Annotated in this window: 115 protein-coding genes and 1 pseudogene (2 of these 116 running past the window's edge); 66 read left to right on the top strand and 50 right to left on the bottom strand. The window is 70.6% G+C overall.

All coding sequences use genetic code 11. The features are described 5' to 3' along the window. The 6 genes from QQ657_RS15890 to QQ657_RS15915 form a co-directional block, all read left to right on the top strand. Positions 1 to 883 carry the 3' portion of an ROK family transcriptional regulator gene (locus tag QQ657_RS15890; RefSeq protein WP_284742907.1) on the top strand. Its footprint begins 353 nt before the window's first position, so only the last 883 of its 1,236 coding nucleotides appear in the window; the start codon falls outside the window, past its left edge; its stop codon occupies positions 881 to 883. 463 nt (positions 884 to 1,346) lie between these two features. Continuing rightward, a complete protein-coding gene (locus QQ657_RS15895) occupies positions 1,347 to 2,573 on the top strand; it encodes a family 16 glycosylhydrolase (RefSeq protein WP_284742908.1) in 1,227 nt (408 codons plus the stop codon). Between the two features lie 77 nt (positions 2,574 to 2,650). Then, positions 2,651 to 3,718: a ricin-type beta-trefoil lectin domain protein gene (locus QQ657_RS15900; protein WP_284742909.1), complete on the top strand. Its 1,068-nt coding sequence runs from the start codon at positions 2,651 to 2,653 to the stop codon at positions 3,716 to 3,718. Further along, entirely contained in the window at positions 3,715 to 5,574 is a 1,860-nt protein-coding gene (locus tag QQ657_RS15905) for a ricin-type beta-trefoil lectin domain protein (protein ID WP_284742910.1), read from the top strand. The genes QQ657_RS15900 and QQ657_RS15905 overlap by 4 nt, the downstream gene beginning before the upstream one ends. Beyond that, entirely contained in the window at positions 5,571 to 6,935 is a 1,365-nt protein-coding gene (locus QQ657_RS15910) for a ricin-type beta-trefoil lectin domain protein (RefSeq protein ID WP_284742911.1), read from the top strand. Before QQ657_RS15905 ends, QQ657_RS15910 begins: the two co-directional genes overlap by 4 nt. Positions 6,936 to 7,182: 247 nt before the next feature. Further along, on the top strand, positions 7,183 to 7,842 hold the full coding sequence (locus QQ657_RS15915) for a DNA alkylation repair protein (RefSeq protein ID WP_284742912.1): 660 nt from the start codon (positions 7,183 to 7,185) through the stop codon (positions 7,840 to 7,842). On the opposite strand, the gene QQ657_RS15920 is transcribed toward QQ657_RS15915, so the two are convergent. Further along, positions 7,843 to 8,565 (bottom strand): GntR family transcriptional regulator, encoded by a 723-nt coding sequence (locus tag QQ657_RS15920; protein WP_284742913.1) that lies wholly within the window; start codon positions 8,563 to 8,565, stop codon positions 7,843 to 7,845. A 114-nt stretch (positions 8,566 to 8,679) separates the two neighbouring features. Between QQ657_RS15920 and QQ657_RS15925 the strand changes: the two genes are divergently transcribed. The 5 genes from QQ657_RS15925 to QQ657_RS15945 are packed head-to-tail and all read left to right on the top strand — an operon-like array spanning position 8,680 to position 12,915. Beyond that, positions 8,680 to 9,924 (top strand): MFS transporter, encoded by a 1,245-nt coding sequence (locus tag QQ657_RS15925; protein WP_284742914.1) that lies wholly within the window; start codon positions 8,680 to 8,682, stop codon positions 9,922 to 9,924. 10 nt (positions 9,925 to 9,934) lie between these two features. Next, on the top strand, positions 9,935 to 10,729 hold the full coding sequence (locus tag QQ657_RS15930) for a putative hydro-lyase (protein WP_284742915.1): 795 nt from the start codon (positions 9,935 to 9,937) through the stop codon (positions 10,727 to 10,729). Between the two features lies 1 nt (position 10,730). Then, positions 10,731 to 11,480 carry a LamB/YcsF family protein gene (locus QQ657_RS15935; protein ID WP_284742916.1) on the top strand — a complete coding sequence of 250 codons (750 nt, stop codon included), beginning with the start codon at positions 10,731 to 10,733 and terminating at the stop codon, positions 11,478 to 11,480. Beyond that, on the top strand, positions 11,477 to 12,088 hold the full coding sequence (locus QQ657_RS15940; protein WP_284742917.1) for a 5-oxoprolinase subunit B family protein: 612 nt from the start codon (positions 11,477 to 11,479) through the stop codon (positions 12,086 to 12,088). Before QQ657_RS15935 ends, QQ657_RS15940 begins: the two co-directional genes overlap by 4 nt. Further along, positions 12,085 to 12,915, top strand: coding sequence for a 5-oxoprolinase subunit C family protein (locus tag QQ657_RS15945; protein ID WP_284742918.1), 831 nt, complete (start codon positions 12,085 to 12,087; stop codon positions 12,913 to 12,915). The genes QQ657_RS15940 and QQ657_RS15945 overlap by 4 nt, the downstream gene beginning before the upstream one ends. Here the strand turns inward: QQ657_RS15945 and QQ657_RS15950 are convergent. The 3 genes from QQ657_RS15950 to QQ657_RS15960 form a co-directional block, all read right to left on the bottom strand. Continuing rightward, entirely contained in the window at positions 12,888 to 14,096 is a 1,209-nt protein-coding gene (locus QQ657_RS15950) for an FAD-dependent monooxygenase (protein WP_284742919.1), read from the bottom strand. The two genes, QQ657_RS15945 and QQ657_RS15950, sit on opposite strands and share 28 nt — an antisense overlap. Before the next feature lie 82 nt (positions 14,097 to 14,178). Then, positions 14,179 to 14,409, bottom strand: coding sequence for a hypothetical protein (locus QQ657_RS15955; RefSeq protein WP_284742920.1), 231 nt, complete (start codon positions 14,407 to 14,409; stop codon positions 14,179 to 14,181). Then, complete coding sequence (locus tag QQ657_RS15960; RefSeq protein WP_284742921.1) at positions 14,402 to 14,755, bottom strand: hypothetical protein; 354 nt, start codon at positions 14,753 to 14,755, stop codon at positions 14,402 to 14,404. Before QQ657_RS15960 ends, QQ657_RS15955 begins: the two co-directional genes overlap by 8 nt. 76 nt (positions 14,756 to 14,831) lie before the next feature. Here QQ657_RS15960 and QQ657_RS15965 point away from each other — a divergent pair, with 76 nt between their 5' ends. Next, positions 14,832 to 15,410 carry a winged helix-turn-helix domain-containing protein gene (locus tag QQ657_RS15965; RefSeq protein WP_284742922.1) on the top strand — a complete coding sequence of 193 codons (579 nt, stop codon included), beginning with the start codon at positions 14,832 to 14,834 and terminating at the stop codon, positions 15,408 to 15,410. Here the strand turns inward: QQ657_RS15965 and QQ657_RS15970 are convergent. From QQ657_RS15970 to QQ657_RS15995, 6 genes are all read right to left on the bottom strand, one after another. After that, entirely contained in the window at positions 15,407 to 16,033 is a 627-nt protein-coding gene (locus QQ657_RS15970) for an alpha-ketoglutarate-dependent dioxygenase AlkB family protein (RefSeq protein WP_284742923.1), read from the bottom strand. The genes QQ657_RS15965 and QQ657_RS15970 overlap by 4 nt on opposite strands. Positions 16,034 to 16,281: 248 nt before the next feature. Then, positions 16,282 to 17,340, bottom strand: a complete 1,059-nt coding sequence (locus QQ657_RS15975) for an alcohol dehydrogenase catalytic domain-containing protein (protein ID WP_284742924.1) — start codon at positions 17,338 to 17,340, stop codon at positions 16,282 to 16,284. Positions 17,341 to 17,386: 46 nt separating this feature from the next. After that, positions 17,387 to 17,731, bottom strand: a complete 345-nt coding sequence (locus QQ657_RS15980) for a transcriptional regulator (protein ID WP_284742925.1) — start codon at positions 17,729 to 17,731, stop codon at positions 17,387 to 17,389. A gap of 71 nt (positions 17,732 to 17,802) precedes the next feature. After that, on the bottom strand, positions 17,803 to 18,621 hold the full coding sequence (locus QQ657_RS15985; RefSeq protein ID WP_284742926.1) for an LLM class flavin-dependent oxidoreductase: 819 nt from the start codon (positions 18,619 to 18,621) through the stop codon (positions 17,803 to 17,805). Between the two features lie 68 nt (positions 18,622 to 18,689). Then, positions 18,690 to 19,373, bottom strand: a complete 684-nt coding sequence (locus tag QQ657_RS15990; protein ID WP_284742927.1) for a metal-dependent transcriptional regulator — start codon at positions 19,371 to 19,373, stop codon at positions 18,690 to 18,692. 40 nt (positions 19,374 to 19,413) lie between these two features. Further along, the gene (locus QQ657_RS15995; protein ID WP_284742928.1) at positions 19,414 to 19,854 is read right to left on the bottom strand and encodes a GNAT family N-acetyltransferase; all 441 of its coding nucleotides are present in this window, start codon (positions 19,852 to 19,854) and stop codon (positions 19,414 to 19,416) included. A 64-nt stretch (positions 19,855 to 19,918) separates the two neighbouring features. Between QQ657_RS15995 and QQ657_RS16000 the strand changes: the two genes are divergently transcribed. Further along, positions 19,919 to 20,239 (top strand): hypothetical protein, encoded by a 321-nt coding sequence (locus QQ657_RS16000; RefSeq protein ID WP_284742929.1) that lies wholly within the window; start codon positions 19,919 to 19,921, stop codon positions 20,237 to 20,239. 4 nt (positions 20,240 to 20,243) lie between these two features. Here the strand turns inward: QQ657_RS16000 and QQ657_RS16005 are convergent, their stop codons facing one another. Further along, complete coding sequence (locus QQ657_RS16005; protein WP_284742930.1) at positions 20,244 to 21,830, bottom strand: amidohydrolase; 1,587 nt, start codon at positions 21,828 to 21,830, stop codon at positions 20,244 to 20,246. 48 nt (positions 21,831 to 21,878) lie between these two features. Here QQ657_RS16005 and QQ657_RS16010 point away from each other — a divergent pair, with 48 nt between their 5' ends. From QQ657_RS16010 to QQ657_RS16025, 4 genes are read left to right on the top strand one after another with little or no spacing between them, the layout of a single operon-like run. Further along, the gene (locus tag QQ657_RS16010) at positions 21,879 to 22,616 is read left to right on the top strand and encodes an enoyl-CoA hydratase/isomerase family protein (protein WP_284742931.1); all 738 of its coding nucleotides are present in this window, start codon (positions 21,879 to 21,881) and stop codon (positions 22,614 to 22,616) included. Continuing rightward, a complete protein-coding gene (locus QQ657_RS16015) occupies positions 22,613 to 24,136 on the top strand; it encodes an ATP-dependent acyl-CoA ligase (RefSeq protein ID WP_284742932.1) in 1,524 nt (507 codons plus the stop codon). Before QQ657_RS16010 ends, QQ657_RS16015 begins: the two co-directional genes overlap by 4 nt. Beyond that, entirely contained in the window at positions 24,127 to 24,768 is a 642-nt protein-coding gene (locus QQ657_RS16020) for a TetR/AcrR family transcriptional regulator (RefSeq protein WP_284742933.1), read from the top strand. The genes QQ657_RS16015 and QQ657_RS16020 overlap by 10 nt, the downstream gene beginning before the upstream one ends. Before the next feature lie 58 nt (positions 24,769 to 24,826). Then, a complete protein-coding gene (locus QQ657_RS16025) occupies positions 24,827 to 25,147 on the top strand; it encodes a hypothetical protein (protein WP_284742934.1) in 321 nt (106 codons plus the stop codon). A gap of 66 nt (positions 25,148 to 25,213) precedes the next feature. Here the strand turns inward: QQ657_RS16025 and QQ657_RS16030 are convergent, their stop codons facing one another. After that, a complete protein-coding gene (locus tag QQ657_RS16030) occupies positions 25,214 to 26,383 on the bottom strand; it encodes an acyl-CoA dehydrogenase family protein (RefSeq protein WP_086680388.1) in 1,170 nt (389 codons plus the stop codon). 129 nt (positions 26,384 to 26,512) lie between these two features. Between QQ657_RS16030 and QQ657_RS16035 the strand changes: the two genes are divergently transcribed. Next, on the top strand, positions 26,513 to 27,205 hold the full coding sequence (locus QQ657_RS16035) for a 4'-phosphopantetheinyl transferase family protein (protein ID WP_284742935.1): 693 nt from the start codon (positions 26,513 to 26,515) through the stop codon (positions 27,203 to 27,205). A gap of 8 nt (positions 27,206 to 27,213) precedes the next feature. Then, positions 27,214 to 27,534 (top strand): DUF6247 family protein, encoded by a 321-nt coding sequence (locus tag QQ657_RS16040; RefSeq protein ID WP_284742936.1) that lies wholly within the window; start codon positions 27,214 to 27,216, stop codon positions 27,532 to 27,534. A 91-nt stretch (positions 27,535 to 27,625) separates the two neighbouring features. On the opposite strand, the gene QQ657_RS16045 is transcribed toward QQ657_RS16040, so the two are convergent. Together QQ657_RS16045 and mihF are read right to left on the bottom strand one after the other, a co-directional pair. After that, entirely contained in the window at positions 27,626 to 28,780 is a 1,155-nt protein-coding gene (locus QQ657_RS16045) for an isochorismate synthase (RefSeq protein WP_284742937.1), read from the bottom strand. Between the two features lie 82 nt (positions 28,781 to 28,862). Then, positions 28,863 to 29,174, bottom strand: coding sequence for an integration host factor, actinobacterial type (gene mihF, locus QQ657_RS16050; RefSeq protein WP_026468624.1), 312 nt, complete (start codon positions 29,172 to 29,174; stop codon positions 28,863 to 28,865). A 444-nt stretch (positions 29,175 to 29,618) separates the two neighbouring features. Between mihF and QQ657_RS16055 the strand changes: the two genes are divergently transcribed. The 9 genes from QQ657_RS16055 (at position 29,619) to QQ657_RS16095 (ending at position 39,021) form a co-directional block, all read left to right on the top strand. Then, positions 29,619 to 31,247 (top strand): long-chain fatty acid--CoA ligase, encoded by a 1,629-nt coding sequence (locus QQ657_RS16055; RefSeq protein WP_284742938.1) that lies wholly within the window; start codon positions 29,619 to 29,621, stop codon positions 31,245 to 31,247. A gap of 102 nt (positions 31,248 to 31,349) precedes the next feature. Next, positions 31,350 to 32,648: an ABC transporter substrate-binding protein gene (locus QQ657_RS16060; RefSeq protein ID WP_284742939.1), complete on the top strand. Its 1,299-nt coding sequence runs from the start codon at positions 31,350 to 31,352 to the stop codon at positions 32,646 to 32,648. Beyond that, complete coding sequence (locus QQ657_RS16065) at positions 32,645 to 33,541, top strand: carbohydrate ABC transporter permease (protein WP_284742940.1); 897 nt, start codon at positions 32,645 to 32,647, stop codon at positions 33,539 to 33,541. The genes QQ657_RS16060 and QQ657_RS16065 overlap by 4 nt, the downstream gene beginning before the upstream one ends. A 29-nt stretch (positions 33,542 to 33,570) precedes the next feature. After that, positions 33,571 to 34,356 (top strand): carbohydrate ABC transporter permease, encoded by a 786-nt coding sequence (locus QQ657_RS16070; protein ID WP_284743019.1) that lies wholly within the window; start codon positions 33,571 to 33,573, stop codon positions 34,354 to 34,356. Between the two features lie 55 nt (positions 34,357 to 34,411). Then, a complete protein-coding gene (locus QQ657_RS16075; RefSeq protein ID WP_284742941.1) occupies positions 34,412 to 34,843 on the top strand; it encodes a DUF4190 domain-containing protein in 432 nt (143 codons plus the stop codon). Between the two features lie 58 nt (positions 34,844 to 34,901). Then, positions 34,902 to 35,345: a DUF4190 domain-containing protein gene (locus tag QQ657_RS16080; RefSeq protein WP_284742942.1), complete on the top strand. Its 444-nt coding sequence runs from the start codon at positions 34,902 to 34,904 to the stop codon at positions 35,343 to 35,345. 156 nt (positions 35,346 to 35,501) lie between these two features. Continuing rightward, positions 35,502 to 37,229 (top strand): TIGR03767 family metallophosphoesterase, encoded by a 1,728-nt coding sequence (locus QQ657_RS16085; protein WP_284742943.1) that lies wholly within the window; start codon positions 35,502 to 35,504, stop codon positions 37,227 to 37,229. Positions 37,230 to 37,285: 56 nt separating this feature from the next. Continuing rightward, a complete protein-coding gene (locus QQ657_RS16090) occupies positions 37,286 to 37,687 on the top strand; it encodes a PaaI family thioesterase (RefSeq protein WP_284742944.1) in 402 nt (133 codons plus the stop codon). A gap of 71 nt (positions 37,688 to 37,758) precedes the next feature. Continuing rightward, on the top strand, positions 37,759 to 39,021 hold the full coding sequence (locus QQ657_RS16095) for a C39 family peptidase (protein WP_284742945.1): 1,263 nt from the start codon (positions 37,759 to 37,761) through the stop codon (positions 39,019 to 39,021). A gap of 39 nt (positions 39,022 to 39,060) precedes the next feature. Here the strand turns inward: QQ657_RS16095 and QQ657_RS16100 are convergent, their stop codons facing one another. Then, positions 39,061 to 39,510: a carboxymuconolactone decarboxylase family protein gene (locus tag QQ657_RS16100; RefSeq protein ID WP_284742946.1), complete on the bottom strand. Its 450-nt coding sequence runs from the start codon at positions 39,508 to 39,510 to the stop codon at positions 39,061 to 39,063. Positions 39,511 to 39,586: 76 nt separating this feature from the next. Here QQ657_RS16100 and QQ657_RS16105 point away from each other — a divergent pair, with 76 nt between their 5' ends. After that, the gene (locus QQ657_RS16105) at positions 39,587 to 40,447 is read left to right on the top strand and encodes a sigma-70 family RNA polymerase sigma factor (RefSeq protein ID WP_284742947.1); all 861 of its coding nucleotides are present in this window, start codon (positions 39,587 to 39,589) and stop codon (positions 40,445 to 40,447) included. 129 nt (positions 40,448 to 40,576) lie between these two features. Here the strand turns inward: QQ657_RS16105 and fdxA are convergent. Further along, positions 40,577 to 40,897 (bottom strand): annotated as a pseudogene (gene fdxA / locus QQ657_RS16110) (ferredoxin); the annotation flags it as partial. Between the two features lie 162 nt (positions 40,898 to 41,059). Between fdxA and QQ657_RS16115 the strand changes: the two are divergent. Beyond that, positions 41,060 to 42,157 (top strand): S-(hydroxymethyl)mycothiol dehydrogenase, encoded by a 1,098-nt coding sequence (locus tag QQ657_RS16115; RefSeq protein WP_284742948.1) that lies wholly within the window; start codon positions 41,060 to 41,062, stop codon positions 42,155 to 42,157. A 65-nt stretch (positions 42,158 to 42,222) separates the two neighbouring features. After that, on the top strand, positions 42,223 to 42,804 hold the full coding sequence (locus tag QQ657_RS16120; protein WP_284742949.1) for a gamma-glutamylcyclotransferase family protein: 582 nt from the start codon (positions 42,223 to 42,225) through the stop codon (positions 42,802 to 42,804). On the opposite strand, the gene QQ657_RS16125 is transcribed toward QQ657_RS16120, so the two are convergent. Next, a complete protein-coding gene (locus QQ657_RS16125; protein WP_284742950.1) occupies positions 42,773 to 44,401 on the bottom strand; it encodes an FAD-binding oxidoreductase in 1,629 nt (542 codons plus the stop codon). The genes QQ657_RS16120 and QQ657_RS16125 overlap by 32 nt on opposite strands. A 97-nt stretch (positions 44,402 to 44,498) precedes the next feature. Between QQ657_RS16125 and QQ657_RS16130 the strand changes: the two genes are divergently transcribed. The 7 genes from QQ657_RS16130 (at position 44,499) to QQ657_RS16160 (ending at position 50,947) form a co-directional block, all read left to right on the top strand. Further along, a complete protein-coding gene (locus tag QQ657_RS16130) occupies positions 44,499 to 45,062 on the top strand; it encodes a TetR/AcrR family transcriptional regulator (RefSeq protein WP_284743020.1) in 564 nt (187 codons plus the stop codon). Beyond that, positions 45,059 to 46,600, top strand: a complete 1,542-nt coding sequence (locus QQ657_RS16135; protein WP_284742951.1) for a glycerol-3-phosphate dehydrogenase/oxidase — start codon at positions 45,059 to 45,061, stop codon at positions 46,598 to 46,600. Before QQ657_RS16130 ends, QQ657_RS16135 begins: the two co-directional genes overlap by 4 nt. Positions 46,601 to 46,884: 284 nt before the next feature. Further along, positions 46,885 to 47,154, top strand: a complete 270-nt coding sequence (locus tag QQ657_RS16140; protein WP_284742952.1) for a helix-turn-helix transcriptional regulator — start codon at positions 46,885 to 46,887, stop codon at positions 47,152 to 47,154. After that, positions 47,151 to 47,621, top strand: a complete 471-nt coding sequence (locus QQ657_RS16145) for a hypothetical protein (protein ID WP_284742953.1) — start codon at positions 47,151 to 47,153, stop codon at positions 47,619 to 47,621. Before QQ657_RS16140 ends, QQ657_RS16145 begins: the two co-directional genes overlap by 4 nt. Then, entirely contained in the window at positions 47,614 to 48,543 is a 930-nt protein-coding gene (locus tag QQ657_RS16150) for an ABC transporter ATP-binding protein (protein WP_284742954.1), read from the top strand. The genes QQ657_RS16145 and QQ657_RS16150 overlap by 8 nt, the downstream gene beginning before the upstream one ends. Further along, entirely contained in the window at positions 48,540 to 49,730 is a 1,191-nt protein-coding gene (locus QQ657_RS16155) for an ABC transporter permease (RefSeq protein WP_284742955.1), read from the top strand. Before QQ657_RS16150 ends, QQ657_RS16155 begins: the two co-directional genes overlap by 4 nt. A gap of 17 nt (positions 49,731 to 49,747) precedes the next feature. After that, positions 49,748 to 50,947, top strand: a complete 1,200-nt coding sequence (locus QQ657_RS16160) for a glycosyltransferase (protein WP_284742956.1) — start codon at positions 49,748 to 49,750, stop codon at positions 50,945 to 50,947. Here QQ657_RS16160 and QQ657_RS16165 read toward each other — a convergent pair. From QQ657_RS16165 to QQ657_RS16180, 4 genes are all read right to left on the bottom strand, one after another. Continuing rightward, positions 50,937 to 52,283, bottom strand: coding sequence for a cryptochrome/photolyase family protein (locus QQ657_RS16165; RefSeq protein ID WP_284742957.1), 1,347 nt, complete (start codon positions 52,281 to 52,283; stop codon positions 50,937 to 50,939). The genes QQ657_RS16160 and QQ657_RS16165 overlap by 11 nt on opposite strands. A 63-nt stretch (positions 52,284 to 52,346) precedes the next feature. Then, positions 52,347 to 53,663 carry a citrate synthase gene (locus QQ657_RS16170; protein ID WP_284742958.1) on the bottom strand — a complete coding sequence of 439 codons (1,317 nt, stop codon included), beginning with the start codon at positions 53,661 to 53,663 and terminating at the stop codon, positions 52,347 to 52,349. A gap of 197 nt (positions 53,664 to 53,860) precedes the next feature. Continuing rightward, entirely contained in the window at positions 53,861 to 54,802 is a 942-nt protein-coding gene (locus QQ657_RS16175; RefSeq protein WP_284742959.1) for a carbohydrate kinase family protein, read from the bottom strand. A gap of 41 nt (positions 54,803 to 54,843) precedes the next feature. Beyond that, entirely contained in the window at positions 54,844 to 55,425 is a 582-nt protein-coding gene (locus tag QQ657_RS16180; protein WP_284742960.1) for a TetR/AcrR family transcriptional regulator, read from the bottom strand. Positions 55,426 to 55,527: 102 nt separating this feature from the next. Here QQ657_RS16180 and QQ657_RS16185 point away from each other — a divergent pair, with 102 nt between their 5' ends. Both QQ657_RS16185 and QQ657_RS16190 read left to right on the top strand, forming a co-directional pair. Next, positions 55,528 to 56,664: an acyl-CoA dehydrogenase family protein gene (locus QQ657_RS16185; RefSeq protein WP_284742961.1), complete on the top strand. Its 1,137-nt coding sequence runs from the start codon at positions 55,528 to 55,530 to the stop codon at positions 56,662 to 56,664. 208 nt (positions 56,665 to 56,872) lie between these two features. Further along, positions 56,873 to 57,028, top strand: a complete 156-nt coding sequence (locus QQ657_RS16190) for a hypothetical protein (RefSeq protein WP_284742962.1) — start codon at positions 56,873 to 56,875, stop codon at positions 57,026 to 57,028. A gap of 61 nt (positions 57,029 to 57,089) precedes the next feature. On the opposite strand, the gene QQ657_RS16195 is transcribed toward QQ657_RS16190, so the two are convergent. The 3 genes from QQ657_RS16195 to QQ657_RS16205 form a co-directional block, all read right to left on the bottom strand. Beyond that, entirely contained in the window at positions 57,090 to 58,307 is a 1,218-nt protein-coding gene (locus QQ657_RS16195; protein ID WP_284742963.1) for an amidohydrolase, read from the bottom strand. 284 nt (positions 58,308 to 58,591) lie between these two features. Then, positions 58,592 to 59,074 carry a GNAT family N-acetyltransferase gene (locus QQ657_RS16200; protein WP_284742964.1) on the bottom strand — a complete coding sequence of 161 codons (483 nt, stop codon included), beginning with the start codon at positions 59,072 to 59,074 and terminating at the stop codon, positions 58,592 to 58,594. Beyond that, positions 59,041 to 59,946 carry an aldose 1-epimerase family protein gene (locus QQ657_RS16205; RefSeq protein WP_284742965.1) on the bottom strand — a complete coding sequence of 302 codons (906 nt, stop codon included), beginning with the start codon at positions 59,944 to 59,946 and terminating at the stop codon, positions 59,041 to 59,043. Before QQ657_RS16205 ends, QQ657_RS16200 begins: the two co-directional genes overlap by 34 nt. A gap of 66 nt (positions 59,947 to 60,012) precedes the next feature. On the opposite strand from QQ657_RS16205, the gene QQ657_RS16210 reads away from it, so the two are divergent. The 4 genes from QQ657_RS16210 to QQ657_RS16225 are packed head-to-tail and all read left to right on the top strand — an operon-like array spanning position 60,013 to position 63,373. Next, positions 60,013 to 60,591 carry a TetR/AcrR family transcriptional regulator gene (locus tag QQ657_RS16210; protein ID WP_284742966.1) on the top strand — a complete coding sequence of 193 codons (579 nt, stop codon included), beginning with the start codon at positions 60,013 to 60,015 and terminating at the stop codon, positions 60,589 to 60,591. Then, on the top strand, positions 60,591 to 61,487 hold the full coding sequence (locus QQ657_RS16215) for an MBL fold metallo-hydrolase (protein ID WP_284742967.1): 897 nt from the start codon (positions 60,591 to 60,593) through the stop codon (positions 61,485 to 61,487). Before QQ657_RS16210 ends, QQ657_RS16215 begins: the two co-directional genes overlap by 1 nt. Next, positions 61,484 to 62,308, top strand: coding sequence for an MBL fold metallo-hydrolase (locus QQ657_RS16220; RefSeq protein WP_284742968.1), 825 nt, complete (start codon positions 61,484 to 61,486; stop codon positions 62,306 to 62,308). The genes QQ657_RS16215 and QQ657_RS16220 overlap by 4 nt, the downstream gene beginning before the upstream one ends. Positions 62,309 to 62,365: 57 nt before the next feature. Next, positions 62,366 to 63,373 (top strand): hypothetical protein, encoded by a 1,008-nt coding sequence (locus tag QQ657_RS16225; protein WP_284742969.1) that lies wholly within the window; start codon positions 62,366 to 62,368, stop codon positions 63,371 to 63,373. Here the strand turns inward: QQ657_RS16225 and QQ657_RS16230 are convergent, their stop codons facing one another. The 3 genes from QQ657_RS16230 to pdxH form a co-directional block, all read right to left on the bottom strand. After that, the gene (locus QQ657_RS16230; protein WP_284742970.1) at positions 63,374 to 63,925 is read right to left on the bottom strand and encodes a DUF3558 family protein; all 552 of its coding nucleotides are present in this window, start codon (positions 63,923 to 63,925) and stop codon (positions 63,374 to 63,376) included. It lies immediately after the preceding gene. A gap of 23 nt (positions 63,926 to 63,948) precedes the next feature. Continuing rightward, on the bottom strand, positions 63,949 to 65,217 hold the full coding sequence (locus QQ657_RS16235) for an MFS transporter (RefSeq protein WP_284743021.1): 1,269 nt from the start codon (positions 65,215 to 65,217) through the stop codon (positions 63,949 to 63,951). Positions 65,218 to 65,433: 216 nt separating this feature from the next. Further along, a complete protein-coding gene (gene pdxH, locus QQ657_RS16240; protein WP_284742971.1) occupies positions 65,434 to 66,111 on the bottom strand; it encodes a pyridoxamine 5'-phosphate oxidase in 678 nt (225 codons plus the stop codon). A gap of 229 nt (positions 66,112 to 66,340) precedes the next feature. Between pdxH and QQ657_RS16245 the strand changes: the two genes are divergently transcribed. Further along, positions 66,341 to 68,014, top strand: coding sequence for a purine-cytosine permease family protein (locus QQ657_RS16245; protein WP_284742972.1), 1,674 nt, complete (start codon positions 66,341 to 66,343; stop codon positions 68,012 to 68,014). 47 nt (positions 68,015 to 68,061) lie between these two features. On the opposite strand, the gene QQ657_RS16250 is transcribed toward QQ657_RS16245, so the two are convergent. The 7 genes from QQ657_RS16250 to QQ657_RS16280 form a co-directional block, all read right to left on the bottom strand. Continuing rightward, a complete protein-coding gene (locus QQ657_RS16250) occupies positions 68,062 to 68,772 on the bottom strand; it encodes a TetR/AcrR family transcriptional regulator (protein ID WP_284742973.1) in 711 nt (236 codons plus the stop codon). A gap of 122 nt (positions 68,773 to 68,894) precedes the next feature. Continuing rightward, on the bottom strand, positions 68,895 to 69,599 hold the full coding sequence (locus QQ657_RS16255) for an urease accessory protein UreD (RefSeq protein WP_284743022.1): 705 nt from the start codon (positions 69,597 to 69,599) through the stop codon (positions 68,895 to 68,897). Continuing rightward, a complete protein-coding gene (ureG, locus tag QQ657_RS16260) occupies positions 69,596 to 70,285 on the bottom strand; it encodes an urease accessory protein UreG (protein ID WP_284742974.1) in 690 nt (229 codons plus the stop codon). The genes QQ657_RS16255 and ureG overlap by 4 nt, the downstream gene beginning before the upstream one ends. Further along, positions 70,275 to 70,955, bottom strand: coding sequence for an urease accessory protein UreF (locus QQ657_RS16265; protein WP_284742975.1), 681 nt, complete (start codon positions 70,953 to 70,955; stop codon positions 70,275 to 70,277). The genes ureG and QQ657_RS16265 overlap by 11 nt, the downstream gene beginning before the upstream one ends. Further along, positions 70,955 to 72,670: an urease subunit alpha gene (locus QQ657_RS16270; RefSeq protein WP_284742976.1), complete on the bottom strand. Its 1,716-nt coding sequence runs from the start codon at positions 72,668 to 72,670 to the stop codon at positions 70,955 to 70,957. The genes QQ657_RS16265 and QQ657_RS16270 overlap by 1 nt, the downstream gene beginning before the upstream one ends. Before the next feature lie 11 nt (positions 72,671 to 72,681). Then, complete coding sequence (locus QQ657_RS16275; RefSeq protein ID WP_284742977.1) at positions 72,682 to 73,014, bottom strand: urease subunit beta; 333 nt, start codon at positions 73,012 to 73,014, stop codon at positions 72,682 to 72,684. A gap of 10 nt (positions 73,015 to 73,024) precedes the next feature. Further along, complete coding sequence (locus tag QQ657_RS16280) at positions 73,025 to 73,327, bottom strand: urease subunit gamma (protein WP_086680249.1); 303 nt, start codon at positions 73,325 to 73,327, stop codon at positions 73,025 to 73,027. Positions 73,328 to 73,616: 289 nt separating this feature from the next. Here QQ657_RS16280 and QQ657_RS16285 point away from each other — a divergent pair, with 289 nt between their 5' ends. After that, a complete protein-coding gene (locus tag QQ657_RS16285) occupies positions 73,617 to 74,765 on the top strand; it encodes a citrate synthase 2 (RefSeq protein WP_284742978.1) in 1,149 nt (382 codons plus the stop codon). Between the two features lie 55 nt (positions 74,766 to 74,820). On the opposite strand, the gene QQ657_RS16290 is transcribed toward QQ657_RS16285, so the two are convergent. Together QQ657_RS16290 and QQ657_RS16295 are read right to left on the bottom strand one after the other, a co-directional pair. Continuing rightward, the gene (locus tag QQ657_RS16290; protein ID WP_284743023.1) at positions 74,821 to 75,405 is read right to left on the bottom strand and encodes a TetR/AcrR family transcriptional regulator; all 585 of its coding nucleotides are present in this window, start codon (positions 75,403 to 75,405) and stop codon (positions 74,821 to 74,823) included. Between the two features lie 14 nt (positions 75,406 to 75,419). Next, complete coding sequence (locus QQ657_RS16295; protein ID WP_284743024.1) at positions 75,420 to 77,114, bottom strand: SDR family oxidoreductase; 1,695 nt, start codon at positions 77,112 to 77,114, stop codon at positions 75,420 to 75,422. Between the two features lie 239 nt (positions 77,115 to 77,353). Between QQ657_RS16295 and QQ657_RS16300 the strand changes: the two genes are divergently transcribed. The 6 genes from QQ657_RS16300 (at position 77,354) to serC (ending at position 83,728) form a co-directional block, all read left to right on the top strand. Further along, positions 77,354 to 78,193, top strand: a complete 840-nt coding sequence (locus QQ657_RS16300) for an ABC transporter ATP-binding protein (protein WP_284742979.1) — start codon at positions 77,354 to 77,356, stop codon at positions 78,191 to 78,193. Next, the gene (locus QQ657_RS16305; RefSeq protein WP_284742980.1) at positions 78,190 to 78,999 is read left to right on the top strand and encodes an ABC transporter permease; all 810 of its coding nucleotides are present in this window, start codon (positions 78,190 to 78,192) and stop codon (positions 78,997 to 78,999) included. The genes QQ657_RS16300 and QQ657_RS16305 overlap by 4 nt, the downstream gene beginning before the upstream one ends. Next, positions 78,996 to 80,153, top strand: a complete 1,158-nt coding sequence (locus QQ657_RS16310; protein ID WP_284743025.1) for a sensor histidine kinase — start codon at positions 78,996 to 78,998, stop codon at positions 80,151 to 80,153. The genes QQ657_RS16305 and QQ657_RS16310 overlap by 4 nt, the downstream gene beginning before the upstream one ends. Continuing rightward, entirely contained in the window at positions 80,150 to 80,770 is a 621-nt protein-coding gene (locus QQ657_RS16315) for a response regulator transcription factor (RefSeq protein WP_284742981.1), read from the top strand. Before QQ657_RS16310 ends, QQ657_RS16315 begins: the two co-directional genes overlap by 4 nt. Positions 80,771 to 80,991: 221 nt before the next feature. Further along, entirely contained in the window at positions 80,992 to 82,332 is a 1,341-nt protein-coding gene (locus tag QQ657_RS16320) for a serine hydrolase domain-containing protein (protein WP_284742982.1), read from the top strand. 271 nt (positions 82,333 to 82,603) lie between these two features. Next, the gene (serC, locus tag QQ657_RS16325; RefSeq protein WP_284742983.1) at positions 82,604 to 83,728 is read left to right on the top strand and encodes a phosphoserine transaminase; all 1,125 of its coding nucleotides are present in this window, start codon (positions 82,604 to 82,606) and stop codon (positions 83,726 to 83,728) included. Between the two features lie 12 nt (positions 83,729 to 83,740). Here serC and QQ657_RS16330 read toward each other — a convergent pair whose 3' ends face one another. The 6 genes from QQ657_RS16330 to QQ657_RS16355 all read right to left on the bottom strand — a co-directional run bounded on the left by QQ657_RS16330 (position 83,741) and on the right by QQ657_RS16355 (position 90,285). Then, on the bottom strand, positions 83,741 to 84,979 hold the full coding sequence (locus QQ657_RS16330) for a glycosyltransferase 87 family protein (RefSeq protein ID WP_284742984.1): 1,239 nt from the start codon (positions 84,977 to 84,979) through the stop codon (positions 83,741 to 83,743). A gap of 99 nt (positions 84,980 to 85,078) precedes the next feature. Beyond that, positions 85,079 to 86,599 (bottom strand): amidohydrolase family protein, encoded by a 1,521-nt coding sequence (locus tag QQ657_RS16335; RefSeq protein ID WP_284742985.1) that lies wholly within the window; start codon positions 86,597 to 86,599, stop codon positions 85,079 to 85,081. A 155-nt stretch (positions 86,600 to 86,754) separates the two neighbouring features. Beyond that, complete coding sequence (locus QQ657_RS16340) at positions 86,755 to 87,960, bottom strand: ABC transporter permease (protein ID WP_284742986.1); 1,206 nt, start codon at positions 87,958 to 87,960, stop codon at positions 86,755 to 86,757. Beyond that, positions 87,957 to 88,643, bottom strand: a complete 687-nt coding sequence (locus QQ657_RS16345; protein ID WP_284742987.1) for an ABC transporter ATP-binding protein — start codon at positions 88,641 to 88,643, stop codon at positions 87,957 to 87,959. Before QQ657_RS16345 ends, QQ657_RS16340 begins: the two co-directional genes overlap by 4 nt. Beyond that, entirely contained in the window at positions 88,640 to 89,749 is a 1,110-nt protein-coding gene (locus tag QQ657_RS16350) for a peptidoglycan-binding protein (protein WP_284742988.1), read from the bottom strand. Before QQ657_RS16350 ends, QQ657_RS16345 begins: the two co-directional genes overlap by 4 nt. Beyond that, positions 89,746 to 90,285, bottom strand: coding sequence for a hypothetical protein (locus QQ657_RS16355; RefSeq protein ID WP_284742989.1), 540 nt, complete (start codon positions 90,283 to 90,285; stop codon positions 89,746 to 89,748). Before QQ657_RS16355 ends, QQ657_RS16350 begins: the two co-directional genes overlap by 4 nt. A 113-nt stretch (positions 90,286 to 90,398) precedes the next feature. On the opposite strand from QQ657_RS16355, the gene QQ657_RS16360 reads away from it, so the two are divergent. The 3 genes from QQ657_RS16360 (at position 90,399) to sepH (ending at position 93,466) form a co-directional block, all read left to right on the top strand. Beyond that, positions 90,399 to 91,061 (top strand): response regulator transcription factor, encoded by a 663-nt coding sequence (locus tag QQ657_RS16360; protein ID WP_284742990.1) that lies wholly within the window; start codon positions 90,399 to 90,401, stop codon positions 91,059 to 91,061. A 5-nt stretch (positions 91,062 to 91,066) separates the two neighbouring features. Further along, positions 91,067 to 92,215, top strand: coding sequence for a sensor histidine kinase (locus QQ657_RS16365; RefSeq protein WP_284742991.1), 1,149 nt, complete (start codon positions 91,067 to 91,069; stop codon positions 92,213 to 92,215). A gap of 402 nt (positions 92,216 to 92,617) precedes the next feature. Then, positions 92,618 to 93,466: a septation protein SepH gene (gene sepH, locus QQ657_RS16370; protein ID WP_284742992.1), complete on the top strand. Its 849-nt coding sequence runs from the start codon at positions 92,618 to 92,620 to the stop codon at positions 93,464 to 93,466. A 3-nt stretch (positions 93,467 to 93,469) separates the two neighbouring features. Here sepH and QQ657_RS16375 read toward each other — a convergent pair whose 3' ends face one another. After that, positions 93,470 to 93,823, bottom strand: coding sequence for an MmcQ/YjbR family DNA-binding protein (locus QQ657_RS16375; protein ID WP_284742993.1), 354 nt, complete (start codon positions 93,821 to 93,823; stop codon positions 93,470 to 93,472). 57 nt (positions 93,824 to 93,880) lie between these two features. On the opposite strand from QQ657_RS16375, the gene QQ657_RS16380 reads away from it, so the two are divergent. Then, positions 93,881 to 94,486, top strand: a complete 606-nt coding sequence (locus tag QQ657_RS16380; protein ID WP_284742994.1) for a hypothetical protein — start codon at positions 93,881 to 93,883, stop codon at positions 94,484 to 94,486. Here the strand turns inward: QQ657_RS16380 and QQ657_RS16385 are convergent. Both QQ657_RS16385 and QQ657_RS16390 read right to left on the bottom strand, forming a co-directional pair. Beyond that, on the bottom strand, positions 94,483 to 95,094 hold the full coding sequence (locus QQ657_RS16385; protein WP_284742995.1) for a DUF2537 domain-containing protein: 612 nt from the start codon (positions 95,092 to 95,094) through the stop codon (positions 94,483 to 94,485). The genes QQ657_RS16380 and QQ657_RS16385 overlap by 4 nt on opposite strands. A 39-nt stretch (positions 95,095 to 95,133) precedes the next feature. Further along, the gene (locus QQ657_RS16390) at positions 95,134 to 95,940 is read right to left on the bottom strand and encodes a TrmH family RNA methyltransferase (protein WP_284742996.1); all 807 of its coding nucleotides are present in this window, start codon (positions 95,938 to 95,940) and stop codon (positions 95,134 to 95,136) included. A gap of 211 nt (positions 95,941 to 96,151) precedes the next feature. Between QQ657_RS16390 and QQ657_RS16395 the strand changes: the two genes are divergently transcribed. From QQ657_RS16395 to QQ657_RS16420, 6 genes are all read left to right on the top strand, one after another. Then, positions 96,152 to 97,651, top strand: coding sequence for a glutamate-cysteine ligase family protein (locus QQ657_RS16395; protein WP_284742997.1), 1,500 nt, complete (start codon positions 96,152 to 96,154; stop codon positions 97,649 to 97,651). Between the two features lie 16 nt (positions 97,652 to 97,667). Then, on the top strand, positions 97,668 to 98,264 hold the full coding sequence (locus tag QQ657_RS16400) for a TetR/AcrR family transcriptional regulator (protein ID WP_284742998.1): 597 nt from the start codon (positions 97,668 to 97,670) through the stop codon (positions 98,262 to 98,264). A gap of 73 nt (positions 98,265 to 98,337) precedes the next feature. Then, positions 98,338 to 98,997: a biliverdin-producing heme oxygenase gene (locus tag QQ657_RS16405; RefSeq protein WP_284742999.1), complete on the top strand. Its 660-nt coding sequence runs from the start codon at positions 98,338 to 98,340 to the stop codon at positions 98,995 to 98,997. Positions 98,998 to 99,194: 197 nt separating this feature from the next. Further along, positions 99,195 to 99,818: a superoxide dismutase gene (locus QQ657_RS16410; RefSeq protein ID WP_247017949.1), complete on the top strand. Its 624-nt coding sequence runs from the start codon at positions 99,195 to 99,197 to the stop codon at positions 99,816 to 99,818. A gap of 105 nt (positions 99,819 to 99,923) precedes the next feature. Next, entirely contained in the window at positions 99,924 to 100,727 is an 804-nt protein-coding gene (locus QQ657_RS16415) for an arylamine N-acetyltransferase family protein (protein ID WP_284743000.1), read from the top strand. A gap of 440 nt (positions 100,728 to 101,167) precedes the next feature. Continuing rightward, positions 101,168 to 101,389 (top strand): hypothetical protein, encoded by a 222-nt coding sequence (locus QQ657_RS16420; protein ID WP_284743001.1) that lies wholly within the window; start codon positions 101,168 to 101,170, stop codon positions 101,387 to 101,389. Between the two features lie 121 nt (positions 101,390 to 101,510). On the opposite strand, the gene QQ657_RS16425 is transcribed toward QQ657_RS16420, so the two are convergent. Together QQ657_RS16425 and QQ657_RS16430 are read right to left on the bottom strand one after the other, a co-directional pair. After that, positions 101,511 to 102,767 carry an MFS transporter gene (locus QQ657_RS16425; protein ID WP_284743002.1) on the bottom strand — a complete coding sequence of 419 codons (1,257 nt, stop codon included), beginning with the start codon at positions 102,765 to 102,767 and terminating at the stop codon, positions 101,511 to 101,513. 107 nt (positions 102,768 to 102,874) lie between these two features. Continuing rightward, complete coding sequence (locus tag QQ657_RS16430) at positions 102,875 to 103,306, bottom strand: MarR family winged helix-turn-helix transcriptional regulator (RefSeq protein WP_284743003.1); 432 nt, start codon at positions 103,304 to 103,306, stop codon at positions 102,875 to 102,877. Between the two features lie 105 nt (positions 103,307 to 103,411). Between QQ657_RS16430 and QQ657_RS16435 the strand changes: the two genes are divergently transcribed. Beyond that, entirely contained in the window at positions 103,412 to 103,993 is a 582-nt protein-coding gene (locus QQ657_RS16435; RefSeq protein WP_284743004.1) for a hypothetical protein, read from the top strand. Here the strand turns inward: QQ657_RS16435 and QQ657_RS16440 are convergent, their stop codons facing one another. Continuing rightward, entirely contained in the window at positions 103,994 to 105,463 is a 1,470-nt protein-coding gene (locus tag QQ657_RS16440; RefSeq protein ID WP_284743026.1) for an NCS2 family permease, read from the bottom strand. Positions 105,464 to 105,545: 82 nt separating this feature from the next. Here QQ657_RS16440 and QQ657_RS16445 point away from each other — a divergent pair, with 82 nt between their 5' ends. Then, positions 105,546 to 105,773: a DUF2530 domain-containing protein gene (locus tag QQ657_RS16445; RefSeq protein ID WP_284743027.1), complete on the top strand. Its 228-nt coding sequence runs from the start codon at positions 105,546 to 105,548 to the stop codon at positions 105,771 to 105,773. An 11-nt stretch (positions 105,774 to 105,784) separates the two neighbouring features. On the opposite strand, the gene QQ657_RS16450 is transcribed toward QQ657_RS16445, so the two are convergent. Together QQ657_RS16450 and QQ657_RS56960 are read right to left on the bottom strand one after the other, a co-directional pair. Continuing rightward, positions 105,785 to 108,610 carry a sacsin N-terminal ATP-binding-like domain-containing protein gene (locus tag QQ657_RS16450; protein ID WP_434056743.1) on the bottom strand — a complete coding sequence of 942 codons (2,826 nt, stop codon included), beginning with the start codon at positions 108,608 to 108,610 and terminating at the stop codon, positions 105,785 to 105,787. Further along, entirely contained in the window at positions 108,585 to 110,858 is a 2,274-nt protein-coding gene (locus QQ657_RS56960; RefSeq protein ID WP_434056742.1) for a DUF3027 domain-containing protein, read from the bottom strand. The genes QQ657_RS16450 and QQ657_RS56960 overlap by 26 nt, the downstream gene beginning before the upstream one ends. A gap of 50 nt (positions 110,859 to 110,908) precedes the next feature. Here QQ657_RS56960 and QQ657_RS16465 point away from each other — a divergent pair, with 50 nt between their 5' ends. Both QQ657_RS16465 and QQ657_RS16470 read left to right on the top strand, forming a co-directional pair. Continuing rightward, positions 110,909 to 111,676, top strand: coding sequence for a glutaminyl-peptide cyclotransferase (locus QQ657_RS16465; RefSeq protein WP_284743007.1), 768 nt, complete (start codon positions 110,909 to 110,911; stop codon positions 111,674 to 111,676). Positions 111,677 to 111,725: 49 nt separating this feature from the next. Beyond that, positions 111,726 to 112,065 carry the 5' portion of an MFS transporter gene (locus tag QQ657_RS16470; RefSeq protein ID WP_284743008.1) on the top strand. 1,556 nt of this gene lie beyond the right edge of the window, so the window shows 340 of its 1,896 coding nt (coding positions 1–340); it begins with the start codon at positions 111,726 to 111,728; its stop codon lies beyond the right edge, outside the window.

Genomic DNA, 112,065 nt, shown 5'->3' on the forward strand with positions numbered 1-112,065 from the left:
CCCGGCGACGGCGGTCGAGCAGGTGACGTCCGGGCTGCGGGAGGTGTTCGCGAGCGCGGGCATCGACGACTCGGCGGTGCTGGGCGTCGGCATCGGCGTGCCGGGCATGGTCGAGCAGGGGTCGCGGGTGCTGGTGCACGCGCCGACGGTCGGCTGGGAGGCGGTGCCCCTGGTTTCGCTACTGCGCGACGCCGGCGTGGGGCTGCCGCTGTTCGTCGACAACGGCGCGAAGACGCAGGGCCAGGCGGAGATGTGGTTCGGCGCCGGCCGCGGGGCGCGCCACGCGGTGATCGCGCTGATCGGTTCGGGCGTGGGCGCGGCGGTGGTGACGGACGGGACGACGTACCGCGGGTCGACGAGCAGCGCGGGCGAGTGGGGCCACACGACGATCGCGTACGGCGGCAACGACTGCCGCTGCGGCGCGCGCGGGTGCTTGGAGGCGTACATCGGCGCGGGCGGGGTGTTGGCCCGGTACCGGCGGGTGCGCGGTAAGGAGGTCCCGGGCGAGGACGAGCAGGCCCAGTTCGCGGCCTTGCTGGAGGCGGCACCCAAGTCCAAGACGGCGGCGCGCGTCCTCGACGAAACGGCCGGCTACCTCGGCGCGGGCATCGCGAACCTGATCAACTTGTTCAACCCGGAGCGCATCGTGATCGGCGGCTGGGCAGGGCTGGCCCTGGGCGAGCTACTGCTACCGAGAATCCGCGAGGCGGCGGGCGAGCACGCTCTGAGGCACCCGTTCAGCCAGACATCGATCCAGCTGGGCTCACTGGGCCTGGACGCGGTGGCGACAGGGGCGGCAACGCTACCGGTAGCGGACCTGCTCGACCAGGGAGCGACATCGAGGGCCGTGAAGCCGGGGGCCTCGGACTCCGACGCGGCCTGAGGCGGTTCGCAGCTCCGCGGCCCCCAAGCAGGGCCCGCCCTCCCAGGGGGTCCATCCCCGCTCCAGCGTATCGGCGGCGCCCGACAGAGCCCCGGCAAAGCCCGCGCCGACTGCTCACCTGTCCACAACTCGCCAACCCTGTGGACAGACCCCGTGCCCCACTGAGCGGGAACCGGCTCACCAGCCAAGCCGCCCGCGAAAGCAGCGAGAGCCCGTCACCCACCCACCCTTAATTCGGGTTGAAAAAAAATGACCGCCCGACGGTTGCCCGGCTTGTCTGGACCATGCATACTTTGTTGCCAGGCACAACAAAGGTCTGAACCAACTGGCGACCCATCCCCCCGCCCCGGGTCGCGAAGCCCGGTCGCGCCTGCCGCCGCCCCGGCATGCGAGGCCACCTCCCCCTCCCGCGTTTCGTGCTGCGCGCGGAACGCCGGTCCCCCTGGTGAGAGAGGCGACAAAGATGTCCACCTCGTTCCGCAAATTCCGAAGAGCAGCAGCCCTCTTCGCCGCTGCCTCCCTGCTGTTCGTCGGGCAGCAAGCACTGAGCGCACCCACCGCCGAGGCCGCGGCCACCTTCACCGACGACTTCAACGGGCCCGCCGGGTCCGCCGTCGACGGGTCGAAGTGGCAGCTCGAAACCGGCGACAACGTCAACAACCACGAGCGGCAGTACTACACGTCGGGCACCAACAACGCCCAGCTCGACGGCCAGGGCCACCTCGTCATCACCGCCAAGAAGGAAAACCCCGGCAACTACAACTGCTGGTACGGCCGCTGCGAGTACACCTCCGCGCGGATGAACACCGCCGGCAAGTTCAGCCAGGCCTACGGCCACTTCGAGACGCGCATGAAGCTCCCGCGCGGGCAGGGCATGTGGCCGGCGTTCTGGATGCTCGGCGGCGGCAACTGGCCCACCGACGGCGAGATCGACATCATGGAGAACGTCGGGTTCGAGCCGAACACCGTGCACGGCACCATCCACGGCCCCGGCTACTCCGGCTCCGGCGGCATCGGCGCGGCCTACAACGGCCCGAACTTCTCCGACGACTTCCACACCTACGCCGTCGACTGGTCGCCCAACCAGATCAAGTGGTACGTCGACGGCAACCTCTACCAGACGCGCACGCCGTCCGACCTGAACGGCAACCGCTGGGTCTACGACCACAACTTCTTCATCATCCTCAACCTCGCCGTCGGCGGGTACTGGCCCGGCGACCCCAACAGCAGCACGCAGTTCCCGCAGCAGCTGGTCGTCGACTACGTCCACGTCACCAACGACACCGGCGGCGGCACCCCGCCGTCCGGGCGCACCGGGCGGATCACCGGCATCGGCGGCAAGTGCGTCGACGTCGCGGGGGCCAGCACCGCCAACCTCACGCCGATCCAGATCACCGACTGCAACAACAACGCGGCGCAGAACTGGACCATCGGCACCGACGGCACGATCCGCGCGCTCGGCAAGTGCATGGACGTCAACGCCGCCGCAACCGCCGACGGGACACCGGTGCAGCTCTACGACTGCAACGGAACCGCCGCCCAGCAATGGGTCGTGACCGGGGCGAAGGACATCGTGAACCCCAACGCGAACAAGTGCCTCGACGCCACCGGCAACTCCAGTGCGAACGGCACCCGCCTGCAGATCTGGACCTGCGGCGGCGGCGCCAACCAGAAGTGGACCACTCCCTGATCCACCACCTCGGGTAGGCGGGCCCCGCCCGGTCCGCCTGCCCGGCACTATTTCCTTCCCCCACAAGGAGAATTCAAGTGCGGCGATTCCTCGTCGCGCTAATGGGGTGTGCCCTGTTAGCGCTTTCCTTCCTGACCACCGGCTCCGCCCAAGCCGCCGTCGAGGCGGGACCGTCCGCGAGCCAGCTGCTCGCGAAGACGACATCCTGCCAGCAGATCTCGAACGGCAAGTACTCCTTCGACGAAGGCGGCGCGGCGACCGTGCCCGTCTGCCAGGCCAACGGCGCGGTGTTCTTCAAAGCCGACATGGACATCGACTGCGACGGCGTCCGTACTTCCCAGTGCAACGAGCAGACCGACTGCTGCTTCTACCCGGACACCGCGTTCCACACCTCGACCGACCAGCCGCTCAACGCGGCCCAGCTGCCCTACATCGTGCTGCCGCAGCCGACGTCCACATGGGACTACCGCAACTACGGCATCGACGGCGGTTCGGTCGTGGCGGTGATCTACAACAACCAGGTCACCTACGCCGTGGTCGGCGACACCGGGCCGACGAGCATCATCGGTGAGGCCTCCTACGCCACCGCGGTCAACCTCGGCATCAACCCCGACCCGAGCAACGGCGGCACCGAAGGCCCGGTGACGTACATCGTGTTCCCGAACACGCACGTCAACCCGATCGAGAACCACAACAACGCCACCAGTCTCGGCGAGCAGGTCGCGACGCAGTTCGCCGGCGGCACCACCACCCCGCCGCCCGCCGGTGGCGGGCAGATCACCGGCGTCGGCGGCAAGTGCGTCGACGTCAACGCGGCGAGCAGCGCCAACGGCGCCGCCGTCCAGCTCTACGACTGCAACGGCACCACCGCTCAACAGTGGACAGTCGGCAGCGACGGCACGATCCGCGCGCTCGGCAAGTGCCTCGACGTCACCAGCGCGGGCACGGCCAACGGCACCACCGTCCAGCTGTGGGACTGCAACGGCAGCAACGCCCAGAAGTGGTCGGCGAACGGCTCGCAGAACCTCGTCAACGCGGGCTCCGGCAAGTGTCTCGACGCCACCGGCAACAGCTCCGCCAACGGCACCCGGCTCCAGATCTGGACCTGCGGGTCCGGCGCGAACCAGAAGTGGACGCTCCCATGAGAAAACGCTCTCTCTTTTCCCTGCTGGGCGTGACCGCGCTCGCCGCGGCCGCCTTCGCGGTTCCCGCGCAGGCCGCGGGCGAAGCCGTGAACGTCTGGCTCACCACGACCGACGACGCCAAGGGCGTCAACGTCACCCGTGGCCTGCAGCAGCAGACGCCGATCAGCTTCACCGCGGGCACCGGCACCGGCGGCCAGACCATCAACGTCAACGAAAACACCACCTACCAGCAGTTCGAGGGCGCCGGCGCGTCGTTCACCGACTCCGCCGCGTGGCTGCTCAACTCGAGCAACCTGCTCAGCGCCAGCACCCGCAACTCGGTGATGCAGAAGCTGTTCGACCCCAACGCGGGCATCGGCATCAGCTTCCTGCGCAACCCGATCGGCGCGTCGGACATCGCGCGCAACAGCTACACGTTCGACGACGTGCCCGCCGGGCAGACCGACCCGAACCTGGCGAAGTTCTCCATCGCGCACGACCAGGCGGACGTGCTGCCGCTGACCAAGCAGGCGCTGCAGCTCAACCCGCAGATCAAGGTCATGGCCTCGCCGTGGAGCGCGCCGCCGTGGATGAAGGACAACGACAGCTACCTGCTCGGCTGGGTCGAGTCGCAGTTCTACCCGGCCTACGCGCAGTACTTCGTCAAGTACGTCCAGGCCTACCAGGCCGCCGGCGTGCCGATCAACTACCTGACCGTCCAAAATGAACCGACGTGCTGCGCGAGCTACCCGTCGACCAACTGGAACGGCGCGGGCCTGGCGTACTTCACCAAGACCAACCTGCTGCCCGCGCTGCACAGCGCCGGACTGTCCACAAAGGTCCTCGCGCTGGACTGGAACTGGGACCAGTACCAGTCCTTCGCGGCGCCCACAATGGACGACGCCGCCATCCGCAACGACCCGAACTTCGGCGGCATGGCGTGGCACGGTTACGGCGGCAACGTCTCGCAGCAGACGACCGTGCACAACCAGTACCCGAGCGTCAACGCGTACTCGACCGAGCACTCGGGCGGCACCTGGGTGTCGAACCAGCAGGCCGAGGACATGACGAACATCGTCGACTACACGCGCAACTGGAGCCGCACGGTCACCAAGTGGAGCCTGGCGATGGACCAGGCGCACAACCCGCACAACGGCGGTTGTGACACCTGCACCGGCCTGGTGACCGTCCACAACGGAGACGGGCGCAACGGCCAGGTCGACTACACCGTCGAGTACTACACGATGGGTCACCTCACGAAGTTCGTGAAGCCGGGCGCGTACCGGATCGACTCGAACGACAACTCGACCGTACGCAACGTCGCCTGGAAGAACCCGGACGGTTCGAAGGCACTCATCGCGTACAACACCAGCACCGGCAACCAGAGCGTGCGGGTGAACTGGGGCAACTCCTCGTTCACCTACACCCTGCCCGGCCACACGTCGGCGACGTTCACCTGGGCCGGCAACCAGGGCAGCGGCGGCGGCACCGGCAAGACCGGCCCGATCACCGGCCTCGGCGGCAAGTGCGTCGACGTCGCCGGCGCGAGCAGCGCCAACGGCACCGCGGTCCAGCTCTACGACTGCAACGGTTCGACCGCGCAGCAGTGGACGGTCGGCACCGACGGCACGATCCGCGCGCTGGGCAAGTGCCTCGACGTCACCGGGCAGTCCACAGCGGACGGTGCGCAGCTGCAGCTGTGGGACTGCGGCGGGACGGCCAACCAGAGATGGGCGGCGACCGCGGCCAAGGACCTCGTCGGCTCGGCGTCGAACAAGTGCGTCGACGCGAGCGGCAATTCGAGTGCGAACGGCACCCGGCTGCAGATCTGGACCTGCACCGGCGCGGCCAACCAGAAGTGGAGTGTGCCCGCATGAGGAACCGAGTATTGGCGGCGGTGGGCGGCCTGATCGCCGCGTCCGCCGTGGTCCTCCTCCCCGGCGCGGCGCAGGCGGCGACCGGGCCCATCACCGGCCTCGGCGGCAAGTGCGTCGACGTCAACGCGGCCAGCAGCACCAACGGCACGGCGATCCAGCTCTACGACTGCAACGGCTCGAACGCTCAACAGTGGACGGTCGGGTCCGACGGATCCCTGCAGGCGCTGGGCAAGTGCCTCGACGTCACCAGCGCCGGCACGGCCAACGGCACGCCGATCCAGCTCTGGGACTGCAACGGCTCCAACGCCCAGAAGTGGACGGCGAACGCGGCGAAGAACCTGGTCAACACCGGGTCGGGCAAGTGCCTCGACGCCACCGGCAACTCCAGTGCGAACGGCACGCGGCTGCAGATCTGGACGTGCGCCACCAGCGCCAACCAGCAGTGGACGCTCCCGAGCGGCGGCACCACCCCGCCGACCGGCCCGGGCGTGATGGCCGTCGCGCCGTACCTCTACAACGGCTGGGGCAACCCGCCGAGCCCGCAGACGATCCAGAACGCCACCGGCGTCAAGTGGTTCACGCTGGCGTTCATCCTGTCCAACGGCTACTGCAACCCGATGTGGGACGGCGGGCGCGCGCTCACCGGCGGCGTCGACCAGAACACGATCAACGCGGTGCGCGCGGGCGGCGGCGACGTCATCCCGTCGTTCGGCGGCTACTCCGGCAACAAGCTGGAGTCGTCGTGCGGCAGCGCGGGTGAGCTGGCGGCGGGCTACCAGAAGGTGATCAACGCCTACGGCCTCAAGGCGATCGACATCGACATCGAGGCCGACGCCTACAGCAACCCGACGGTGCAGCAGCGCACGGTCGACGCGCTGAAGACGATCCGGGCGAACAACGCGGGCATCAAGCTGTACGTCACGTTCGGCACCGGTCAGTCCGGTCCGGACAACAGCCTGGTGAACCGCGCGGCGCAGTCCGGGCTCACGGTCGACGGCTGGGTCATCATGCCGTTCGACTTCGGCGGCGCCGGCCAGAACATGGGCACGCTCACGCAGCGCGCGGCGGAAGGCCTCAAGAACGTCGTCAAGTCGGCCTACGGCTACGACGACGACACGGCCTACCGGCACATGGGCATCTCGTCGATGAACGGCATCACGGACAACAGCGAGACGGTCACGCTAGCCGACTTCAACACGATCCTGGCCTACGCGAACACGCACCACCTGGCCCGGCTGACGTTCTGGTCCGCGAACCGTGACCGGCCCTGCCCGGGCGCCTACCCGAACGACGACACGTGTTCGGGCGTTTCCCAGCAGGCGTGGGACTTCACGAGGATCTTCGCCCGCTACGCCGGCTGACCCCGGTACCGAAAATGCCGTTAAGGCCACCTTACGGGCGTCAGACGCCCGTAAGGTGGCCTTAACGGCATCGGGGCTCGGGCTGCCGGACCGTGACACTGGGGAGGCCCCGGCCCGGCAGCGGTGTGGTTCCGCCGGCCGCTGGGGGTCTCCGGCGGCGAAACCGCTCAGAGGTTATCCACCCGGAGCCGGTTTTGGTGCATCCGGATGGCAGAGATGCCCGAACGGGCACCCTAGACTGGCCGCCGTGGCCGAACCGACAGTGGACGACGTGCTGGCCGAGCTGGCGCGGCTCGAGGACCCCAAGGTCCGTGCCGTGAACGAAAAGCACGGCGACGACCACGGCGTGAACCTGAGCAAGCTGCGCGCGGTCGCGAAACAGCTGAAAACGCAGCAGGACCTCGCCCGCGAGCTGTGGGCCACCGACGTCACGGCGGCGAAGCTCCTCGCGACGCTGATCTGCCGCCCGAAGGCGTTCGAGCGCGACGAGCTGGACGCCATGCTGCGGACCGCGCGCACCCCCAAGGTGCACGACTGGCTCGTCGGCTACGTCGTGAAGAAGAGCCCGCACGCCGACGAACTCCGCCAGAAGTGGTTCGCCGACCCGGACCCCGTGGTCGCGAGCGCCGGCTGGGCGCTGACCACCGAGCGCGTCGCGAAACACCCCGAGGACCTCGATGGCCTGCTCGACGTCATCGAGAAGGAGATGAAGGACGCCCCCGGCCGCCTGCAGTGGGCGATGAACCACTGCCTGGCCCAGATCGGGATCGAACACGTCGAACACCGCGCCCGCGCGATCGGAATCGGCGAACGCCTGGAAGTCCTCAAGGACTACCCGACGCCGCCGAACTGCACGTCGCCGTTCGCGCCGATCTGGATCAGCGAGATCGTGCGCCGCCGGGCGTAGTCACTCCGCCGCGACGGCCGCCCGGGCCGCGTCGGCGCGGTCGGCGTACGCCTCGACCAGCTGCTCCTCGGCGTCTTCGAGGTACTTCATCAGCAGCTGCTCCGCGCCGGGCCCGTCGCCGGCCTCGATGCGGTCGAGGATCTCGTGGTTGCGCGGCAGGTAGCGCTCGTGGAAGCGCCGCGGCTCGGCCATGATGTGGAAGACCAGCCGCAGCTCGGCGGTCAGCCTGCCGACCAGCTCGTTGACGCGCTCGCTGCCGGACAGCCCGGCCAGCTCCTGGTGGAACCACACGTTCGCGGTGCCGAGGTCCTTCCAGTTGCCGGTGCGCGCGGCCTCGTCGCCGATGTCGACCTTCTCCTTGATCCGCGGGAACGTGGCCGGTTTGGCCGTCACCCCGCGGACCGCGGCGCACTCGATGATCTTGCGGACGCGGTAGATGTCGACGACGTCCTCGACGCTCGGGATCCGGACGAAGACCCCGCGGTTGAGCTCGTGGGCGAGCAGCCGCTCGTGCGTGAGCAGCCGGAACGCCTCGCGCAGCGTGTTGCGCGAGACGCCGAGGGCGTTGCCGATGTCCTGCTCCGAGAGCCGGCCGCCGGGCAGGAAGAAGCCCTCCGCGATGCGCTTGCGCAGGACGCCGGCCACCCGCTCGGCCGTGCTCTTGCGGCTGACCAGGCCGCGGTCGGCCTCCAGGCCCGGGACGTCACTGTCTTCGATGACCACGCCACGGATGGTACCCGTCACACTGAGGACGATCCAATTGATGTCTTGTGGAATTGTTCAACAATCCCTACTGTGTGAGGCACGCCACGATGAGACACTGGCCAGGAGGTGCCCATGACTGCGACAACTGCTACCGAGGCCCGGCCGTTCGACTGGTTCCGCACGCTCGGCAAACGCGGGCGGCGCGCCTTCGTGGGCGCGTTCGGCGGCTACGGCCTGGACTCGTTCGACTACCAGACCCTGCCGCTCGGCCTGGCCGCGATCACCGCGTACTTCGGCATTTCGAGCGGTGAAGCCGGCCTGCTCGGCACGACGACGCTGGTCGTGTCGGCCGTCGGCGGGGTCGGGGCCGGGATGCTGGCCGACCGGATCGGCCGCGTCCGCACGCTCCAGATCACCATCGCGATGTACACGATCTTCACCGTGCTCTGCGGGTTCGCCCCGAACTTCGAGACGCTGCTGATCTTCCGCGCCCTGCAGGGCCTGGGCTTCGGCGGCGAGTGGGCGGCCGGCGCCGCGCTGGTCGCGGAGTACTCCTCGGCCCGCTACCGCGGCCGGACCGTGGCGTTCGTGCAGAGCGCGTGGGCGGTCGGCTGGGGCCTGTCGGTGATCGTCTACACCGTCGTGTTCAGCGTGGCGAGCCCCGATCTGGCCTGGCGCATCATGTTCTGGACCGGCGTCATCCCGGCGCTGTTCGTGCTGTGGGTCCGCAAGAGCGTCAAGGACGCCCCGCGCGCCGAGGAACGCCTGAAGGCCGAACGCCCGAAGGGCACGCTCGTCAAGATCTTCAAGACCGACCTGCTGCGCACGACGTTCTTCGCCGCGCTGCTCGCCACCGGTGTCCAGGGCGGGTACTACACGATCTCGACGTGGCTGCCGTCCTACCTGAAGAAGACGCGCGAGCTGACCGTGATCGGCACCGGCGGGTACCTCGCGTTCCTCATCACCGGCGCCTTCGTCGGGTACATCTGCGGCGGCTACCTCACGGACCTGATGGGGCGCAAGAAAACCTTTCTGACGTTCGCGGTGCTGTCGGCCGCGCTGATCGTCGCGTACACGCAGATCCCCAAGGGCGCCAACGGGCTCGTGCTGGTGCTGGGCTTCCCGCTCGGCTTCTCGATGTCCGCGATCTTCAGCGGTTTCGGCGCCTACCTGGCCGAGCTGTACCCGACGTCGCTGCGCGGGACGGGACAGGGCTTCACGTACAACTTCGGCCGCGCGGTCGGCGCGATCTTCCCGACCGTGGTCGGTTTCCTGGGCGCGGGCGGCGCGATCGCGTTCGGCGCGCTGGGGTACGGCATCGCCGCACTGGCCCTGCTGGGGCTTCCGGAAACCCGGGGTATCGAACTCGTCGACTGAGGGGGAACTCATGACGACCTTTGACGAACCCGCGACGTTCACCCCCGCGCAAGCGCGCGAGGCGTTCCGCCGCGGCACCGCCCGCCCCACCACGGGCTGGGCGAACGGCTTCACCCAGACCAACCTGATCGCCGTACCCGAAGACTGGGCCTACGACGTCCTGCTGTTCTGCACCCGCAACCCGCAGCCGTGCCCGCTGCTCGACGTCACCGACCCCGGCGACCCGGCCACCCGGCTCGCCGCGGGCGCGGACCTGCGCACCGACCTGCCGCGCTACCGGATCTGGCAGAACGGCGTGCTGGCCGGCGAGGTGTCCGACGCGACGGGCCTGTGGCGCAGCGACATGGTCGCCTTCTCCATCGGCTGCAGCTTCACGTTCGAGACGGCGCTGGCCGCCGAGGGCGTCCCGCTGCGGCACGTCGACCAGGGCCGCAACGTCGCGATGTACGTGACGGACCGGAAGTGCGAGCCCGCCGGACGGCTCTTCGGGCCGATGGTCGTCTCGATGCGGCAGGTCCCGGAGGACCGCGTCGACGACGCCATCCGGATCACCCGCTCGATGCCGGCTGTGCACGGCGCGCCGGTGCACGTCGGCGATCCGCGGGCGCTGGGGATCGAGGACCTTTCCCGGCCGGACTTCGGGGATCCCGTCGACGCGCAGCCGGGTGACGTCCCGGTGTTCTGGGCCTGCGGGGTCACGCCGCAGGCGGCGCTGATGGCGTCGCGGCCTCCCTTTGCGATCACCCACGCGCCGGGGTACATGTTCATCACGGACCGGCACGACAGCGAATACCGGGTGGGCTGAAATGGATCTGAACAGCGATCTCGGCGAGGGCTTCGGCGCCTGGAAGATGGGCGACGACGAAGCCATGCTCGACATCGTGACCAGTGCGAACATCGCGTGCGGCTTCCACGCCGGCGACCCGTCGGTGATGCGGCGGGTGTGCGACTTGGCGGCCGGACGCGGGGTCGCGATCGGCGCGCACGTCGGGTACCACGACCTGGCCGGGTTCGGCAGGCGTGCGCTCGACATCGCGCCGGACGAACTGGCGGACGAGGTGCTCTACCAGATCGGCGCGCTGGACGCGTTCGCCCGCGCGGCGGGCAGCCGCGTGACGTACGTGAAGCCGCACGGCGCGCTGTACAACACCGCGGCGGTGGACGTCGAGCAGGCCGCGGCGATCGTCGACGGACTGCGCCGGTACGACCCCGCGCTCGCGCTGCTCTGCCTGCCGGACTCGGAAATGCAGCGGCAGGCGGAAAAAGCGGGCGTGGTGACGTACGCGGAGGCGTTCGCCGACCGGGCCTACACCGCCGACGGCAAGCTCGTGTCGCGCAAGAAACCGGGCGCGGTGCTGCACGACGCAGACTTGGTGGCCAAGCGCGCGGTCGGCATGGCGACCGGCGGCGTCGTCACCGCCGACGGCACCAAGCTCGAGCTGCGGCCGGACTCCCTGTGCGTGCACGGGGACACGCCGGGTGCGGTGGAGCTGGCCCGGCGGATCGAGGCGGCGCTGACCGAGGCGGGCGTGCAGCTGGGCGCGTTCACCGGATGACCGTCCGGTTGCTGCCGTGCGGCCGGCGCGCGGTGCTGGTGGAGCTGGACGACGTGCTCGGTTTCCAGGCCGCTCTGACGGCGCTGGAGCCGGACGGCGTCGAGGAGCTGGTCCCGGCGGCGCGGACGCTGCTGGTCCGCTTCGACCCGGCGGTGACGGACGCCGACCGCGTGGGCGCGCTGTTGCGCGAAGTGTCCCCTGTGGACAGTGCAGTGTCCGCTTCGGCCGAGGTGGTGATCCCGGTGCGGTACGACGGCGAGGACCTGGCCGACGTCGCGGCCGAGGCGGGCTTGAGCGTCTCCGAGGTGATCTCCCGGCACAGCGGGGGTTCGTACGTCTCGGCGTTCTGCGGGTTCGCGCCGGGGTTCGCGTACCTGTCCGGTTCGGACCCGGCACTGCACGTTTCGCGCCGGTCGACGCCCCGCACGCGCATTCCCGCGGGTTCGGTGGCGATCGCCGGGGAGTACAGCGCGGTGTACCCGAGCGCGTCGCCGGGCGGCTGGCGGCTGCTCGGCCGGACGGAGGTGCCGGTGTGGGACGTCGACCGCGACCCGCCGAACCTGCTGCCGCCGGGCACGCGAGTGCGGTTCGAGGCGGTGACGGCGTGAAGCTCGAAGTCGTCCGGCCGGGGTTCACGACGACGGTGCAGGACCTCGGCCGGCCCGGGCACGCGGCGCTCGGCGTCGGCCGGTCCGGCGCCGCGGACCGCGGGTCGTACCGGCTGGCCAACCGGCTCGTCGGGAATTCTCCCGGCGCCGCGGCCTTGGAAGTGACGCTCGGCGGCTTGGTGCTGCGCGCTTCGGCCGTGACGACGGTGGCGGTGACCGGCGCGCTGTGCCCGGTGTCGCCGGGCGGCATGAACGCGCCGATGACGTTGTGGCCGGGCGACGAGCTCGTGCTGGGCACGGCTTCCGCCGGCTTGCGCTGCTACGTCGCGGTGCGCGGCGGGATCGACGTGACGCCGGTGCTCGGCTCGCGGTCGACCGACACGCTCGGGAAGCTGGGACCGCCGCCGCTCGCCGCCGGGATGCTGCTGCCGGTGGGCACCCCCGGCGCTTTCCCGGCGGCCGACCTGGCCCCGCGCGCGGCTTTGCCCGCCGCGCCGGTCCTGCGCGTCACGCCGGGACCGCGTCGCGACTGGTTCGCTGCGCCGGAGCGGCTGTTGTCCACTGTGTACACGGTTTCGCCGGACTCGGACCGCGTCGGCATCCGGCTGACCGGCCCCGCGCTCGAGCGGATCCGCCACGACGAGCTGCCGTCCGAGGCGTGCGTGCCCGGGTCGGTGCAGGTGCCACCCTCGGGCCGGCCGATCCTGTTCCACGCGGACTCCCCGACGACCGGCGGCTACCCGGTGCTCGCGGTCGTCGAGGAGGACGACCTGGACCTGGCGGCCCAGCTGCGTCCGGGTCAGACCGTGAGCTTCCGTCCCGCGTAGGCCCGGGAGTCCGGCACTCCGGCGTAGCCGGGCAGCTCGGCGCCGTTGACCGCGCGCTCGATCAGGTCGGTGAGCGCCACCATGTCGGGCTCCTCGGCCGGCCCGGCGTCCGGTCCGGCGTCCCGGCTGAGTGCGTGCAACCGGCCGATCTCCTGGTTGGCCTCGACGAACGAGCGCATCCGCCGTTCGTAGCCGTCGAACCCGGCCGCCGGGTCCCAGCCGGCGGCGGCCAGCTCACCGGCCAGCAGGTACGCGCCGACGAGGGCCAGCCCGGTGCCGCCGCCGGACAGCGGCGACGAGCTGAACGCCGCGTCCCCGAGCAGCGCCACCCGGCCGTCCGACCAGCGGTCCATCACCACCTGGGCGATCTGGTCCAGGTAGAAGTCCGGGGTGTCGTCGAGGTGGGCGAGGATGCGCGGGGTCAGCCAGCCGAAGCCGGCCATCCGCTCGCGCAGCAGGCGCTTCTGGGCCTCGATGTCGCGGTGGTCGACGTCGAAGTCCGCCGCGGAGAAGGACATCATGGCCATCGCCCGGGTGGCGTCCGGGAGGGGCCGCAACCCGGCGGAGCGCCCGGCCTCCTGGTAGTCGAGCATCCAGCGTTCCAGCCCGAATTCGTTGGGGACGCTGTAGAAGGCCAGCACGGAACCCAGGTGGCGGATGAACCGCTCGCGCGGCCCGAAGACCATCGCCCGCAGCGACGAGTGCAGCCCGTCCGCCCCGACCACCAGGTCGAAGCGCCGCCGGTCACCGCTCGCGAAGACGACGTCGACCCCGTCGACGTCCTGGGTGAGCTCGGCGATCCGGTCGCCGAAGACGTACTCGACGCCGTCGCGGGTGTCGTCGTACAGCACCTGGGACAGGTCACCCCGCAGGATCTCGATCTCCGCGATGTACCCGTCGCCGCCGTCGTCGTCCGCGCGGTAGGTCTCCAGCACGTTGCCGTCCACGTCCACGGTGTGCGCGCCGGCGGTCTCGGTGCGGGCCGCGCGCACCGCCGCGTCCAGCCCCATCAGCCGGATGACCTCCCTGGCCACCCCGCGCGCGTCCACCGCCTGCCCGCCGGGACGTAGCCCGGGAGCCCGCTCGACCACGGTCACCTCGGCTCCCCGCCGGTGCAGCCAATGGGCCAGCGCGGGCCCCGCGATGCTCGCCCCCGCCACCAACACCCTGGTATCGCTCACCGTGCCACCCTGTTCGCCGTCCGGGTCAGGGTCCGCATCTTACGGCGGGAGCCGGGGACCGGTCCCCACGATCCGGCCCGGCTCACCCACGCGCGGCCACCGACCAGCCGACGTTGGTGGCCGCGATCGCGAGCCACGCCGCCCAGGCCGCTTGCGGGGCGAGCCAGGTGGTGACGACCCCCAGTACGACCGTCGCCACCACCGGCCACGCCCGCCGCACCCGGCGCGGTGCCCGCTCGGCCAGGTAGGCGTCGAGCGCCTCGGCGACCTGGTCGTCGATCTCGTCGCGCAGCCGCGGGCTCAGCTCAGACATGCGCCGGCATCCGCTGTGGAACCGCCACCGACAGGCACGCCAGCGCCAGCGGCACCTCCAGACCGGCCATGAGCAGCGAAAACACGACATCATCGCCGGCCGTCACGACGTCGAACCAGGCGTCGGCCAGCAGCAGCGTCGCCGTGCCGATCGCCGCGAACGGCGTCCGCGGGTCGTCGCGGCCGAGCAGCCACGCCGTGGCGAGCAGGCCGAACGCCTCCGCCGCGTCGAAGCCCGTCCAGGCCAGCCGCCAGTGCTGGGCCGGATAGCCGTCCGGCAGCGTCGTCCCCAGGACCACGATCCACGGCAGCAGGCACAACCCGGCCGCCCAGAAGAGTCTTTTCATGCGAACCCCCGTTCGCCGACCACGGTAGCCGATTGCAGAGATTCTTTGCAAACATTCTCTGTAGTAGGCTCCGGCCATGGTCGAACGTCCCGAACGGCGCGTCCTCACCGGCGCGGATCTCAAGGCCTTCTACAAGGCCCTGGCCAACCCGGTGCGCCGCGACATCCTGTCCTACCTGGGCAAACACGGCGAAGCGAACTCGACGAGCGTCGCGAAGGCCCTCGGCGAGAGCACCGGGACGACCAGCTACCACCTCCGCAGGCTCGCCGACCTCGAGCTGATCGCGGAGATCGAGGAGCGCTCCACCGGCCGCGAACGCTGGTGGAAGTCGCTGATGAAGGACATCTACACCCCGCCCGGCCTGGAGATGACGCCGGACGAGCGCGACGCCGCGCGCAAGCTCGGCGCGCTCAAGATGAGCCACGACCTCGGCCTGGTCACGCGGGCGTACGCGGGCTACGACAGCGGCGAGGGCTGGAACCAGATCTTCCGCGCCGGCCTGACCCTGACGAAAGAACAGATCACGTCGTTCGTCGAGGAGTACCAGAGCCTGCTCTGGAAGTACGTCACCGAGCCGGGCCACCACGCGCCGGGCTCGCGCGCGCTCGCCGTCCGGCTGATCGTGGTGCCGGAAGAGGAATCCACAGAGGACTAGCGACCTGAGACCCTCAGCGTGATGTTCAGCCGTCCGGTCAGGCCCAGCGCCGGATCCGCCGTGCCCGCCAATGTCCGGGGCACGCCGTGGTAGGCGAACCGGGACGGGCCGCCGAACACGAAGAGGTCGCCCGAGTGCAGTTCGACGTCCGTATACGGCTTGTTGCGCGACTCGGTGTTGCCGAAGCGGAACACGCACGTGTCGCCGAGGCTGAGCGACACCACGGGGGCCGTGCTCCGCTCGTCCTTGTCCTGGTGCTGCCCCATCTTCGTCTTCGCGGCGTAGAAGTTGACCAGTGCGGTGTCGGGCTCGTAGCCGTCGGCCGGTTCGCCGTACGCGTCCGCGAGCGCGCGGCGGCCCAGGTCGCCGAGCCAGTCCGGGAACGGCAGCACCGGCTTGCCCTCGTCGGTCGTCCGCGAGTAGCCGTTCGGGTACCAGTGCCAGCCGAGGCAGACGGTCTTGACCGACATGACGCCGCCGTTGGGATAAGTCGTGTGGCGGTAGCCGGGCCAGCCACGGCACACCTCGACGAGCTCGCGCTGTTCGTCGAAGCCGAGCCAGTCGGGCACGTGGACGGCACCGGGCGCGAGTTCGGCGCGCGGGCGCGGGAGGAGGGCGTCCATCACCTCGATTGTGCCGGAGACTCCTGCCGCACACGGTCGGTGCTCGTCGACGGGACGACGTGGTGGCCGCGGAACGTGACACCGGCGACGGTGAACAGCCGCAGGAGACGTCCCAATGGACCAACGGGACGCTCCTGCGGCCGGATCCCCTCGCTTTGGGCCACCATCGCTAGACAGTCGCACACGTGAATGTCACATAGCCAGCGTGGATCAGCTACGAACGGGTCACTTGACCTCGCCGGTGCGGATCAGTCACGAAACGTCACAACGGTGACGCCGGGCTGGGCCGGCACCGGGTCGTTCATCGCGGCCAGGGCGGCCGGGACGTCGTCGAGGCCGATCCGGCGCCCGATCAGCCCGGCGAGGTCGATCCCCGCCGTCTCGACGACGCGCAGCAGCTCCGGGTACTCGTGGGCCTGCAGCCCGTGGATGCCGACGAGCTCCAGCTCGCCGCCGATGACCCGGTGCATCGGGATCGGCGCGACGCCCTGCGCGGGCGGCATCAGGCCGGCCTGGACGTGCCGGCCGCGCTTGCGGAGGCTGCCCACCGACGCCGCGCAGGTCGACGGCGCGCCGAGGCAGTCGAGCGAGACGTGCGTGCCACCGCCGGTCAGCTCGCGCACGTGCGCGGCGACGGCTTCCGGGCCGTCGAAGGCCGACGAATCGACGGTGAGGGCGGCACCGGACTTCGCGGCCAATGTCAGAGCGAGCGACGAGACGTCGACCGCGACGACCTTCGCCCCCGCCGCGACGGCCAGCAGCACCGCGGAAATCCCGACGCCACCGCAGCCGTACACCGAAACCCACTGCCCCGCGGTGACGCGCCCCTGCCGCAGCACCGCGCGGAACGCCGTGCCGAACCGGCAGCCGAGCGCGGCGGCTTCGGCGGCGCCGAGCGAGTCCGGCAGCGCCACGAGGTTCGTCTCGGCGTGCTCGATGGCGACGCGCTCGGCGAAGGAACCCCAGTGGGTGGCGCCGGGCTGGAACTCGCGGTCGCAGATCTGCTGGTCGCCGCGGGCGCACTGGGGGCAGGTGCCGCAGGCGCAGACGAACGGCACGGTGACGCGCGCGCCGAGCTCCCACCCGCGCACGCCGTCGCCGAGCGCGACGACGCGGCCGGCGAGCTCGTGGCCGGCGACGTGCGGCAGCCGCACCGCGGCGTCGTGGCCCTGCCACGTGTGCCAGTCGCTGCGGCAGACGCCGGTGGCGTCGACCTCGATCACCGCGCCGCCGGGCGGCGCCACCGGTTCCGGCACGTCCCGCACGACGGGTGGGACGCGGAATTCTTCCATCACCACAGCACGCATGGCACGAGCCTACGTGCTCAGGTGAGCGGTTTTCCCTTGGTACCGCTCAATTGAGCGGCGGCGGCTGAGCGTGGAAGCGCGTTCTTGCCCGCGGCGGCCCGAGGAGCTTGCTGAGCGAGCCGTCCGGCACGTTCAGGATGTCCTCGAGATTCCGCAGGGCCTCCAACGATTCCGCGCGTTCGGGCCGGCACCGCCCCGACTGCCAGTGGCTGAGGGTGGCCAGGCTGACCGTGGTTCCCCTGCCGCGCAAGCGATAGCGGATCCGGTCGAGCCCGAGCCCGCGGGCCCGGATCGCCGCCCGCAGGGCCACGTCGAACGGCCCGGCGGAGAGCAGCTGGCTCAGCTCCGCCTGTTCCCCCCGGTCGATGGTGCGTGTTCGCTGACCGGTCATCACAACGCTCCGAAGCACTCCCGAGACGAAAATTGGAGCGTAGGCCCAGCTTCGCAAGATCGGAAGGGCCCTCACCCACCTGCGAGCCGCACCTCTTCGGCGATGGCAGCGAACGGTTCCGCGTAGCCGGAGTTGATCGTGACGTAGGAAATCCCCCACCGCTCCCGCCAGCGAAGAAGTCTTTCCGCCGCTTGACCTGGATCAGCGGGCAGCACGGTGACGGCACCGGCGGCGGCGAGCTCCGGGACGTCGACCCCGGCCCACCGCGCGATTCCCGGCGACGGCTCGTCCCCGACGGCCATCAGGTTCAGCCCGAGTTCGATGTCCGGCAGCCGTTCGTCAGCCAGCTTACGGAATCGATCCACAATGGACTCGGCTTCGGCTTCGGTCGTCTTAGGCATCCAGGTGAAGGTGAGGGTGTCGGCTTCTTGCGCGGCGAGCGCCAGCATTTTCGGCCCACCGCCGGCGAGCACCAGCCGCGGCCGGTCGATCGATCGCTTGAGGTGGGCGATCGTCTCCGCCATCCGTGTGATGCGCTCACCCGGTTCGCCGAATTCCCGTCCGAGGCTTTCGGTGTGCGCCTTGGCCCCGGGCCGCCCGACACCGAGCCCGAGCTCGAACCGGCCACCGGTCTGCTGGTGCAGGGTCTGGGCCTGCCAGCCGAGGGCCCGCGCGTCCCGGAAGGGGTCGGCGAGCACGAAGGTGCCGATGGTGAGATCCAGGGTGACCGCGGCGGCGGCCCCGAGCAGGACGAAGGGATCGGCGGTGCCGACGGGATCGGTCGCGAGGAGGGTGTCGAAGCCGAGCTTCTCGACGCGTTCGGCCTGGGCGGTCCACGAGGTGAGGTCCGGCGAGTAGCCGGCGACGATGCCGAAACGGAAGGGTTTCATGCGGTCATGGTCGAGGTCGCGGGCGTGTCACCACATCCGCTTCACGACGTCACTCGCGCGTACGCCTCTCAGCGCAGGGTGACCGACAAGGCCTGCGCGATCTCCTTGCCGATGGCATGGGTAGCCACCTCCGGCGGCGAGCCCACCTTCACCACCATCGGTCCCCCGAACGGCTGACGCTCGACGACCTCGATGCGTTCGCCCAGGTTGATCGCGTGCTCCGTCAGGTAGCGCAGCAGCTCGGGGTCGGTGTCCCAGACCCGGACGATCTCGCCCACCGCGCCCGGCTCGAGGTCGTCCAGGATGCGGACCGAGAGCTCCTCGACGCTGCCGTCCGCGGCCGGGATCGGGTCGCCGTGAGGGTCGCGGACCGGGTTGCCCAGCTTGGCCGCGATGCGCTCGATCAGCCGGTCCGACACCGCGTGCTCCAGCGCGTCCGCCTCCGCGTGGACCTCGTCCCACGTGTAGCCGAGCTCGGACACCAGGTACGTCTCGATCAGGCGGTGCCGCCGCAGGACCGAGCGCGCGAGCAGCCTGCCGTCGGCGGTGAGCTCGATCCCGCGGTAGGGCACGTGCGTGACCAGCCCGAGCTGGGACAGCTTCGTGACCATCCCCGACGCCGAGGACGGGCTGACCTCCAGCCGGCCGGCGAGCGAGGTGTTCGTGACCGCCTCCCCGCGCTCGACCAGGCCGTAGATCACCCGGACGTAGTCCTCGACCGACGAGGACCTCCGGACCGAACCATCTCCCATGCCGCATACGATACGGGGCCGGGATCTTTCACGTGAAAGTTCACGGCCGCCAGCGGTAGCGGATCCAGCCGGGGACGGGTTCGGCGCCGAGCTGGGCGTAGAACGCCTCACCTTTCTCGTTGCCCGCCTGCATGTCCCATTCGACGCGCCCGGTGGTGCGGGTGCGGAGCTCGTCGAGCAGCTCGCTGCCGAGCCCGTAGCGCCGGTGGGCGGGGCGGACGAACAGGTCGTCCAGCCAGATTCCGGGGCGGGCCTCCCAGGTGGAGAAGTTCCAGCTGCAGAAGGCGAAGCCGGCGACCGTGCCGGGCTCCCCGGGCGGGGTCGCGATCAGCACCCACGCCTTCGGGTCCGGCCCGAAGAGGTGCCCGCTCATCTCGGCGCGGTCGAGCTTGAGGTCGTGGTTGTCCTCGTAGACGGCGTGCTCTTCGATGAGCGTGCAGATTTCTTCGATGTCCTCGAAGACGGCGTCGCGGACGGGCATCTCGCCTCCCGTTTCTGTCGGTGGTGGTCGTTACTGTCGGGCTTGAAGGATGCGGAGGTGGTCGATGTCACCGGAGGAGAAGTTCGAAGCGCTGGTCGACGAGTTCACCGGACAGCCGGGCATCACGCCACCCGGCGCGACCGGTGGCTTCGGGCGCACGGCGCTGCGCGTGAACGGCCGGATCTTCTGCATGTTCGTGCGCGGGCAGCTCGTGCTCAAGCTCCCGAAAGCGCAGGTGGACGAGCTGGTCGAGCGCGGCGAAGGCGTCCGGTTCGACGCCAACAAGGGCACGCCGATGAAGGAGTGGCTGGCTTTGGACACGGGGTCGACGCAGCCCTGGTCCGCGCTGGTGGAAGAAGCACTCGAGTTCGTGGGAAGGAGGTGAATCATCACGCTTGATAACGCAGTTCGCCGCCGACGGCGGTGCCTTGCACGCTGAGGTCGTCCAAAGCGGACTCGTCCAGGGGTGAGCCGGACAGCACGGCGAAGTCGGCGAGCTTCCCGGGTTCGAGCGTGCCCAGGTCGCGCTCGGCGAAGGTCGCGTACGCCGAGCCGTACGTGTACGCGCGCAACGCCTGCTCCGGCGTCAACGCCTCTTCGGGAGCGAAGGGGGCTCCGGACGCCGTGCGCCGACGCACCATGTCGGCCAGGGCGAGCAGCGGCGCGCCGTTCACGACGGGACGATCCGAAGACGCGGGAAGCACGCAACCCGCGTCGAGGACGCTTCGCAGCCGGTAGCACCACGGGACGCGGGACTCACCGAGCGCGGCGCGCATGCCGTCGCCGAGCTCGTTGACGAACCGTCCCTGGGGCGACGCGAGCAAGCCGAGCGACGCGAGCCGGGACAGCTCCGCGGGCTGAAGCACCGCGCAGTGCTCGATGCGGTGACGGTGGTCCGTACGCGGCGAAGCGGCCAACGCGGCTTCGTACGCGTCGAGCACGACCGTGATCGCGCGGTCGCCGATCGCGTGCGTCGCGATCTGCCAGCCGGCCTCGTGCGCGCGGCGGATCGTGTCGGCCAAGGCGTCCTCGGGCACCTGGAAGTACCCGCGGTTGTCCGGCTCGCCGTCGAACGGCTCGTGCATCGCGCACGTCCGGCCGACCAGGGAGCCGTCGGCGAACAACTTCATCGGGCCGACGCGCAGCCACTCGTCGCCGAGACCGGTGCGCAGGCCGAGGTCGAGGCCGAAGCCGGCGTCGTCGGGCAGGTCGTGCAGCACGCTCGCGGCGACCATCACCGTGCTGCGCACGCGCAGGACGCCGCGGTCGCGCGCCTCTTGGTAAGCGGCCAGCTCGGCGGGTGTCTCGCCGACCAGGCCACCGCCGATCCCGGCTTCCTGGACGCTGGTGATGCCCTCCGAGAGGTACTGCTCGGACGCCCGGTCGAGCCCGCGGACGACGCGCGAAACCGGCGTCGGGTACGTCAGCGGCCGCAGCAGCAGCTGGGCCTGCTCGCGCAGCAGCCCGGTCGGTGAGCCGTCCGCGTCGAGCACGACGTCGCCGCCGACCGGCACGTTGGCCAGGTCGAGCTGGTCGAGTACGGCCGAGTTCACCACGGTCATGTGCCCGGACGTGTGCTTGAGCCGCACGAGCATCCCCGGCGCGGCGCGGTCGAGGCCGTGCCGGTCCGGGTGCCCGCCGGCGAGCTTGTTCTGGTCGTACCCGCTCCCGACGACCCAGCTCCCGGCCGGCAGCGTCGCGGCCCGCGCGGCGACGGCGTCGTAGACCTCTTCGACGCTGCGGCAGCCACCCAGCGCGACGTCGTCGAGGCCCATCCCGAACCACGCCATGTGGTTGTGCGCGTCGTGGAACCCGGGCACGACGAACCCGCCGCCGAGGTCGACCCGCGAGCGCGCGGACAGCTCGCGAGCGTCGTCTCCAAGCGCGACGACCCGGCCGTGCAGCACGGCGAGCGCGCTGGTCATGCCCGTGCCCGTCCACACTGTGGCGTTCTCGTAGACCGCATCCACCCGCATGTCGACAGAGACTATCGATCGATCGATCGACCGTCTAGCATCGGCCGCATGCCCACCGTGGAGTTCGCCGTCGAGGACGGCATCGCGCAGATCCGGCTGAACCGGCCCGAGCGGCTGAACGCGGTCGCCGCCGTCCTGGTCGACGACTTCCTGGCCGCCCTCGACGCCGCCGCGCGCAGCGACGCCCGCGTCGTCGTGCTGTCCGGCACCGGCCGCGCCTTCTGCGCCGGCCACGACCTCAAGGAACCCACCCCCGCGGGGGACTCCCGGGCGCGGCTCGACCGGCTCCAGGACGTCACGCGACGCCTGCGCGCGCTGCGTCAGCCGGTGATCGCCGCGGTGCACGGCTACGCGATCGGTGCCGGCGCCGAGTTCGCGCTCGGCTGCGACCTGATCCTGGCCGCCGAGGACGCCGTCTTCGCGTTCCCCGAGGTCTCGCTGGGCCTGAGCGTCACCGGCGCGGCGTCGCGGCTGCTCCCGCTGCTCGTCGGCCCACTCAAGGCGAAGGAGCTCCTGCTGCTCGGCGAGCGCTTCGACGGCCGGAAGGCCGCGGAGCTGGGCATGGTCAACGCCGCCGTGCCGGCCGAGCAGCTCCAGGCCGAGGCGCTCAGCTGGGCGAAGCGGATCGCCGAGCACCCGCCGGCGGCCGCCGCGATGGCGAAGCGCGTCCTCGACGCGACCACGGACCTCGAGCCCGCGCTCGAGCTCGAGGTCAGCCACGCCCTCATCACCGAAACCTCGGCCGCGGTCGCCGCGTCCACGGAGGCCTTCCGGAGCCGGACGTGACGCCGCTGGCCGAAATCGGCACCCTGGGCCGGCTCGTCACGCGCGCCGCCGAGCTGTGGCCGCTGCGCACCGCCTGGATCTTCGACGAGACCGGCGAGCGGTTCACCTTCACCGACGTCGACCGCCTCAGCGACGGGTTCGCCGCGGCGCTGACCGAACGCGGCATCGGCCCCGGCGACCGGGTCGCGGTGATGCTGCGCAACCAGCCCGAGTTCCCGCTGATCTGGCTGGCGCTGGCCAAGATCGGCGCGCGGCTGGTGCCGGTCAACACGAACTACCGCGAGTTCGACGGCGCCCACGTCCTCCGCCACTCCGGCGCGAAACTGGCTGTCGCCGCACCGGAGTTCACCGACCTCCTCGGCCGCATCGGGCTGACCGAGGTCGTCACCCCGGACCGGCTCCGCACCGACGCCGCGCCGCCGGAGTTCACGCCGGTGCCCGAACTCCCGGTGAACATCCAGTACACCTCCGGCACCACCGGCGCGCCCAAGGGCTGCGTCCTGCCGAACCGGTACTGGACGACCCTGGCCGTCGGCCTCGCCACCGACTTCCCGGCCGTCGGCGAGGACGACGTGCTGCTGACCGCGCAGCCGTTCCACTACATCGATCCACAGTGGAACGTCGCGCTGGGCCTCGCCGCCGGCGCCACGCTCGTCGTGCTGGACCGCTTCCACCCCAGCACGTTCTGGGCGAGGGTCCGCGAACACGGCGTCACCTGGTTCTACTGCCTGGGCCTGATGCCGACGCTGCTGCTGCGGCAGGAGCCGTCGGAGGCCGACCGCGATCATCGCGTCCGCGCGATCTGCGCGTCCGCGATCCCGCACGAGCTGCACGCCGAACTGGAGGCGCGCTGGGGCGTGCCGTGGTACGAGGCGTTCGGGATGACCGAGACCGGCGGCGACATCCGGATGGCGGCGGCCGACCACGACGAGACCGTCGGCACCGGCTGCATCGGCCGGCCGAGCCGCGACCGCGAGGCGATGATCGCCGGAGAAGACGGGAAACCGTTGCCACGCGGGGAAACCGGCGAGCTGCTGATCCGCGGGATCGGGCTGATGCACGGCTACCACGACGACCCCGAAGCGACGGCGAAGGCGTTCCGCGACGGCTGGTTCCACACCGGCGACCTCGCCCGCATGGACGACGCCGGCCGCGTGTACTACATCGGGCGCACGAAGGACATGATCCGCCGCAGCGGCGAGAACGTCTCCGCCGACGAGGTCGAACGCGCGCTGCTGCTGCACCCGGCGGTGCGGCTGGCGGCCGTCGTCGCGGTGCCCGACGAACTGCGCGGCGAGGAGATCAAGGCGTACGTCGTGTGCGACGGCGAGCGTCCGGAACCGGCGTCCCTGGTCGAGTTCTGCTCGGAAAAGCTGGCCTACTTCAAGGTTCCGCGCTTCTGGGCGTTCGCCGACGGGCTGCCGATGACGCCGTCCGAGCGCGTCGCCAAGGGCGAGCTGCGGAAGGTGGCCGACCCGCGTGCCGGGTCGTGGGACGCGAAGGCGGAAGCATGGCTGTGACGAGCCGGGAGCGCGTCCGCGCGGCGGCGGTGAAACTGTTCGCCACCAAGGGGTTCCACGGCACCGGCATCCGGGATCTGGCGCAGGAGGCGGAACTCTCCTCGGCGAGCCTGTACCACTACATGGGCACCAAGGAGGATCTGCTCGCGGAGATCATGCACACGGCGCTGAACCGCCTCCTGGACGCGGCCCGCGAAGCGACGGCCGGCAGCGCGGACCCGGTGCACCGGCTGCGCACGCTGGTCGCGCTGCACGTGCTCGCGCACGCGGTCGGCCCGGCGGAAACCCGCGTGGTGGACAACGAAGTCGACGTGCTGTCGCCGGCCGCGCGCGAACCGGTGGTGGCGTTGCGGGACGCCTACGAACACCTGTGGGCGGCGGCGATCGACGAAGGCGTCGCGGCCGGGGTGTTCCACACCGAACACCCGGCGGTGACCCGGCTGGCGCTGCTGGAGATGTGCAGCGGTGTCGCGAGGTGGTATTCACCGCGCGGTCCGCTGGCTCTCGATCAGCTCGCCGAGCACTACGCGGAGCTGGCGTCGAGGGCCCTGGGCTGCACGTCTTCGCCGGGCGTAGCCGACTTGCGACGCTGCCGGGAAATCGTCGCGAAAGAGTGGGGCATGTCCGTTTAGCGGCGCTTTTACCTGTGTACGCCTTGCCCAGACGGCGCGCGTGGGGGACGCTCGAAGGGTGACTGAGGAAACGATCCAACTGGAACTGGACGACTCGGGTCTCGCGCCGGGCCTCCCGGCGCCGGCACACCCCCGCGATCAGGTGCAGGATGTCCCCTACCGCCCGGTCGAGTTCCGCGATGACGATCTCCCCACCGCCCTGGAGCGGTGCTCCAAGTGGCTACGGCAGGCGCAGGAATGGCTGGGCGAGCCGCTCGACGTCCTCGCCATCCACCTCGACTACGACGACCGCCAGGGTTCGCCGTACTACGACGTGAAGCTCCTGTGCAACGAAGAGGACCTGGCCGGCGTCCCGATCGCCATCCGCAACAAGCAGTAACCCGAAGCGCTGCCGAGGCCACCTCCCGGACGTCCGGGAGGTGGCCTCGTTCGCTTTCCGGGGACCTCAGCCGAGCACGCCGCCGACCTTCACGTGCCCCTTGAGCAGGTTGCGCGCGATGGTGCGGCGCTGGATCTCGTCGGTGCCTTCGTAGATGCGCAGCAGCCGCAGCTCGCGGTACCACCGCTCGACCGGCAGCTCCCGCGTGTACCCCATGCCACCGTGGATCTGCAGGACGCGGTCGACGATTTCGTTGGCCTTCTGGCCGCCGTACAGCTTCGCCATCGACTGCGCGTGCCGCGAGTCGACGCCCTGGTCGACCTGCCAGGCGGCGTTGAGCACCAGCCAGCGCAGCGCTTCCAGCTCGACGCCGGAGTCGGCGATCATCCACTGGATGGCCTGGCGCTCGGCGATCTTCTGCCCGAACGTCTCGCGGGTGTTGGCGTGCTCGATGGCCATCGAGATCAGCCGCTCGCACGAACCGATCGCGCGCGCCGGCAGGAGGTAGCGGCCCTGGCCGATCCACTGCATGGCGAGCTCGAAGCCGCGGCCTTCCTCGCCGAGGATCTGCGTCTCGGGGACGCGGACGTCCTGGAAGATCAGCGAAGCCGGGCCCCACTCGCCCATGGTGTCGATGTACTCGGACTTCCAGCCGGCCTCGCGGTCGACGAGGAAGCACGTGACGCCGCCGTTCGCGCCCTTCTCCGGGTCGGTGATCGCGAAGACCATCGTGAAGTCGGCTTCGTTGCCACCGGTGATGAAGGTCTTCTCGCCGTTGATGATCCAGTCGGTGCCGTCCTTGCGGGCGGTGGTCCGGATGGCCTTGGCGTCCGACCCGGCGCCCGGCTCGGTGATCGCGAAGCACGACTTGCGCTCGCCCGAGATGGTCGGCAGCAGGTAGGTCTGCTTCTGCTCCTCGTTGGCGTGGAACAGGATGTTGTCCGCGGCGCCACCGAAGCGGAACGGCACGAAGGTCCGGCCGAGCTCGGCTTCGAGCAGCGCGGCCATGACGGCGGACAGGCCCATGCCGCCGTACTCCTCCGGCGTGAAGACGCCCCAGAAGCCGGACTCCTTGGCCTTCAGCTGGAGGTCCTTCAGCTCCTCGCCGGTCAGCCCGGGCTGGTGGGCGCGCTCGCGCCGGAGGACTTCCTGCTCGAGCGGGATCAGCTCCCGCTGGACGAACGTGCGGACCCAGTCGCGCACTTCACGTTCTTCGGTGCTGAGAGAGAAATCCATCCGAGCTGCTCCTCCGACACTGGCTAAGCGCTTGCTTAGTACGAGGGTACCTCCTGGGAGCGGGATTACCCCAGACCTGTCCCCGAATTCGTGACAACCGCTTCGCCGCCCGGAAGGATCGGAGGGGTGATGGAGATCGTGGTCCGCTGGTCGTCCCCGCTGCCCGCCGAAGAGCGTTTCCTGCGCCTGCTGGACGACGTCGAACAAGGCCGCTTCGAGGCGTACCGCCAGGACGCGGACAAGCGGCGCTTCCTCACCGGCCGCGTGCTGGCGAAGACGGTGGCGGCGGAGCGGCTGGGGTCGACCCCCGAGGCCGTGAAGTTCGACGCGACCTGCGAAGACTGCGGCAAACCGCACGGCAGGCCCCGGGTCCCGGGCGCGGACCTGACGCTGTCGATCTCCCACTCGGGCGACCTGATCGGCGTGGCGGCGACCCCATCGGTCCCGGTGGGCCTGGACGTCGAGACGGCCGGCCGCAAGGCCGACGACGGCTTGATCGAGTACGCGCTGAGCCCGGCCGAGACGGCGCACCTGGCGGGCCTCGGCCCGGAGGAGAAGGCGGCGGCGTTCTTCGTCTACTGGACGCGCAAGGAAGCCGTGATGAAGGCCACGGGCAAGGGCCTGCGCATCCCACTGAAGAGCATCACGTTCTCCCGCTTCGACGAACCGGCCCGGCTACTGGAGTCGGGCGACCCGGCGCTGGATCCGGCGACCACGCGACTGGTGGACCTGAAGGCCTCGGACGGCTATCGCGCGGCCATCGCGGTGCTCACCACCGACGAGCTGTCGGTGACCGAGGAACACTGGGTTCCGCGGCCATGATCGGCGACATGTCCACACCGGCGAGCACGAGTGAGCCGAGGTATCCCACCGGCGCTTCGCCGGCGGCCATCCGGGCTGCTCTGCTGCCCGAGGACGTGCCCCGGTTCGACCAGGACTACCGCCACGCCCTCGACGTCGCTCGGGAGGCGTTGAGCCTCACGGACCTCGTCGAAACGCTGGAGTCGTGGCGCCGGATCGCGTGGAGCACCCAGGACGACCCCGCCGCGCACCGGCGCATGGCGCAGGCGGCCGAGCACGCCCAGCGCTCCGGGGAGCCGCCCGCCGGCAGCCGATCGTGGAACTCCCTCAAGTCGGAGCTCGGCCTCTAGCTCGCCTTCGGGCCGCATGGCGAAGGACTGATCACTTACCTGATCCTGGAGGAGCAGAACCGCGTCGACCTGCTTCGCGTCCTCTGGCCCCCTAGACCGGCAAGTCCGCCAGACCCATCGCGCCCAGCAGCGTCCGGAACTTCGCCGTCGTCTCGTCCAGTTCCGCCTGCGAGTCCGAGGCCGGCACAATCCCGCCCCCCGCATACAGCCGCATCGACGTCGACGCGATCTCCGCGCAGCGGATCGCCACCGCCCACTCTCCGTCGCCCGTGGCGTCCACCCAGCCGACCGCTCCCGCGTAGTAGTCGCGGTCGAACGGCTCCAGCTCCTGGACCAGCTCGCGCGCTCCTTCGGTCGGGGTGCCGCAGATCGCCGGGGTCGGGTGCAGCGCCGCCGCCAGGTCGAGGGCCGTGATGTCCGGGTCGGCCAGCTCGCCCGTGATCGGGGTGCGCAGGTGCCAGATCGCCGGGGTCGTGACCAGCTCCGGCTCCGCCGGGACCTCGAGCGTCCGGCAGAACGGCCGCAGCGCCTCGACCAGGTAGTCGATCACCACGGCGTGCTCCAGCTGGTCCTTGCGCGACGTCCGCAGCGCCTCGCCGTTGGCCCGGTCGGTCGCCGGGTCGGCCGAGCGCGGCATCGAGCCCGCGTGGGGCGACGAAAAAACCGTGCGGCCGGTGCGGCGCAGCAGCAGCTCGGGCGTGGCGCCGACCAGCGCCCGGCCGCCCGGCAGCTCGGCCGCGTACGTGAAGTGCCGGGGGTTGCCGACCGCCAGGTTGCGCACGATGCTCTCCGCCGACACCGGCGCGGCGAACTCGAGGTCCAGGGCCCGGGCCAGCACGGCTTTGCGCAGATCACGCGAAGCCAGCGCCTCGACGGCCGCCGAGACGGCCGCCATGTGCTGAGCGGGAGAAGGCACCGCACGCACCCGCACGGGCGCCGGCAGGACCTCACGCGGCAGCGAAGGCGCCCCTTCGGAACGGTGGACGGTCCGGGGCACGACGAGGTGGCCCGGCACCTTCGTGTCGGGCCCGGTGTCGAACGGGAGGACACCGACGGCCAGCGGGGCACCCGTGGCGGCCAGGACGCCGGGGATCACCGAGGCGAGCCGGCGGGGGTCCGTCTCGGTGACGGTCCGGATGGTGCCCTGCGCGAGGAGCGCGCGCTCGGCCGTCGTGAACAGGAAGTCGCCTCGCTGATAGCGGGCGGCGAGGTCGCTAGCCGGGATCACCGGGTCTGTGTCACTCACAGACTCCAGCGTCCCAGGCTTCGGGAGATCCGCGAGGGGAGTGTCACGAGCGACACTCCCCTCGCGGGAGCTCCGGTGACGGCTACTTCAGCGCGTCGATGAGCGCCTCGCGCTGGCGCTCGCCCAGGCCGGCGGCGCGCCGGTCCGGGTCGATACCGGCCTGCTCGAGCAGGGCGGCGACCTTCACCGCGCCGAGGCCGGGGACGGCCTTCAGCAGCTGGGTGACCTTCGTCTTCCCGATCGTCTTGTTCTCCTTGGCCTGCTTGAGCACCTTTTCGATGCTCTCCTTGCCGGACTTGATCGACGCGAGCAGCTCCGAACGCGCCTTGCGAGCCTCGGCCGCCTTGGCGAGTGCATCGGCGCGCTGCTCCGGAGTCAACGTAGGCAGAGCCAACGTAGTAGTCCTTTCCTCTCAGGTCTCCGCTTTCGCGGCCGACGGCTTTTCGGTGCGCTTGCTCCTGCAAGCGCTGGCCAGCCGTCTCTTACCACGGCCCCAGTAAACGCCACCGGGTTCTCGGCCGTGCAACCGACACGCACTTAATACCCTCGGAGGTGATGCCGGGCAACCCGCTCCGGCCTGCGGAAACGCTCCCAAGAACCGTCCCGAGTGGCCATCCTCACCCGGAAGTGAAGCCTCCACTACACCGGGTTTCGGCGCATATTTCGTTGCTCACAACGAAAAGCGCAAAAATAGTCGATCTTGATCACCGTTCGGTCGTCGCCCGATCGCGGGACGACCGTGACCGAACGGAGCCGTTGTCGACCATGCCCGCTTCACCCGATCCGCACTAGAGTCGGCCCAACCCCCGTTCACCGGCGAACACCCCCGGGAGTGACCATGTTGAGCACCATGCAGGACGGCCAGCTGTCGCTGGCGAACCTGCTCCGCCACGGCACGTCGGTGCACTCGGCGAGCGAAGTCGTCACCTGGACCGGTTCAGAAGCCCGTCGCGAGACCTACGGCGAACTCGGCCGCAACGCCGCCCGCCTCGCGAACGCGCTCCGGAGCCTCGGCATCACCGGCGACCAGCGCGTCGGCACGTTCATGTGGAACAACGCCGAGCACCTCGCGGCCTACCTCGCCGTCCCGGCGATGGGCGCCGTGCTCCACACCCTGAACATCCGGCTGTTCCCCGAGCAGCTGGTCTTCGTGGCCAACCACGCCGAGGACCAGGTCGTCATCGTCGACGGCACCCTCGTCCCGCTGCTGGCCAAGCAGCTGCCGGAGTTCAAGACGGTCCGGCACGTCATCGTGGCCAACGGCGACGCGGCGTCGCTGCAGGCACCCGACGGCATCCAGGTCCACTCCTACGCCGAGCTGCTGGCCGGCCAGCCGGACACCTTCGACTGGCCGGAGATCGACGAACGCTCCGCGGCCGCGATGTGTTACACCTCGGGCACGACGGGTGACCCCAAGGGCGTCGCCTACTCGCACCGGTCGATCTGGCTGCACTCGATGCAGGTCTGCATGAGCGACAGCATGAACCTCGCCCAGCACGACAAGGCGCTGGCCATCGTGCCGATGTTCCACGCGATGGCGTGGGGCCTGCCCTACGCGGCGCTGATGGTCGGCGCGACGCTGGTGATGCCGGACCGGTTCCTCCAGCCCGCCCCGCTGGCCGCGCTGCTGGCCGACGTCAAGCCGACGTTCGCCGGCGCGGTCCCGACCGTCTGGCAGGGCTTGCTCGCCCACCTCGAAGCCAACCCGCAGGACATCTCGCACCTGCGCGAGGTCGTCGTCGGCGGGTCGGCGGTGCCGCCGTCGCTGATGCACGCGTTCGAGGAGCGGCACCACGTCCGGATCCTGCACGCCTGGGGCATGACGGAGACGTCACCGCTGGGCAGCGTCGCGCGCCCGCCGGCGTCCGCGACCGGCGACGAGGCCTGGCGCTACCGCTACACGCAGGGCCGCTTCCCGGCGGCGGTGACGGCCCGGCTGATCGGCGACTCGGGAGAAGAGCTGCCCTGGGACAACGAGGCCGTCGGCGAGCTGGAGGTCCGCGGCCCGTGGATCGCCGGGGCCTACTACGGCGGCGCCGATATCGACCCGGACAAGTTCCACGACGGCTGGCTGCGCACCGGCGACGTCGGCAAGGTCAGCGCGGACGGCTACCTGACGCTGACCGACCGCGCCAAGGACGTCATCAAGTCCGGCGGCGAGTGGATCTCCTCGGTCGACCTGGAGAACCAGGTCATGGGGCACCCGGCGGTGGCCGAGGCCGCGGTCGTCGGCATCCCGGACGAGAAGTGGGACGAGCGGCCGCTGGTCGCCGTCGTGCTCAAGGAGGGCCAGACGGCCACGCCCGAGGAGCTGCGCGAGTTCCTCAGCGACAAGGTCGCGAAGTGGCAGCTGCCGGAGAACTGGACGTTCGTGGACGAAGTGCCCAAGACGAGCGTCGGCAAGTTCGACAAGAAGCGGATCCGCGCGTCCTACTCCGAGGGAAAGCTCGACATCGCACAGCTCTAACGGGTAAATCTCCGGCGTGCCTAAGGTTCCGTGAATGCCACTTTGGGGGACTCTGTGTCCCTCGATGTGGCATTCACGGACGTACGCGGAGGAGTACTGGGGATGCAGCGAAACAGGCGGAGCTTTCTCGCGCTCGCGGGAGCGGGCGCGGTCGGCGCGGTGGCGGCCGCGTGCGGGTCGAACACCGGGCGGCAGGGCACCCCGCCGCCGTCGACGGCGTACTCGGCGGGCCCACCGCCGTCGGACGCGCCCAAGGTCACGCTCCAGCAGTGGTACCACGCGTACGGCGAAGACGGCGTCCAGGAAGCGGTCAAGCGCTACGCCGCGACGTACCCGGGTGCGACGGTCAACGTCCAGTGGAACCCGGGTGACTACGACTCGAAGATCGTCACCGCGCTGCAGAACAGCAAGGTGCCGGACGTCTTCGAGGCGCAGGTCAAGATCGACTGGGTGCGGCAGAACCAGGTCGTGTCGCTCGACGACGTCATCGCCCCGGTCAAGGGCGACTTCAGCCCGGCCGTGCTCGCCGCGCAGACCGTCGAGGGCAAGGTCTACGGCATCCCGCAGGCCATCGACACGCAGGTGCTCTTCTACCGCAAGAGCCTGCTGCAGGGCGCGGGCGTGCAGCCGCCGCAGACGGTCGACGAGCTGATCGACGCGGCCGCCAAGCTCTCCAAGGACGGCGTCAAGGGCTTCTTCGCGGGCAACGACGGCGGCGTCGGCGTGCTCACCGGGCCGCTGCTGTGGTCGGCCGGCCTCGACTACCTGAAGAACGGCAACCGCGAGGTCGGCTTCGACGACCCGCGCGCGGCGACCGCACTGGCCAAGCTGCACACCCTCAACGCCAACGGCTCGCTGCTGCTCGGCGCACCCTCCGACTGGTCGGACCCCGGCGCGTTCGTCGACGGGCTCGCGGCGATGCAGTGGACCGGGCTGTGGAACGTGCCGAAGATCCGTGACGCGCTCGACGACGACTTCGGCGTGCTGCCGTTCCCGCGGCTGGACGGCAGCGGCGCGCCGTCGGTGCCGGTCGGTGCGTACGGCGCGATGGTGAACGCCAAGAGCGAGCACGTCGCCGAGGCCAAGGCGTTCGTGAAGTGGCTGTGGATCGACAAGACCGACGACCAGCTGGAGTTCGCGACGAAGTTCGGCTTCCACGTCCCGGCGCGCCAGAGCCTCACCGACCGCGCGGACAGCCTCAAGACGGGCCCGGCCGCCGACGCCGCGAAGTTCGTCAAGGAGAACAGCCACCTCGTCGGCGGTCCGGTGTGGACTCAGCAGTCGAACACGGCGTTGTCCGACGCGGTCGCGAAGATCGCGAAGGAGGGGGCGGACCCGGTCGCGCAGACCAAAACAGCGGTCGAGGTGGCGAAGTCCGAGCTCAAGCGCCTGTTCGGATGAAAGGGCGCGACGCGCGCGCGTTCTGGCTGTTCGTCGGGCCGTTCCTGCTGGGGCTCGCGGTCTTCGCGTACCTGCCGATCGGCTGGAGCGCGTACCTGTCGTTCTTCGACGCGCGCAACACGGTGAGCCCGACGGACTTCGTCGGGCTGGACAACTACGGGCACATGCTCACCGACGAGCCGTTCCTGTCGAGCCTGGGGACGTTCAGCGCGTTCGCGGTGTTCATCGTGCCGCTGACGTTCGTCCTCTCGCTGGCGCTCGCGCTCGGCGTCAACCGGCTGCGGTTCGCGCGGGCGTTCTTCCGGTCGGTGTTCTTCCTGCCGTTCGCGTGTTCGTACGTGGTGGCGTCGCTGATCTGGAAGACGTCGCTGTTCTCCGGTGTCCGGTACGGGCTGGCGAACACGGTGCTGGGGTTGTTCGGCGCGGACCCGGTGGCCTGGACGGGCACGGTCCACCCGCCGCTGTACTGGATCGTGCTGGTGACCGCGCGGCTGTGGCTGCAGCTCGGGTTCTACATGATCCTGTTCATCGCGGCGCTGCAGCGGATCCCGCACCACCTGTACGAAGCGGCCTGGCTCGACGGCGCGAAGCCGGGGTGGCAGGTGTTCCGCTACATCACGCTGCCGCAGCTGCGCGCGACGGCCGTGGCGGTGCTGCTGCTGAACCTGATCAACGCCTACCAGGCGTTCGACGAGTTCTACAACATCATGGGCGACTCCCGCGGCTATCCGCCGTTCGCCCGGCCGCCGCTGGTGTACCTGTACTACACGTCGCTGGGCTCGGGCGGCCAGGACCTCGGCCGCGGCAGCGCGGGCGCGGTGATCCTGGCGCTGATCATCGCGCTGGTGACCTTGCTGCAGGGCCGGGTCTTCCGCTTCGGGCGGGTGTCGTGAAGGCCTTCTTCCGGTGGACGTCGCTGACGGTGGCGGCGGTGCTGTTCCTGCTGCCGTTCTACCTGCTGGTGCGCAACGGCCTGGCGTCGCGGGCCGAGATCACCGCTCCACAGTGGACGTTCTTCCCGGCCACCGCGCACTGGGAGAACTTCTCGAAGCTGTTCTCCCTCGACGACGTCCCCTTCGCACGCAGCCTGCTGAACTCGGCGATCGTGGCGGTGCTGCAGACGGCCGGCCTCCTGGCGGTCTGCTCGCTGGCGGGCTACGGCCTGGCGCGAATCCCCTACCGGCACTCCAAGATCGTTTTCTACGCAGTGCTGGCGACGCTGATGATCCCGACGTCGGTGACGTTCGTGCCGAGCTTCGTGGTGGTCTCGACGCTCGGCTGGCTGTCGGACTTCCGCGGACTGGTGATCCCCGGGCTGTTCAGCGCGTTCAGCGTGTTCCTGTTCCGGCAGTACTTCCTGGACTTCCCGCGCGAGCTGGAGGAGGCCGGGCGGGTGGACGGGCTGACGCGCTGGGGCGTGTTCTGGCGGATCGTGGTGCCGAACTCGCGGGGCTTCTTCGCGGCGATCGCGGTGATCTCGGTGATCGGCAGCTGGAACGCGTTCCTGTGGCCGCTGATCATCGCCCAGTCCCCCGACTCGTGGACCGTCCAGGTGGCGCTGTCGGGTTTGCTGACGGCGCAGAACCCGCAGCTGAACCTGCTGTTCCTGGCGGCGGCGGTGTCGATCCTGCCGATCGTGCTGCTCTTCGCGTTCCTGCAGCGCTACCTGGTGCGCGGGGTGACGGAGTCCGGTTTGGGCGGCTCGTAACAAGCAGTGGGGCACGGCCGACTCCGGGGTTGTCTCGAAGGAAGCAGGTACTCCCATGACCAGTTCCGACCCGTACCCGTCGGCCCACCCGGACGACCCGGCGTCGCACATGCCCACCCCGAGCGGGCCCACCTGGCAGCAGAACCCGGTGTCGGCGCCGATGCCCGTCCAGCCGTACGCGGCGGCGTACGGCGTGCCGGTCCCGATGCTGCGCACCAGCGGCCTGTGCGTCGCGGGCATGGTCGTCGGCATCCTCGCCCTGCTCGGGTTCTGGATCCCGTTCGGTGACGTGCTGATGGGCCTGCTCGCGATCGGGCTGTCGTGGGCCGGCATGACGCAGGCGGCCCGGCCCGGGTTCACCGGCCGCGGCATGGGCATCGCCGGCCTGATCTGCGGGGGCATCGCGATGATCCCCGCTATCATCTTCATGGTCATCTTCTTCACCGCGGCGGCGACCGTGACGACGACCTGCGGTATCTACTGCTGACGTAACGCCCGGAGCCGGCGCACCGACGACTCCGGGTAACGACAGAAACAGGTGCACCATGACCGAGTTCGACCCCTACCGGCAGCCGGACCAGGCCAACCCGGTGTACCCGCCTTCGGCGCCGGTCCCGCAGCAGCCCTGGGGGACGCAGCAGTACCCGGTGCAGCCGTACGCGCCTCAACCGGTCTACGTCGCCCAGCCGTACGCGGCGTACCAGCCGCTGGCCACCAGCGGGATGGCGGTGGCGGGCATGGTCGTCGGCATCGTCGCCCTGGTCCTGTTCTGGGTCCCGTTCGTCGACCTGGTCCTCGGCTTCCTGGCGATCGGCCTGTCGTGGGGCGGCATGGTCCAGGCCGACCGGCCGGGCTACACGGGCAAGGGCATGGGCATCGCGGGCCTGGTGTGCGGCATCATCGCGGTGATCCCGGCGGTGATCGTGATGCTGTTCTTCTTCGGCATCATGGCGGCGGCCGGGACCGCCGCGTGCACCTACGCCTGCTGAACGCTCCCCCGCCTCTCGGCCGAATTGACCACGACCTTCGGCGGTACACCCCACCCCGACGCCTGTGACAAGGTGGCTCGAAACGTCACGTTCACCGGCCGGACACCGGCGTCCGGCACGGTGCTGGGCAACCGAGAAACTGGGGAGCGAACAACCATGGCCGAACTCACCCGGCGCACCTTCGCCACCGCGGGCGCCGCCGGTCTCGGACTCCTGCTGTGCACGCCCACCGCGAACGCCCTCGACCGCGCCCTGCGGCTCACGAGCACCCGCTCGGTCTCCACCACCGGCACCACGCTCGAGCAGGTGGCCACCGGCGGCGGCACCGCGAGCTACAGCCGCCTGTCCGCGGGCCCCGGCTGGCCGCTGGTCGTCCGCGGCGACCTCGCCGCCCCGCAGACCGGCCGCGACGACCGGCGGCGCGCCCTCAGTGCGTTCGTGCAGTTCACCGACCTGCACATCACCGACACCGAGAGCCCCGCGCGCTTCGAGTACCTGCACCCCTTCATCGGCTCCGCGCACCGGCCGCAGGAGGCGCTCGGCACCGTCGCCACCTCCGCGCTCGTCGAACGCGTCAACAGCGTCCGCCAGGGCCCCTTCACCGGCCGGCCGTTCGACCTCATGGTCACCACCGGCGACAACACCGACAACCACGAGCTGATCGAGCTCGACTGGTTCCTCAAGGTCCTCAACGGCGGCAGCGTCACGCCGAACTCCGGCGCCACGAACGCCTACGAAGGCGTCCAGAGCTCCGGCAACAAAGAGTTCTGGAACCCGTCCATCGCGGGCGTGGGCGACGACTACTCCGCCAAGGGCTTCCCGCAGCTGCCCGGCCTGCTCGAAGCGGGCATCAAGACCTTCACCGCGCCCGGCCTCGACGTCCCGTGGTACTGCACGTTCGGCAACCACGACGACAGCATCGTCGGCTCGCTGCCGGCGCAGATCCCCGGCATCGACGCCTGGTACACCAGCAAGTACAAGGTGATCGGCAAGGACGAGAGCACCGCGAAGAAGCTCGCCGACGCCATCAAGAAACCCGGCTCCAGCATCCCGGTCGCGGAGCTGTTCGGCGGCAGCGGCACGATCCGCGAGATCACGCCGGACGCGCGGCGCCGCCCGTTCACCACCGGCCAGTTCGTGCAGGCGCACCTCGACACCGCGAACACCGGCCCCGGCCCGGTCGGGCACGGCTTCACCGGTGACAACGCCGACGGCAAGAACGTCTACTACACGTTCCGGATCGCGCCGGGCATCACCGGGATCAGCCTCGACACGACGACCGACGCCGGGTTCGCCGACGGCTCGATCGGCCTGGCCCAGTTCAACTGGGTCGAAGCGACGCTGAAGCGCAACAGCTCGACGTACTACGACTTCTTCGGCCGCAAGGTCACCCACGGCGTCACCGACGAGCTGTTCCTCCTGTTCAGCCACCACACCAGCGGCTCGATGGGCAACGTGCTGCCCGACTCGCGCCACCTGCTCGACCCGCGCCTGGACGGCAACGCGTTCGTCGGGCTGCTCAAGCGGTTCCCGAACGTGCTGGCGTGGGTCAACGGCCACACACACCTCAACAAGATCACCGCGCACGCCGGGAACACGCCGAAGCAGAGCTTCTGGGAGATCAACACGGCGTCGCACGTCGACTTCCCGCAGCAGGCCCGGATCGTCGAGGTCGCGGACAACGCGGACGGCACGTTGTCGCTGTTCACGACGCTGATCGAGGCGGAAGCACCGTACGCCGTCGACTACGACGCCCGGACACCGCAAGCGCTTGCGTCCCTCTACCGCGAGCTGTCCTACAACGACATCCACGTCGACCTCGGCCGCGTCGGCGAGGCCGTCGACCACAACACGGAACTGCTGCTCGTCCACCCGCTGAGCTGAGCGCGTTACCTCGGAGGTAATCGCCCCGCGGCCGGTCTTCGGGCAGGCTGCGGGGCATGACCGATCCCGAGGGCACCCAGCTCTTCCACCGCTCCATGCCGTTCTCCGAACGCCTCGGCGTCGAGGTGCTGGAGCACGGCAAGGCACTCGTCCGCAGCCGGCTGAAGTGGGACGAGAGCCTCTGCACGCTCGGCGGCGCGCTGCACGGGGGCGCGCTCATGGCCCTGGCCGACTCGACCGGCGCCGTGTGCGCGTTCCTCAACCTCCCCGAAGGCGGGCAGGGCACGACGACCGTCGAGTCGAAGACGAACTTCCTGCGTGCCGTGCGTTCGGGCTACGCCGTTGCGTCGTCCAGACCACTGCACGCCGGGCGCAAGTTCGTCGTGGTGGAGACGGAGATCCACGACGACGACGGCAAGTTGGTCGCGAAAGTGACACAGACGCAGGCCGTCCTCTAGGTACCTGTTTACATACCGGGCCCGACCGGCAAAAATCCCTGGCTACTGGGTGGGACTGACAGGGAGCCGGGATGCGTGTACGCAAGTTGTTCACCTTATTGTCCGTGGTTGTGTTGACTGCCGTAACCGCGCAAGTCGCCGACGCCGCGCCGGCCCGGCCCCACGACGACGAGGCGATCGACTACCACGAGTGGAACGGCGGCCAGTTCCACGACGGCGGCTTCGACGGCCTGGCGCTGACCCGCGACGGCCTGCGCATCACGCGCCCGGCCGGCACGGTCGAGCACACCGAGCCGGAGCTGGGCACGACGAGAACGTACGAGTATGGCCAGTGGACGTCGCCGTCGTACCGGCAGGGCTTCGGCGCGACGCAGCTGGTCGCGTCGTGGAACGCCCAGACGCCGGCGAAGACGTGGCTGCAGGTCGAGGCGCAGGGCAAAACGTCGGCCGGCACCGAAACCGCGTGGTACGTGATGGGCCACTGGGCCAGCGGCGACGCCGACATCCTGCGCACCAGCGTCGACGGCCAGGACGACGCGAACGCGCTGGTCGACGTCGACACGCTGGTCATGAAGACCGGCGTCACGCTGAAGTCGTACAAGCTGCGGATCACCCTCTACCGCGAAGCCGGGTCCCACGCGACGCCGTCGGTGACGTCGCTGGGCGCGATGACATCCGCGGTGCCGGACCGCTTCGACGTGCAGACGACGAAGCCGGGCCGCGCCACCGGGATCGAGCTGAAGGTGCCGGCATACGCGCAGAACCTCCACAAGGGACAGTTCCCGCAGTACGGCGGGGGCGGCGAAGCCTGGTGCAGCCCGACGTCGACGGAGATGGTGGCCGAGTACTGGGGCAAGAAGCCGTCGGCGGCGGAGATGTCCTGGATCCCCTCGGACTACGTCGACCCGTCGATCGCGTTCGCGGCGCGCTACACCTACGACCACGCCTACGACGGCACCGGCAACTGGCCGTTCAACACGGCGTACGCGGCGTCGCGCGGGCTGCGCGGGCACATCACGCGGCTGCACTCGCTGAACGAGCTGGAGACCTACATCGCCCGCGGCATCCCGGTGATCACGTCGCAGTCGTTCCTGGCTTCGGAGCTGGACGGCGCGGGGTACGGGACGGCCGGGCACATCATGGTGGTCGTCGGCTTCACGAAGGACGGCGACGTGATCGCGAACGACCCGGCCTCCAGCAGCAACGACCGAGTGCGCAACATCTACAAGCGCGACCAGTTCGAGAAGATCTGGCAACGGACCAAGCGGTACCGCGCCGACGGGACCGTCGCGGGCGGCCCCGGCGGCATCGCGTACATCATCACCCCGGCCTGACCGGGCTCGGCGGGGCGCCGGACCGGCGCCCCGCCGGGTTCACCAGGCCTTGCCGGCCTGCTGGCGCGTCGTGCGGTTGATCCGGTTGAAGAAGTTGGTGAGCGCGATGTTCAGGGTGATCGCCGACAGCTGCTTCTCGTCGAAGTGCTTCGCCGCCGCTTCCCAGATCTCGTCCGTCACCCCCGGCTCGCCGTCCTGGAGCCGGGTCGCCGCCTCGGTCAACGCGAGCGCCGCCCGCTCCGGCTCCGTGTAGAACGGCGTCTCGCGCCACGCGACCACGTTGTGCAGCCGCTCCTCGGTCTCGCCGTGCTTCTTCGCCGACTGGACTCCGCCGTGGACGCACGGGCTGCAGCCGTTGATCTGGCTGGCCCGCAGGTGGACCAGCTCCAGCACCAGCGGGTCGACGCCCCCGGCGTGCACCGCCTTGATGATCCGCTGGATCGCCCCGAACACCTCGGGGTTCCCCGAATCCTTCAACCGCGCTTCCATCGGTCCTCCGTCTGTTACCTGTGCCCCTCCGGGCCCGTCATCACCACGACGGAGCGGAACGGAGGAAGGTAACGACATGCCCGACACGGTGACCGAGGCCTTCGAAGCGCAGCGCGACCGGCTGCGCGCGGTGGCCCATCGGGTGCTCGGCTCGCACGCCGACGCCGAGGACGTCGTCCAGGAGGCCTGGCTGCGGCTGTCGCGCCAGGACGCCTCGACCATCCAGAACCTCGACGGCTGGCTGACCACGGTGGTCGGCCGGATCAGCCTGGACGTCCTGCGCTCGCGCCGGTCCCGGCCCGAGGCGCCCTACGACGAGGTCGTCGTGGCGGTCGGCGAAGGACCCGAGGAAGACATCACGCTCGCGGATTCGGTCGGGCTCGCGCTGCTGGTCGTCCTCGAGTCGCTGGGGCCGGGCGAACGGCTGGCGTTCGTGCTGCACGACCTGTTCGCGGTGCCGTTCGAGGAGATCGGCCGGATCCTGGGCAAGTCCCCCGCCGCCAGCAAGATGCTCGCGAGCCGCGCCCGCCGGAAGGTCCGGACACCATCGCCGGCTTTGTCGGCCGGGCCCGAGCAGCGAGAGGTGGTCGACGCGTTCCTGAGGGCGGCCCGCGACGGCGACTTCGAGGGGCTGCTGCGCGTGCTCGACCCCGACGTCAAGCTGACGGTCGACACCCCGGACGGCGTGGTGGTGGTCCTCGGAGCGACGAACGTGGCGGCGGGAGCGCGCTTCGGCGCGGCCAACGAAGGCCGGGAGGTCTTGGTCGACGGCCTGCCGGGAGTGGTGGCGTGGCGCCCGGACGGGTCGCCGCTGTCGGTCGTGGCGTTCACAGTGGTGAACGGCCGGATCGCGGGGATCGCGGCGGTGGCCGACCCGGCCCGGCTGGCGTCGATGGACCTGCCCGAGCCACCCGGAACTGTCGGTACCTCCCGATAAGCTGGAAACCGGGGGCCGGAGGCACGCCCCGCTTCAGCTCGGGTCGCGCCGACCGCCGGAATCGTCGGCACAGCCGCAGTTGCCACACGCCCGGGGCTTCCCGCGCGGTAGCCGCCGCGCGGTCGGACGCTGCGGCGGCAGCGCCGCGACCTGCACCGTGTCCGCGTTCAGCGGGCCGACCGCGGCCGCACCGTTCGGAGAACCCAGCGGTGCGTCGCGCCCGGGGAGGATCTCGCTGAAGAACAGGCCGTTGTCCGGCGCGGACGCGATGTCTTCCACGTAGGAGACCGCTGCCACCGGGCAGACCACCTCACACGCACCGCACTCGAAGCACTCGTCCGGATGGATGTAGAGGCTCCGGGCGCCCTCGTAGATGCAGTCCACGGGACATTCGTCGATGCACGCACGGTCCTTGACATCGACGCAGGGTTGCCCGATCACAAACGCCATGCCGGAAACCTAGTCACATCCGCCCCGGCCGGACAGGAGTTGCGTAAAACGCAACAGGTTGCGCAGGAATCACCGAACCTCACTCATGCGGATGTCGCCATCTCCGCATGATCCGTGGCAAGCTGCGGGCAAACCAGCAGTGCAGCCGGAAGGTGGATTCGCATGCCGTACGAGGTCCAGGGGGTCGTTTCGCGAGCGAAGGGCGAGCCGGTCTCGCTGGAGACCGTCCTCGTCCCCGATCCCGGGCCGGGCGAGGCCGTCGTGAACGTGCAGGCCTGCGGGGTCTGCCACACCGACCTGCACTACCGCGAGGGCGGGATCAACGACGACTTCCCGTTCCTGCTCGGCCACGAAGCCGCCGGGGTCGTCGAAGCCGTCGGGGAGGGCGTCACCGACCTCGAGCCCGGCGACTACGTCATCCTCAACTGGCGCGCTGTCTGCGGCACCTGCCGCGCCTGCAAGCGCGGCAAGCCCTGGTACTGCTTCTCGACGTTCAACGCCGCCCAGCCGATGACGCTGGCCGACGGCACCAAGCTGTCGCCCGCGCTCGGCGTCGGCGCCTTCCTCGAGAAGACCCTCGTCCACAGTGGACAGTGCACCAAGGTCAACCGGGAAGCCGAACCCGCGGTCGCCGGGCTGCTCGGCTGCGGTGTCATGGCCGGGCTCGGCGCGGCCATCAACACCGGCGCCGTCACCCGCGGCGACTCGGTCGCGGTCATCGGCTGCGGCGGCGTCGGCGACGCGGCCATCGCGGGCGCGAAGCTGGCCGGCGCCACCACGATCGTCGCGATCGACATGGACGACCGGAAGCTGGAGTGGGCCAAGGACTTCGGCGCGACGCACACGGTCAACAGTCGCGGACTCAGCGAAGAAGCCGTGGTCGAAGCCATGCAGGACGCCACGAACTCCTTCGGCCCGGACGTCGTGATCGACGCCGTCGGCCGCCCGGAGACCTGGCGCCAGGCCTTCTACGGACGCGACCTGGCCGGCACGGTCGTGCTCGTCGGCGTCCCGACGCCGGAGATGCGCCTGAACGACCTGCCGCTGATCGACTTCTTCTCGCGCGGCGGCTCGCTCAAGTCGTCCTGGTACGGCGACTGCCTGCCGAGCCGCGACTTCCCGATGCTGGTGGACCTCTACCTGCAGGGCCGGCTGCCGCTCGACAAGTTCGTCACCGAGCGCATCGGCGTCGACGGCGTCGAGCAGGCCTTCGAGCGCATGCACCACGGTGACGTCCTGCGCAGCGTGGTGACGTTCTGACTCTCTTCACCGACGCGGACTACCCGGCCGACCCCTACCCGGGGACCCGGCCGGGTTTCTCCTTCGTGCACGAAGACGGCGCCGGCCACCCGCTGGACACCGCACCGGCGGGCTGGCGGGACAGGCAGGCCGTCCTCGCCTACGGCTCCAACGCGAACCCGTCGAAGATCAGCTGGATGCGCGCCGAACTGGGGTTGGCGGGCCCGGTCGTGGTGGCGCACGCCCGCTGCGACGGCCTCGCCGCCGTGTGGGCGTCCGGCCTGCGCTACCGCGACGGCCAGCGCCCCGCGACGCTCACCGCGCTACCGGGCGTCGAGGAGCACGCCCTCTGGTTCGTGACACCGGACCAGCTCGCGGTGCTGGACGTCTGCGAAGGCCGCGGCAACCGCTACCACCTGGTCCGGCTCACCGAACCGCGCATCACGCTCGAGGACGGCAGTCCGGTGACCGACGTGCTGGCCTACATCGGCGCGGTGCCGATCCGCTACCCGCTGCTGGTCGACGGCAAGCCGGTCCGCACGGCCGACGTCCCGCAGGCGCGGGCGGTCGAACTGCACGGCGAACCCGCCGGCGGTCCGGGCGTGGCCTGCGAGGTCGTCGAACCGCCGGACGGGCTTACCTTCCCTGGACCAGCTTCCCCGGGTTGAGGATCCCGGTCGGGTCGACCGCGGACTTCGCCGCACGCAACACTTCCACGCCCAGCGAACCGATCTCCGCCTTCAAGTACGGCGCGTGGTCGACGCCGACGGCGTGGTGGTGGGAAATCGTGCCCAGCCCGGTAATCGCCTCGCACGCCGCCGCCTTCGCGCGCTGCCACTGGCCGACCGGGTCGGCCTCGTCGCGCGCCGTCAGGACCGTGAAGTACAGCGACGCACCCGTCTCGTACGCGTGCGAAATGTGGCACATCACGATCGACCGGCCCAGGGACGCGGTGATCGCCGCCCGGACGTCGTCACGCAGTTCGTCCACAGTGGACCAGTACGCCGCGGTCTCCAGCGTCTCGACGCAGATCCCTTGGTCCATCAGGACGTCCCGCTGCCGAGGACCGGCGAACCGCCCGTGCCGCCAGGACTCGCCGAGCGCCTTGCCGACGCGCACGGCACCGGAGGCCTTCAGCCGGCGTGTCGTCTCGCGGCGGCGCAGCGCCACGTCGTGCGCGGTGCCTTCCCAGCCGACGATGAGGAAGCACGGCCGTGCCACCCCGCGCGCGGCCAGGTACTTGCGCAACGCCGCCGTCTTGAGACCGGCGTTCAGCGCCAGGGAGACTTCGGTTTCGTCCCCGTCGGACAGCCGGGTGACGTCGGCGAGCGCGTGGTTCTGCGCGAGGTCGCGGACGGCTTCCCGGCCCGCGTCCCAGCTCGGCAGCGCGTAGCCCTCGTACCGTTTGACCGGCGGCGCCGGGCGCACCCGCAGCGAGACCTCGGTGATCACGCCGAGCGTGCCTTCGCTGCCGACCGCGAGCTGGCGCAGGTCCGGCCCGGCGGCCGACGCCGGCGCGACGCCGAGCTTCCACTCGCCGCGCGGGGTGGCCAGCCGCACGCCCTTGACCATGTCTTCGAAGCGCCCGTAGCCCGAGGACGCCTGCCCGGCCGAGCGCGTCGCCGCGAAGCCGCCGATGGTGGCCCGCTCGAACGACTGCGGGATGTGCCCGAGCGTCAAGCCGTGCTCGCCGAGGAGACGCTCTGCCTCGGGACCGCGGACGCCGGCCTGCAGGACAGCCAGGCGCGACTCGGCGTCGACCGACACCAGCGCGTCGAGCCGGACGAGGTCGAGCGCGATCACGGACGCCTTGTCGCCGCGCAGCGCCGCGACCCCGCCGACGACCGAGGTGCCGCCGCCGAAGGGCACCACCCCGACGTCGTGCTTGACGCAGACGTCGAGCACGGCCTGGACCTCGTCCGGGTCCGCGGGCAGCACGACCGCGTCGGGTACCGGGAAGTCCGCGGTGGGCGAACGGCGGCGCAGCAAGTCGAGGTAGGACAGCCCGGTGGCGCGCGCCAGCCGTGCCACGTCGTCTACCAGCACGTTCTCCGCGCCGACCACTTCGGACAACGCGGCGGCAGCAGATTCGTCCAGTTTCGGTGACGGTATTTCCACCGGCAAATCACCGGCTGGGGCAGCACCGGGAGCGGTCTGGCCTATACGCTGTTCAAGCCACTTGGCCGCCCGCGCGGGCAGCCGGGCGGCGTCGGCGGCTTCCGAGGTCCAGGACCGTCGAAGGCGGTGGTCAATGAGCGCGTTCACCGATACAGTGTGACACATGGACGTGAAACGTCACACTATGGAGACCGCGGGATCGTCCGCGCTCGCGGACACCCGCAGCCGCCAGACGGCGACGAGAGTGGCCGATGACGTGCTGCTCGACGCCGCGCGCTCGTGCGTGCTGGCCGTCGGTGTGCGCCGCACCACACTCGCCGAAATCGCCCGTACCGCCCGCGTCAGCCGGATGACGGTCTACCGCCGCTTCCCCGACGTGCGCAGCGTGCTCGCCGCGCTGATGACCCGCGAGTTCAGCGGGCTGCTGCGCACGGCGAGCGAACGCGGCGCCGAGGGCGCGAACAGCCGCGAACGGCTCGTGCTCATCGCGTCGGCCGGCGTCCGCGCGCTGGCGGCCGACCCGCTGTTCCGCACGCTGCTCGACGTCGACCCCGAGCTGGTCCTGCCGTACATCGTGGAGCGGCTGGGCGCGACGCAGAAGTTCGCCGAGGCGGCGCTGCACCAGCTGCTGGAGGCCGGCCACCAGGACGGGTCGATCCGGCGGGCGCCGGTCGCGGCGCAGTCCCGGTCGGTGCTGCTGGTGGTGCAGTCGTTCGCGTTCTCGCTGCGGCCGGCCACGGCGGACGTCGGCGAGGCGGCGCTGCTGGCGGAGTTCACCCACGTGCTCGACGCGGCGCTGAAGCCATGACGTCCGGCTCGCTCAACGCGCGGCGCCGCGAACGCGAGCTCGCGGAGCTGGCGGCGGGCGAGCGCGTCGACGTCGTCGTGGTCGGCGGCGGTGTCACCGGCACGGGCATCGCCCTGGACGCGGCTTCGCGCGGGCTGTCGGTGGCGCTCGTCGAGGCGCACGACCTGGCGTTCGGGACGTCCCGCTGGTCGTCGAAGCTCGTGCACGGCGGCCTGCGGTACCTGGCGCACGGCGAGTTCGGCCTGGCACACGAGAGCGCGGTCGAGCGCGGCATCCTGATGACGCGCACGGCGCCGCACCTCACGCGGGCGATGCCGCAGCTGTTCCCGTTGTACCCCAGCACATCCCGCGCACAGCAGGCCCTGGTGGCGGCGGGCTTGCGAGCCGGCGACGTCCTCCGCCGGGCAGCGCGGACGCCGTCGTCGGTGCTGCCGCGGCCGCGCTCGATCCCGGTCGCGGAGGCGCTGGCTTTGGCGCCCGGACTTTCCCCGGTCGGCCTGCGCGGCGCCTTGCTGGCCTACGACGGCGCGTTGGTCGACGACGCGCGCCTGGTGGTTTCCCTGGCACGGACAGCGGCGTCATTCGGCGCCCGGATCCTGACGCGGCTTTCGGCTTCGACGGTTTCCGCGGACCGGGTCTCTGCGGTCGACGGCGTTTCGGGCGACACGGTGGAGATCCACGCACGCCAGGTGATCAACGCGACGGGCGTGTGGGCCGGGACGCTGACCGGTTCGGTGCGGTTGCGGCCGTCACTGGGTTCGCACCTGGTGCTCGCGCCGGGGACGGTCCCGATGGGCACGACGTCGGTGAACATCGGGGTGCCGGGCGAGACCAACCGGTTCGTGTTCCTGCTCCCCCAGCCGGACGGCCGCGTCTACTTGGGACTCACGGACGAACCGGTTTCGGGCGCGATCCCCGACGTGCCGGTGGTTCCCGAGTCCGATGTGGACTTCTTGCTGTCGTTGGCTTCGACGGTCCTGGCTCGTCCGCTGACCCGGTCCGACGTGGCCGGGTCGTACGCCGGCTTGCGGCCGCTGATCGAGGGAACGGGCGGCCGATCGGCCGACCTGTCCCGCAAGCACGCGGTGCTGGTGGGTGCGGACGGGCTGCTGACGGTGGTCGGCGGGAAGCTGACGACGTATCGCCGGATGGCGGAGGACGCGGTCGACTCGGCGGTTCGCCTGGCCGGCCTCAGCGCTTCGCCGTGCCGGACGGCCCGGTTGCCGTTGCTCGGAGCGGCTTCTCGGCCGGATCTGTCCCTTGTGGACGCTTCCCCGCGACTGGTGGCCCGATACGGCACGGAGGCTCCGCGAGTAGCGGCGTTGGGTGAGCTGGACGCGGAGTTCGCGGTCCCGGTGGCCCCGGGATCGGACATCACGGCAGCCGAGGTCGTGTGGGCGGTCCGCAACGAGGGGGCGCTGGACGTGGCGGACGTACTGGAGCGCCGGACCCGGCTGGCGTTGATCCCGTCGGACGCGGAGGCCGCTCGGGCGCGGGTCGCGGAGCTTGTCGACAAGTCGCTCGCCGGCCTCGCCTGAGTCGCAATGTGCCTCGCGTCGAAGCGGCTCGGCCGGATTGCGGCAGCCCAAACGTCTTGAATGACTCATTCATGTCCTCAGACGAGGTGAATGAGTCATTCAGGACAACGCAACCCGCCTTCGGCGACACTTGGCCCAGTCCGCGACCTCGGCCGAGCCGCTCGGGCGCGGGTCGCGGAGCTTGTCGACAAGTCGCTCGCCGGTCTCGCCTGAGCCAGGGTGAAAACCAAGGCTTGATGTCGACTTAACTTGACGACCCGTTGGGTTTTTGCAACAGTTACCCCATGAGCCCGGTCAGACGCGGCAAGGAGCTGCCGATCTACAACCGGCTTCCCGTGCTTCGAGCGGAGCGCGGGCTGAGCAGGGCCGCGCTCGCGAACGCCGTCGAGGTCAATCCTCAAACCATCGGCGCTCTCGAACGGGGCGATCACTATCCGAGCCTGGACCTGGCTTTCCGGATCTGCGCGGTCTTCGACCTTCCCGTCGAAGCGGTGTTCAGCCGCGCGCCGTTCACGCCACTGTCCACTCAGGTCTACCGCGAGGGGGGAGCATGACCGAGCAACCGGGCCGGCTCGCGGCCTACTGGGAACGCAAGCTGGACAAGATGGACGAGCACGAGCTGCGGCACTCCCGGCGGCTGCCGGGCTGGCGCACGCGCCGGCGCCGCCGGACCCTCACCGCCGTGCTGGCACTCGCCGACCTCGGGCTGATCGCCGGCGCGTCGGTCTTCACCACGGAAAGCGACTGGCTCTTCGGCGTCCTCTGGATGGGCGGTGTCCTGCTCGGCGGCGGCGCGTTCGTGCTGCTGCGGATCCTCACCGGCCGGATGAGCGGCGGGTTTTCGCGGCTGCTGGACGAACGTGAGCGCGAGTGGCGCCACCGTGTCACTTACGGCGGCTTCCGCGGCGTCATGATGCTGTCCGCGCTCCTGGTCAACGGCACGATCCCGACCATCGTGCTGGGCTGGTCGCTGCCGGACGACGACCCCGAAGACTTCGCGGAGGGGATGGGGAATGCCTGAGGGGACGCTGGAGATCGACGGGATCTCCAAACGCTACGGCACGAAGGTCGCGCTGGACGGCGTCACCTTCGACGTCCGCGGCGGGGAGCTGTTCGGGTTCGTCGGCAGCAACGGCGCCGGCAAGACCACGACCATGCGGATCGCGCTGGGAGTGCTGGCCGCCGACGCCGGCGAGGTCCGGTTCCGCGGCGAGAAGATCACGCACGAAGCGCGCACCCACATCGGCTACATGCCCGAGGAACGCGGGCTCTACCCGAAGATGAAGGTCCTCGAGCAGCTGATCTACCTCGCCGAGCTGCACGGCCTCACCGCGAACGAGGCCCACCGCAACGCCGAAAACTGGATCAGCAGGCTCGGCCTGGCCGAGCGCCGCAAGGACGAGGTGCAGAAACTCAGCCTCGGCAACCAGCAGCGCGTCCAGCTGGCCGCCGCGCTGGTGCACGACCCGGCCGTGCTGGTGCTCGACGAACCGTTCTCCGGCCTCGACCCGCTGGCCGTCGACGTCATGAGCGGCGTGCTGCGCGAGAAGGCCGCGGCCGGCGTTCCGGTCGTCTTCTCCAGTCACCAGCTCGATCTCGTCGAGCGGCTGTGCGACCGCGTCGGGATCATCCGGAGCGGCCGGATGGTCGCCGTCGGCACCGTCGGCGAGCTGACCGCCGGCGCGAACAGCAAGCTCGTCGTCACCGCGCCGGCCGCGCCCGGAGGCTGGGCCGCGGGCCTGCCCGGCGTGCGCGTCCTGGAAACCCAGGGCGCCACCACCGTGCTCGAGCTCGAACCGAGCGCGGACGACCAGGCCGTGCTCGCCGCGGCGCTGGCCACCGGGCCGGTCACCGAGTTCAGCCGCCGTCGCCGGTCGCTGACCGAGCTGTTCCGCGACGCCGTTTCCCAAGGTGTCACAGCCGCAGAGGGGGTCTCGCGATGAGGACGTTGAGCGGCAGGCGAGCCGTCTGGCTCGTGATGAAGCGCGAGCTGAACACGCGCCTGCGCACCCGCTCGTTCGTCATCGGCACCGTCGTGATGCTGGTGCTGCTGCTGGGATACGTGGGCTTCCAGACGTCGCTGGCGGGGTCGGCGGACAAGAGCACGGTCGGGCTCACCGGCCAGGCGACCGGGATCGCGCGGCAGCTGCAGGTCGAAGCCGCGCAGTCCGGCAGGCAGATCTCCACGGTCACCGTCACCGACCCGGCCGAGGGCCGCAAGCAGGTCGAGGACGGCGACCTCGACGCGCTCGTCTCGGGCAGCGCGGCGAAGCTGACCGCCACCTACCAGTCCTCTTTGGACGACCAGCTGCGCAAGGTGCTCGACCAGGTCGCGCAGCAGCAGGTGCTCGACGGCGTGCTGTCGTCCGCGCAGCTCGAGCCGGCCGACGTGATGGCCCAGGTCGACGGCACCCACGTGCAGGACGACCCGATCTCGCCGGAGCCCGCGGACCACACGCAACGGCTCGTCGTCGGGCTGATCGTCGCGTTCCTGCTCTACATCAGCATCATCACCTACGGGATGATGGTCGCCCAGGGCGTCGTCGAGGAGAAGTCGAGCCGGGTCGTGGAGATCCTGCTCGCCAGCGTGCGGCCGTGGCAGCTGTTGCTGGGCAAGGTGATCGGGCTCGGCCTGGTCGGACTGACGCAGCTGGTGATCCTGGCCGCGGCCGGGCTGGTCGCGGCATCGGTGACCGGGGTGTTCACGCTGTCCGGCTTCGCCACCGGCGCGATGCTGTGGGGCCTGCTCTGGTACCTGCTCGGATTCCTGTTGTACGCCACCATCTACGGTGCGCTGGGGTCGCTGGTGTCGCGGCAGGAGGACACGCAGTCGGTGGTCGGGCCGCTCAACATCGTGCTGATCGTCGGGTTCGTCACCGGGTTCAACCTGCTGCTGCAGGACCCGTCCGGCACGGCGACGAAGGCCATCTCGCTGGTCCCGTTGTTCTCGCCGATCCTGATGCCGGCCCGGATCTCGACCGGCGCGGCGGCGGGGTGGGAGATCGCGCTGTCCCTGGGCCTCACGGTTGCCCTGGTGGCCCTGCTGACCTGGCTGGGCGGCAAGATCTACGGCAACAGCGTGCTGCGCATCGGCAGCCGCATCAAACTGTCGGAAGCCCTGCGCGGCTGAGCTGGGGAGTCACCGAAGTGCGTGTTCTGTTGTCCGGGTACGACTCGCGCGGGGGCGTCGAGCCGCTGGTGGCGCTCGCGATGAAGGTGCGGGAGCACGGCGTCGAGGTGCGGGTCTGCGCACCGCCCGACGAAGAGTTCGCGCGACGCCTGGCGGGTGTCGGCGTGGAGATGGTGCCGGTCGGGCAGGCCGTGCGGCCGCTGGTGACCGGAGCGAAGCCGCCGACGGCGAAGGGTCTCCCCGAACGCGCGGCCGAGCTGATCGCCGCGCAGTTCGCCGCGGGCGCCGACGGGTGCGACGCGGTGGTGGCGACCGGCCTGGTGCCCGCCGTGGCCGCCGCGCGGTCGGTGGCCGAGCTGCGGGGCATCCCGTACCTGTACGCGACGTTCCAGCAGCTCACGCTGCCGACGCCGCACCACCCTCCACGGCTGACGCACGCCGGCCTGTCGCTCCCGCCGGAGACGGACAACCGGGCGCTGTGGAAGCTGGAAGCCCAGAACATCGACGGGCTGTTCAAGAAGGCACTCGACACCCAGCGCGCGGCCCACGGCCTGCCGCCGGTCGACAGCGTCCTCGGCTACGTGCTCGGCGATCGCCCGCTGCTGGCGTCGGACCCGATCCTCGACCCGTGGCAGGAGACCGCCGACCTCGGCGTCGTCCAGACGGGCGCGTGGATCGTGCCGGACGACCGCCCGCTCCCGGCCGAGCTGGAAGCGTTCCTGAATGCCGGCGAACCACCGGTGTACGCGGGCTTCGGCAGCACCACACCGCGTGGCGCCCAGGTCGCCATCGAGGTGATCCACGCGCAGGGCCGTCGCGCGGTTGTCGGCCAAGGCTGGGCCGGCCTGGGCCTGGCCGACGACCGGGACGACTGCTTCGACTGTTTCGTCATCGGTGAGGTCAACCACCAGGCCCTGTTCCGCCGGTGCGCCGCCGTCGTCCACCACGGCGGCGCGGGCACCACGACGACGGCCACCCGCTCGGGCGCGCCCCAGGTGGTCGTCGCGCAGCACGGCGACCAGCCGTACTGGGCCGGCCGCGTCGCCGAACTCGGCATCGGCGCGGCGCACGACGGCCCGGTGCCGACCGTCGAATCCCTGTCCGCCGCGCTCGAGACGGCGCTGGCCGCCCGGCCGCGGGCGGCCGCCGTCGCCGCCTCGATCCGGACCGACGGCGCGGACGTGGCGGCGAAGCTGGTCCTCGACGCTATGAAGTGATCTTCCCGTACCGCTCCAAGGAAACCTGGCGCTCGTGGGCGTGGTCGACCATGGGCTCCGGGTACGCCTCGGGGCGGTTCTTCAGCTTGTGGACGGCCTTGCCTTCGACGGTGCGCAGCTCCGGCACGTACTTGCGGACGTAGTCGCCGTTCGGGTCGAACTTCTCCCCTTGCGTCGTCGGGTTGAAGATCCGGAAGTACGGCGCCGCGTCCGTGCCGGAGCCGGCGACCCACTGCCAGTTCAGCTGGTTGGACGCGAGGTCGCCGTCGACGAGGTGCTTCATGAAGTGCCGTGCGCCGAGCCACCACGGCAGGTGCAGGTCCTTCACCAGGAAGCTCGCGACGACCATCCGGACGCGGTTGTGGATCCAGCCTTCGGCCAGTAGCTGCCGCATCCCGGCGTCGACGATCGGGTAGCCGGTCTTGCCCGCGCACCACCGTTCGAAGGCCTCGCGGTCGTCGTCGTGCTTCATCCCGTCGAACCGCTTGTCGTAGTTCTTGCGCGCGGTTTCCGGGCGGTGCCACAGGACGTCGGCATGGAATTCGCGCCAGCAGAACTCGCTGCGCAACGACTTCGCGCCGACGCGGTCGTCACCCTCCAGGTCGGCCAGCAGCGTCCGCGGGTGGACGCAGCCCCAGCGCAGGTAGGGCGAAAGCCGGGTCGTGCCTTCGCGGTCCGGCCGGTCGCGGTCTTCGTCGTAGGTTTCGACGCCGTCGTCCAGGAACGCGTGCCAGACGTCCAGCGCGGCCTGCTCACCCGGCTCCGGCAGGGTGGCGGAAACCTTGGGCGACTGGGGGATCTTCAGCGAGCGCGGCGGTTCGACCCAGTCCACAAGGGACGGTCCGGTGTCGGCGGGCCCGCGCCACCCGTGCGCGGTCCACGCCCGGAAGAACGGCGTGAAGACGCGGTAGGGATCGCCGTCCGGCTTGGTGACGCGCCCCGGCGTCACGGCGTACGACGAGCCCGTCTCGACCCAGTCGATGTTGTTCTCCGCCAACGCTTTCGCGACTTCGGCGTCCCGGCGGCGACCGTAGGGCCCGGTGTCCGCGCTGACGTGCACCGCCGCGGCGCCGATCTTCTTCGCGGCCTTCACGACCTCGGCCGCCGGTTCGCCGCGCACCAGCATCAGCCGGCCGCCGAGCTGCTCGTCCAGCTTCTCCAGGCACCCGTACAGGAATGCCTCCCGCGGGGCGCCGCCCGGCTTCAGCAGCGCCTCGTCGAGGACGTACAACGCGAGGACGTGCTTGCTGTGCTTCGAGGCTTCGAGCAGCGCGGCGTGGTCGCCCAGCCGCAGGTCGCGGCGGAACCACAGGACGACGGGTGCTTCTTTGGTCACGCGGCCCAACGATAAGCGCCCCGCCGTGCGGGTGCACGACGGGGCGCTGACCAGGGTGAGCCTTTAGCGCTCCGACATCGGGGTGTAGTCCCGCGAAGCGTGGCCGGTGTAGATCTGCCGCGGGCGGCCGATCTTGGTGGCCGGGTCGTTGATCATCTCGCGCCAGTGCGCGATCCAGCCCGGCAGGCGGCCGAGCGCGAACAGCACCGTGAAGAACTTCGTCGGGAAGCCCAGCGCCCGGTAGATCAGGCCGGTGTAGAAGTCCACGTTCGGGTACAGCTTGCGCTCGATGAAGTAATCGTCGGAAAGCGCCGTCTCTTCGAGCTTCTTGGCGATGTCGAGCAGCTGGTCGCCGCCCTTCAGCTTGCCGAGGATCTCGTCGGCCGTGTTCTTGATGATCTTCGCGCGCGGGTCGTAGTTCTTGTAGACCCGGTGCCCGAAGCCCATCAGCTTCACGCCCTTTTCCTTGTTCTTCACCCGCTCGACGAACTTGGCGACGTCGCCGCCGTCGTTCTTGATGCCCTCGAGCATGTCGAGGACCGCGGCGTTGGCGCCACCGTGCAGCGGGCCGAAGAGCGCGTTGATGCCGGCCGAGATCGACGCGAACAGGTTCGCCTCGGAGGAGCCGACCAGGCGCACGGTCGACGTCGAGCAGTTCTGCTCGTGGTCGGCGTGCAGGATGAACAGCAGGTCGAGAGCCTTCGCGATGTCCGGGTCGACCTCGTACGGCTCGGCCGGGAAGCCGAACGTCATGCGCAGGAAGTTCTCGACCAGGCCCAGCGAGTTGTCCGGGTACAGCAGCGGCTGGCCGACGGACTTCTTGTACGCGTAGGCGGCCAGGGTCGGGACCTTGGCGAGCAGCCGGATGGTGGACAGCTCCACGTTCGGCTCGTCGAACGGGTCGAGCGAATCCTGGTAGAAGGTCGACAGCGCCGAGACCGCGCTCGACAGCACCGGCATCGGGTGCGCGTCGCGCGGGAAGCCGCTGAAGAACGCTTTCAGGTCTTCGTGCAGCAGCGTGTGGCGCTGGATCTTCTCGGTGAAGTCGGCCAGCTGGGCCTCGGTCGGCAGCTCGCCGTAGATCAGGAGGTACGAGACCTCGACGAAGGTCGACTTCTCGGCCAGCTGCTCGATCGGGTAACCGCGGTAGCGGAGGATCCCGGCGTCACCGTCGATGTAGGCGATGGCGGACGACGCGGCGCCGGTGTTGACGAAACCGGGGTCGTAGGTGATGTACCCCGTCTGCGCCAGCAGCTTCCCCAGTTCGATCCCGGGCGCGCCCTCGACCGGGTGGACGATCTTGAACTCGTGCTCGCCACTCGGCAGGGTCAGCTTCGCGGTTTCGCCGCCGGACTGCCCCGCAGTCGTCGCGTCGGACATGCAAGTCCCTCTCACGTTCGGCACGGGGCGGCGGCGCCTGCGGGTTCCACAGGTAGCCAAGTGTTGACGCGAGGAAACACTGGCGCCTCGCTGCACACCGCCCCGCTGGGGTATGAAGAATGCCCCTCTACGCTAGTCGAGGAACGTGTGTTCGCGCAGCGGTGGCGTTGCTCCTGGGTGCCCCTTTGGGACCAGGTTCACACGGTGGCCGCCATATCGGCGGACGTGGGCGGCTCGGCCCCGCTCCGGGAAACCGTGATCGATGCCGCTTTCGCCGCGAATTCCAGCGCCTCGCGCCACGCTCCGGCGTCGAGAGAGGCCAGGTCGGCGACGTCGCGGGTGTGCAGCCAGGCCAGCAGGGCGCCCTGGACGGTGTCGCCGGCGCCGATGGTGTCGACCACGGTCACCTTCCGCGACGGCACGTGGGCCAGCTCACCTGCGGCGGTGATCACCGCGACGCCGTCGGCGCCCCGGGTGAGCACCACGGCGTCCACACCGGACTCGATCCACGTCTTCGCGGCGGCGACCGGGTCGGCCCCTTCGGTGAGCCACGCGGCGTCGTCGTCGGAGATCTTGAGCAGCCGGACGTCCGGCAGCCAGGACGCGAACCGCGCGCGGTAGGCGGCCGGATCGGTGATCAGCGCCTCGCGGATGTTGGGGTCGAGGACGGTCAGCACGCCGCGGGCGGCCTCGCGCCGCAGCATCGCCTCGTACGCCGACGCGCCGGGCTCGAGGACCATCCCGAGGGTGCCCAGGGAGAGCGCGGTCACGGTGTCCGGCAGCGGTCCCGGGTCGGCGACGAGCCTGTCCGCCGTGCCCTCGACGTAGAACGTGTAGCGCGCGGCGCCCTTCGCGTCGAGCGCGACGACGGCGAGCGTCGTCGGCTCGTCGCCGCGCTGCAGCAGCGACGTGTCGACGTCCGAAGCGTGCAGGCGGTCGACCATCGCGTCGCCGAAGCGGTCGGTGGAAACGCGCGAGAGGAAGGCCGTCGGCACGCCGAGGCGGCCGGCGGCCAGCGAGACGTTGTACGGCCCGCCGCCGAGCCGCGGCAGCAGCGCGCGCAGCCCACCGTCCACAGTGGAATCCAAGGGGTCGCCGGGAACCAGGTCGACCAGAGCTTCTCCGCCTACGACGATCACGCCGGGAGTTTAGTGGAGTTCAGGCTGACAATTCCTGTCCGCTATTTGTTCAGCCCGCCGAGCAGGAGTTCACCCAGAGCGGTGAACGCTTCGGCGTCGGAGACGTCGATCCGCTGACTGAGCACCCCGGTCTGGATGCCTTCGATGATCAGCCCGGTCATCTCGGCCACGAGCCGGGCGTGGACGTCGCGGAAGACGCCGTCGGCGACGCCCTTGTCGATGAACTGCCGGAGCCGCTGGGCCGCGAACCGGCTGTTGACCTGGTAGGCCTCGCGGGCCGGCCCGAACTCGGCGAGGTCGCGCATGAACGACGGCGACGCCCGGTTCAGGTGCTCGGCGACGCCGGCCAGGTACTCCCCGATGAGCTTGCGGGCGTCGTCGATCCCGCCGATCCGCTCCTCGATCCGCTCGCCGGCGCCCCGGAAGAAGTGGGTGACGACCTTGACGGCGAGCTGCTCCTTGCTGGGCGCGAGGGCGTAGAGCGTCGACTTCGAGCAGCGGAGCCGGCCGGCGAGGTCGTCGAGGGTGAAATCGGCGAAGCCTTCGGCGAGGAAGAGCGCCTCGAGGTCACCGAGCAGGGCGCGCTGGCGCGCGGTCGGTCGCCTGCGGGGTTCGGGGGGCATCGGCTCACTATCTCCTACGTCTTCCGGCCACCCCAGGCCCGTCGTACTGTACTCTAGTCGAGCCCACAGTACTGTTTTCAGTACCGCTTTTGGAGGACACCGATGCCCGCCGAACGCCTGCTCCCGGATTCGGACGCCGAGGACCTCGTCGCGCTGGCCAGGGAAATCGCCCGCGACGAGCTCGCCCCGCGCGCGGCGGCGGCCGAAGAGGCCGAGCAGTTCCCGCGCGAGCAGTTCCGCTTGCTCGGCAAGTCCGGCCTGCTGGGCCTGCCGTACGCGGAGCGCTGGGGCGGCGGCGACGTGCGCTACGAGGTGTACCTGCAGGCGCTCGAGGAGATCGCGACGGCGTGGATGACGGTCGGCGTCGGCCTGTCAGTGCACACGATGTCCTGCTACGCGCTGGCGGAGTACGGCACCGATGAGCAGCGCGGCGAGTGGCTCCCGGAGATGCTCGAAGGGTCACTGCTGGGCGCGTACGCGCTGTCGGAGACACAGGCGGGCTCGGACGCGGCGGCGCTCACGACGCGCGCGCGCCTCGACGGTTCGGACTACGTCGTGAACGGCACGAAGGCGTGGATCACGCACGCGGGCGTGGCGGACTTCTACACGACGATGGTCCGCACGGGCGCTTCGGAGATCTCGTGCCTGCTGGTCCCTGGCGCGACCGACGGCCTGTCGGCGGCCCCGCGCGAGCGCAAGATGGGCCTCACCGGCTCACCGACGGCCCAGATGATGTTCTCGGACGCCCGGGTGTCTTCGTCGCGGCTGCTGGGCGAGCCGGGAGACGGGCTGCGGATCGCGTTGTCGTCGTTGAGCTCGGGCCGGCTCGGCATCGCGGCGTGCGCGGTGGGCCTGGCGCAGGCGGCGCTGGACGAAGCGGTGACGTACGCGAAGGGGCGGCAGCAGTTCGGCCGGTCGATCATCGACTTCCAGGGGATCGAGTTCCTCCTGGCCGACATGGCGGCGACGGTGGAGTCCTCGCGGGCTTGTTACGTGGAGGCGGCACGGCGACGTGACCGCGGGTTGCCGTTCCAGCGGCAGGCATCGATCGCCAAGCTGGTGGCAACGGACGGCGCGATGAAGGTGACGACGGACGCGGTGCAGGTCCTGGGCGGCGCCGGGTACACGCGGGACTTCCCGGTGGAGCGGTACATGCGCGAGGCGAAGGTGCCGCAGATCTTCGAGGGGACGAACCAGATCCAGCGGCTGGTCATCGCGCGGGAGCTGAAGAAGGCTTGATTCTCGCGTGATCAGGGCCGGAACCAGCGTGATCAAGACCGGATCCGACGTGATCGGAGGCGGAACTCGCGAGTTACGGCTCCGATCACGCGAGTCACGCCCCTGATCACGCGAGTTCCGGGTTCGACGACGTTCGCTGCCGCAAGTACTCGGCGCGCCTCTCGGCTGCCGTCTCCGCCAAGGGCCGGGCCGGAACGTTCGACCGCGGGTGCACTTCCAGCGCGCCGTCCGTCAGGAGCACCTGGCGTCCTGGATACGTGCGCCGCGCGATTTCAGTGTCGCGATCGTCGAAATCACCGGCGAACACCATGACACCGCCGACCAGCTCGGCTTTCTCGACCGCGACCGGCCGGCGGTGGCGTGATCAGGGTGAACAATCGGACGGCACGCCGGAACCGCCCGGTTACCGGCGTGCCGTCCGAAACTCAGCGGGTCTCGCGATACCGGCGATCCTTCGAGACGCCCTCACCGAGCGTCTCATCGAAGTGATACACCTCGTCGCCCCGGACGAACACGCGTAGCGCTCGATTCATCACATCGAGCGGGTCTCCGCTCCACAGCACCACGTCCGCGTCCAGGCCCGGCTTCAGCGAGCCGATCTGCCCGTCCAACCCCAGCATCGAGGCCGGGTTCACGGTCAACGAACGCAGCGCCGTCGCCGGGTCGAGGCCGTCCTTGACCGCCAGGGCCGCCTGGTAGACCAGGAAGTTGATCGGGATCACCGGGTGGTCCGTCGTGATCGCGATCTTCACGCCCGCCCGCGCCAGGATGCCGGCCGAACGCAAGGTCCGGTTGCGCACCTCCACCTTGGACTTCGTGGTGAACAGCGGCCCCAGGATGACCGGGACGTCGCGCTCGGCGAGCAGGTCCGCGATCAGGTGGCCCTCGGTGCCGTGGTTGATCACCAGCTTGTAGCCGAACTCGTCGGCCAGCCGCAGCGCCGTCACGATGTCGTCCGCGCGGTGGACGTGCTGGTCCCAGTACAGCTCGCCGTCGAGGACCTTCGACAGCGTCTCCAGCGTCAGGTCGACCTCGTGCGGCTTGCCCTCGGACTCCGCGTGCGCGCGCTTCGCCTGGTAGTTGCGGGCCTTCGTGAACGCCTCGCGCAGGATCGCCGCGACGCCCAGCCGGGTCGACGGCGTCTGCTTCTTGTCCCCGTACACGCGCTTCGGGTTCTCGCCGAGCGCGCTCTTCACGCTGACGTGCTCCGCGAAGACCATGTCCAGGATGCTGCGGCCCCAGGTCTTGACGCCGATCGTCTGGCCGCCGATCGGGTTGCCCGACCCGGGCTTGATGACGACGCTCGTGACGCCGCCGGCCAGCGCGTCGTCGAAGCCGGACTCGTAGGGGTCGATGCCGTCGATCGCGCGGAAGCGGGCGCCGTTCGGGTCGGTCATCTCGTTGGTGTCGTTGCCGGCCCAGCCCTCGCCCTCCTCGTGCACGCCGAGGTGCGCGTGGGCGTCGATGAAGCCCGGCAGCACCCAGGTGCCCGCCGCGTCGACCAGTTCGGCGTCCTCCGGGATGTCGACATCGGCCTCGGCGCCGACCGCGACGATCTTGCCGTCGTCGATCAGGACCGTGCCGCCTTCGATGGGATCACCGTCGATGGGGACGACATGGCCCCCGACAATTGCCTTCGCCATAGTTCGCCACGCTAACGAACTCACTCGGACGGCCGCACGCGGGCCTCAGCTCGCCGGCAGATCGAACCCGAATCCCACGACGACCAGCGGCCACGCGCGCGCCACGAGGTTCAGGGCCGGCGAGACGCCCGTGAACACGAGCATCAGCCGGGCTCGGAGCCGTTCACCCGATCCGGCCCCACCACAGCACGGGCAGGCCCCAAAGCCGGAAGCCCGCCACGGACTGGCCGACGAACCGCAGCCCCCCAGGCCTGCCAGAACGACACCGTCTGCACCGAAGCAGCCTACGGAACCCGGACCTTCTCCAAGTGCACCAGTTCGTGGTTGTTCTCCGGCGTCCGATGCGTCTCGCGGTAGCCGTGCTTCGCGTACAAGCGCAGCGGCCCGACGCTCTTCGCCCCGGTGAACAACCGGAACACCGTCACCGACGGCGGGGCCGCCGACTCCGCGAACGCCAGCAGCCCGCCGCCCAGACCGCACCCCTGGCGGTCCGGCGCCACCACCAGCCGGCCGATCACGCCCACCTCACCCGTCACCGTCAGGCGGACCGACGCGACCAACCGGTCGTTCTCCCGGATCCCCCAGGACAAACACGACAAAAGCGCCGCGCGCGTCTCCTCCAGGGTCTCCAGCAGCGGCGGCAGGTCCCAGTCGTCGTGCGCGTGGGCTTCGGTGACGTACGCCGCGCGTTGCAGCGTCAGCACTTCGCCCGCGTCCGCGACCCCGAGGCGCTTCACCCGACCCGGATGCCCCAGCTGCCCGACCACGACGCCGACGGCTCGAGCTCGATCAGGTCCGTGCCCGTGTTGAGCGCGTCCGCCGGGCAGGTCATCGGCTCGATCGCCACCGCGCGGCCGCGGCCGACCAGGTCGTCCGGGGTGAACACCTGCGCCCAGTGGAAGTCCGGGCCGGTCCAGACCACCAGCTGCTGCTCCTCGTGGGCCAGGACGAAGTGGTGGGAGCCGTCCGAAGCCGCCGTGAGCCCGCCGAACGCCGTGTCCAGGTCGACGCCCGCGAGCACCCGGCCGGCGCGGAAGTCGTACTCCGTCCCCTCGACGTCCTGCTCCGGCGAGTACGGCATCTGCTCGTCGCCCAGGTACGGCCGGACGCGGCTCGCCGGCAGCGTCAGGGTCAGCTCGTCGGTCGGGACGTCGCCGATCCGGAAGTACGGGTGCGTGCCGACGCCGACGCCGATCGGCTGCTCGCCCTCGTTGCGGATCTCGTGGGTGACGGTCAGTTCGCGCGGCGCGAGCTCGTACGTCACCGTCGCGCGCAGCGGCACCGGCCAGCCCGGCCGCACCTCGACGTCGACGGCCAGGGTGATCGACGACTCGGCGTGCTCCAGCAGCTCCCACTCGAGGTGGCGGGTCAGCCCGTGGATGGCGTTGCCGCGCGCCTCCTCGGTGATCTCGAGCTGCTGCTCCTCACCCTGGAACGTCCACTTCCCGCCCTTGGTCCGGTTCGGCCACGGCAGCAGCACCTGCCCGGCCCCCTTCGGCGGCTTCGCGTCTTCGGGGAACTCCTCGACGTACGGCACGCCCCCGACCTCGAACGCGCGCAGCCCCGCGCCGATTTCGGTGACGACGGCGCGCGCGTTGCCGCGGGTGATCTCGAACTGCTGACCGGTCGGGTTGCCCATGCGACGACCTTACCGAGACTCATACTCACTAGACCGGTCGTCATAGTTTGAGCTACAGTCGGCGCCATGGTCCGTCGCACCGACACGCGGCAGCGGATGCTCGACACCGCCGCCGACCTGTTCCACTCGCAGGGCTACCACGCCACCGGCCTCACCCAGCTGACCACGGCCGGGGGTGCGCCGAAGGGGTCGCTCTACTTCCACTTCCCCGGCGGCAAGGAACAGCTCGCCGCCGAAGCCGTCCGGCTTTCCAGCGAACGCACGGGTGCGCTCCTCGAAGCGATCCTCCGAGACGCGCCCGACGCCGTGACCGCGATCGACCGCGCCGTCGAAGCACTCGCGGGTTTCCTGACCGAATCGGACTTCCAGCGCGGGTGTCCACTCGCGACGGTCGCGCTCGACGCGGCGGCGGAGAGCGAACCGATCCGGGAAGCTTGTGCTGACGGCTATTCGTCGTGGCATGAGATCTTCAGCAACTACCTTGCAGAGAAACAGCTTTCCGCCGAACGCGCCGACGAGCTGGCCACCGTCGTGCTCGCCGCGATCGAAGGCGGGCTACTGCTGGCCCGCACCCGACGCGACCTGGCGCCACTGCGCGCCGTCGCCACCCATCTGCACGCCACCCTCGACCGGGAGTTCTCCTGATGCGCGTCCACCACTTGAACTGCGGCACCATGCGCCCGCTCGGCGGCGGGCTGATCGACGGCCGGCCGGGCCTGTTCCGGCGCGCCACCATGGTCTGCCACTGCCTGCTCCTCGAGACGGACACGGGTCTCGTGCTCGTCGAGACCGGCATGGGCACGCCAGCTGCCGTCGACCGGAACGCCTGGCTGGGCGCGGGTTTCGTCCGCCAGTCCAACCCGGTCGAAGATCCCGCGCAGACCGCGATCGCCCAGATCCGCGCGCTCGGCTTCGACCCGGCCGACGTCCGCGACATCGTGCTGACCCACCTCGACCTCGACCACGCGGGCGGGCTCATCGACTTCCCGTGGGCCCGCGTGCACGTCTACGCCGAAGAGCTGCGGGCGTTCCAGGAGCCGCGGGACGCTGCCGAACGCGGCCGCTACCGCACGATCCAGTTCGCTCACGGTCCACAGTGGACGTCCTATGCGGACACCGGCGAACCGTGGTTCGGGTTCGACGCCGTCCGGCAGCTCGACGGCCTCCCGCCCGAGATCTTGCTGGTCCCGCTCTCGGGGCACACACGCGGCCACGCCGGGGTCGCCGTCGACACCGGCGACGGCTGGCTGCTCAACGCCGGCGACTCGTTCTTCTTCCACGGCCAGGTCGACGCCACCCCGCGCTGCCCGCCGGGCCTGAAGTGGTTCGAGGGCCACATGGAGACGGTCAAGGGCGCCCGGCTGGACAATCACCGCCGCCTGCGCCAGCTTGTTCAGGAGCACGGCGGCGAGGTGACCGTCTTCGCCGCGCACGACGAGACCGAGTTCCTCCGGCTGAGCTCCAGTGCCAACCGGGGCCTCGCCCCGGGCCGGGGGCTTCGCCACCCGGACCCCCGAAAAACGAGCAGGAGCAGGGTATGAAGGTGCACCACCTGAACTGCGGATCGATGCGCCCGCCGGGCGGCAAGCTGCTCGACGGCGAGCCCGGCCTGCTGCGGCGGGCCGAGCTGGTCGCGCACTGCCTGCTGATCGAGACCGGCGACAGCCTGGTGCTGGTCGACACCGGGTTCGGCAGCCAGGCCGTGGCCCGCCCCGGCGAGTGGCTGGGCCGGCCGTTCATGGCGATGGTCGGCGTCCGGCTCGAAGCCGCCGAGACGGCGGTCGCGCAGATCAGGGCGCTGGACCTCGACCCGGCCGACGTGCGGCACATCGTCGCGACGCACCTCGACGTCGACCACGCGGGCGGGCTGGCGGACTTCCCGAACGCCGTCGTGCACGTCCGGTCCGAGGAGCAGCGGGTCGCGACGGCGCCGTCGAACGCGGCCGAGAAGAACCGCTACCGCGCGATCCAGTTCGCCCACCGCCCGCTGTGGAGCACCTACGACGAGCTGGGCGAGCCGTGGTTCGGCTTCGAGGCGGTCCGGTCGCTCAAGGGCCTGCCGGAGGAGATCCTGCTGGTCCCGCTGACGGGCCACACGCGCGGCCACACGGGTGTCGCGGTCGACACCGGCGACGGCTGGCTGCTGCACGCTGGCGACGCGTACTTCTTCCACGGCCAGCTCGACCCGGTCGCGCCGCACTGCCCGCCGGGTCTCACGGCGTTCCAGAACATCGTCCAGACACTGCGCAAGCCGAGGCTGGAGAACCTGGCGCGGCTGCACGAACTGGCCCGCGACCACCCGGACGAGGTCACGGTGTTCTCGGCGCACAGCCCGGTCGAGCTGGCGGCCCTGCGCCGCTGATCGAGGGAACCGGATGATCTTCCGTCGCATCTGAGCCGCGACGAAGGAGGCTCAGCGGTGACGAAGAAGTGGTGGAGTGCGGCCTTGATCGGGTCGGTCGCGGTGCTGGTCACGGCGTGCGGGAGCGGCACACCGCCTGCCCCTGCCTCGACGCCGGAAGCGGCACCGCTCGATCTTTCCGGGGTCCTCCTGCTGCAGCACTCCGAACAGACCGGCTTCGACGACGTCGTCTTCGCCGATCCCGCCACCGGCGCGGTGAAGACGACCCTGTCCCTGCCCGGCTACGACACCTCCTTGACCCGTTTCGACGGGCCGGCCACGAAGCTGGACCTCGTCTCCCCCGACGGCCAGTACGCGACGTTGGAGACCGACGACGGCGTCGACGTCTTCAAGCTCAACGCCGCCGACCGGCGCTACGAACGCACCGGCAGCGTGCCCGCGCCGGAGCGGTCGATGAGCGAGAAGACTTCGCGGTTCCGGAACCCGCGGTTCGGCCCGGAGGGGTCGAAGCTGTACTTCGACGACGACAAGGCGGTGTACTCCGTCGGCTACCGGCAGCTCGGGCAGCCGGTCAAGGAAGCCGACATCGTGCCGAGCGGCAGCTCCGACCAGCACGTCGAGGACTGGTGGCTCGGCCCGCGGGGCGAGGTGCTGACCTGGCGGGACGCCCGGCACGCCGGCGACGGCCTGGCTTACCTGGCCGACTCGTCGGGCGCGATCGCCTACGCCTACTACGAAGAACCGGGCGCCACCTACCAGTTCGTCACCGCGCTCGACGCCACGACGGCGCTGATGTCCGCCGTCACCGGCTCGGACGAGCACGGCGTGCTGGTGCGGCTGCACCTCGACGGCGGAACGCCTCAGCTGACCAAGCTCGTCGAGCGGTCCGAGCCGTCGATCGCCAAGGTGGCCGCCGCGCCGGACAAGGCCGGCGTGCTCTACCAGACCGACCAGGCCGAATGGTTCACCTCGCCGACGACGCCGGGCGCGATCGCGCGGCCCGCGCTCACGCAGCTGCCGCCCGCCGGGACGCTGTCGGAGCGGCGGCTCGTCGGCTGGGCGTGATCAGCTGGCGTCGAGGGCCTGCTTGACCAGCGGCGCGATCTGTTCCGGCGTCATCTTCGCCGGGCCGGTGTAGTTGACCAGCACCGGCGTGCCTGAGACCAGCTCGGCCGAGGCGAGGGTGGCCGTCTTCTGCTCGTCGACGTAGTAGACGGCGCCGTCCGGGAAGCCGGCGACGTCCTTCGCGCCCGGCTTCGCCTTCTTGATCGAGGCCACCATCTCGGCCGGCTTGCCCTCGCGGCCTTCGTAGCGGGTCACCGCGAGCGCGCCCGCGGCCTTGCCGTTCAGCTGGTACTCGCAGCTGCGGGCCTTGCCACCGTTGGCCGTGGTGTCCTGGACCGGGCCCGCCACCGCCTGGAGGTTGTCCAGGAACAGCGCCTTCGACACCGCGGCCGCGGGCAGCAGCTTGCACGGGTCGAGCGACGCCGCCGCGGCGGGGTTGGCGCTCGAGCTCGGCTTGGGCGCGGACGACGACGGCGTCGAAGACGGTTTGTCGCCCGAGGAGCAGGCGGTCAAAGCGGCAAAAGCGACCAAAACGACGGCGAGGGTACGCATGCCCGCACCGTACTCCGAACGGCCTACGCGGTAGGCGCCCGGTACCGCCAGAACGCCGGGAGCAGGAACATCGACGCGCACACCGACACGATGACGAGGACGCCGCCGACGCTCGCCGCGGCCGCCGTGCCGAACGCGGCCGCGCCCCAGCCGTGGACCAGGTCGGCGATCCGCGGGCCGCCGGCGACCACCACCGTGAACACGCCCTGGAGCCGGCCGCGCATCTCGTCGGTGGTCGCGACCTGCAGGATCGCCATCCGGTAGACCGCGCTGACCATGTCAGCCGCGCCCGCCACCGCCATGAAGAGGACCGCGAGCCACAGCGAGTGCGCGAGCCCGAACGCCGCCACCGCCGCGCCCCACGCGCAGATGGCGATGACGACCGCGACGCCCTGGCGGTGGATGCGCGTCAGCCAGCCGGAGAACAGGCCGATCAGCATCGCGCCGGCGGGCAGGGCGGCGTAGAGCCAGCCGAGCGCGGGGCCGCCGCCGGGTGGATCGCCGAACGTGCGTTCGGCCATCTCCGGGATCAGCGCACGCGGCATGCCGAACACCATCGCGATGATGTCGGCGACGAACGAGGCGAGCAGCACCTTCTTCGTCGCGAGGTATTTGAAGCCGTCGATGACGTCGCTGACGCCCGCACGCCGCGACGGTCCGTTGAGCGGCGGGAGCGGCGGCAGCCGCCAGACCGCGAGCAGCGTGATCGTGAGGGCGACGACGTCGATCAGGTAGAGCGTCGACAGGCCGAGGACCGGGATGAGCGCACCGGCGAGCAGCGGCCCGAAGACGGCACCGAAGGTCGACATGGTCGAGCTCAGGGCGTTGGCCGACGGCAGCAGCTCACCGGGCACGAGCCGCGCGACGACGGCGCCGCGCGTGGGCATGTTGATCGCGAAGAGGGCCTGGTTGACGGCCAGCAGGGCGAGGACCAGCCAGACGGAGCCGAAGTTCAGGAACGCCTGCAGCCAGAGCAGCGCGGAGGTGATGGCGACGAGGACGTTGGTGACGATGAGCAGCTTCCGCCGGTCGACGGCATCGGCGACGGCGCCGCCCCAGAGCCCGAAGACCAGCAGCGGGACGAGGGCGACGAGCCCGGTGAGGCCGACGTAGGCGGAGGACCCGGTGAGGTCGAAGACCTGCTTCGGCACGGCGACGGCGGTCAGCTGCGTGCCGACGGCGGTGACCACAGTGGACAGCCAGAGCCGCCGGAAGGCGGGGATCTTGAGTGGCCGGGTGTCGACGATGATGCGGCCGAGGACCTTGCGAATCCCCTTCGATCGGGACGGCAAGGTCTCGGGCTCGGAGGTCACAACAGAGGAGTTTAGCTCGGCTAACTATCTGGAGTCGCGTGATTTCCGTCGCCCGGCCACCGCGCAGAGCAGCCCCGCCCTCCCTGGGGGGCGTGCCCTTGTCCAGCGTATCGGGCCCGCCCGACGAAAAGCCGGAAAAGCCGCGGCCGTGACGTGGTTGTCCACATCACGGCCGGGCTGTGCACAAAGGGCGACTCAGGGCGCGACGCGCTCGATGGTCCACCCGTCGTCGTTCCGGACGAACCGCAGCCGGTCGTGCATCCGGTCTTCGCGCCCCTGCCAGAACTCGACCAAATCCGGCCGGATCCGCCAGCCACCCCAGTGCGGCGGCGCCGGGATCTGCTCGACGTCCGCGAACCGGCGCTCGATCCCGCTCAACGCGTTGTCCAGCGCCCGGCGGCCGTCGACCACCCGGGACTGCGGGGACGCCCACGCCCCCAGCTGCGACCCGCGGGGGCGCTGGGCCCAGTACTCCGCCGTCTCCTTGACGCCGACCTTCTCGACCTCGCCGCGGACGTGGACCTGGCGGTGCAGCGCGTACCAGGGGAACGTCACCGACGCGTACCGCGTCGCGGTCAGGTCGTGGCTCTTCTCCGACGTGTAGTTCGTGTAGAACACCACGCCGCGCTCGTCGAGGCCCTTGCACAGCACCGTGCGAGACGATGGCCGGCCTTCGTTGTCCGCCGTCGCCAGCACCATCGCGTTCGGTTCGGCGATCCCGGCGGCGACAGCCTGGTTCAGCCAGCCCTGCAGCTGATCGGTCCAGGTGGCCGCCAGCGCGGATTCGTCGAACGCGGCCCCGTCGTACGCCACGCGCATCCCGGGCAGGCGCACCACGGCGTCTTCCACCTGATCCTTGATCTCCGGCATCATCGCCAAACCTCCACGCCCGGTCGGGGCATCAGTCGACTTCGGCCCTAGGCACGTTAGGGCCTTCCGAGCTGCGGCGGAACCCACTGAACGGTGACACCCGCCACGACGTCCGCGCCATCCTCTCGTAACCGCTAGTCAGCAAGCCGTAACGCGGGCGTTACCCGCCGGACCAGGATCGATACAGGACCCACCTACCTTCGGCCCGTTCCCCACCACCCCGGAGGCAGGCATGACCGAGATCCTGTCGAACGCCGAAGAAAGCGCTCCGCCGAAACGCCGGTACGCCCCGCTCGCGGCCAACGAAAACCGCGAGGACTACTCACTGCGCTTCGCCGCTCATTCGTTCCGGAAATGGTCACCGTTCGTGGTCGCGACGACGGCGCTGGGCGGCATCGCCTACCTCGCCGACTTCGCGATCGGGGCCAGCATCGTCCTCTCCTACGGCTTCACGTCCGGGATCCTCGCGATCCTCGCCGCGGCCGTCGTCATCTTCGGGACCGGCGTGCCCATCGCGGCCGCCTGCGCGAAGTCCGGAGTGGACATGGACCTGCTGACCCGCGGAGCCGGCTTCGGCTACTTCGGGTCGACGCTGACGTCGCTCGTCTACGCGAGCTTCACCGTCATCTTCTTCTCGCTCGAAGGTTCGATCATGGGCCAGGCCTTCGAGCTGGCCCTCGGCATCCCGCTGCCGATCGGCTACCTGCTCGCGACGCTGATCGTGCTGCCCTTCGCGCTCTACGGCATGGGCGCGGTCGCGAAGATGCAGACCTGGACGCAGCCGCTCTGGATCGCCGGCCTGGTGCTGCCGTTCGTCGTCGTGCTGGTCCGCGAGCCCGGCAAGTTCGCCGAGTTCACCCACTTCGGGGGTACCGAAGGGGCCGGCGCCGGGTTCTCCGCGATCGGGTTCGGCTTCGGCATGGGCGTCGCGCTGTCGCTGATCGGGCAGATCGGCGAACAGGCCGACTACCTGCGGTTCATGCCCGAGAAGACGGCGGAGAACAAACGGTCGTGGTGGGCCGCGGTGCTCGCCGCCGGCCCCGGCTGGGTGATCCTCGGGGCCGCGAAGCAGATCGGGGGCGCGCTGCTGGCGTTCCTCGCGCTCGGCGTCGTCGGCAAGTCGCACGCGCTGGAGCCGATCGCGCCGTACCTCGAAGCGGTGAAACCCGCGCTCGGGCCGGTGGCGCTGACGTTCGCCGCGCTGTTCGTCGTCGTCTCGCAGATCAAGATCAACACGACGAACGCGTACTCCGGCTCGCTGTCGTTCGCGAACTTCTTCTCCCGCGTGCTGCACAAGCACCCGGGCCGCGTCTGGTACGTGCTGGTGAACTGCGGGATCGCGCTCGCGCTGATGGAGTTCGGCGCGTTCGGCTTCCTGAACAAGATCCTCGGCTTCTACTCGAACGTCGCGATCGCCTGGATCGGCGCGGTGTGCGCGGACCTGGTGATCGCGAAGCCGCTGGGCCTCTCGCCGAAGTACATCGAGTTCAAGCGGGCCTACCTGCACAAGATCAACCCGGTCGGGTTCGGCTCGATGCTCGTCGCTTCGACGGTGTCGATCGCGGCGTACTTCGGCGCCTTCGGGCAGTTCCTGGCGGCGTTCAGCCCACTGCTGGCCCTGGTCATCGCCGTCGTGCTGGTGCCGGTGCTGGCCGTGGCGACTCGCGGGAAGTACTACCTGGCCCGGCCGAACACGGTCGCCGGCCCGGACTCCGACGTCGACCTGCGGGCGACGCACACCTGCTCGGTCTGCGGCGATCCGTACGAACTGCCGGACGTCGCCGACTGCGCGAAGCAGGACGGACCGATCTGCTCGCTGTGCTGCACGCTCGACAACAGCTGTCACGACATGTGCCAGACGACCGGCCCGGTTTCGCTGGGCCTGCCGGCACCGCGCCAGGCGTAACGTCCGTGAAGGGCCCGGTACCCGCGTCCGCGGCGGGTACCGGGCCCTCACGTTCGCCGGGCGTCCCCCCGTCCCCCCGCCCGGCTTGACTCTTCCACGCCGGAGCGGTCGCCGGGGTTGCCCGGCAGTTCCAAGATCTTTTCCGGCCGCATGATGGCCGCCAGCATCATCGCGCGGAACTCCGCGCCCACCTCTTCGACCGGCAGCGGCGGGTCGTGCGCCTGCCATTCGCGCAGCAACCCGGTGCCGGCGCCGACCAGCGCGATCGCCGTCAGCCGGTAGTCCCGCACCGGCACGACACCGTGCTCGGCGGCGCGGCTCGCCTCGGCGGCGATGAAGTTCGCCCAGCGGTCGACCCACACCTGGTGCTGCGCCTCCAGTTCGGCGCTGACGCCGACCGCTTCGACGTAGGTGAGGCGCGGCATCCGGGGATCCGCGGTGACGGTCGCGATGAAGACGTCCAGCAGCGTCGAGATGCGGGTGAGCGCGTCGGCGTCGGCGACCTTGTCGAGTTCGGCGGTGACGTGCGCGAGCGCCAGGCTGTTGATCTGGTCGTGCAGGGTGCGGAGGACGTCCTCCTTGCCGGTGAACTCCTCGTAGAAGTTCCGCGTCGACACGCCGGCGCGGGCACACACGTCGGTGATCTTCGTGTGCCGGAAGCCCGTCGAGGTGAAGAGCTCGAGACCGGCCGTGAGCAGGCGCGCCCGTCGATCAGCGCGGCGCTGCTCGGGTGCGACGCCGCCGTACGTGCGAGCCACCGGTTGTCTCCTCCTTCTGAGGGATTGCCAGATCCTACCGGTATGACTACCTTGTGAAAATCTCGATTACCAAAGGGTTCGCCGGAGAAGCCGCAGGGGGTCTTCTCCGGCGAGCGTGGTCTTCACAAATCCTGGAAGGGACGGAGCGCGGTCACCGCGTCCGGCGCGAGTGACGTCGTGAGCGTCCCGCCCGCGGCGAGCGGCGTCCGCGACCACCACTCGCCCGACTCCGCCGAGAGGTCCGGACCACCGACCACCAGGTCCGTCGCCAAGACCCGGCGGCCCGCCAGCACCGCCAAACTCGAGTCCAAAGTGGAATCCCCGATCGCCAGCGTCTGCCGCAGCACCGGCGTGGAACCCCGCGTGACGTGCGACGACGTCGTCAGCGAACCCGGACGCTCCCCGGCCCGCCCCAGCACCAGCACCTCCCGCGTGTGCAGGTAGGCGTCAGAAGCGAGCGAAGCGCGGAACGCAGCCGTGTGCCGGGCTCGCGCCGTGATCACCGTCGGCTCCGGCAGGTACTCCAGCGAGCCGCCCGCCTCGACGACCACCGAAACCGTCGACAACGAACCCTCGCCGTGAAGACCGGGCAGCGCGAGAGTGGCCGCGACACCGGAAAGACGCAGAGACGCGCCCGGGCCGACGTGGACGGAAAGCAGCAGGTCGTCCCCGCCCAACGGCGTGGTCGCCGAGTTGACCAGGTGCACCACCGCCGCCGGACCGCGGCCCCGGCGGGGGAACAACGTCAACGGTGCCATCGAACGCAGCTCGCGCAGCACCGTGCGCGTGCCGTCGAAGCACGCCGTCAGCCGGGCGTGGGCCTTCACAGCAGCGAACGCACCCACTCGGCCACCGCCGGTGCGTCCGGGGTGTCCACAAGGGACTGTGTGATGACCGGCAGCGTCCCCCGCATCCGGTGCGCGTCCGACGTCATCACGTCCATGTCCGCGCCGACCAGGTGCGCGATGTCGATCTTGTTGATCACCAGCAGGTCCGCCGTCGTGACGCCGGGGCCGCCCTTGCGCGGCACCTTGTCGCCGCCCGCCACGTCCACCACGAAGATCTGGCTGTCGGCCAGCCCGCGGCTGAACACCGCCGTCAGGTTGTCGCCGCCGCTTTCGATGATCACCAGGTCCAGCGCCGGGAACTTCTCCTCCAGCCGCTCGACCGCGTCCAGGTTCGCGGTGATGTCGTCGCGGATCGCGGTGTGCGGGCACGCGCCCGTCTGCACCGCCTCGATCCGGGCCGGGTCCAGCACCCCCGCCCGCCGCAGGAAGTCCGCGTCCTCGGTCGTGTAGATGTCGTTCGTGACGACCGCGAGGTTCACCTCGTCGCCCAGCGCGCGGCAGAGCGCCGCGGTCAGCGCCGTCTTGCCCGAGCCGACCGGGCCGCCGATGCCGATCCGGTACGCGCGGCCCGCGGTGGGCGCCGCGTCGTAGTGGTCGGGCTCGGCGGCCGTCGGGTCGAAGTTGACCTCGTGGAAATGACCGTGACCATGGCCTTCAGCTGGCAAAGAGACGCACCTCTTCCTGGTGGTGCCGGGCGTGCGCCTCGGCGAACAGATCCAACGCGGGCGACCCCGGCGACGGCAGCGACGCCGGGTCGTCCCCCGCCACGGCCGCCGCTTCCTCCGCGACCGACCGCAGTTCGAGACGGGCCACGACGGCGTTGACCGCGAAGGGATCCAGTCCCAGCAGCCGCACCGCCGCGCTCGCCGGCCCGCTCACCGCGAGGTACGCGACGGCCATCGCGGCGTCGTACGGCGAACCGCCCGCGACGCCGACCAGAGCGCCCAGCATCACCGGGTGGTGCGGCCGCGGAGTCTCGGCCAGCAACGCGTCCAGAACGGGAGACGGCCAAGCGATCCGCCCGGCCCGGGCGGTTCCCCGGCCCTGCGCCCGCGAGGCCTCGCGTTGCGCGAGCGACGGCGTCCGCGCGTCCAGTTCGGCGTCCAGCAGCGACCAGTGTCCACTCACGACAGAGCGGGCCGCCGCGTGTGCCGATGCGGCGGCGAAGACGGCCGCCAGCGCACCCGCGGTCCGCAACCGTCCGGAAAGGAATCCCGGCAGGTCACGCACGGAAGTCACCCGCTTGCGGGCGACGACTTCCTCCAGCCCGCCACTGTGGACGTGCCCGCCGCCGGGGAAGCGGGAGTCCGCGAGGATCAGCGCCGAGAGGTCCATCAGAAAAGGAAGTACCGTTGGGCCATCGGCAGTTCCGTCACCGGCTGCGGCTCGATCAGCTCGCCGTCGACGTGCACCGCGAAGCTGTCCGGCTCGACGCGGACGTCCGGCGTGGCGTCGTTGAGCACCATGTCCGCCTTGGTCCGCGCGCGCGTGTTCGCCACCGCGACCAGCGGGCGCGTGATGCCGAACGTCTCGCGCAGTCCACTGTCCAAAGCGGACGGCGCGACGAAGTGCAGGCTCAGCGCGGCACCGATGTTCGCGCCGAACATCGGGCGGGCCATGACCGGCTGCGGGGTCGGGATGGACGCGTTCGCGTCCCCCATCGCCGCCCACGCCGGGAAGCCGCCCTTCAGGACGACGTGCGGCCGGACGCCGAAGAACTTCGGCTCCCAGAGCACGAGGTCGGCGAGCTTGCCGACCTCGACCGAGCCGATCTCGGTCTCCATGCCGTGCGCGATAGCCGGGTTGATCGTGTACTTGGCGACGTAGCGGCGCGCGCGCAGGTTGTCGGCCGCGCCGTCGCCGGGCAGGGCGCCGCGACGGCGTTTCATCACGTGCGCGGTCTGCCAGGTCCGGATGATCACCTCGCCGATCCGGCCCATCGCCTGCGAGTCCGAGCTCATCATCGAGATGGCGCCCAGGTCGTGCAGCACGTCCTCGGCGGCGATCGTCGACGGCCGGATCCGGCTCTCGGCGAACGCGAGGTCTTCGGGCACCGACGGGTTGAGGTGGTGGCAGACCACCAGCATGTCGAGGTGCTCGTCGAGCGTGTTGACCGTGTGCGGCCGGGTCGGGTTGGTCGACGACGGCAGGATGTTCGGCAGCGAGACGACCTCGATGATGTCCGGCGCGTGCCCGCCGCCGGCGCCTTCGGTGTGGTACGCGTTGATCGAGCGGCCGCCGATGGCGTCCACAGTGGACTCCAGGAAGCCGGCCTCGTTGAGCGTGTCGGTGTGGATCGCGACCTGGACGCCGGACTCGTCGGCCACGGTCAGGCAGGCGTCGATCGCCGCCGGCGTCGTGCCCCAGTCCTCGTGCAGCTTGAAGCCACCCGCGCCGGCCGCCAGCTGCTCGCGCAGGGCTTCGTGGCGGACGGTGTTCCCCTTGCCCAGCAACAGGACGTTGACCGGGTAACCGTCCATCGCGGACAACATGCGGCCGAGGTTCCACGCGCCGGGCGTGACGGTCGTGGCCTTCGTGCCCTCGCTGGGCCCGGTGCCGCCACCGACCAAAGTGGTCAGTCCCGCGGCCAGCGCCGTGTCGACGAGCTGCGGGCAGATGAAGTGGACGTGGCAGTCGATGCCGCCGGCGGTGAGGATCTTGCCGTTGCCGGCCAGGACCTCCGTCGACGGCCCGATGACCAGGGCCGGGTCGACGCCGTCCATCGTGTCCGGGTTGCCCGCCTTGCCGATCCCGACGATCCGGCCGTCGCGGACGCCGACGTCCGCCTTGATGACACCCCAGTGGTCGAGGATCACGGCGCCGGTGATGATCAGGTCGGGCGCACCCTCGGCTCGGGTCGCCATCCCCTGGCCCATCGACTCGCGGATGACCTTGCCGCCGCCGAAGAGCACCTCGTCGCCCGAGCCGCCGGGCCCCATCGAGCGGTCTTCGGTGACCTCGATCAGCAGGTCGGTGTCGGCGAGCCGGATCCGGTCGCCGGTGGTCGGGCCGAACAGCTCGGCGTAGCGCTCGCGGTCGATCTGCGGCATTTCAACAGCTCCTATGCCTTCTCGGCGGGAGGGAGTACCTCGAAGGATCCCGAGAATTCGGACCGCAGGCCGGGAACACGACGAGACCCGGCGAGCGGAACAAGATCGACTTCCCGTTCGACGCCGGGTTCGAACCGCACCGACGTGCCCGCCGGGACGTCGAGCCGGTGACCGCGGGCAGCGTCGCGGTCGAACTCGAGGCCCGGGTTCACCGCCGCGAAGTGGTAGTGCGAGCCGACCTGGACCGGCCGATCGCCGAGGTTGCGCACGAGCAGGGTCACCCGCGCGCGGCCGGGGTTCAGCTCGACCGGCTCGTCGCCGGGAATGATCTCACCGGGGTGCATCCGGCCCTCCTCAGACGATCGGGTCGTGCACGGTGACGAGCTTCGTGCCGTCCGGGAACGTGGCCTCGACCTGCACGGAGTCCACCATTTCGGGGACGCCGTCGAGCACCTGCGCCCGTGAGAGCACGGTCCGGCCGCTGGCGACGAGCTCGCTGACCGTGCGGCCGTCGCGGGCCCCTTCGAGGACGTGGTCGGTGATCAGCGCGACCGCCTCGGGGTAGTTCAGCCGGACGCCGCGGTCCAGCCGCTTCCGCGCGACGTCGGCCGCCACGTGGACGAGCAGCTTGTCGCGCTCCTGCGGACTGAGGTGCATCGCTCAGGTTTATCACCCGGACCACGGGCGCGCCTGGTTCGGAAACATACCTTTAACCTGGGCTTCGTCACACTGCGTGGTGAAAATTCTCCTGTCGGACGGCCTCGGTGACTGAATCGTTCTCGTAATCGTGACCGAAACCACCGCATCTTTCGATTGCCCCCCGGCGATCGAGGGAGCAAGGTCTATCCATCCGTGCGATGGTGCGCGCTTTCCGTGCGCAATTCCGTCCGCGCGAGCACCACCACCAAGACGGGGAAGAAAGCGCACCGAAAGGTTCCGCGAAACAGTGACTACCTCCACGATCACCAAGCCACAGCCGTCCGGCGAACCCGACGACGGCTTCCGACCGGGTCTGGAGGGCGTTGTCGCCTTCCACACCGAGATCGCCGAACCCGACCGGGACGGCGGTGCGCTGCGCTACCGCGGCGTCGACATCGAGGACCTCGCCGGCAAGGTGACCTTCGGTGACGTATGGGGCCTCCTCGTGGACGGCCGGTTCGGCCACGGCCTCCCGCCCGCCGAGCCGTTCCCGCTGCCGGTGCACACCGGCGACGTCCGGGTCGACGTCCAGGCCGCGCTGGCCATGCTCGCGCCGATCTGGGGCTACCGCCCGCTGCTCGACATCTCCGACGAAGAGGCCCGTGAGCAGCTGGCCCGCGCCTCGGTGATGGCGCTGTCGTACGTCGCGCAGTCGGCGCGCGGCATCGGCCAGCCCGCCGTGCCGCAGACCCGCGTCGACGAGGCCCACTCGATCACCGAGCGGTTCCTCATCCGCTGGCGCGGCGAGCCGGACCCCGCGCACGTCCGGGCGCTGGACGCCTACTGGGTGTCGGCCGCCGAGCACGGCCTGAACGCGTCGACCTTCACCGCCCGCGTCATCGCGTCCACCGGCGCCGACGTCGCGGCGGCCATGTCGGGCGCCATCGGCGCGATGTCGGGCCCGCTGCACGGCGGCGCCCCGGCGCGCGTGCTGCCGATGATCGAAGAGGTCGAGCGCACCGGCGATCCGGCGGGCCTGGTCAAGGGCATCCTCGACCGCAAGGAACGCCTGATGGGCTTCGGCCACCGCGTCTACCGGGCCGAGGACCCGCGGGCCCGGGTGCTGCGCCGCACCTGCAAGGAGCTCGGCTCGGCCCGCTACGAGGCGGCCGCCGCGCTGGAGCAGGCGGCGCTGAAGGAGCTGCGCGAGCGCCGTCCGGACCACCCGATCGAGACGAACGTCGAGTTCTGGGCCGCGGTCATCCTGGACTTCGCGCAGGTCCCGCCGCACATGATGCCGTCGATGTTCAGCTCGGCGCGCACCGCCGGCTGGGCCGCGCACATCCTGGAGCAGAAGCGCACCGGACGTCTGGTGCGGCCGTCGGCCAAGTACGTCGGCCCGGCACCGCGCACGCCCGAGGACGTCGAGGGCTGGGAACTGGTCACCAAGCACTGACGCTCGTTGTCCATGAAGGGCACCCTCATGGCTTTTATGACCATGAGGGTGCCCTTCATGGCTTTGCGGCGATCTCGTGGGCGGCGGTCGCGCCGAGCATGGCCGTGAGCTGGTCGACCAGCCAGGTGTCCAGCAGGTCGCGCGGGAGCGTGCGTTCCTGCAGCCAGCTGAGCAGGGCGCCTTCGACAACTGCCGTCCAGCAGCGCATCGTCAAGGACAGCAGCGGCGACGGATCTTCGACGCCGAGTGCGTCCAGGATCAGGGCCACCGCGCGGTTGCGGACCTCGTCGATCGCCGCGTCCGTCTCGGACGTCGCGATCACCGAACCGCTGCGCAGCAACGCGATGTAGCCCGCGCGGTAGTGGTCGGCGACGTCGATCAGGCCGCGGACGGCCGCGCGCAGCCGCGTCTCCGGCGGGCCCTCCTCGAGGCCGGCCAGGCCGTCGATGAGCCCGTCGGTGACCGTGCGCAGCGCCTCCACCTGCAGCTCGCGCAGGCTGGAGAAGTACCGGTAGAACAACGGCCGCGACACCTCGGCGCGCGCGACGATGTCGTCCACCGTGACCAGCTCCGGCGCCCGCGAGCCGAACAGGTCGAGCGCGGCGCGGATCAGGTCGTCGCGGCGGGCCTGCGGCGACATCCGCCGCGGCCGGCTCACGGCGTCAGGTCCAGCTTCGCCGCCTGGCGCAGCAGCCCGGGCGTCAGTCGCGAAAGGACCAGCGCGACCTTGGCCTCCGGAGTGGACGGTGCGATCGCGGTGTCCTTCTCCACGGCCCGCAGGATGTCCTTCGCGACGCCTTCCGGGCCGAACCCGCGCCGGGCGTAGAGCTTCGAGCTCTGCTGCTGACGCCGTCGCTGCTCCTCTTCGGACACTCCGACGAACGTGGTCGTGTTGGTGATGTTGGTCTTGACGATGCCCGGGCACACCGCCGTGACGCCGATGTGGTGCTCGGCCAGCTCGGCGCGCAGGCAGACGCTCAACGTCAGCACGGCGGACTTCGTCGTCGCGTAGGCGGTGAGGATCTTCGACGGCAGGTAGGCGGCGGCCGACGCGAGGTTGACGATCTGGCCGCCTTCCGCGCGTTCGGCGAGCATCGGCGCGAACGCGCGGCAGCCGTGGATCACGCCCCAGAGGTTGACGTCGATGACGCGTTCCCAGTCTTCGACGGACGTGTCGAGGAACGGGCCGGACATGCCGATCCCGGCGTTGTTGACCACGATGTCCGGAACGCCGTGGTGCTCGCGGACGTCCTCGGCGAAGCGGTGCACGGCGACACCGTCACTGGAGTCCACTGTGTACTCCGCGACGCCGTGGTCTTCCAGGAGCTTCAGGGTTTCCGCGGCGGCCGCGGGGTCGATGTCGGTGATGACGACGTCGGCCCCTTCGGCGGCGAAGGCGAGGGCGGTGGCCCGGCCGATCCCGCTGCCGGCCCCGGTGACGACGACCAGCTTGTGCTCGAACCGGCCGGTGCCCACCCGCGACTTCTTCAGTGCCCGGCTCTCGGCGCCGGTTTCGACGTACTCGATCAGCTCGGCCGCGGCGCCCGCGACCACCGCAGGCCGCGCGCGGGTGACCCAGTGCGTCCCGACGACCGGGCGGATCCGCAGGTCCGGCACCCAGCGCGCGATCTCGGTCTGCAGCGGCGTGGTGACGTAGGCGTCGCCGGTCGGGGCCAGGACCTGCACCGGGACGTCGGCGGCGCGCGGCGCGGGCCGGGACAGGCGGGTGAACATGTTGGCGCGGTAGAGCTCGAGGCCGTGGATGCCGTCGCTCTTGTCCGGCTTCGCGGCGTCGGGCTCCATGCGCTGGATCTGCGCGCCCAGCAGGCCGGTGCGCCAGAGCAGCTGCGGGACGAGCGGGATCTGGAACGCGAGGATGTACCAGGAGTGCAGGAACTGGCTCAGCGCGTTCTTGAGCCGCTTCGGCGTCGGGCGCGAGACCTGGGCGCGGAACCACGCGCCGGCGTGGTCGAGGCTCGGGCCGGAGATCGACGTGTAGGACGCGACCCGCCCGCGCAGGGCGTCGCCGGTGACGGCGTGCCAGGTCTGGATCGAGCCCCAGTCGTGGGCGAGGAGGTGGACCTTGCCGTGCGGCTTCACTTCGTCGACGACCGCCCGCAGGTCATCGGCCAGCTGGTCCAGCCGGTAGGACGCGCGTCCCGCCGGCTTGTCCGACTGTCCGGCCCCGCGGACGTCGTAGGTGACGACGCGGTGTTTCGCCCTCAGCTCGGCGGCCACTCCGCCCCACATCGAGCTGTTGTCGGGATAGCCGTGCACGAGCACGACCGTGGGCCCGTCTTCCCGGCCGTCGATGGTGACGGAGAGGCGGACACCGTCGCTGGCGGTCACCCACTTGTGAGACATTCTGTCATGTTAGACAACTTGTCAACAGTGCGATTCACCCGCGCGGCGGCTGGTGGCCGGATGTTGTTCATGCATCCGCCGGGTTTTTGCTTGTATGACAGCGTTTTCGTGGTTCCACGGGAAACCAAGGGCTGCGGCTGACGACTCTGTCCATCGAACGGTGGACAGCCGGATTCAGCTGAGCGTCGCTCCCGCCCGCCCCTCCGAGCGACCAAGCTTGAGCCATGACCACAGCAGTGAGCGTGCGCGGCCTGCGCAAGCAGTACCCCGGTCACCTCGCGGTGGCCGGGCTCGACCTGGACATCGCCCGGGGCGAGGTCTTTTCCCTGCTCGGGCCCAACGGCGCCGGGAAGACCACGACCGTCGAGATCCTCGAAGGCCACCGGCAGCGGACCGCCGGCGAGGTCACCGTCCTGGGCGAGGACCCCGGCAAGGCCGGCCGTGCTTGGCGGTCGCGGATCGGGATCGTCCTGCAGACCGCGAACGACGCCGCCGAGCTGAGCGTCGCCGAGACCGTGCGGCACTTCGCCAAGTACTACCCCGACCCGCGCGACCCCGACGAAGTCATCGAGAAGGTCGGGCTCGCCGAGAAGGCCAAGGCGCGGGTCAAGTCGCTCTCCGGCGGACAGCGGCGCCGCGTCGACGTGGCACTGGGGATCATCGGCCGGCCCGAGCTGCTCTTCCTCGACGAGCCGACGACCGGTTTCGACCCCGAAGCGCGGCGGCACTTCTGGACGCTGATCAGCGAGCTCGCCGCCGAAGGCACCACGATTCTGCTGACCACCCACTACCTCGACGAGGCCGAAGCGCTCGCCGACCGCGTCGCGGTGATCGCGCGCGGCGAGATCGTCGCGCAGGACACCCCGCAGAACCTGGGTGGCCGCGCCGCCGCCGAGGCGACCGTGCGGTGGGCCGACGAACGCGGCGAGCACGTCGAGCGCACCGCGTACCCGACCAAGCTCGTCAACGAGCTCTCTGCTGGGGGTAGAGAGCTCGCCGGACTGACCGTGACCCGGCCGAGCCTGGAGGACATCTACCTGGACCTGATCGGAGACAAGGCATGACCACGCTCGCCCTCCCCGGCCCGCTGTCACTGGGGCTAGCCCGCGGCGGCACCGAGCTGCGGCAGTTCTTCCGGCACAAGGAACAGGTGGTCTTCACCTTCTCCCTGCCCGCGGTCCTGATGATCCTGCTCGGGTCCATCCTGGACGGTCCGACGGCACTGGCGGGCGTCACGTCCGGGCAGCTGCTGGCGGCCGGGATGATCGGCTCCGGCATCGTCTCGACGTCGTTCAACAGCATCGCCATCGGCGTCTCCGCCGACCGCGAAACCGGTGCGCTCAAACGCCTGCACGGCACGCCGATGCCCTCGGCGTCCTACTTCATCGGCAAGATGGTGCTGGTCGCGGTGTCCAGCTTCGCGCAGACCGTGCTGATGGCCGCGGTCGCCGTGGTGCTCTTCGGACTGAAGCTGCCCACCGAGCCGGAGAAGTGGCTGACCCTGCTGTGGGTGTTCGCGCTCGGCATCGTCTCGTGCACGCTGCTCGGCATCGCGCTCAGCTCGCTCGCGAAGTCGGCCACCGGCGCGGTCGCCGTGGTGCAGATGTTGTACTTGGTGCTGCAGTTCATTTCCGGTGTGTTCGTCGCGCCGATCACGAACCTGCCGAAGATCATGGTGGACATCGCGTCGTTCTTCCCGCTCAAATGGATCTGCCAGGGGTTCCGGTCGGTGTTCCTGCCGGACGGCGCGGTCGGAATGGAGATGGCTGGCTCATGGGAACTTCCGCGGGTGGCGCTGGTGCTGGGGATCTGGTGCGTGGCGGGCGCGCTGCTGGCGCGGCTGAGCTTCCGGTGGACCGACACGAAGTGAAGGACGCCTGGGACCGGTTCAACTGGCTCTGGGAGATCCTCTTCGCGGTCGCCTACCTGGCCACGACGACGCTGGTGCTGCTGGACGAGACCGATCCGGTCCGCAGCGTCGTCGCGGTCGGGGCGCTCACCGCGCTCGCGCTGATCTACCTGCTGTGGGGACGGCGGGTGGTGCGCGACGACGGGCACCTGAAGCAGCGGTGGGCGCTCGCCCTGGTGGTCGTGGCGCTGGTCGCGGTCGCGGTGTTCGCCAACGCGACGTCCAGCTTCATCCTGTTCATGGTGTGCCCGCTGCTGTTCTCGACGCTCGAGTTCCGGCCGGCCGCGGTCCTCACCACGCTGGTGATCCTGCTGAGCCCGCTGTCGTCGATCGCCGCGGACGGGCTGCGGGGGCCGGCGCTGCACATCCTGCTGCCGATGACCGCGATCCTCGTCGTGTTCGGGATCCTGTCGGGCAAGTTCATCCTGCACGTCATCGAGGAGAGCCGGGCGCGGGCGGACCTCATCGACCGGCTCGAGGAGAGCCAGGCCGAGGTCGCCCGGCTCTCCCGCGAGGCGGGTACGGCGGCCGAGCGCGAGCGGCTCGCCCGCGAGATCCACGACACGCTGGCCCAGGGCTTCACCAGCATCGTCACGCTCGCCGAGGCCATCGAGTCCGAACTGGACACCGACCCGGCGGCGGCGCGGCGGCACGTCGAGCTGGCCGCACGCACGGCGCGGGAGAACCTGGCCGAGGCCCGCACGATGGTCGCCGCGCTGGCGCCCGCGGACCTCGCGTCCGGGTCCCTGGTGGACGCCGTCCGCCGCCAGGCCGACCGGCTCGCCGACGAGACGGGCGTGTCGGTCGAGTACGAAGTGGACGGTGCGCTCCCGGCGATCGGCATGGCGGGCGAGGTCGTCCTGCTGCGGGGCGCGCAGGAGGCGCTGAACAACGTCCGGCGCCACGCGGCCGCGTCGTCGGTCTCGGTGCGTCTGTCCGTTGTGGACGACGCGGTGCGGCTGGCCGTCCGGGACGACGGCACCGGCTTCGACCCTGACGGTGTCAGCGGCTTCGGCCTGCGCGGCATGCGGTCCCGGGCCGAGCAGGTGGGTGGCACACTGAGCGTCCGGAGTGGCCCGCGCGGCACCGAACTCACCCTGGAGGTGCCAGCTTGATCCGCATCATGCTCGTCGACGACCACCCCGTCGTCCGCGAAGGCCTCCGCGGCATGCTAGAAGCCGAGCCCGATCTGACGGTGGTCGGCGAAGCGGGCTCGGGCGACGAAGCCGTCGCGCTCGACCGCGTCGCGTTGCCGGACGTCGTGCTGATGGACCTGCGGATGCCGGGGCTGGACGGCGTCGGCGCGACGAAGCGGATCCTGCGCGAGCAGCCGGGCCGGCGGATCGTGGTGCTGACGACGTACGAGACGGACGCCGACATCCTGCGCGCGGTCGAGGCGGGAGCGTCGGGCTACCTGCTGAAGGACGCGTCCCGCACGGAGCTGGCGAACGCGATCCGCGCGGCGTCGCGCGGGGAGACGGTGCTGGCGCCGTCGGTGGCCGGGAAGCTGGTCAACCGGGTCCGCAACCCGGAGCCGCAGTCGCTTTCGGCGCGCGAGGTGGAGGTGCTGCGCCTGGTCGCGAAGGGCGGCACGAACGCCGACATCGGCCGGGCGCTGCACATCAGCGAGGCAACGGTGAAGACGCACCTGCTGCGGGTGTTCGGCAAGCTCGGCGTCTCCGACCGCACGGCGGCGGTCACGACGGCGATGTCAAGAAACCTGCTCGGCTGAGACCGGGTTTCCCGTGTCGGGAAGGTCGACACGCGTGACGGGGAAGCCGACACGCGTGATTGAGCAGTCGACACGGCGGCGGCCCGGCCCAACGCCGTGTCGACCCTCCAATCACGCGTGTCGACCCTCCAATCACGCGTGTCGACCCTTCAATCACGCCGCGGGTGTGAGGTCTGGCGAAGAGTCCTGCCTCACTGGCCGGGGCGCGGCAGAATGCCCCCATGCTTGAGTCGACCGAACACGCCCTGCTCCGCCGGATCGCCCACGAGCAGGCGGCCTGCCGGGCTCCCTCGCTCGTCGCCGCCGTCGTGCGCGACGGGGAGATCGTCTGGTCCGGGAGCCGCGGGCGCGTCGGCGACCGGGCGCCTGGCACCGACACCCAGTACCGGCTGGGCTCGATCACCAAGACCCTCGTCGCCACCGCCGTCATGCGGCTGCGCGACGAAGGCCTGCTCGACCTCAACGACCCGCTCGAACAGCACGTCCCGGGCACGCCCTTCGGCGCCGCCACCGTCGCCCAGCTGCTGTCGCACACCTCCGGCCTGACCTCCGAGTCACCCGGCCTGTGGTGGGAGCGCACTCCCGGCGCCGACTGGGACGCGCTCGCCGGGAGCCTCGCCGACGGCGCGACCAAGCACCGGCCGGGTGCGAAGTTCCACTACTCGAACGTCGGCTACGGCGTGCTCGGCGAGCTCGTCTCACGCCACCGCGGCAAGGGCTGGCTCTCCGTGCTCGACGAGGAGGTCCTCGGCCCGCTCGGGATGACCCGCACCACCCCGCACCCGGTGGGCGACCACGCGCAGGGCTTCGCCGTGCACCCCTTCGCCGACGTCCTCCTGCCGGAGCCGAGCCCGGACGCCGGCGCGATGGCCCCCGCCGGGCAGCTGTGGTCCACCGCCACCGACCTCGCCCGCTGGACGGCGTTCCTCGGCGGCCACGGCGGCGGCGTGCTCGCGCCGGAGACCATCGAGCAGATGCGGATGATGGTCACCGTCGACGACACCGACGTCTGGACGACCGGGTTCGGCCTCGGCCTGATGCTCGTGCGCTACCAGGGCCGGCGCTTCGCCGGGCACACCGGCTCGATGCCCGGCTTCCTCGCCGTCACGCTGGTCGACCCGGTCGCGCAGACCGGCGCGCTCGTGCTCACGAACTCGACGTCCGGCGTCGGCATCACCCAGCTCTGCCTGGACCTGATCACGACGACCGACGAGCGGGAGCCGCGCCTGCCGGCCGAGTGGCAGCCCTCGGCCGTCGACCCCGGGCTGCTCGCCCTGACCGGGCTCTGGCACTGGGGCCCGACGCCGTACCACCTGCGCATCCAGGGTGACGGGCTGCTCCTGCTGGCCCCGGCCGAAGGCGCCGGGCGCAGCTCGCGCTTCCGCGCCACCGGCCGCGACACCTACGTCGGCCTCGACGGCTACTACTCGGGCGAGACGCTCGAAGTGGGCCGCGACTCCGACGGCGTCGCCACGCACCTCGACCTCGCGACGTTCGTCTTCACCCGCACGCCGTACGACCCGGCCGCGCCGGTGCCGGGCGGCGTCGAGGGCTGGCGCTGAAGGCTGGCGCTGATCCACCGGGTCCCGCTCACACCCCCAGAGCGGTGGTGAGCGGGACCCGGACGAACCTCGTTCGCCGGAAATTACCGGCGGCGCGGGCGTCCGGGAACCGTGTTTTTACCCCCACGGCCCGGCACGGAAAGCCGCCGGTCGGACGAGCCGCCTAGAGTCGGAAGCGGGCGTCCCAGCGCCCGGAACACCCCAGTTCCCACATAGCGGGCACTGGCGAACCGCTATCACCAGCCGCATCCCGACCTGAGAGACTGGCTACATGACCGACGCTGAGTTGACCATCCCCGCAGACCTCAAGCCGGCCGACGGCCGCTTCGGCTGCGGACCGTCGAAGGTCCGCGCCGAGCAGCTGAGCGCCCTGGCGGAGTCCGGCTCCACCTACCTCGGCACGTCGCACCGGCAGAAGCCGGTCAAGTCCCTCGTCGGGCGCGTCCGGGCCGGGCTGTCCGAACTGTTCTCCCTGCCCGAGGGCTACGAAGTGATCCTGGGCAACGGCGGCACCACGGCGTTCTGGGACGCCGCCGCGTTCGGCCTGGTCCGCGAGCGCTCGCAGCACTTCACCTACGGCGAGTTCTCCTCGAAGTTCGCCAGTGTCACCAAGGGCGCGCCGTTCCTGGCCGACCCGATCGTCGTCAAGGCCGACGCGGGCAGCGCCCCGGACATCGCCTACGAAGCCGGCGCGGACCTGGTCGGCTGGGCGCACAACGAGACGTCGACCGGTGTCGCCGTTCCCGTCCGCCGCCCCGAGGGCAGTGACGGCGCGCTCGTCGCGATCGACGCCACCTCCGGCGCGGGCGGGCTCCCGGTCAAGGCCGAGGACTTCGACGTCTACTACTTCGCGCCGCAGAAGTCGTTCGCCGCGGACGGCGGCCTGTGGATCGCGCTGGCCTCGCCGGCCGCGGTCGAGCGCATCGGCGAGATCGGCGGCGGCGACCGCTGGATCCCGGAGTTCCTGTCGCTGACCACCGCGCTGGACAACTCCCGCAAGGACCAGACGTACAACACCCCGGCCGTCGCGACGCTCTTCCTGCTCGCCGAGCAGATCGAGTGGATGAACGGCCAGGGCGGCCTCGAGTGGACGACCGCGCGCACGAAGGACTCGTCGTCGCGGCTGTACGAGTGGGCCGAGAAGACGAGCTACACCACGCCGTTCGTGAAGGACCCGGAGCTGCGCTCGCAGGTCGTCGGCACGGTGGACTTCGCCGACGAGGTCGACGCCGCCGCGGTGGCGAAGGTGCTGCGCGCCAACGGGATCGTCGACACCGAGCCGTACCGCAAGCTGGGCCGCAACCAGCTGCGCGTCGGCCTGTTCCCGGCCATCGACCCGGACGACATCACGAAGCTCACGCAGAGCATCGAGTACGTCGTCGAGCGGCTCGGCTGACCGAACGCCGAGCTAGACGTCCGTGAGGGCCGCGTCGAGGGACTCCCTCGGCGCGGCCTTCGCTTTGTTCAGGCGACGGGCGGCGAACGCGGCGAGGACCAGCAGCGCCAGGCCGAACAGCTCGTAGGACTCGGTGGCGAGCCACCAGCCCACCGACGGCGCCGGGCGCGGCGCGAACCACATCGGGCCCCAGGTGAACAGCGTCAGCCCGGCCACCACGACCGCGCCCGACCACCACGTCACGGCCCGGTCGGTCCGCCAGGCGCGGACACCGTAGTAGCCGGCCAGGACCAGGATCGGCACGCACCAGGTCCAGTGGTGGGTCCACGAAATCGGCGACACCAGCAGCCCGCCGAGCGCGCACGCGGTCAGCGCGAGCACCGGCTCGCCCGCCCGGACGATCACCACCGCGACCACGGCCATCACGGCGAGCGCGGCCAGCAGCCACACGATGTTCCCCGCGGTTTCCGACAACCCGAGCCGCGTCACCAGGCCTTTCAGCGACTGGTTGCCGACGTAGTCGACGCCGCCGATGCGGCCCGCGTCGAAGACGAGCTTCGTCCAGTACGTGAAGGACGCCGACGGCCGGACCAGCCACAGCAGCGCCCCGGCCGCGACGAACCCGGCGACCACCCGCGCGGCCGACTTGAAGTCGCGGCGGAACAGGAAGTAGACGACGAAGACGGCCGGCGTCAGCTTGATCGCCGCGGCCACGCCGATGAGCAGGCCCTTCGTCCGCTTGCGGTCGCCGGGGAGCAGGACGTCGAGCACGACCAGGACCATGAGCAGGGCGTTGATCTGGCCGAAGCCGAGCGTCGAGCGCACGGGTTCGAGCAGCGCCCCGGCGAGCTGAGCACCGATGGCGACGAGGGCCGCCACCGCGCGGCCGGTGACCTTCGACGGGTCGGTGAGCGAACCGTTGAGCGTCGCGACGTAGAGGTAGGCGACGACACCGGTCGCGACGATCGAGGCGATGCTGACCAGCTTCATCGTCACGGCGAAGGGCAGCAGCGTGCCGGGCAGGAACACGGCCGCGGCGAACGGCGTGTAGGTGAACGGCAGCAGGATCTGGTGCGTGGTCGGCACCCAGGCGTCGTACGGCGAGCCGTGGCCGGCCAGCGCCTCGGCCCCGCCGAGGTAAACCTCGAGGTCCAGGCCGTCGAACCGCTTGAGCACGAGGACCAGCACGACGGCGGCGACCTCGAGCACGAGCAGCGCCCCCGCGAGCTTCCGCCCGGACCAACCCGACACTTCTACCCCCACTCAGCCAGGCCCCGACCGGCCGAGATTACCGGGCGCTCAGCGGCAGCCGCGCACCGGCAACCGCACTGACCTGGCGTTCACGGGTTGTCAGCAGCAGCTGTGCATCGGCAAGCCGGTCACCGACCTGGCGTTCACCGTGGTGCCCGCCGCCGCCTCGACGTCGGCCAGCATCCGGTCGAGCGCCGCGCGGTCGAACACCCGCCCCGCCGCGACCACCGTGTCGATCCGGCGGACCGCGCGGATGTCGGCCACCGGGTTCGCGTCGAGGAGCACCAGGTCCGCGACCTTGCCCGGCGCGATCGTGCCCGCCGTCGCGGCGCGGCCGAGGAACGCCGCCGCGTCGCGGGTCACCACCTGCAGCGCCCGGTGGGGCGACAACCCCGCCTCGACCAGGTGGTCCAGCTCGTCGTGCAGGCCGAAGCCCGGGAAGACGTACGGGTTCAGGCAGTCCGTCCCGCCGAGGAGGGTGACGCCCGCCCGGTGCGCCGCGCCGGCGAGCTCGACCTGCGCGTGGAAGTAGGCCTCCTGCTGCGCGATCTCGGTCGGTGTGACCGGTGCGCGGGTCCGCAGCTGCTCGACCCAGACGTCCCGCACCGCGCGCGGCACGTACTTCAGCCGCGGGTCGTGCGCGAACGTGTCCGCCGGCGAGCACATCACCCGGTTCACGACCATCGTCGGGGTCAGCCGGGTTCCGTTGTGCGCGAGCCTGCCGAAGAACTCCCGGGCGCGCCACGGGCTGTAGGCCTCCGTCGCCTGCCGGTCCAGCTCGCGGGCCGTGGTGAAGAACGTCCGCGGGTGCGCCGGGTCGAACGGCGTCCCGGCGAGGGTCGCGAGGATTTCGTCCCGGCGCGCCGACGTGTAGACGGGGACGCCGAAGAGGTGCTCGAAGCTGCGCTGGCCCGCGTCGCTCGCCACCGGCTGCGAAACCCGGTACGGCCAGTGCCCGGCGAAGGGCAGCCCGGCGCGGCGGCACTCGTCGGCGATCGCGGCGAACGCCTCCGCGCCCAGGTACGAGTACACCTTGACGAAGTCCGCGCCTTCGGCCTCGGCGGTCCGCACGGCCGCGCGTGCCTCCTCCGCCGTCGCCACCTGCGTGACGGGTGGTCCGAGCAGGGACACCGGGCCGTCGATGATCGAGCTGCCCATGACGACCCGGGGGCCGGCCAGCTCCCCGCGGACGATCTTGTCGCGCACCGCGCGGTTCTCGGCGTAGCCCCACATCTCGCGGATCCCGGTGACGCCGTTGGCCAGGTACAGCGGCGGGAAGATGGCCTCGTAGTCGAGGCCGTGCGTGTGCAGGTCCCAGAGCCCGGGCACGAGGTACCGGCCCCGGCCGTCGACGACCTGGACTCCGTTCAGGGGCGGCAGTTCCGCGGCCGGCCCCACCCAGGCGATCCGGTCCCCGACCAGCACGACCGCCGAGTGCGGGGCGGGCTGGGCATCGGTGCCGTCGACGACGGTGGCCCCGAGCACGACAACGACATCCGAACCGGCCGCGGCGGCCTCCTGGGCGAAGACCGCGGGCACGACCCCGGCGGCGGCGAGCCCCGCACCGGCGACCGCCAGCCACCGGAGGAAGTCACGCCGGTTCGCCTCGACCCGCTCCACGGCGGCCCCCTATCGCTCGGGTTGGGGGCCCCATTCAACCCGCCGGACGGCGGGTGCGAATCTTCCAGCGTGCGCTCTTCGCGCTGCGCACGCTCGGAGGTATGTCCTGGTGTGCAGGCTCCTGGCCGCTTTCACGGGGAAAGTGACGGATCGGGTCAGGCCAGCGCCTGCGTCGGTGCCAACCTGGCCGCTCGCACCGCCGGGTAAGCCCCCGCGATCGCCCCCACCAAAGCCGCCACACCGACGCCGCCCGCCAGCGTCGCCCACGGCAACACCGCCGGCCACCCCTGACTGAGTGCGTAGCCCGCCGTCACCAGCACCCCGGCCAGCACCCCCGCGAGCCCACCCAGCCCCGACAACAGCACCGACTCGGCCAGGAACTGCCCGCGGATCTGTCTCTTCGTCGCCCCGAGCGCCCGGCGCAGGCCGATCTCACGCCGCCGTTCGAGCACCGAAATCACCATCGTGTTGGCCACCCCGACCCCGCCGACCAGCAACGCCACGCCGCCGAGTCCCAGGAACAGTGCGCTGTACGTCGTGTCCGTCAGCTTCTGCGCCGCCAGCGCGTCCGACGGGCGGCGGACCTCGACCTCGTTCGGCGCCTGGGGGTTCAGCGTCGCGCCCAGCACCGAGCGCACACTGTCCACTTGGGACTCCTTTGCTCGGACGTACACAGTGGACGGATGGCCGTCGAACCCGAGCAGCCGCTTCGCGACGTCCCAGCCGACCAGCGCCGATCGCTCGATCTCCGGGGCCAGCGGCATCGGCGCGAGGATGCCGACCACCGTGAACCACTGCGTCCCGATCAGCACCTGCGGCGGCCGGGCCGGGTCGACGTGGTCGATGCCGAGCCGGGCCGCGGCCTGCGCGCCGAGCACCGTCACCGGGTAGTCCTGGTTGCCCGCCGCCAGGAACGCTCCCACCCGGACCTTCCCGCCGAGCACACCCAGCAGGTCCGGCTTGGCGGCGAACACGGCGAGCCCGGACGTCTCGTCCGGCGCGATCTTGTCGCTGCGCCGCACACTCGCCGACGTGTTCCCGGTGCCGCTGGCCGCCTCCACCGGCCCGATCCGCTTCGCCATCGGGACGGCGTCGTCCGGCAACACGGCGTCGACCCCGAACAGCGTCTGCCCCGGCCCGGCGGTGAGCAGGTTCGTGCCGAGCGCGGCCAGCCGGTCGTGCAGGGCCTGCGCGCCGGACGCCGGGATCGCCAGCACCGCGACCATCGCCGCGACGCCGATCGCGATGCCCAGCGCGGAAAGCACCGCGCGCACCGGCCGCGTGCGCATGCCGTGCGCACCGAGCGCGACGACGTCCGGTGGCTTGAGCCGGGCCGGTTCCGGCAGTGTCACCAGCGTCATCGCGCACCCACCAGACCGGTGTCGAGCCGCAGCCGGCCGTCGAGCAGCTCGATCCGGCGCGGCATGCCCGCGGCGATCTCCCGGTCGTGGGTGATCACGACGATCGTGGTGCCGTCCGCGGACAGCTCCCCGAGCAGCCCGAGCACGGACGCGCCGGTACCGGTGTCGAGGTTGCCGGTCGGCTCGTCGGCCAGCAGGATCGACGGCTCGTTGACGACCGCCCGCGCGATCGCGACGCGCTGGCGTTCCCCACCGGACAGCTCGCCGGGCCGGTGCCACGCCCGGTGCCCCAGCTTGACGCGGTCGAGCGCCACCAGGGCCCGCTCGCGCCGCCGTCGCCGCGGTACCCCGGCGTAGAGCAGGCCGGTGCACACGTTGTCCACCGCACTCATCCCTTCGTCGAGGAAGAACTGCTGGAACACGAACCCGATCCAGCGCGAGCGCAGCGCGGAGACCTTGCGGTCCGGCAGCGCGGCGACGTCGTGGCCGTGCAGCTCGACGCGCCCCGACGACGGCCGGTCGAGCGTCCCCATCAGGTGCAGCAGGGTCGACTTGCCGGACCCCGACGGCCCGACGATCGCGACCATTTCTCCGTCCTCCAGCGAAAGTGAGACTCCGTCGAGCGCGGCGACCCCGCCGGGGTAGGTGCGCGTGACGTCGTCGACGCGCAGCACGGGCGTCACGACGTCGTCACCACCCGCATGCCCGCGGTCAGGCCGGCGCCGGTGACCTCGACCTTGCCCCCGCTGAACAGTCCGGTTTGGACACCGATCAGCCGGCGCTGGCCGTTTTCGTCGACCTCGACGGCATAACCGCCTTCGGCGAGCGCGAGCAGCGCGCCGACCGGGACGGCGAGCACGCCGGAGTGGACGTCCTTGGTGAAGCGGACGGTCGCCGGCGCCGAGTCGAGCGAGCCGGCGACGGCGGGGTCGTCGAGCCGGACGCTCACGGTGATCTTGGGCTTGCCGTCGTCCTGGCCCGCCGCATCCTTGCCCTCGACGGCGGACTTCCCGACGTCGGTGATCGTGCCCGCCGTCGTCTTCCCGTTGATCGTCACGGACGCCTTCGCACCCTGCTGCGCGAGATCCTGCTTCGCCGCGTCGAGCTTCACCTGCACCGAGCGGACGGTCCCGGTCGTCTTGAGGACCTCGCCCTGCGCGGGCGAACCGGGCTTGGCCGACACCGCCGACACGCGGACCTCGCCGGCCGCGAGCACGACGTCACCCTGGCCGAACGCGCCGGTCTGCTCCAGCCCCAGCGACTTCTGCCACTTCTTCAGCGCGGCCGCCGTCGCGGAGGTGAACTTCTTGTCCGGCGTGCCGAAGCCGCCGAACCCGCACGCCTTGAGGTTCTCCTCCAGCTGCTTGACGTCGGCGCCGTCGTCCGCGCCCGCGGCGAGGTCGCGGTAGAACGGCAGCGTGCCGTAGAACAGCGGCACCGGCTTCGCGTCCACGCCGTACACAGGCTTGCACCGGGTGATCGTGGCGCCGGCGTCGGGCAGCGACGTGATCGTGCCGGGCTTGCGGCCGGCGACGGTCGATTCGTCGCCGTAGCCGAGGGTGCCGTCGGCCTCTTCCTCCTCGCTGAGGTCGGTCTTGACGACTTCGGCGGTTTCGACCGCCGGCGGCGTCGCTTCCTTGATCGGCGTCGCGCTCGACACCCGGGTCAGGATCACCACCGAGCTGGTGCCGAGCACCACGACGAGGACGGCGCCCGCGACGAACCAGCGCGTCCGGCCACGACGGCGGGCCTTGAGGTGGGTCACTTCGTTCGCGTCTTGAATGGTCACTGCCCGCCCTCGGAACTGCGGCTCATGCCGAGCCCGCACGCCTTCGCGGCGGCTTCGAACTTCTTCGGGTCGTCGCCCGCGCCACCGATCCGCGTCGCACCCTTGCCGCTGGGGTCGGGGTCCGGCATGTCGATGCCGTGCTCGCGCATGCACTTGGCGTCCTTGCGCATCTTGTCGAGCTCCTCGGCACTCGGCGGCTTCATCTCGCCGCCGTTGGGCATGAGGCTCTTGCACGCCTTCTGCGCGGTTTCGATCTTCGACGCGTCGGCGCCGTCCCCGCCCAGGGTGATCGCCATGCCGCCGCCGTCGCCGGCCGGTTTCGGGTCGGGCATGTCGACGCCGTGCTCGCGCATGCACTTGGCGAAGTCGCGCATCTTGTCTTCGTCGCTCTTGCCGCTGGTGTCGGCCGCCGTGGGCCCGCCCGACTTCGGCGGCGTCGAGATCGAGGCGACCTTGCCGCCGTCGTCCCCCTTCGCGCCGCAGCCCCCGAGCAGCAAGGCCGCCCCGAGCGCCGCGACGACGATCCGTGTCCGCATGGCTCGCTCCTTTCGTGTCCTGATGGGTGCCAGGTCTACGGATCGGGGCATTCGGGCGCGCTAAGCGACGTCGCTTATGCGGTCCTTATGGCCTCCCTGCGCAGACTGGGCGGGTGCGCGTGCTGGTGGTGGAGGACGAACGGCTGCTGGCCGACTCCGTGGCTGAGGGCTTGCGGCGGTTTTCGATGGCCGTCGACGTCTGTTACGACGGCGAGCAGGCCCTGGAACGCGTCGGCGTCCACGGCTACGACGTCGTGGTCCTCGACCGCGACCTGCCGAAGGTGCACGGCGACGTCGTCTGCGCCGCGGTGGTCAGGGCGGGCGGCGAGGCGCGGGTCCTGATGCTGACCGCGGCCGCCGACGTCACCGACCGCGTCGCAGGCCTGGGCCTCGGCGCCGACGACTACCTGACGAAGCCGTTCGCGTTCGCCGAGCTGGTCGCCCGGGTGCAAGCGCTTTCGCGGCGCGCGCGGCCCGCGTTGCCGCCGGTGCTGGAACGCGACGGCGTCGTGCTCGACCTGCCGCGTCACCAGGCCGCCCGCGACGGCCGGTTCCTGCTGCTCTCGCCGAAGGAGTTCGCCGTGCTGGAGGTGCTCATGCGGGCGGAGGGCGCGGTGGTCAGCGCCGAGGTCCTGCTGGACAAGGCGTGGGACGAACACGCCGACCCGTTCACGAACGCGGTGCGCGTCGCGGTGATGACGTTGCGCCGGAAGCTCGGCGACCCGCCGGTGATCGGGACCGTGCCCGGCGCCGGCTACCGGTTCGGCACGCCGTGAACACCGTGAACGCCCTGTCCGTCCGGACGAAGCTCACGGCCTGGTACGGCGGGCTGTTCCTGCTCGCCGGGCTGGTGCTCGTCGTCATCAACTACCTGCTGGTGCAGAGCACGCTGCCCGACCCGGCCCGGGTCGCCTCGTCGACGATCGGCTCGGCCGACCTGACCTACGGCATCCCGGCCGGGACGGTGGGGGGTTCCCAAGGCGTCGCGGTGCGGCTGCTCAGCGGCTCGCTGGAGGACTACCGCTCCTCGACGCTGTCCACGCTGCTGGTCGGCTCGGCGATCGCGCTGGTGGCGACGGCGGCGCTGGCCGTGCTGTTCGGCTGGCTGATGGCGGGCCGCGCGCTGCGGCCCCTGCACGACATCACGTCGGCGGCGCGGCGGCTCGAAGCGGGCAAGCTCGACCGGCGGATCAACCTGGAGGGCCCGCCCGACGAGCTGAAGGAGCTGGCGGACACGTTCGACGGCATGCTCGACCGGCTCGCCGAGTCGTTCGACAGCCAGAAGCGCTTCGTCGCGAACGCGTCCCACGAGCTGCGGACGCCCCTGGCGGTGCAGCGGACGCTGGTCGAGGTGGCGATGGCCGACCCGGAGGTGTCGCCGGAGCTGCGGAAGCTCGGCACGCACCTGCTGCACACGAACGAGCGCAGCGAGCGGATGATCGAGGGCCTGCTGATCCTGGCCCGCAGCGACCGCGGGCTCACCGCGCGCGCCCCGGTCCGTCTCGACGAGGTGGTGGCGGCGGTGATCCGGTCGACGTCCGCGCAGGCGGCGTCGGCGGGGGTGAAGGTGGAGACGCGGCTGCGGCCCCGCGTCGTGGCGGGCGACCCGGTGCTGCTCGAGCGGCTGGTGACGAACCTGCTGGTCAACGCGATCACGTACAACGCTTCGGGCGGCTGGGTGTACGTCGAGGTGCGCGGCGACCCGGCGCTCGAGGTGCGGAACTCGGGGCCGGTGGTGCCGCCCGAAGCCGTGCCGACGTTGTTCGAGCCGTTCCGCCGGGTCGGTTCGGAGCGGACCGGCGACACGCGCAACGCGGGACTGGGGTTGTCGATCGTGCGGTCGGTCGCCCAGGCCCACGGCGGCTACGCGGAGGCCCAGCCCGGCCGGCGCGGCGGACTCACGGTGACGGTCCGCCTGCCGCCGTCATGAGCGGCCGGCCGGGCGCGAGTCCGATGGGTGGCCGCACGCGATGAGGTGCGGGTAGGCAGCCCCGCCGGCGGTGTGTCTTGAATGAGTCATTCAGGGCGTGGGAGGTCCTGAATGACTCATTCAAGACGTTGGGCCGGGGCACCGCACCCGTCGAGCGGCGCGCCGGCACCCGCAAGCCGCACGGCCACACTCGGGACTCCGCCGCCTTCTTGATCCACTCGATCGTGACTGACCGTGTCCGGCGTGTCACCCGGCGGCCGCCGACCTGGGTGATCCATGATGCGGACGTCGCGAATTGAACAGTGGGCAGTTCTGCACGGACTCGGCGCGCCTCGCACGTCAAGCCGACGCGCCGTTCTAACGTGGGCACCCACAACGGTGAAGCATCGGGGAAGGCGAACAATGCGCACGCTTCGAGTAGTCGGGCTACACGAGGACGGTAAGTCCATCGTGTGCGAAGACTCGGCGAGCGGTACGCGCTTCCTCCTCCCGGCCGATGAAAGACTGCGCGCGGCGGCGCGGGGTGACCTCACCCGCCTCGGCCAGATCGAAATCGAGTTGGAGAGCCAGATGCGGCCACGCGAGATCCAGGCGCGAATCCGCGCCGGCGAGTCAGTCCAGCAGGTGGCGAGCGGCGCCGGTATCTCGGAGCAGCGCGTCGAGCGCTACGCCTACCCCGTGCTGCTCGAGCGGTCCCGGACCGCCGAGCTCGCACAGAGCGCCCACCCGGTCCGCGAGGACGGCCCCGACGTGCAGACGCTCGGCGAGGTCGTCGCGTACGGCTTCGGCGTCCGCGGGCACGACTATTCGCAGGCCACCTGGGACTCCTGGAAGGGCGACGACGGCCGCTGGGTCGTCGTGCTGCGCTGGAAGGCCGGCCGGTCGGACAACCGCGCGCACTGGGCGTTCTCGCCCGGGGCGCACGGCGGCACGGTGATGGCGCTCGACGAGAACGCCGAAGTCCTGCTCGACCCGAACGCGTACCGCGCACCCCGCACGGTCCGCGCCCTCGACCCGGCCCGCGACGCGGAGTTCCAGCCGACGCTGGACTCGGTGCCGCCACAGGACCACGCCGAGCTGCCGGCCGCCGAGCCGGACCCGGACGACGACACCCGCGAGATCCCCCGCGTCCCGGCGGATCCGGAAGAGGAAACGGCGTCGGATCAGCCGCGGCCGAAGGCCAAGAAGAACCACCCGATCGTGCCGTCCTGGGAGGACGTGCTGCTCGGGGTCCGCTCGCAGCGCGGCTGAGTCCTACTCGACCAGCGCCGCGAGCGTCTTCGGGGCCACCAGGCGGTAGGCCTCCCGGACGATCCGGTCGATCTCGCCCCAGTCGACGTCGACGTCCAGCCGCACGCCCAGCCAGCCGCGGTGCCCGACGTACGCCGGCCGGAAGAAGCGCCCGGGCTCGGTGCGCACCAGCTCCTCCTGCGCCCCGGGCGGCGCCGGGCACCAGAAGGCGAGCCTGCCGTCGCCGTGGTGGTCGTCGGCGAACATGACGAACGTCTTCTTGCCGCGCACGAACCACGCCGGCGACCCGTGGCTGAGCCGCTCGGTCGCTTCGGGCAGGGCCAGGCACAACTTCCGCAACGCGTCGAGCTGCCGCATCCCGCCAGGTTACGATGTCACGCTGAGGGAGGGATCGGTCATGCAGCGTGACAGTCGATGACAACACCCAGGCCCCGCGCCGCCGCGGTGAGCGGGGCACCCGGCCGGGAGCAGTGGTTGCGCAACCACCTCGAAGGCCGTGACGAGCTGTGGGTCAGCGTCCGGCACGCGAAGCTGCCGCCGGCCCGGATCGCCGAGATCGCCGGCGGCGAAGGCCTGACCACCGTCGCGCACTTCGCCGATCCCACCGACCTGATCCTGCTGCTGCGCCGCCCGTCGGCACCGCCACGCGCGCCGGGGAAGTTCCGGATGTCGTTCACCGGCTTCCTCGCCCCCGCGGTGTGGGTCCTGCTGTGCTTCGGCGGCAGCGCCATCACGGCCGCCGTCACCGGAAACGAACGCCTCTTCGCGATCGGCTTCTCCCTCACGCTGCTCGGCGTGCCCCCGCTGTTGTGGGTGCTGCGGATCTTCCCCCGCTCGGCCCGCGTCGGCTGGCTGGCGAAGGAGTTCACCGGGAAGAACAGCGTCAGCTTCTTCTCCGGCCAGTTCGACGTCTCCCCCGAGCTGCTCCGCCAGATCGCCGGCTACCACGGCTACGCCTTCCGCTCCCAGACCCGGACGCGCGCCCAAGGCACGCTCGTCACCTACGTCCGGTACCGCTAGAAGGCGATCACCAGCACGCCGACCCACGCGATCACGACGCCGCCCGCCGCGCCGTACGCGGCCCAGCGCAGGATCGGGGTGCGGCGGATCAGCCACAGCGACGGCGTGATCCCGGCCGTCACGACGACCGACGCCGCGAGCGCCAGCCAGCCGCTGGTCTCGCGGGCCAGCGTCGAAGCCAGCGCCAGCATCGCCACCACGACCACGGCCGCGATGAACGCCGAGACGGTCAGCCCGGTCAGCCACGGCGTCGGCTCCCCGGGCGGGCCCGCCGGCCCGAGCACCGTCCGGACGAACTTGTGGCCGGGCGCCTCGGCCCGCGGAGCCGGTTCGACGACCGTGTCGGCGCCGGTCACCGGGTCCACGAACCGCACGGTCGTGCCCATCACCGAGGCGAGCCGGCCGGCCAGCTGACGGCCGCGCTGCGAGACGACCGCGCCCGCTTCGGCCCCGGAATCGGCGGAGACCGCGGACGCGACGCGCGCCCATTCGTGCAGGGCCTGTGCGAGGTCCGAACCGATCGCGAGCTTGTGCGGGTCGACCTCGCGCGCCTGGTCCCCGCCGGGTCCGGCGAGCACCGCGCGCTCACCGCGGATCCGCAGCTCCATGGTGTCCCTTCGCGCCGGTTACGCCTCGAAACCGAAACCTTAGTCGGCCCTCGCCAGTTCGTAGAAGGCCACGGCGGCGGCCGTCGCGATGTTGAGGGAGTCGACACCGGCCGGCATGGGTATCCGGACCGCGTGATCAGCCGCCGCCAGCGCCGTTTCGGTCAGCCCGGGACCTTCCGCGCCGAACAGCAGCGCCACCCGCCCTGGTGCGTGCGCCCGCAGTTCGCGCAGCGGGACCGAGCCCGGCCGGGGCGTGAACGCGGCGACGGCGAACCCGCGCGCCCGGAGGTCGTCGAGCCCGCCCGGCCAGTCCGTGAGGTGCCCGAACGGCACGCGCAGGACGTGACCCATCGACACGCGCACGCTGCGCCGGTAGAGCGGGTCGGAACAACCGGGTCCGAGCAGCACGCCGCCGACGCCGAGCGCGGCCGCGTTGCGGAAGAGCGCGCCGAGGTTTTCGTGGTCCCCCACGCCTTCGAGGACGGCGATCGTGCCGGCGTCCGCGACGACTTCGGAAACCGTCAGCGGCGCCGGCCGGTCCGCGACGGCGAGGATCCCGCGGTTGAGGTGGAAGCCGACGACATCGGCCATCGTCTCCGCCGAAGCCGCGTACTGCGGCACGTCCGTCCCGGCGAGGTCGTCCGCCAGCTCGGCGAACCGCCGTTCGACGCCCAGCAAAGCCCGTACCGGATACCGGGACGCCAGCAGCCGGGACACCACGACGGTGCCTTCGGCGATGACGAGTCCCTTGCCGCCCGGGCGGTCCGGCCGGCGGTCCGCTGTGGACAGGTGCCGGAAATCGTCGACCCTCGGGTCGTCCCGGCCGTCGATGTGGATCAGGCCCATCCGCCCAGTCTTTCATCCGCTTGCCGGGCGCTTCACTGGTCCGAACGTCCGGCCGGGAGTGCGGCAAACGGGTTCTTTTTGCTGTCGGTTAACTCGTCGTGACGGAGAGCACCAGTTTGGCCGCTAGCCCGGTTGCATCGGCTGTGTAACGGTTGTCCGCCAGGACCTGAAACACGTCCTAGTTCCGCGTCAACGAAAAGCAGGGATGGTCATGGGGATGGACCTCGCGGCGCAACCGTTCAACACGCTCGACCGGGGACGGTACCGCCGCAAGGTGCAGCGCTGTCTCGACACGTTGGCCCGCATGCTCACCGACGGCAGTTTTTCGTTCCCCCGCAAGAACATCGGCCTCGAGGTCGAGCTGAACCTGGTCGACCGCGAGCTGCGCCCGTCGATGACGAACACCGCCGTGCTCGAAGCACTGGACGACCCGTCGTTCACCACCGAGCTGGGTCAGCACAACATCGAGCTGAACGTGCCGCCGCGGCCGCTGGCCGGCGATTCGGCCCTCCAGCTCGAAGACGACCTCCGCGCGTACCTCGCGACCGCGGCGTCGAAGGCCCGCGACACCGGGTCGTCGCTGGCCATGATCGGCATCCTGCCGACGTTGAAGCACGAGCACTTCGACCAGAAGTGGCTCACCAACAAATCCCGGTACGTCACGCTGAACGACCAGATCTTCGCGGCGCGCGGCGAACGGACCGTGCTGGCGATGGAAGGCGCGCCGCTGCCGGGCCAGCAACCGGAACGCCTTCGCAGCTATGCGGAATCCATTCTTCCGGAAGCCGCGTGCACGAGCGTGCAGCTGCACTTGCAGGTGGCGCCGGAGGAGTTCGCCGCGCACTGGAACGCGGCCCAGTGCCTGGCCGGGCTGCAGATCGCGCTCGCCACGAATTCGCCGTTCCTGCTGGGCAAGGCACTCTGGCAGGAGACGCGCATCCCGCTGTTCCTGCAGGCGACCGACACCCGCCCGGAAGAGCTGAAGAACCAGGGCGTGCGGCCGCGCGTGTGGTTCGGCGAGCGCTGGATCACGTCGATCTTCGACCTGTTCGAGGAGAACGTCCGCTACTTCCCCGGCCTGCTCCCGGAAACCGACGTCGAAGACCCGATCGAGGCGCTCGACGCGGGCCAGGCGCCCAAGCTCACCGAGCTGCGCATGCACAACGGCACCATCTGGCGCTGGAACCGCCCGGTGTACGACGTCGTCGACGGACTGCCGCACCTGCGGATCGAGAACCGGGTGCTGCCGGCCGGGCCGACCGTCGTCGACACCGTGGCGAACGCGGCGTTCTTCTACGGCGCCCAGCGCGCGCTCGCCGAGGCGGAACGCCCGGTGTGGAGCCAGATGTCCTTCCAGGCGGCGGAAGAGAACCTCTACGCGGGCGCGCGCCGCGGCTTCGAGGCGCAGCTGTACTGGCCGGGCATCGGCTGGATCCCGCCGGACGAGCTGGCGCTGCGCGTGCTGCTCCCGCTCGCCCACGAGGGGCTGCGCCGCTCCGACGTCTCCGACGAAGCCCGCGAGCGCTACCTCGGGATCATCGAGCGCCGTTGCCTCGCCCGCCGGACCGGGGCGACCTGGCAGCGCGACTACGTCCTGCGCGCGCAGGAAAGCGGGCTCGACCGCGAGGCGGCGCTGACCCGGATGCTCGGGCGCTACCTGGAGCTCTCGGAGGCCGGTGAGCCGGTGCACACCTGGCAGCTGGACGACTGAGCGCTAGCCTGGGTCGATGCCGAAGATTCTCGGTGAGTCGCTCGAAGCGCACCGGCGTGAGGTGCGGACGCGGGTCTTCGAAGTCCTGCGCGCCCAGCTGTACGAACGCGGCTTCGACGCGATCACGCTCGCCGGGGTCGCCTCGGCCGCCGGCGTGGGCCGGACCGCGCTGTACAACCACTTCCCCGACAAGGAAAGCCTGCTCGTCGCGTTCGTCGAGGACGAGGCGGCGCGGTACGTCACGCGGCTGACCGAAGCCGTCGAGGCCCACGCCGACCCGGTGGACCAGCTCGCCACGTTCGTCCGGCTGCAGCTGCGCGTGCTGGCCGAGTACCACATGCCGCCGGGCACGGCGCTCGCGTCGGCGCTGGCTCCCGCGGCGTACCGGCGGATCAGCGCGCACGCCGACCCGATCACCGACCGGCTGCGCGCGATCCTGGCCGGCGGTGTCGACCTGGGGCGCTGGCCGGCCGAGGACCCGGACGTCCTGATCCCGATGATCACCGCGGCGCTGGGCAACCGGACGCTGGTCGACGGGCCCCCCGAGCAGCTCGGCGACGTCGTCGAAGCGGCGGTGCGATTCGTGCTGCGAGCGGTCGGAGCCGCGATTTAGGGTAGCCTAACCCGGAGAAATGCCCTACGATCTTTCTGACAGCGTGTCAGATCGATCGCCGGGAGGCCTGCCCATGTCGGTGACCACGGATGCCCGCCCCTTCTCGGCGACCCTGCGCGCGTCGACTCTCCAGGTGCACGAGAAGGCCAACTACTCGACGTACATGCGCGCCCTGCTCGGCGGCGAGCTGACGCAGGAGGGCTACACCCAGCTCGCGATCCAGTACTACTTCATCTACGGCGCGATCGAGGCGGCGAGCGACCGCATGGCCGGCCACCCGGTCGGGGGCGAGTTCGTGTTCGACGAGCTGCGCCGGCTGCCCCACCTCGAGCGCGACCTCGCGCACCTGGCCGGCCCGGACTGGCGCTCGACGATCTCCCCGCTGGAGTCGACGCGGGCGTACGTCGCGCGAGTCGGCGAAGCGTCTTCGTGGGCGGGCGGGTACGTGGCGCACCACTACACGCGCTACCTGGGCGACATCGCGGGCGGCCAGGCGATCCGGCGGCTGCTGGAGAAGAAGTACGACGTCGCCGAGGCGGGCACGCTCTTCTACCACTTCGAGGGCATCGGCAGTGCGCCCCGCTTCCGCGACCTGTACCGCGCGAAGCTGGACAACGCGCCGTGGGACGAGGCCGAGCGCGCGCGGGTGATCGACGAGACACTGGTGGCGTTCGAGTGCAACGTCGCCGTGTTCGAGGAGCTGGCTTCGAGGCTCGACGAGTACCGCGCCTGAATGATCGTCGTCACAGCTCGTTGACCTCTACTTAGGTCCAGGTAGCAGGCTCGGTTTCGAGTGGCGGACCCTCGGGTACGCCACTGACGAGCCCGTCGTCCCACGCAGTGACGACCACGCGCCCCCGCTCGCCGCGAAGGAGCGTGTGCTACTAGGTTCGGTACAGGAAACTTGTGTCGAAGACAGAAGGAGGGCCAATGGCCCGCTACGAGCTCCCCGATCTCGACTACGACTACAGCGCGCTCGCGCCGCACATCTCGGGCGAGATCAACGAGCTGCACCACAGCAAGCACCACGCGACCTACGTCAAGGGCGCGAACGACACGCTCGACAAGATCGCGGAAGCCCGCGACGCCGGCAACTTCGGTGACATCGTCGGCCTGCAGACCACGCTGGCCTTCCACCTCGCCGGCCACGCGAACCACGTCGTCTGGTGGAAGATCTTGTCGCCCGAAGGCGGCGACAAGCCGACCGGCGAGCTCGCGGCCGCGATCGACGAGGCGTTCGGCTCCTTCGACAAGTTCAAGGCGCAGTTCACCGCCGTCGCGACGACGATCCAGGGCAACGGCTGGGCCGCGCTCTCCTGGGACCCGATCGGCAAGACGCTGATCACCCAGCAGCTGCGCGACCACCACAACAACCTGGTCCTGCCGACCGTGCCGATCCTGCTGGTCGACGTCTGGGAGCACGCGTTCTACCTGGACTACAAGAACGTGAAGCCGAAGTACGTCGAGGCCCTGTGGAACATCTACAACTGGGCCGAGATCAGCAAGCGCTTCGACAACGCCGTCGCCGGCGGCAACGGCCTGCTGCTCGGCTGAGCTCTTCCGGCACCAACGGGGTCCTCCTGCACGGGAGGGCCCCGTTTTTCGTCGACGGGTGAAATCGCTTGACCTCGAGTGCGGTCGAGGTGTGAGAGTTGAGCCATGGACGTTGACGCGTATCTGGCGCGACTGGGGGTAGACCGGCCCGCGGCCGCCGACCTGGGGACCCTGCGCCACCTGCAGGAACGCCACCTGGCCGTGGTCCCGTTCGAGAACCTGAGCATCCACCTCGGCGAGCCGGTCGAGCTGACCGAAGCGGCGTTGACCGACAAGATCGTGCGGCGCCGGCGCGGCGGTTTCTGCTACGAGCTCAACGGGCTCTTCGCGGCCCTGCTGCGCGAACTCGGGTACACGGTTTCGCTGCACGCGGCCCAGGTCTTCCGCCCGGACGGCACGCTCGGCCCGCCCCTGGACCACGCGGCGATCATCGTTTCCCTGGACGAGCCATGGCTGGTCGACGTCGGCTTCGGCCGGTTTTCCCGGCACCCGCTGCGACTGTCCGGCGTGGACGCCCAGGCCGACCCGGACGGCGAGTTCCTGCTGCTGGACGGACCCCACGGCGACATCGACGTCCTGCTGGACGGCAAGCCGCAGTACCGCCTGGAGCGCCGCCCGCGGCCCCTCGCGGACTTCGTCCCGATGGCGTGGTGGCAGGCGACGTCCCCGGAGTCCCATTTCACGAAGTCGCTGACGTGCTCCCGCCCGACATCCCAGGGCCGGGTGACGCTGTCGGGCGACCGTCTGATCGAGACGGTCGACGGTGTCCGGCACGAGGTCGTGCTGCCGACGGAGGCCGCGATCCGGATGGCGTACCGGGTCTACTTCGGCCTCCCGCTGACGCGCCTGCCGACGCCACCGGGTGAGAGTCCCTTGACGAGCGGTGCGCTCAGCCCGACACTGCCGTGAATGACCACGGCCGGGAATGAACGAAGCCCCGGCCTGGGGTTCCCAGGGCCGGGGCTCCGTCCGTTCCCGAACTGACTGCCGCTCCCACCACGAAGCGGACATGTATGAGGTTAGCCTAACCTCACCTCTCAAACAAGAGGCTCGACAGCGAGACCCGGATCTCACTCGTTCGAGTGATGCTCCGTCGCAGCTACAGAACGGGCTCCCTCGATCACGTTTCGTCACGCCGGGCGGAGGCCATCCGCAGCTTGATACTGCCCAGGCAGCGACGGTTGCACTTCACCCACGAGAGCGACAACCGGCGCAAGCAAATCCTCGACGTCATCGCGGAATTGCATCCGGCGGTCACGATCTAGGACGCTTCGGCACACGACCGCAGGCGGCAGCGCGAGGCCTGTCTCAACGGTCTGATCGCCGACCTCTCGGCCACCGGCGCGCGAATGCTCGTCATCGAGACGGACGAATCCGTGCTCGAACTCGACCGGCGGATCCTTTACCGGTCGACCCGGCTACACGGCTGCGAGGCACTGGAATACCGCCACCACCGCGCACACGAAGAGCCATTGCTCGCGATCCCCGACGCACTGGCCTGGTGCTGGCAACGAGGAGGCCCGTGGAAAGCACGAGCGAAGGACTTCGTCGCGGACATCAAGACCGTCTGATGCCGGAAACGCGAAACCCGGCCCGCCCACCGTCCGGAAGGCTGCCGGGTCCACTTCGCCCGCCTAATGGCGGGTGCGAGGTCACTCTACAGCCTCCCGCTCCGAGCAGCCAAGACAGCCGCTAGACCTTCGCCCGCTTGAGCACCCGGAGCCCGAACCCCCGCTGAACCGGCCACGAAACCCCACCCCGCCGAATCAGCACGATCGCGCACACCACCGCGGCCAACGCCGAAACCGCCCCGCCGATGTAGAACGGAGACCGCCCGCCGAACGCCTGTGCCATCCACCCCACCATCGGCCCGCCGATCGGGTTGCCGCCGATGAGCACCAGCACGTACAGCCCCATCACGCGGCCGCGCATCTCGGGGCTGACCGAGGTCTGGACCAGCGCGTTCGCCGTGTTGAGGAACGTCATCGTGGCGAAGCCGAGCGGGATCAGGCCGAGGCCGAACGTGAGGTACGTCGGCATGAACGCCGTGATCAGCTCGAACACGCCGAGGAAGAACGCCGACACCAGCATCAGCCGCACCCGTGGCCGGCCCTTCGTGCCGCGGCGGGCCGACATGATCGCGCCGGTGAACGTGCCCACCGCGACCAGCGTCGACAGGAGCCCGTAGCCGTCGGCCGCGGTGTGGAACACGTTCGCCGCGACGATCGGGAGGGAGCTGAAGTACGTGATGCCGAACGTGCTGACGAACAGCACCAGCACCATCACCGTCATCAGGTCCGAGCGCCGCCGGACGTAGCGCAGGCCCTCGGCCAGCTGCCCCTTCTCGCGCGGGACCGCCGCGACGCGGAACAGCTTGTCCGGGTTCATCAGGACCAGCCCGGTGATCACCGCGACCGTGCTGACCGCGTTCGCGATGAACAGCCAGCCGGTGCCGATCCAGGTGATCGCGAACCCGGCGATCGCCGGCCCGACGATCCGCGCCATGTTGAAGATCGACGAGTTCAGCGCGACGGCGTTCGCGATCTGGTCCCGGCCGACCATTTCGGCGACGAACGACTGCCGCGTCGGCACTTCGAGCGACGCCGTGATGCCGAGCGTGAAGCACAGGACGTAGACCTGCCACAGCGCGACGAGCCCGGTGATGTCGAGGACGCCGAGCACCACGGCCTGCGAACACGCCGCGGCCTGGATCCAGGTCAGCAGCCGCCGCTTGTCGACGCGGTCGGCGAGAACCCCGGCCCACAGCGAAAGGAACAGGGTCGGCGCGAACTGCAGCGCCACCGCGATGCCGAGGGCGATCGGGTTGTTGCCGCTGAGGGTGAACACCAGCCAGTCCTGGGCGATGCGCTGCATCCAGGTGCCGATGTTCGAGATGACCTGGCCGGTGAAGAACAGCCGGTAGTTGCGGACCCGCAGCGACGCGAACATGCTGCCGCGCTGGGATGGTGGCGAGGCGGACGGCGGTGGCGCCGTGTCCCGGGTAGCAGTGGTCTCGATGGAACGTTCGATTTCGCTACCCGTGGCCGTCACCGTGGTTAGTTCCCCGCCATCCTGTCTATGATTTCGGCGGCTTTCGAGAGCACTTCGCGCTCTTCGTCGCCGAGTTCCGCCAACTGCCGGTCCAGCCACGCCTCCCGCACGGAGATGGCCTTCTGCACGTAGGCCAGTCCGCTGTCGGTCAGCTCGACGATGGCCTGCCGGCCATCGGTCGGGTGCGGGCGCCGCTCGACGAACTGCATCTCCTCGAGCGCGGCGATCACCCTCGTCATCGAGGGCGGCTGGACGCCTTCCTTCGCGGCGAGCTGACCCGGGGTCAGCGCACCGCACTTGTGCAGGGTGGACAGCGCGGCGACCTGCGTCAACGTGAGGTCGTCCCCGACGCGCTGTGCCCGCAGCCGGCGGTTGAGCCGGACCACCGCGAGACGCAGACGGCTCGCCAAGGAGCGTTCGTGCGTGTCGCCGGACATATAGTTAGCATACCTTACGAAACTTCGTCCCTTCAGGTGATCTCCGTCAACCGCAACCCGCGAGGCGGGTCGCGCGTCCTCCCCGAAGGAGAACCTGGGGGTCGGATGAACAAGAAGCTGGTGGGCTCGGCCGTGGTCGGCGCGGCGGTACTGGCGATCGTGGCGGCGCAGTTCTGGCGCGGCGAAGAAGCTCCGGCGGCCGCACCACCACCGCCGTCGCCGTCGATGCCGACGACCACCACGCTGCCGTACCAGGCGACCTTGGAGGCCTACAACTTCCCCGACGTCGCCGGCGGGCGCGGCTGGTCGATCCAGATCCCGGTCCCGTCGGGCTGGACCGTGACCCACGAGAACGACCGCGCGAGCTACCGCAGCGGTCACCTCCTCCTGGAGACCGACAAGGTGCCGATCACGCAAGAGGACGCGCTGAGCGGGCTCCAAGCCATCGCCGCGAAGGCGCACCAAGACGGCTCGGTCGTCAAGCCCGTGCAGGCCGGTGACATCGGGGACGCGGCGGAATGGGACTACACCTATCTCCGCGACGGCCGCTACCCCGAACGGGTCGCGATCATCGGGCTCGGCGCGGGCGACAGCCTCGTCACGATCCGCTACGAGGCGCCGCCCACCGAGTTCGACTCCAACCGCGGCGTGCTGGACGCCGCGATGAAGGTCAACGCGCCGGGCTGATCAGCTGAACGCCGCCTGGAGCGGGCCGACCGCGAAGTACGCGACGAACGCCAGCGCGATCACCCACATCAGCGGGTGCACCTGGCGGGCCTTGCCGGTCGCCGCGCGGATCACGACGTAGCTGACGAAGCCGGCGCCGATGCCGTTGGCGATCGAGTACGTGAACGGCATGACGACGATGGTCAGGAACGCGGGCAGCGCGATCGAGTAGTCGGTGAAGTCGATGTCGCGCACCTGCGCCATCAGCATCGCGCCGACCACGACCAGCGCCGGCGCGGCCGCCTCGACCGGCACGACCTGGTAGAGCGGCGTCAGGAACATCGCGGCGATGAACAGCACGCCGGTGACGACGTTCGCCAGGCCGGTCCGCGCGCCTTCGGCGATACCGGACGCCGACTCGACGAACACCGTGTTCGAGCTGGCCGAGCCGAACCCGCCGGCCGCGCCCGCGAGGCCCTCGACGAACAGCGCCTTGCCGACGTTGGGCAGCTGACCGTCCTTCGGCAGCAGGTCGGCCTCCTTCGCGAGGCCGGTCATGGTGCCCATCGCGTCGAAGAAGTCGGCCAGGACCAGCGTGAACACCAGCAGGCAGACGGTGATGATCGGCAGCCGCGTCCAGGCACCGAACGAGACGTCACCCACGAGCGAGAGGTTCGGCAGGCCGACGACCTGGTCCGGCAGCGCCGGGTAGCCGAGGTTCCAGCCCTTCGGGTTCGTGCCCTGCGACGGCCCGGCCTTGACGATCGCCTCGACGACGATGGCCAGCACGGTCGAGGACAGCACGCCGATCAGGATCGCGCCCTTGACCTTGCGCACGACCAGGATGCCGGTGATCAGCAGGCCGACGACGAACACCGCGGTCGGCCAGGAGGCGATCGAGCCGTTGATGCCCAAGCCCACCGGGACGGTGGTGTGCGCGGCGTCCGGCAGCCGGCGGACGAACCCGGCGTCGACCAGGCCGATCAGGCAGATGAAGACGCCGATGCCGACCGCGATCGCCGACTTCAGCGACGCGGGCACAGCCCGGAACACCGCGGTCCGGAACCCGGTCAGCACGAGCGCCACGATGATGACGCCCTCGATGACGACCAGGCCCATCGCTTCCGGCCAGGTCATCTGCGGGGCGATGGTGACCGCGACCAGGCTGTTGATGCCGAGGCCGGTCGCGATGGCGAACGGGTAGTTCGCGACGAGCCCCATCAGGATGGTCATGACGCCGGCGACGAGCGCCGTCACCGCGGCGACTTGCGACACCGGCAGGATGCCGCCGAGGAGGTCCTTGTGCGCGCCCGCGTCGTCGGCCGAGAAACTGCCGATGATCAGCGGGTTCAGCACCACGATGTAGGCCATCGTGACGAAGGTGACCAGACCGCCGCGCAGCTCGCGCGGCACGGTCGAACCCCGTTCGCTGATCTTGAAGAACCGGTCCAGTGTGGACGTCCCGGTGCGGGTCGTCTCCTGCTCCGCCATTCGCCTGCCCATTCTGTCGCTGCTGCGGAGTACCCTGCACCTCGTGAGTGATCCGAGCAATCCACCGGAGGTTACGGGCTCGTTGCGGCCCACGCCGGAGCTGCCCAAGAGGCTGACCGACCTGACGCCGGTGGTGATCGTAGGCACTTCGATCTGGGCTGTCGCGCTGGTGGTGCTCTTCTTCACGACTTCGGGGCTGTGGGTGCAGACAGCGCTGTCCGGGTTCGTGCTCGGCTTCATCGGCCTGGCGATCATCGGCTGGCAGCGGGCCGCGGCTCGGCGGGGGTCGAAGTCGGCGCAGCGGCTCTGAGCCCCTGACGCTTACGCCAGCAGTGTCCGCGGTGACGGGTCGTCGAGCAGCGCGGTGATGAGGTGCCGGTCGGGCCAGCGCTCGGCCGCCCAAGCGAATGCGCGCGCCAGGCCTTCGGAAGTGTCGGCCGCGTGCAGGCGGCCGTCGGACCACCACTGGACGTCGTGCTCGGCGCCCTGGATCGAGACGGTCAGCGGGTCGTGCACCAGGACGCCACCCTCGGGCAGGCGGATGCCGAGCTGATCGGCGACGAGCTTCAGCGCGGGCAGCTCGGCCCAAGGCGCGTACTCGCCTTCGCTGGTCACGGTGGCTTGTTCGGTACTGGCGAGCGGAAGGTCGAGCAGGTCCGCGAGGCGCTCCGGCTCCTCGGGCGCGACAACGTACTGATCGGGTTCCAGCGCCCCGGCCACCCACGGGACGTCCAGCACCAGTGCACCGTCCACAACGGACCCGTCGGCGGCTCGGACCCCTTCCGGCGGCCGGGGTTCGAACCCGGACTCGACGACGGCGTCGTAAGCGCGAGTGGTCAGTCCGGTCGAGATCGTCCGATCCGGATCGGCGAGCCGCTTCAGGACGTCCTCGGCTTCGTCCACACTGGACAGTGCCAGGTCGGTGCGCACCCCGGCGGTCTCGAGCAGTTCCTCGCTCAGGCCGAGGTCGGGAACCTCGTCGTAGAGCCCGGCCAGGTCGGCGCCGGGCAGGCGCCACTCGCTCGGGGCAAGCCCGCCGAGCACGGCGTACTGCGCGATCCACCAGGCCGCGTGCCCCCGCGGCGCGCGCAGAGCGGGCAAGGTCTCGGGACGCGCGGCCAGCAGCTTGAGCGCGGCGGGCCAGGCGTCGTCGGCGACGAGGTCGAGGTCCCGGATCGCGACGAGCGTCGACGGCGGTTCCGGCAGCGAGTCCCACCAGGCTTCCTCGTCCGGCAGGTCGTGGTCGGGCTCGTGCGGCTCGTCGTCGGCGACCACCGCGAACGAGTCGAGGATGCCGGCGGCCTTGAGCGTGCCATCCGGCCAGTCTTCGGCGAAGTCCTCGTCGAGGACGTCGAGTGCGCCGTCCTCTTCGAAGACCTCTTCGTCGAAGATGCCGATGAGCGGCGACGCGGGGAGCACGAGTTCGTCGGCGCGTCGCCAGGTGTCGGTGGCAGGCAAGGCGAGGGCGCCGACCCACCGCGGGGCGTCGTCCCCGCAGTCGGCGATCAGCCGGAGGACGGCGCCCGCGAGCGTCGTACCGTCCAATCCGGACCGGACGTCTTCGACACTGCGCTCGACGGCGTCACGCAACTGGTCGGCGTTGAGCAGCTCACGAGCGTCGGCTTGCTTGGCGCCCAAGCGTTCCAGCAACGGGTGCGACGCGGCGGGGTGCACCAGCCGCAGCCCCGGAATGTCCACATCGGACAGAAGTTCGAGCAGTTCGGCCGAACCCTCGACCAGCAGGCACCCCCGCGCTCCGGGCAGCGTCCGGCCGTCGGAGAGCGGAACGGGCAGCCCATCCAGCCGCTCACTCGCGAGCGCGTGAGACTCGACCGCCTTGGCGAGTGCCGCGTAGACGTCGTGCCACCAGCTCGGTTCCCTGGCGACGCCGGTAAGCGTTTCCAGCACCTCTTCGACGCTGATGACCTGCACCGCAACGGCTTTCAGCACACCGGCGGGCGCTACGCCCTTGAGCAGCCCGGGAACGACGTCGGCGATCAGTTCGGACAGACCGGGCACGTCGACGTCGAGGACCTTCGCCTGCCGCCCGGCGACTTCTCCACCGTCCTGAGTGGACAGCCACGGCTCGACACTGAGGTTCGCGAGCACTTCGTCGCGCAGCTTCGCATCCACAGTGGACTTCGGAAAGCCCGGCGTGGGAACGAGCGCGTACCGCCGTTCCGGCGGCAGCAGCCGCACCAGCCGGACGTATTCCTTGGCGGCGTTCTCGAGTGCTTTGTTCAGCTCGGCCCCAGGCAGAGCCCGACGCCGCGAAGGTTCGACGGGCACGGTGGCGAGCAGCCGCGCGGGCAGCGAGAGCCCGTCATCGGTCGGGGTGGGGGCGTGCAGAACATCTTCGTCGAGCGGCTTCGGGACTCCATCGGAGTCGACCGGCACCGCCCAAACGACGTCACCGCGATGAGTGAGCCACCGGGTTTCCCCTTGCGGACCACGGATTTCGACGACGTCTTGGTTTATCGTTCGAGTCCAAACGCGACCGTCCACATCGGCCTCAGCCAGCCACGGCAGAGCGAGGAGAAGGTCCCCGATGTCGTCGCCAAGCTGGTCGAGAAGGGCCCGGCCATCGACGTCATCCCTGAGCGGCAGCCGGACTTCGGTGTCGAATCCGGCGGGGACGTCGGCCGCCACCGGCCAAGGCAGCCGCAGAACGGGAACGTCACCTTCGATGTTCGCGGCAGCGCGTGTTCTCTCGGCTGAGAAGACGACACCACCGCTGGTGGAGACGACGGTGGGAGCGTCGGAAACGGTGCGAACGGCGGCAAAGCCGACACCAAAGCGCCCGACGGTGTCCCCGGTCTTCCCGGACGCCCGCAGCGAGGCGAGGGAAGCCACCCCGCGCGCGTCGAGCGGAGCGCCGGTGTTGGCGAACCTGAGTTCCCGGTCCACAAGGGACACCCGAACCCGCCCAGGCTGCCCGACGGCCATGGCGGCATCGGCGGCATTCTGGGCGAGTTCGACGAAGAGCCGATCCCGATAGGCACCAACGCGCAGATCGTGCTCGACGTTGGTGTCTTCGAGAAGCCGGGTGGGCGAGTCCTGCCAGGCGCGCAGGGTGGAGTCCCGGAGCCGCGCGGTGCCGAAGGGATCGGCCCCGTGCGGCTCAGTGGTGCTGCTCACCGGTGACATCGCCATCGGTGCGGCCGGCCTCTGCTTCATCGGCAACCGGCTCCGAGGTGACCACATTGTCGGTGAGAGCGGCCGCAGGCAGTTCGTCAGCCTGAGCGGGCTCATGGACCGAAGCCTCCACCGCCGCAGGATCGGCAGCCGCATCGGTCACCTCAGCCTGGGTGGGCTCGGCCTCGGCGGGCTCGGCCTCGGCGGGCTCGGGAACATCCGCCGCGGCCTCAACCGCATCAGTCGCGTCGGCTTGAGCGAGCTCAGCCACAGAAGCCTCGACCGGCGCAGCGGCCTCAACCTGGGTGGGCTCCGCATCCGCGGGCTCCGGAACATCAGCTGCGATCTGAGGAGACTCCGGCTCGGTGGCCGCATCAGTTGCTTCGCCCTGGGCCGGCTCGCCATCGATCGCAACCGCCTGCTCGGCATCGGCGACCTGGGGCGCAGCGTTGGTCGCCTCAGCCTGAGTCGGCTCAGCCGCAGCCTCGGCTGCCACCTCGCTCCGCTCGGTCTGCTCGGCATCAGCGACCTGCGGCACGGTGCCAGTCACCTCAGCCTGAGTCGGCTCGGCAACTGCAGGCTCCGCCACGGCAGCAGCCGCCGGCGCAGCAGCTTCGGCTGCTGCCTCGCTCTGCTCCGGCTGAGTCTGCTCGGCATTGGTCACAACCGGCTCGGCCGCCGCAGCCTGCGGCTCGGCAACCACATCGGTCGGCTCAGCCTGGGCCGTCGCCACCGCATCGGTCGCTTCGCCCTCGGTCGTGGCAGGCTCAACCTGCGCCGAGTCGGAATCCACCGGCTCGGCAACCTCGGTATCGGCAGCTGTCACCTCCGCGCCAGCAGTCACCTCAGGCGCCTCGGCTCGCGCCAGCTCCGCCTCGGCAACCACATCGGCCGAGGCCGACTCCGCTGCAATCCGCTCGGTCGCCGCATCGGTCGCTTCACCCTCGGCCGCGACCGTCTCGGCAGCCGCACCGGCCACCTCAACCTGCGCGGCCTCGGGCTCAGCCGCAACCGGCTCAGCAACCGCACCGGCCGCATCGGCCTGTGCCAGCTCCGCCTCGGAAGTCTGCGGCTCGGCAGCAGTACCTGTCACATCAGCCTGTACCGGCTCCGCCTCGGCTGCAACCGGCTCGGCAACCGCACCCTGCTCAACCGTCGGCTCGGCCAGAGCCGACTCCGCCGCAATCCGCTCGGCCGCGACCGGCTCGGCAACCACACTGGCCGCCTCAACCTGCGCCGGCTCGGCCTCAGCTGCCACCGGCTCAGCCGCCGCACTCTGCTCAGCCACCACCGGCTCGGCAGCTGCACCTACCGCATCGGCCCGCACCGACTCGGCCTCAGCCGCCACCGGCTCGGCAACCTCACCCTGCTCAACCGCCGGCTCCGCAACAACCCCAGCCGCCTCGGCGACGGCGGACTCCGGCTCCACCTCCGCCGGCGACACGTCCGCCTCCGCGATCGCCGTCTCCGGCTCGGCCGCCGCCGTCTCCACCACTTCCGCCGGAGCGGGCGTGAAGTCCAACAGCGAGTCGTCGTAGACCAACTCCGCCACCGGGACCGACGAGGTCACCTCGACCTCGACCTCCGAGTGCGCTCCGCACCCGTACTCCACGTCCACCACGTGGCCGTCCGCCGGGGCGATGTCGTTGCTGCACACCCCGAACACTCCGCGCAACGAGCCCGCCAACTGCACGAAGAACCCGCACGTCCCGCACACATCTGGCGCGCTGCGGGCCATGTCCGATCGTGGCCCGAACTCGCCGCCGTGCCAGCGGGAGGCCGCCTCCGTGCGGCCGAACCTGGACAGCACGTGCACCCGCCCCAGGCCCGCGTCGCGGGAGATCTCCTCCACCGCCGGGTCGTCCGACTGCAAGTACGCCGGGACCAGGCGGGGGTCGTTCTCGTCCGTCGGGAAGATGTCGCCGACGCCGAGGTCGCCCGCGCGGACCCGGCGCTCCCACGGCACCCACGCCGGGGCGATCAAGGCCGAAGGCCCGGGCACCAGCACGACCTCGCTGACCGTCACCGGCTCGTCGTCGCCCGCCAAGGCGACCGTCACGCACCAGCGCCAACCGCGATAACCCGGGACCTGGGCCTCGAACAGGTGACTCGCCGTGACCGCGTCCTCACGCGAAACACCCACGTGGGTGCCGATCTGCTCCTCGGGCGTTTCGTCGAGCACTGCCGCGCGCGCGAACTCCACCGCATCGGCGAGCTTGCGCTGCACGGAACCGTCATCGAGGGTCAGCAGCAGCGTCATGCGGCCAATTGTGCCGCACGCATCCTCGGCGCCCGTGCCAGGCTGTTCATGTGCGCACGCCGATCATCACCACGCTGCTGGTGGCCGCCGCGCTCGGCGGCTGCGCCAGTGCCCCCGGCCAGGAGACGAACCCGGAACAGCTGACCGTCCAGGTGGTCTCGACCTTGCCGCACGACCCCGCCGCCTTCACCGAAGGCTTCGAGTTCGCCGGCGGCACTCTCTACGAAAGCACCGGCCTCGCCGGGCAGTCGACGCTCACCGCGGGCCCGGCCGGCGGACCGCCCACGACCACCGCCACGCTCCCCTCGCCGCTCTTCGGCGAGGGCGTCACCGTCCTCGGGCCGACGCTGTGGCAGCTCACCTGGCAGGACGGCTTCGCCATCGAACGCGACGCCAAAACCCTCGTCGAGCTGCGCCGGGTCAAATACGACGGCGAAGGCTGGGGGCTCTGCCACCAGGCCGACGGACGGCTCGTCATGAGCAACGGCTCGTCCCGGCTGACCTTCCGCGACCCGAAGACCTTCGCCGTCACCGGCGGCGTCGACGTCGGGCGCGACCAGCTCAACGAACTCGAGTGCGTGGGCGGCGACGTCTACGCAAACGTTTGGCACACCGACACCATCCTGCGGGTCGACGCCGCCACCGGACACGTCACCGGCATGATCGACGCAGGTCAGCTGCGCGCGCAGCTGAACACAACCGGCACCGAGGACGTGCTCAACGGTATCGCCGCCGTGCCGGGCACCGACGAATTCCTCCTCACCGGCAAGCAGTGGCAGGTCACGTTCCGGGTGAGGTTCGTCCCGAAGAACGACTGAAGCACGGATGAGCAGGCGGAACCGACCCCCGGTAAGGCAGGATTGAGACGTGGCACTCTTCGGCTCCCGCTCCGACGGCTCCGGCTCGCAGCCGCGCGGCCGCAAGTCGAAGCGACGCTGGACGCCGGAGCCGGGCACCTCGCAGGCCAAGCCGTGGCGGGAGGCCGTCGCCCCCAGCCGGGCGGAGCACACCCGCGTCGAGCACCGGAGCGCGCCGCCGCCCACCCGCGTCGAACGGCCCGTCCCGCCGCCGCCTCCGCCACCCGCGCGTGGCGGTTACTACGGCGACGCCGCGCCGCACGAGGCCCCGACCACCGCCGCGCCGATGGGGCACCGGTCACCGCCGCCGCGCGGCGCCCGGCCCTACGACCCGAACCGCACCGAGCCGG

This window comes from Amycolatopsis ponsaeliensis, from assembly GCF_030182635.1.
GTDB lineage: Bacteria > Actinomycetota > Actinomycetes > Mycobacteriales > Pseudonocardiaceae > Amycolatopsis > Amycolatopsis ponsaeliensis.

Coding starts and splice junctions, on each gene's coding strand:
- QQ657_RS15895 (WP_284742908.1), top strand. CDS start 1,347: ATGTCCACCTCGTTCCGCAAATTCCGAAGAGCAGCAGCCCTCTTCGCC.
- QQ657_RS15905 (WP_284742910.1), top strand. CDS start 3,715: ATGAGAAAACGCTCTCTCTTTTCCCTGCTGGGCGTGACCGCGCTCGCC.
- QQ657_RS15910 (WP_284742911.1), top strand. CDS start 5,571: ATGAGGAACCGAGTATTGGCGGCGGTGGGCGGCCTGATCGCCGCGTCC.
- QQ657_RS15925 (WP_284742914.1), top strand. CDS start 8,680: ATGACTGCGACAACTGCTACCGAGGCCCGGCCGTTCGACTGGTTCCGC.
- QQ657_RS15930 (WP_284742915.1), top strand. CDS start 9,935: ATGACGACCTTTGACGAACCCGCGACGTTCACCCCCGCGCAAGCGCGC.
- QQ657_RS15935 (WP_284742916.1), top strand. CDS start 10,731: ATGGATCTGAACAGCGATCTCGGCGAGGGCTTCGGCGCCTGGAAGATG.
- QQ657_RS15940 (WP_284742917.1), top strand. CDS start 11,477: ATGACCGTCCGGTTGCTGCCGTGCGGCCGGCGCGCGGTGCTGGTGGAG.
- QQ657_RS15955 (WP_284742920.1), bottom strand. CDS start 14,409: ATGTCTGAGCTGAGCCCGCGGCTGCGCGACGAGATCGACGACCAGGTC.
- QQ657_RS15960 (WP_284742921.1), bottom strand. CDS start 14,755: ATGAAAAGACTCTTCTGGGCGGCCGGGTTGTGCCTGCTGCCGTGGATC.
- QQ657_RS15965 (WP_284742922.1), top strand. CDS start 14,832: ATGGTCGAACGTCCCGAACGGCGCGTCCTCACCGGCGCGGATCTCAAG.
- QQ657_RS15970 (WP_284742923.1), bottom strand. CDS start 16,033: ATGGACGCCCTCCTCCCGCGCCCGCGCGCCGAACTCGCGCCCGGTGCC.
- QQ657_RS15975 (WP_284742924.1), bottom strand. CDS start 17,340: ATGCGTGCTGTGGTGATGGAAGAATTCCGCGTCCCACCCGTCGTGCGG.
- QQ657_RS15980 (WP_284742925.1), bottom strand. CDS start 17,731: ATGACCGGTCAGCGAACACGCACCATCGACCGGGGGGAACAGGCGGAG.
- QQ657_RS15985 (WP_284742926.1), bottom strand. CDS start 18,621: ATGAAACCCTTCCGTTTCGGCATCGTCGCCGGCTACTCGCCGGACCTC.
- QQ657_RS15990 (WP_284742927.1), bottom strand. CDS start 19,373: ATGGGAGATGGTTCGGTCCGGAGGTCCTCGTCGGTCGAGGACTACGTC.
- QQ657_RS15995 (WP_284742928.1), bottom strand. CDS start 19,854: ATGCCCGTCCGCGACGCCGTCTTCGAGGACATCGAAGAAATCTGCACG.
- QQ657_RS16000 (WP_284742929.1), top strand. CDS start 19,919: ATGTCACCGGAGGAGAAGTTCGAAGCGCTGGTCGACGAGTTCACCGGA.
- QQ657_RS16005 (WP_284742930.1), bottom strand. CDS start 21,830: ATGCGGGTGGATGCGGTCTACGAGAACGCCACAGTGTGGACGGGCACG.
- QQ657_RS16010 (WP_284742931.1), top strand. CDS start 21,879: ATGCCCACCGTGGAGTTCGCCGTCGAGGACGGCATCGCGCAGATCCGG.
- QQ657_RS16020 (WP_284742933.1), top strand. CDS start 24,127: ATGGCTGTGACGAGCCGGGAGCGCGTCCGCGCGGCGGCGGTGAAACTG.
- QQ657_RS16030 (WP_086680388.1), bottom strand. CDS start 26,383: ATGGATTTCTCTCTCAGCACCGAAGAACGTGAAGTGCGCGACTGGGTC.
- QQ657_RS16035 (WP_284742935.1), top strand. CDS start 26,513: ATGGAGATCGTGGTCCGCTGGTCGTCCCCGCTGCCCGCCGAAGAGCGT.
- QQ657_RS16040 (WP_284742936.1), top strand. CDS start 27,214: ATGTCCACACCGGCGAGCACGAGTGAGCCGAGGTATCCCACCGGCGCT.
- QQ657_RS16055 (WP_284742938.1), top strand. CDS start 29,619: ATGTTGAGCACCATGCAGGACGGCCAGCTGTCGCTGGCGAACCTGCTC.
- QQ657_RS16060 (WP_284742939.1), top strand. CDS start 31,350: ATGCAGCGAAACAGGCGGAGCTTTCTCGCGCTCGCGGGAGCGGGCGCG.
- QQ657_RS16065 (WP_284742940.1), top strand. CDS start 32,645: ATGAAAGGGCGCGACGCGCGCGCGTTCTGGCTGTTCGTCGGGCCGTTC.
- QQ657_RS16075 (WP_284742941.1), top strand. CDS start 34,412: ATGACCAGTTCCGACCCGTACCCGTCGGCCCACCCGGACGACCCGGCG.
- QQ657_RS16080 (WP_284742942.1), top strand. CDS start 34,902: ATGACCGAGTTCGACCCCTACCGGCAGCCGGACCAGGCCAACCCGGTG.
- QQ657_RS16085 (WP_284742943.1), top strand. CDS start 35,502: ATGGCCGAACTCACCCGGCGCACCTTCGCCACCGCGGGCGCCGCCGGT.
- QQ657_RS16090 (WP_284742944.1), top strand. CDS start 37,286: ATGACCGATCCCGAGGGCACCCAGCTCTTCCACCGCTCCATGCCGTTC.
- QQ657_RS16095 (WP_284742945.1), top strand. CDS start 37,759: ATGCGTGTACGCAAGTTGTTCACCTTATTGTCCGTGGTTGTGTTGACT.
- QQ657_RS16100 (WP_284742946.1), bottom strand. CDS start 39,510: ATGGAAGCGCGGTTGAAGGATTCGGGGAACCCCGAGGTGTTCGGGGCG.
- QQ657_RS16105 (WP_284742947.1), top strand. CDS start 39,587: ATGCCCGACACGGTGACCGAGGCCTTCGAAGCGCAGCGCGACCGGCTG.
- QQ657_RS16115 (WP_284742948.1), top strand. CDS start 41,060: ATGCCGTACGAGGTCCAGGGGGTCGTTTCGCGAGCGAAGGGCGAGCCG.
- QQ657_RS16135 (WP_284742951.1), top strand. CDS start 45,059: ATGACGTCCGGCTCGCTCAACGCGCGGCGCCGCGAACGCGAGCTCGCG.
- QQ657_RS16140 (WP_284742952.1), top strand. CDS start 46,885: ATGAGCCCGGTCAGACGCGGCAAGGAGCTGCCGATCTACAACCGGCTT.
- QQ657_RS16145 (WP_284742953.1), top strand. CDS start 47,151: ATGACCGAGCAACCGGGCCGGCTCGCGGCCTACTGGGAACGCAAGCTG.
- QQ657_RS16150 (WP_284742954.1), top strand. CDS start 47,614: ATGCCTGAGGGGACGCTGGAGATCGACGGGATCTCCAAACGCTACGGC.
- QQ657_RS16155 (WP_284742955.1), top strand. CDS start 48,540: ATGAGGACGTTGAGCGGCAGGCGAGCCGTCTGGCTCGTGATGAAGCGC.
- QQ657_RS16170 (WP_284742958.1), bottom strand. CDS start 53,663: ATGTCCGACGCGACGACTGCGGGGCAGTCCGGCGGCGAAACCGCGAAG.
- QQ657_RS16180 (WP_284742960.1), bottom strand. CDS start 55,425: ATGCCCCCCGAACCCCGCAGGCGACCGACCGCGCGCCAGCGCGCCCTG.
- QQ657_RS16185 (WP_284742961.1), top strand. CDS start 55,528: ATGCCCGCCGAACGCCTGCTCCCGGATTCGGACGCCGAGGACCTCGTC.
- QQ657_RS16195 (WP_284742963.1), bottom strand. CDS start 58,307: ATGGCGAAGGCAATTGTCGGGGGCCATGTCGTCCCCATCGACGGTGAT.
- QQ657_RS16205 (WP_284742965.1), bottom strand. CDS start 59,946: ATGGGCAACCCGACCGGTCAGCAGTTCGAGATCACCCGCGGCAACGCG.
- QQ657_RS16210 (WP_284742966.1), top strand. CDS start 60,013: ATGGTCCGTCGCACCGACACGCGGCAGCGGATGCTCGACACCGCCGCC.
- QQ657_RS16215 (WP_284742967.1), top strand. CDS start 60,591: ATGCGCGTCCACCACTTGAACTGCGGCACCATGCGCCCGCTCGGCGGC.
- QQ657_RS16220 (WP_284742968.1), top strand. CDS start 61,484: ATGAAGGTGCACCACCTGAACTGCGGATCGATGCGCCCGCCGGGCGGC.
- QQ657_RS16230 (WP_284742970.1), bottom strand. CDS start 63,925: ATGCGTACCCTCGCCGTCGTTTTGGTCGCTTTTGCCGCTTTGACCGCC.
- pdxH (WP_284742971.1), bottom strand. CDS start 66,111: ATGATGCCGGAGATCAAGGATCAGGTGGAAGACGCCGTGGTGCGCCTG.
- QQ657_RS16245 (WP_284742972.1), top strand. CDS start 66,341: ATGACCGAGATCCTGTCGAACGCCGAAGAAAGCGCTCCGCCGAAACGC.
- QQ657_RS16265 (WP_284742975.1), bottom strand. CDS start 70,955: ATGGACCTCTCGGCGCTGATCCTCGCGGACTCCCGCTTCCCCGGCGGC.
- QQ657_RS16270 (WP_284742976.1), bottom strand. CDS start 72,670: ATGCCGCAGATCGACCGCGAGCGCTACGCCGAGCTGTTCGGCCCGACC.
- QQ657_RS16275 (WP_284742977.1), bottom strand. CDS start 73,014: ATGCACCCCGGTGAGATCATTCCCGGCGACGAGCCGGTCGAGCTGAAC.
- QQ657_RS16280 (WP_086680249.1), bottom strand. CDS start 73,327: ATGCACCTCAGTCCGCAGGAGCGCGACAAGCTGCTCGTCCACGTGGCG.
- QQ657_RS16290 (WP_284743023.1), bottom strand. CDS start 75,405: ATGTCGCCGCAGGCCCGCCGCGACGACCTGATCCGCGCCGCGCTCGAC.
- QQ657_RS16300 (WP_284742979.1), top strand. CDS start 77,354: ATGACCACAGCAGTGAGCGTGCGCGGCCTGCGCAAGCAGTACCCCGGT.
- QQ657_RS16305 (WP_284742980.1), top strand. CDS start 78,190: ATGACCACGCTCGCCCTCCCCGGCCCGCTGTCACTGGGGCTAGCCCGC.
- QQ657_RS16320 (WP_284742982.1), top strand. CDS start 80,992: ATGCTTGAGTCGACCGAACACGCCCTGCTCCGCCGGATCGCCCACGAG.
- serC (WP_284742983.1), top strand. CDS start 82,604: ATGACCGACGCTGAGTTGACCATCCCCGCAGACCTCAAGCCGGCCGAC.
- QQ657_RS16340 (WP_284742986.1), bottom strand. CDS start 87,960: ATGACGCTGGTGACACTGCCGGAACCGGCCCGGCTCAAGCCACCGGAC.
- QQ657_RS16355 (WP_284742989.1), bottom strand. CDS start 90,285: ATGCGGACACGGATCGTCGTCGCGGCGCTCGGGGCGGCCTTGCTGCTC.
- sepH (WP_284742992.1), top strand. CDS start 92,618: ATGCGCACGCTTCGAGTAGTCGGGCTACACGAGGACGGTAAGTCCATC.
- QQ657_RS16375 (WP_284742993.1), bottom strand. CDS start 93,823: ATGCGGCAGCTCGACGCGTTGCGGAAGTTGTGCCTGGCCCTGCCCGAA.
- QQ657_RS16380 (WP_284742994.1), top strand. CDS start 93,881: ATGACAACACCCAGGCCCCGCGCCGCCGCGGTGAGCGGGGCACCCGGC.
- QQ657_RS16385 (WP_284742995.1), bottom strand. CDS start 95,094: ATGGAGCTGCGGATCCGCGGTGAGCGCGCGGTGCTCGCCGGACCCGGC.
- QQ657_RS16390 (WP_284742996.1), bottom strand. CDS start 95,940: ATGGGCCTGATCCACATCGACGGCCGGGACGACCCGAGGGTCGACGAT.
- QQ657_RS16395 (WP_284742997.1), top strand. CDS start 96,152: ATGGGGATGGACCTCGCGGCGCAACCGTTCAACACGCTCGACCGGGGA.
- QQ657_RS16400 (WP_284742998.1), top strand. CDS start 97,668: ATGCCGAAGATTCTCGGTGAGTCGCTCGAAGCGCACCGGCGTGAGGTG.
- QQ657_RS16405 (WP_284742999.1), top strand. CDS start 98,338: ATGTCGGTGACCACGGATGCCCGCCCCTTCTCGGCGACCCTGCGCGCG.
- QQ657_RS16410 (WP_247017949.1), top strand. CDS start 99,195: ATGGCCCGCTACGAGCTCCCCGATCTCGACTACGACTACAGCGCGCTC.
- QQ657_RS16415 (WP_284743000.1), top strand. CDS start 99,924: ATGGACGTTGACGCGTATCTGGCGCGACTGGGGGTAGACCGGCCCGCG.
- QQ657_RS16420 (WP_284743001.1), top strand. CDS start 101,168: ATGCTCGTCATCGAGACGGACGAATCCGTGCTCGAACTCGACCGGCGG.
- QQ657_RS16425 (WP_284743002.1), bottom strand. CDS start 102,767: ATGTTCGCGTCGCTGCGGGTCCGCAACTACCGGCTGTTCTTCACCGGC.
- QQ657_RS16430 (WP_284743003.1), bottom strand. CDS start 103,306: ATGTCCGGCGACACGCACGAACGCTCCTTGGCGAGCCGTCTGCGTCTC.
- QQ657_RS16435 (WP_284743004.1), top strand. CDS start 103,412: ATGAACAAGAAGCTGGTGGGCTCGGCCGTGGTCGGCGCGGCGGTACTG.
- QQ657_RS16440 (WP_284743026.1), bottom strand. CDS start 105,463: ATGGCGGAGCAGGAGACGACCCGCACCGGGACGTCCACACTGGACCGG.
- QQ657_RS16450 (WP_434056743.1), bottom strand. CDS start 108,610: ATGTCACCGGTGAGCAGCACCACTGAGCCGCACGGGGCCGATCCCTTC.
- QQ657_RS56960 (WP_434056742.1), bottom strand. CDS start 110,858: ATGACGCTGCTGCTGACCCTCGATGACGGTTCCGTGCAGCGCAAGCTC.